The organism is Barnesiella sp. ET7 (assembly GCF_024733785.1).
Classification (GTDB): domain Bacteria; phylum Bacteroidota; class Bacteroidia; order Bacteroidales; family Barnesiellaceae; genus Barnesiella; species Barnesiella merdigallinarum.
In genome coordinates this window covers 57672-173014 of the sequence record NZ_JANRHM010000002.1, presented here as the reverse complement: position 1 = coordinate 173014, position 115343 = coordinate 57672, and the positions used below count along the sequence as shown (strand labels likewise).

Genomic DNA, 115343 nt, shown 5'->3' with positions numbered 1-115343 from the left:
GGTTCACCACCATGCTCGCCAACACGCAGAGCTGCCGCAGCCCCTTTCGCGAGAGCCGCCCCAACAGCCGCCCCAGCGAGTAGTCCGAGAGGGCCACCACGACCAGCAACAGGAAACAGAGTCCGCTCGACTTGTAGTAGAAATAGAGCGAGAAGAGGATGACAAACCCGATGCGCAGGGCCTCGCGATGGGCCAGCAGACGGTATATCCACATGAACCCGATGAAGAGAAAGAGGAAGAGCCCGGTATTGAACATGAGGGGATTCTGCCCGTCGTAGACGAACAGCGAAGCCACCTTCGACCAATCGATACTCTCCGCAAAGGCGGCCACGTCGGCCACCCGATTATTGAGCCACTCCATTATCCACATAATCTTGATAAGCATTCATAAGTGTGCGATACAACATTTCGCCCTGTATGCGATAGCCGGTCTCGGTACAGTGCGTGCGGTCATAAGCCATGAGCCCCGCCTTGCGCCACGCCGTCGATGAGCCCTTGCCACCCGATACCTCGTACCAGTCCCAGCAGGCCAGATGGTGGTCGGCGGCATAAGCCTTCAGGGTCTCCCGCACCAGCGTGACCCGCGAGTTGGGCGAATAGTAGACCCGGCGGCGCTTCTTCACCCAGCGGGTACGCCGGCGGGCACACTCGGCCGGGGTCGTAAGCAGAATCAGGGCCTGCGGGCAACTCGCTTGTAGCGGAGCCACCACGGCATCGATCTGTTTATAGAGTTCGTCGCGGGTCAGCGAGGTCGAAAACGATTCGTTGGTGCCGAGCGAAATGACGATGAGCCGCGGTGCCAGGGCGGCCACCTGCTCGGCAAAGTGAGGTATGGCGGCGTAGCTGCTGTAAAAAGCACCGTTGTTGCCGATGGTATGGTAGAGGATACCGCTCTCGCCCGTCTCGAGACTCGCCCCGTAGATGGCCAGCCGTTCCTCGCCGGGAGCAATCTGTCCCGAGAAGTGGATGCTGCACACCGGGTCGTTCCACGAATAGCAGGTGAGGAAGGGGCTGCGAGCCTCGCCCGTGACCCGATAGGGTTCGGAGATGACTGCCGGGAACGAGTCGGTAGGCTCGTGGAAGAGGCGCACCCGTCGGAACCCCTCGCAATCGTCGGTCTTGCTGAGGGTCGAGACCGTGAGGTCTATGCGGTTGGTACGAGGCACGATGGCTATCCCCCCGATGCCCGGGGTATAGGCGCTGTATTTGCGACCCACACAGCGGGCGAAATTCCAGGCACCGTCGGCCACCACCGAGTAGTCGTGCGGCTCGTTGGTCTTGGCCAGTTTCAGTGGCACCACCAGCCCGCGTCCGGCATCGCCGAAACGCCGTTGCAGCGGCAACCGCACCGCCTCGGTGAGGTAACCCGCCTGGATGTGCGAGTCGCCTATGTGTACGATAGAGACCACGCGGGCCGTCGAGTCGGAGCCGTTTTGCAACGAATCCATCTCGGCAAAGAGCGGCGACCAGTCGGCCCCGTTGAAGTCGATGAGGTTCTTCTCCTTGTTCAGGAACGCCGGTACCGATACGGTGTCGCCCACCCATTGCGCGCGCAGCGGTGCGGCACAGGCCATCAGCAGCAGAAGAGATGCTATGAGGTGACGTATTTTCATAACCCGTTTCGGTTCAAGCTGTATTCCAGCGATTTGACAAACTCGCCCGCCAACCGTCGGCCCCCTTTGTGGTTGATGTGCGTATAATCCTTGTTGGCCTGTTTCTGGGCTACATAGTCGGCCATGCCGTTGAGGCCGCCCATGGCGGCAAAGGTATCCCAGAAGACTACGCCGGCATTTTTGGCCGCCAGCCGTTGCGCCCGCGAGAGAGCCAGTACGGCCGGCATGGTGGTAAACGACCCGTTGAGCTTGCGGCTGCGGTCGCCCACACCCATCAAGATGATGTCGGTATTCGGGTAGCAGGCCTTCAGGTGGTTGATGACCGCCACCATCTTGCGGGCATACGACTCGTAGTGAAGTATCTCGGGGGTCATTACATTCAAGCCATATTGCAGCACGATGGCATCGTAGGGGACGATAGCCTCCATCTGCGTGCAGCGAGCGGCCGGGATAGATACCAGCGACAGACCCGAATAGCCGCGCGTCGAGATGTTGTCGACGGCAATGCCCTGCGTATCGTCGAGCCATACGCCTATGGCTGTAAAGCCGGCAATGGCGCCGGTGCGCACGTCGAAGCGGTTGGTCTTGCCCTCCACCTCGAGCGCCTGGATGTCGGGTGAGCCGGTTACGGCATAGCTCTGCCAACTGCCATCGCCTGTCTTAAGGTCGACCGAACAGTCGTTGCGTGCCACGAAGAGGAACCGCGAGACGGTCCAACTGTCGGCCCGTTCGATGCGTGTGGTTCCCCGGTATTGTGCCCGGGCCCCCTCCAGCGGCACGAAATATTGTTGTTGCAGCGGCATCAGGCTCCAGTCGGCCTCCCGGGGCTTGAGCACGCTATGCACCTCCCAGCCGTTGCCCGACTGGACTACCGAGCGGCGGAAGCCCGGGAAGTCGGAGTGCATCGACACGTAGCCGACCCCGCATCCGCCATACTGCTTTTGCAACTGGCTGCGGACATCCTGCGTGAAGATGTCGGCCTCGATAAACGAGTCGCCCAGAAAGGCAATACGGACCGGGCGCCCCAAGGTAGCGCGTTGCTCCATGGCTGTGAGCAGATGCGACAGGCCGTTCCCGTCGGGCGAGAAGTCCTCGAACAGCACCACCTCGCCATCCTTGCGGGGCGGCGCGTCGACCATCGAGGTGTCGAGCCGCGCCGGTGCCGCCACGGCCGCCCGCGGAGGCGTGAGGCTGTCGCCCGGTGTCACTGATTTCTCCACCACCGAGTCGGCCGGCTGTTCCTGAGCCGCAAAGAGCGAGTCGCTCTCGGCATCGTGCCACACGGCATCGCCCGGCAACTCGAGCATGGACTCGTCTACCCGAATATCAGAAAAGAAATCGATAGGTTTTGTCGTGAAACCGCCCCATTCCATCACAGGCAGTTTTGTCAGGAGGAATAGAAAAACTACAGCTATCAACAACAGGGCCACCACATGCCCGCTTGTATGTTTGGGGGAGTTGCTCCCCGCTTTCTTTTTCTTCACTTTGGCTTTCAATGAGAGCACAAAGATAAACAAAGCATCTCACGATAGGAGCGGTCGAGCCGAAAAAATAACGGTGCCACCGCCCCGGATTTGTTTTTTTCGGAATATTTTTATAATTTAGCTTTTACTTATGTTTACACTCGCCTTGATGCCCTTTACCGACTGGGTCTATCTCGTAGTCTATACGATATATGCCATCACCATACTGGGAACGATTGTGATTGTCATCACCGAAAATCGTAACCCGGTAAAGAGTCTGGCGTGGGTCATCGTGCTCACTTTCCTTCCCGTGGTGGGGTTGGTCTTTTATATCTTTTTCGGACAGAATTTCAAGGCCAAGCGCATGGTGTCGCGACGCATCAAGCGCAAATTGCGCAAGCGCGACTACCACTCGATTGTCAATATCGACGAGCTGCCGTTGAACGAGGAGAGCAAGCAGGAGATCAAGCTTTGTCACAGCCTGTGCAGCATGCCCTACTACTCGGGCAACCGGGTGAAGATCTTCACCACGGGGCAGAGCAAGTTCGACCAGTATCTGCAAGACCTGGAGGCAGCCCGCGAGTACATACACATACAATACTATATCTTCGAAGACGACAAGCTGGGTTCCCGCGTGAAAGAGGTGTTGCTGCGATGTGCCCGCCGGGGGGTACAGATACGGGTGCTCTACGACGACGTGGGGTGCTGGTCGGTCAAGAAGCGTTTTTTCAAGGAGATGCAGAAGGCCGGCATCGTTGTGCGTCCCTTCCTCGAGATAACCTTCCCCCAACTGGCCAGCCGCATCAACTACCGCAACCATCGCAAGATAACCATCATCGACGGCCACATCGGCTACATCGGCGGCATGAACATCGCCGACCGCTATATCGAGGGGCTCAAGTGGGGCATCTGGCGCGACACGCATCTGCGCATCGAGGGGCCGGCCGTGCAGGGACTGCAACTGCTCTTTGCCGTCGACTGGAGTTTCGAGTGCAAAGAGGTGTTGTCGGCGCCGCACTTCTTCCCGCCGATAGAAGATCGGGGAGAGAGCGGTATCCAGATTGCGCCGGGTGGACCCATAGGCGAGTGGTCCAACATTGCCATGCTCTTCCTGAAAGCCATTACCAACGCTAAAAAGGCGGTCTACATACAGACTCCCTACTTCCTGCCCACCGACAGTCTGGCCAAGGCATTGCAGACGGCAGCGCTGGCCAAGGTCGACGTGCGGGTGATGATACCCGAGCGGTCCGACTCGCAGATACTGCGCTTCGCCTCGTTCTCCTACATCGCCGAGATGTTGAAGGCGGGAGTGAAGGTCTACTTCTACCAACCGGGACTGCTCCATGCCAAGACCGTCATTATCGACGACGAACTTTGCACGGTAGGGTCGACCAACTTCGACTTCCGCAGCTTCGAACACAACTTCGAGGCCAACGCCTTCATCTACGACCGCGAGGTCAACAGCGAGATGAAGCGCATCTTCATCGACGACCAGCAGCACTGCCGGCGCATCATCCTGCACTACTGGCGTCACCGCCCGTTGTGGCAAAAGGGACTGGAGTCGATCATGCGGCTGTTGAGCCCGGTATTATAGCGGTTGTTCCAGAAACTGTTCGCTCACATTGACGAGCCACACCTTCTCGGTGGCCCGGGTAAAGGCGGTATAGAGCCAACGGTAGAAGTCGAGCGAGAGAGCCGCCCCCTGCTGAATATACCCCATGTCGATATAGACGTGTTTCCACTGGCCGCCCTGCGCCTTGTGGCAGGTAACTCCGTAGGCATATTTCACCTGCAGAGCGTTGAACCACGGGTCGGTCTTGAGGCGTTTGAACTTCTCGCGCCGGGTGGTGAGGTCGTAGTAGTCGGCCATGACCTGCGTGAACAGAGCCTCCTGCTGTTCGCGGGTGAGCGAGGGGGAGTCGCTTGAGAGGGTATCGAGCAGAATCCTGGCATCCATCTCGACCTCGCGATCGGGGAAATAGAGCAGTACATCGGCAAAATGAAATCCGTACAGCTCGGTGCGTCGGGCCACCCGCACCACCCGGGCCACGTCGCCGTTGGCAATGAAATCGATCTCCTTGTACTCCTTGCCCCAGAAGTAGTTGTTCTTGGCCACCAGCAGCAGGTCGCCGGCGGTGAGCTCCTCCTCGCGATAGAGAATCTGGTTGCGGATACCCTGGTTGAAGATGTTGGCCCGCTTGTTGGAGCGGGTGATGACGATGGTCTCGTCGAGCCCCACCCGGTCGTACGAGTCGGAGATGCGCTCCACCAGATACTCGCCGCTGAGGGCCTCGACGTCGGGGAATCCCTTGACCCGGAGGCGGGGCATGGGCAGTGGTACCTGCTCCATCTCCTCGCGCAGACGGGTGGCGTTGCTGAGGATACCCGACTCGGCCGCCTGCCGCGCCACCTCGCGCAGCTCATATTCCCACACGGTGAGGCCATACCCCTTCAGCACCGCAGCGTCGAGGGCCGGGCTGCGCTCCTGACCTACCGGCGGCAACTGGGCCGTATCGCCCAGCAGAATCAGGCGGCAATGTTCGCCCGAATAGACATACTCCACCAGGTCGTCGAGCAGCCGGCCGGTACCATACACCGCACCCTCGCCCGACGAGTTGGCAATCATCGAGGCCTCATCGACGATAAAGAGGGTGTGTTTGGCCAGATTCTCGCCCACGAGGAACCCCTCCATGTCGGGCGAATAGCTCTTCTGCCGGTAGATGCGGCGGTGTATCGTATAGGCGGGATGGCCGGCGTAGCGGGCAAAGACCTTGGCCGCCCGTCCCGTAGGGGCAAGCAGCACCACCTTGCTCTGCAACTGGGCGAGGGCCTTGACCAGCGCCCCCACCAGCGAAGTCTTGCCCGTGCCGGCATAGCCTCGCAGCAAAAAGAGCGTGTCGTTGTGCTCGTCGAGCACAAAAGTGGCCAGCATCTGCAGCAATTCGCACTGCTGCCGGTTGGGGGCGTAGGGCAGATAACTCTCTATCTGTTGAACAAGCAGGTCGGTAATCATGGACGAATGCGATAAAGTGTATCACAAAAATAGTGTTTCCCGTTTTCTTTTCTTACATTTGTACGATTTAAATGGCGAAAATGTCTGTGCCCCTCTTCGCCGGGAGTGTGCGATACCCCCGTGCCGGAACGTGGCCCAGACCTCAAAAAAACAGAATAGCAAAGATGGAACCGATAGCGGCATTGAACCAGTTGATGAAAGAGAGTCACAAGTACATCCTCACGATGTATGCCGACGGTTCGTACCTGCACATCTTGTTGCAGCACACCGAGAATCGCGACTCGATTGTGACCGAACGGCTGCCCATCGGGTCCACTCAACAGTCGCTCGAGGAGGCAGTTTTTTCCCAACCCGTCCTCACCCGGGCCTTCGAGAAGGTCTTCTTTCTGGTCGACTCGCCCCGCTATACCTTCATCCCCAACGCTTTCGCCTCGGCCGACGACAACCCGCTCTACTTCAATTTCTGTTTCCCCGACAGCGACGGCACCGCCGTAGCGGCCGAGCTGCCTCATACCGGAGCGCAGATGCTCTTTGAGGTAGATACCGAGCGGCTTTCGTTCATCCGGCGCACCTTCGACCGCCCCGTCGTGCTGCACCGGCTGGCTCCCGTGTGCGAATACTTCTACCGCAAGAGCCGGCTGGGCTACAACGCCAAACTCTACGTGCACTGGGGCAACGACTCGATCGACCTGTTTGCCTTCAACCAACAGGGATTCCTGCTGGCCAACAGCTTTGCCATACACCACGTGAACGACGGCATCTACTACATTCTGAATGCCTGGAAACAATTGGGATTCAGCCCCACCGACGACGAGCTCTCGCTCTCGGGCAACCACCAGGAGCTGCGGCAGCACATCATTCCGCTCATTCGCAAGCATCTGGCTTTTATCACCCTCACGAAATTCCCCTCTCACCTGCCGGCCGGCGACGAGAGTCTACCCTTGCCGCTGCGGCTCATCACCGCTTATACTCGATAGAGTGGGGCTTCAATCCCCTCTCTGCCTGCGGTATTGCGAAGGGGTACAACCATATTTTTTCTGGAAAGAGCGGCGGAAGGTCGAGACCGAATTGAACCCGCTCAAGAGGGCTGTCTCTTCGATACTGCCCCCGAAAGCCGCATCGCCGAGAAGCGACTTGGCCCGTTCGAGCCGGAACGAGTTGATGAAGACGTAGAAGGTCACCCCCAACTCGTTGTTCAGGCAGTTGGAGAGGTAGCTGCGGTTGGTCCCCATCTCGGTGGCCAGGTCGTTGAGCGACAGCTTGGCGTTGAGAAACAACTCCTTTTCGCGGATATACTCCTCGAGTTTCTGACTCATTGGCGACGAGCCGTTACGCAACGGTTCCAAGGCCTCGGCTTCGGATGCTGGGGCGTTTTGCGGCACATCGGGTATCCACTCTTGCCGCAGACTGTAGTAGAGCACTACCGACCACAGCAGGGTCGAGGTGGTATAGTAGACGAGGTCGCCCAGATGGCTGATGTGGGTACAGGTATAGAGCCAAAGCAACAGACAGAGGGCCAGAATAATCATGCTGTTGATGAGCCAGCGCACATTCACCCGCTCGGTGTAGGAGTAGTTCTCGCGCATGAACCGGTTGTAGTTTCTCACCTTGGAGACGATGAAGAGTACCACGACCAGACAGAAGAGGGCCATATAGATCACACTCCCTACGTAAAAAGCCGATGCACCCGTTGTGGCAAATCCGGCGGTGAGGAGTACCAACGGCAATTCGAACTGCACCACCCGCTTGAGGCTGAAGAAGCCGGGGTAGAGAATCTCGAGCAGGAAGAGGGCGCAAAACGGTACTGCCCACATGTCGAACGACAGCAACAGGGTAGAGTAGTAGTACGACTCGCTCACCGAGTCGACGTAGAGCAACAGGTCTTTTACATTCTGTACGCCCCACAGGCAAAACAGGTATCCCAGTACCTGCAATGGTCGGTTGGTGCCCCGAAAGAAGGCCAGATTGATTCCAAAGTAGATGAAAAAGGCCGATGACAAACCGTGTGCAAAATTGGACAGACTTTCGATAAACAGCGTGTTTAGAACCATTCCCCCGTGGTGTTTGATTATGATATTTTCATAGACTCAATGGAATTGCAAATATAGTGTGCCACGCTATAAAAATCAAGAGAACTTGATTTTATGCTCTCGCCTTTCGCTATCTTTTCAGAAGAGAGGATGCGGCTCGGCATAGTCAAATTTGAAAAACAAGTTTTCCCGTTTGCCTCTGCCCTCACCTTTCACTATCTTTGTATCATAAACCAAAGAGCAAACAGCATGCGAATCATCAGCGGTAAATACGGGCGTCGGCGGTTCGATGTCCCCACTAATATCAAGGCTCGGCCCACGACCGACTTTGCCCGGGAGAATATCTTCAACGTACTGGAAAACCTGATCGACTTCGAGGGCATCGAGGCGCTCGACCTCTTTGCCGGCACGGGGGCCATCAGCTTCGAGCTGCTCTCGCGCGAGTGTGCCCGGGTGGTATGTGTCGAGATTTACCCCACGCAATACAACTTTATCCGCAAGGTGCGGCAACAGCTCGGCGACCGCAACCTCACCCCCATCAAGGGCGATGTCTTCAAGTTTGTACAAAGCTGCCGCCAGCAGTTCGACCTGGTGTTTGCCGACCCTCCCTACGACTTGCCCAAGCTGGAGACTCTGCCGCACGAGGTGCTGTCGCGCAACCTCTTGAAACCGGGCGGTATCTTTGTACTCGAGCATTCGAAGAACAACGACTTCTCGTCGCACCCGCTCTTCGACCAGCATCGCAGTTACGGCAGCGTGAACTTCTCGATTTTCCGTCAGCCCGAGGCCGAGGCCTCCGGGGCGACCGACTCCCCGGACCTCTAACCGGGAGCGAAGCGGCTCGGCCCGCATCGTTATCTCCAGCCCTTTACACGAAAACAGAAGGGCTTCGCCCGGCCCGACGGCCACAGGCAAAGCCCCTTTGAAAGAAAGAAAATAAGAAACTCGTGTTATTTGGTGCGCGTAACCGTGTGCAGCACATGGCCGGTCTTGTCGAGCATGTAGAGGCTCAACTCCTGGTCCGATACCGATACGACTGAGAATCCCGGTTCGGGGCTGCAATATTGCGTTCCCTCGATGGGGCTCACCTTGCGGCTCAGCGAGGCCGACGAGTTGACCACGTAGTCGACCGGGCTGTCGGGCATCTGTATGTGCTGGAAGTTGTGAATGTGCCCGGCGATATACATGTCGACACCATATTTCCTCAACAGCGGGTCGAGACGCTCCTGCAGGTTCTCGCGCTCGATTTCGTCCTTGGGAGTCTGAGCATAGACGGGGTGATGGCCGATGACCACCTTCCAGGTGTCGTGCGAGGCATTCAGCACCGAGTCGATCCAGTGAAGCTGGGCCTGCATGTCTTGGGCGGCCACGTCGCGATACGACTCTTCCGACTCCTTGTGGTATTTGTCGATAAGCGGTGCCGTGTCGATAAAGACCACCTTGAGCGTAGAGCTGTCGCCCACCTCGAAGGTCTTGTCGTAGTAGCGGGCCGGCATGCACCAGCGGCGGCTTACGCCCGAATAGTCGAGTACGGCCTGGGTGTTGCCCCGGTATTCGTGGTTACCCAGCACGGGATACCAGTCGAGCATCAGCTCGGGGTGCGAATAGATGTATTCGTAGTTGGTATTCCACAGAGGGTCGTCGACGCTGGCCACCCCCTCGAAGTGGTGAATGTCGCCGGCGGCGGCTACAAACTCGATGCCTATCTCGCCGGCCGTCTCGCCCATCTGCTCGGCAATGGGCTTCTGGTCGTAATAGCCGTTACGTCCCATGTCGTTGGCTACGATAAAGTTGAAGTTATCGTCGATCGACTCGGGGAAGGTGCTGTTTTGCGTGTCGTTGGTCTGGCGGCACGACCAGCCGCACAGGATAATCCCCACCAGCAGCAAGGCCGAAAAGGTGCGGACATGTCTCAAAAAGAATCTAACGGATTTTTTCATTTCGCTTCGTTTATTTGTTTTTATCATTTACTTGTTTTTTAGAACTCCCATTTTACACCGATGTCGAAGGTCGACTTGTAATACTCGAGCTGTGCCATGTACTGCTTGGAGCCCTGGTAGTAGCGCAGCGGCTGGTTGGTGAGGTTGTTGGCCTCGGCAAAGATGCGCAGGCCGTCGGCAATGCGATACGAGGCGTTGGCGTCGAGGAAGAGCTGCCCGTCGTAATAGCGGTCTTCAAAAGCCGTGCTGGCCACCTCGTCGAGATACCCGGCGGTGTAGTTCAAAGAAACACGTGCCGAGAAGCGATTGTTCTCCCAAGCCAGCGAGGCGTTGAACATGTGCGGAGCCGTGCCCGGGAAGCTCACGTCGGTACGCTCCTCGCCGTCCTCGTTGTAGATACCTTTGGTAATCGAGTGGGTATAGGTGTAGTTGAGCATCACGCTGAAGTTGCGCATGAAACTCGAGGCAAAGAAGTCGAGCTTGCGCTGGAAGGCCAGCTCCACACCGAAGAGGTGTACCTGGTCGCCGTTCAGGGGGCGCAGGAACTGCCACTGCTCACCGGCCGGGATGGGGTTGGGCAGGTTGGGGAAATCGGCGGCAAACTTCTCGGTCGTATAGTTGGCATCGAGGTAGTTGTAGATGAAGTTGTCGAGATTTTTGTAGAAGAGCCCGGCCGAAACGATACCCACCGACTGGAAGTAGTATTCGCCGATGAGGTCGGCGTTGTAGGAGTAGGTGGCCTTCAGGTCGGAGTTACCGGCCGAGATTTCGCGGTCTTCCGATTTTACATCGGCAAAGGGAATCAGGGCGTAGTAGTTGGGGCGGGCGAGTGCCGTCGAGAAGACACCGCGGAGTACCATATTCTTTCGGGGTGTGTAACAGATGGTCACGTTGGGCAGCACGTTGGTGTAGCTGTTTTTCACGTTGCGCAGGTCGGCGTTGGCATAGTCTTCGTCGAGCACATAGTTGCCCTCGTAGTCGACCCGGGTATGCTCGATGCGGGCCCCCACGATAAAGGTGAGGTCGGGGGTAATATCCTGGTCCCAACGCAGATAACCGGCGTAGATTTGCTCCTTGGCCTTGTAGTTGTTGACCAGATACTCCGACGGGTCGGCCTCTTTCTCGAAGAGTGCGGCGTTGTTGAGGTCGACATTGCCCAGCCATTTTTTGGAGACGAACGAGCCCGGTATGTAGCGGTCGCCCTGCGTCAGAGGCGAGTTGTAGGTGACCGGTTCCATGTCGCCCAGCGAGGGGAGACCGTCGATGGGGGTATATTCATAAAAGTTGTTGTTGCGCTCCTTGCTCTTGATGCGAGCTTTCAAACCGAAGTGGAGACGACCCTTTTGCGATGCGATGGCCGAGAGAGGTACCCGGGCGTTGATTTTGGCCGAGTATTCATCCTCGTCGGTATAGTCGTGCTGTTCGGTGAGCTTGTCGAAGGCAAAGAGACTCAAGTCTTGCCCGGGAGCCGAGATAAAGGGCAGTCGCGGGTTGGTCAGATCTTGTGTGAGCGAAAGTCCCTCTTGCGTATACTCGATGTAGCGTTCGTGCGGACGGTCTTCCTGAGCCTTGGCATAGCTGAGGTTCCAGTCGAGGTCGAACCGGGGCGAGAGCAGGTGCGTACCCGTGAGCGAATAGGATTGCACCCGCTGGTCTTCGAGACGGGCGTTCTTGTTGCGGCAGTTGTCTATACCGCCTTTGGTCTCGCGGGTGATGTTACCCGTGTATCCGGTAATCGCCTGCGTAGCCTCGTCGTATACGGGTTCCACATCCTTGAACTGGGTGCGGAAGCGGTTCTCCCTGTCGTCGCGCCAGTTGTACATCAGGTCGGCAGCCAGCGTGTTGTTGGCATCGATTTTCCAGTCGGTATTGAGCGAGATGCTGCGGCGGATGCGTTGCACGTCGTATTTGCGAATATCCATCTCTTCGAGGAAAATATTCTGGGCGTCGTCCTTGCCCCACACCCCTTCGATATTGTCCGAACCGTAGCTCTTGTTCATGTACGAGGCGCTGAGTACCACGCCCACCTTATCGTCGGCAAAGCGGTTGGAGTAGACAAACGAGCCCGACCCGGTAGCCCCGTTGCGGATGGGGTTGAAACCGCCCAGTGCCGTGAGCGAGATGCGCTGCCGGCCCGATGCGGCGCGAGTCACCAGGTCGACCGAACCGCCTATGGCATCGCCATCCATGTCGGGAGTAAGGGTTTTGTTTACCCGTATGGTCTGTATCATGTCCGAGGGAATCAGGTCCATCTGCACCTTGCGGTTGTCGCCCTCGGCCGAGGGGATGCGGTTCCCGTTCAGAGTCACCGAGTTCAACTCCGAAGCCAGACCCCGTACGATGATGTTGCGGGCCTCGCCCTGGTCGTTCTGCATGGTGATACCCGGTACCCGTTTCAGCGCATCGCCTATGTTCGAGTCGGGGAAACGGCCCACCTGGTCGGCCGAAATCACGTTGGTTACATTGCGGTTGGTCTTCTGCTGGTTGAATGCCTTGGCCTGTCCGCGAGCCTGGTCGCCCATGACTACCACCTCGTTCAAGACTTTCGAATCTTCCTGCAACTGAAACTCGATGACCGAGTTTCCTCCCTCTTTTACCGTGACGTCCTGATACGCCGTCGTATATCCTAAGTAAGTGACTTCGACCCGATACTCCCCGTCGGGAACATTCAGGAACTCGAAGTAACCGTTTTTGTCCGAGACTGTGTAGCGGTTAAATTTGTCCAGTCGCAGTACGGCGCCCGGCAACGTGTGGTGCTCGGTCCCCTCTTTCACCGTACCCGAAATAAGTCCTGCTGCTTGTGCAACAGCAATTTGCACGAGAATAAAAATCAATGTGAATGTCCTTTTCATACTGTTTTTCCGTTGGTTATATGCTGCGCCAAAATTATCGGGCCCGTGCAACATTTGTGTTACAACTGTTTTAAGCCTAAGCAACATTCGTTATACATTGATGCTACAACTCGTTTATTATCAGTGAGGTTGGCTAAACGAGAGAAGGGTATGAGCCGGGGGGACAAAAAAAATCCCCAGGCCCGAAAACAATCGGGTCTGGGGATACTATCGGTCACGACGGGCGGCCTGCCCGCCGGATACATTTTTCGGTTACAACAATTTCTGCAGAAGCTCGGGCACCTGGATGTCGCAACATTGCAACCGGGCGAGGCAATCGGCTCCCTCGGGCGAAAGCGAGAAGTACATCTGCCGCTTGTCGTCATCGCCCAGGCTGCGCTGAATGAGCCCCTTTTTCTCGGCCGAGCGAATCACCTTCGAGGCGTTCGACTGGGAGAGGTTCAACTGTCTGGCAATATCGCCCGACGACAGTTTGGGGCAATCGCTCAAGGCACACAGCAGGGAGCCCTCGTTGAGCCCGAGGCCGTAGCGCTTTTCAAACCGGGCTTCAAACTCGGTGATGGCCCGGTATACATCGCGTATCTTGCAAAACGATTCCATACGCTTACTTGATTTCATACATGGCCTGTTTGAAACACGAACGCACACACTTGCCGCACTCTATACACTTGTCGGCATCGATTTGCGGCAACCCGAACCCCACCTGGCTGATGGCCTGCCGGGGGCAAAGGTCGATGAGCGGGCAGCGATGGTTCTGCGGACAACGGTCTTTGTCTACTACGATTGGCATATCTTTTTTTCCTCCTTTCTTTACACAAAAGTCGAACCTGCTGTGGGCCTCTCTGCCCCGGTCGATACGACTTTTGTATCGGTTTACAAAATTACATTTTCTTTTCCAATGCAGAACAAGGCCGGGAGTCGCTTTTGCCTGCGGGCAAAACGAAGGGGGAATCTCCCCGTGCGGGAGACTCCCCCTCGCCGATAGGTTCTGCGTTATTTGATAAACTTGGTTTGCAGCACTTGTCCGTCGGCCATGGCCCGAACCAGATAAACGCCGCTCGACAAGTGGTCGACATCGAGGGTCGATTGATTTTCACAACCGGCTACCTGACGTCCGCTGGCATCGAAGACCACGATGCGGTCTACCTGCTCGGCCGAGCATACTACCTGACCGGCACTTACCCACAAGCGGCCGTCGGCTGCAACCGACTCTACGGACGAACCGCCTTTGACTATATCGCCATAGAACCCGATGTTGTCGATCGAGAGCATGTAGCCGTCGGTCGTCGTCAGACGGATGGCTACGTAGATGTTCTGTCCCTTATAGGCGCCCAGGTCTACACCGCGGGTGCTGGGATTGGTGGCGAAGTTCTCGTCGGTAACCGTCAGAATCGAGGTGAAGCTCTCGGGCTCGGCATCGGTGGTCGATACCATAATCTCGTAGTCCTCGGCAAAATCTTCACCGGCATCGCCCGACATGGCCGACCATACCATATTGGCATTGTCGGAAGTAACCCCGATTTGGGGGAAGATGCACCAGCGGTCGGCCGGAACAACCGTCGTAAACCACGAAGCAGCGGTAAGCATCCACGAACCGAAGGTGGGGTGCTCGTTGATTTCAATCACGTTCCACGGCTCGTTGTTGGGGAATATGTCGTTCAACGACGAGTTGACCGTGGCACCGTCTTCGGCTCTCAACGTCAGCTCTTCGGGAACGGTTCCCGTTTCGAAGTCGTAGTACATGACCGGGTTCTTCACTACGGTGAACTCGACTTCGAGAGTATTGTTTTCGAGATTCTCGTCGCCCTCGTTCTCGATGGTAATCGTCAGCGTGTGACCGCCGGACGAGAGGCTGGCCAGGGCTTGCTCGCATACGTAGTTTTTAGTCTCCTGAGGTTCGATGCTCTCGATGTCGAAGGTCTCGACAACCGTACCGTCGACGGCAACTTCGACCGAGGCATTGGTAATCGTGTTGACCGAATTGTTGATTACCGAGAAGGAGATGTCTTGCGACTGTTGCGACGATACATATTCGTTGACCGGCGAGATGAGCCAGTCGTCGGCGGCCTGTTGCATGTTGTAGCCATACTTGGCGGCTTGGGTATAGGAGTCGAAGCCCCACGTCGTTTCGTCTTCGTTGGCATCGACCACCATCCATTGGCCAAACTCCGTTTCGGTGTTCAAGGCTGCTTCATACACGACTTCGGCATGAGCTGCGCTGAATGCACCGCACAAAAAAATCACATAAGTAAACAGTTTTTTTATAACCACATTTTTGATAACCTTACAAATGTGATTAAAAAAAGTTTAAATTCCAATAGTTGGCGCATCTATTTTGTATTATAATTGCTTTTTGATAGCGAAGTATATCAATTAGTTATCATAGGGTAAATCCATCCGATACCAGGGCCGCCGATTTTTTTCTTGTATCTGTCCCGTCGCAGCAAACGATATTCATCTCCACGGCAACGGTAGAAGCCGTGGAGATGAAAAAGCGACACCTCTCTCGCAGTCTCCGCTCGGGAGAACGTGGCTTCATGGGGTTATTTCTTCAGCAATACCTTGTCGATAGCCTCCTTGAACGAACTTTTGGGCATGGCTCCCGTAGCCATCTGCGGCTGCTCGCCCATGGGGATAAAGAGTATCGAGGGGATGCTTCGTATCCCGAACAGACCGGCCAGCTCCTGTTCCTCTTCGGTATTCACCTTATAGATATAGATTTGTCCGTCGTACTCTTCGGCCAGTTCCTCGAGTATGGGTGCTACCATTTTGCAGGGGCCGCACCACGAGGCGTAGAAGTCGATGATGGCCGGCTTGTCGCCCAGGTATTTCCACTCATTGGGATTGGTTTCATAATCCATCACTTTTTTCAAGAAATCGGCTTTGGTCAATTCAATCGTTTTCATCTTGTTCTCCTTTTTATTATTTTTATCATTGTTCGTCGCTTGGGTTTCACAGGCGGCCAGCAGAAGCGCAACCAGACTCACCGCCCAAATCATCAGTCGTTTATTCATAACTTTTCTCTTTTTTAAATGAACTCATCAATAATCCGCCTATGGCTGCTCCCCACACCGTGCTGGTCCAGGGCGATGCCGTGATGGGGCAGGTGCCGCTGGCGCAACCTACATACCGCCAGTAAAGGTATCCGCCTACGGCTCCCAATATCAAGCCCAGAGCCAACAATCCGTATCGCTTCATCCAGCTCTTCATCACTTGCTTTTTGTCCTTTATCTCTATATTTGTTTTCATAAGAAAAATATTCCATTAGAAATTACTTTGCAAAGATGTATATTGTTTTCCATATAAACAATATTCCTATGGAAAATATTTATGGATATAATATCTCTTAACACTCTCGGCTATTCCGGGACATCTGCAGGGAGGGTATCTGGGAGACTGTCGAATAAAAAAATCCTCCGCACCGGGTGAGGCGCGAAGGATTCTGTTACAAGGTTTTAGCGGTAATCTTACAATTCGAATTTGTACATGCGGGCCAACCGCAACTGGTATTCATACTCGAGCGAGAGCCGGTTGTCAAACGCCTCGTAGAGCTGGGTCGCATCTACCAGATATTCGACCATCGATATTTGTCCGGCCGTGAGGGCCTTTTGCAGCAGCCCCAGGTTGTTCTGGCGCATCAGCAGGTCGTAGCGGGCGTGGTCGCGTTGCAACGATACGGCTTCGTCGTAGGCGGTCTGCAGCTCGGCCAAAGCCTGTTGCTCGCGATTGTTCACGGCAAAGCTCCCGGCCAGAGCCTGGGCCTTGGCCATCTTCACCTTCTTGCGATTGGCAAAGAGGGGGATGGAGATACCTACCGAAAGACCGTTGAACCGCTCGCCCAACTCATAGGCATGGCGGTAGCCCAACTCAAACTTGGGCAGCCACCCGGCCCGGTTGAGGGCCACCGACTTGTCGGCGATGAGGCTCTCCTGGCGCAGCAGCTGCAGCTCGGGGTCGGCCTGCAGGGCCTGGGCTTTCAGGTCGTCGAACGAGGCGGGCATCGCTGCCTGCGGGTAGTCGGTCAACATCTCGAGGCCCCCCTCGAAAGGTTCGCCGCCGTTCAGCGCCCGCAGTTGGGCCAGACAGGCCGAACGGTCGTTGCGCAGCCGCGTGTTGGCGGTGGTGACGTTGAGCTGTTCGATTTCGATTTTGTTCACGTCGAGTATGGCGGCATCGCCCGTCGCGAGTCGTTCGCGATAGAGGGCGGCCAGCCGGTCGGCAGCCGCCTGCCGCTCCTCGCCCAACTGAATGCAGCGGTTCAGATAGACGATGCGCAGGCACAACTCCTTGGCCTGCAACAGCACCTGCTGCCGCAACAGTGCCTGCTGCCCGTCGTAGAGGCTGCGCTTGAGGTTGCCCATCTGGTTGCGCTGCACGTAGAGCGAGGGGAAATCGAATGCCTGCGACACGGTGATGTCGTATTTGCGGTCGCCGGCATTCTGGGCACCCCACAGGTGCTCCAGTTCGAAAGTTGGGTCGGCGAGCGAGTTTTGCGACGACACCTCGGCCTTCTGGCTCAGCACCATCTGGGCCCCGGCCTTCAGCTGGGGATTGTTGGTCTCGATACTCGACAGAATATCGGCCATCTTATTTTGAGCTCCCGCACCCGCAACGGCGAGTGCGCAGAGCAGGAAAAGCGTTTTTCTCATCGGTTTTCTTTTTTACGGTTCATAATCCAATAAACGACCGGCACCACAAAGGCGTTGAGGAAGGTCGAAGTAATCAATCCGCCCAGAATCACTTTGGCCATCGGGCTCTGTATCTCGTTGCCCGGCAGGTCGCCGCCCAGAGCCAGCGGGATAAGGGCCAGGGCCGAGGTGAGCGCCGTCATCAGGATGGGGTTCAACCGGTCGAGCGAGCCGTGCAATACGGTATCGTGCAGCGTATGCCCCTCGGCCAGCATGGTGTTGTAGTGCGACACGAGCAGCATGCCGTTGCGGGTGGCGATACCGAAGAGCGAGATGAAGCCGATGATGGCGGGGATACTGATTTCGCCCGTGGTGAAGCGCAGGATAAAGACGCCGCCGATGAGGGCCAGCGGCAGGTTGAGCAGGATGACGGCCGACTGCGACGCGCTGCGGAACTGGTTGTACAACAGCAGGAATACCACCAGCAGCGAGAAGAGCGACACAATCGAGAGGGTGCGCGAGGCGGCGGCTTCGCTCTCGAACTGTCCGCCATACTCGATGAAGTAACCCTCGGGCAGGGTGATGGTCTCGTCGATGCGTTCCCGGATGTCGTCGACTACGCTACGCAGGTCGCGGTCGCTCACGTTGGCCGAGATGACGATTTTACGTTTCACATTCTCGCGGTTGATGGTGTTGGGACCGGTAGCCGACTCAATCTCGGCCAGTGTGCTCAACGGCACTTTGCCCATCTGCGTGTCGATCATCAGGTCGCCGATGCGGGAGGCGGTGGCCCGTTCGTCGTCTTTCACCTTGACCGTGAGGTCGAAGGTACGGCTACCCTCGTAGACCTGCGAGACTACCTCGCCGGCCAGGGCCACGTCGATAAACTCCGAGAACTCGGACAGCGTTACCCCGTAGCGGGCCAGCATCTCGCGCCGCGGCGTAATCTTCAGTTGCGGCCGTTCGATTTGCTGCTCGACATTCAGGTCTACCACGCCGTCGATGGTCGAGATGTTTTTCTTGATCTGGTTGCCCAGCATGAACATGCGGTTGAGGTCGTCGCCGAAGAGCTTGATGGCGATGCGGGCCTGTGTACCCGAGAGCATGGCGTCGATGCGGTGCGAGATGGGCTGCCCGATTTCGATGTTGACACCGGGCAGAATCGAGAGTTTCTTGCGCACATCGGCTACCACCTCGGCATGCGAGCGGTCTTTCAGTTCGAAGGGGGCTTCGATTTCCGAGGTGTTCACACCCAGCGCATGTTCATCGAGCTCGGCACGTCCCGTCTTGCGGGCCACGGTCTTGATTTCGGGCACCTCGAGCAGCAGTTGCTCGGCCCGGCGGCCGATGTTGTCCGACTCCTCGAGCGAGATGCCCGGCAGGGTGCTCACGTTGATGGTGAACGACCCTTCATTGAACGACGGCAGGAAACTGCGGCCCAGGGTAAAGAAGGTAATCAGTGCCGCTACAAAGAGCACGATGGTGCCGCCCAGTACCTCGCGGCGGTGGCGCAGCGACCACTCGAGGGCCCGCTGGTAATACTTCTTGAGGGTGCGGGCCACGATGGGTTCGCGGCTCATCTTGTCGTCGTCACCCTTACCCAACAGGTAGCTGCAGAGTACCGGCGTGAGGGTGAGGGCCACGATGGTCGAGGCAAACAGCGCCACGATGAAGGCGATACCCAGCGGTACCAGCATGCGCCCCTCCATACCGGTGAGGAAGAAGAGGGGGATGAAGGTGACGATAATGATGAGCGTCGAGTTGAGGATAGGCATACGCACCTCGCGCGAAGCCTCGAACACCACGTCGATAACCCGCTTGCGCTCGCCGGGCGGCAGCTTGCGGTTTTCGCGCAGGTGTTTGTAGACATTTTCCACGTCGACAATGGCATCGTCGACCAGCGACCCGATGGCGATGGCCATACCGCCCAGACTCATGGTGTTGATGGTGAAGCCCATGAAGTGCAGGGCCAATATCGAGAAGAGCAGCGAGAACGGCAGGGCAACCAGCGAGATGATGGTGGTGCGCACGTTCATCAGGAAGAAGAAGAGCACGATGACCACGAAGAAGGCCCCTTCGTAGAGCGACTTCTTCACGTTGTCGATAGAGCTCTCGATGAAGTGCGACTGGCGGAAGATGTCGGTCGATACGGTCACGTCGGCCGGCATGTTCTTTTTCAGCTCGTCGACCGACTCCAGCAGCTTGTCGGTCAAGTCGAGCGTGCTGGTGTTGGGCTGCTTGGTGACGGTGAGCAGCACGGCCGGATGAGCCTCGACCGAAGCGCACCCCAGCTTGGGCGCCTTGTCGCCAATCTTCACCTCGGCGATGTCGCCCATCAGGATGGGGACACCGTCGACGCGTTTCACCACACCCTTGGCAATGGCGTCGACATCGGTCGTAGCCACGGCACCGCGTATGATGTATTCGTTGCCATATTCATAGAGGATGCCGCCGTTGGCATTGCGGTTCATCTGGCGGGCAGCGGTCAGCACCTCGTCGAGCGAAACCCCGTATTGTTTCATGCGGGGCAGGTCGAGCAGAATCTGGTACTCCTTCATCTCGCCGCCGATGACGGTAACCTGTGCCACCCCACCGATGGAGAGGAGGCGGGGACGGATGGTCCAGTCGGCCAGCGTGCGCAAGTCGCGCATCGAGGTCGAGTCGGCCGTGAGGCCGATAATCATCATCTCGCCCAGAATGGACGACTGCGGGCCCAGCGTAGGGGTGCCTACCCCCTGGGGCAGGCTCTCGCCCACGACGGCCAGTTTTTCGGAGGTTATCTGGCGGGCCCGATAAATATCGGTACCCCAGTCAAACTCGACCCACACGACCGAGAAGCCGGTGGTCGACGACGAGCGCACCCGACGCACGTCGGTGGCACCGTTGAGGGCCGTCTCTACCGGGAAGGTAACCAGGCGCTCCACCTCTTCGGGAGCCATGCCCGGAGCCTCGGTCATCACCACGACGGTGGGGGCGTTCAGGTCGGGGAATACGTCGACATCCATCTTGAGCGACGTATAGATGCCTGCAAACATCAACAGTATCGAAGCAACCAGCACGAGCAGCCGATTGTTCAGCGAATATCGGATAATCTTGTTCAACATGGCTGCGGCGGATTAGTGGTTGTGGGAATGACCTTCGGGAATGACACCGCTGTGTGCGGCCAGTTTCACCTGATAGACACCGCGGGTAACCACCCGGTCGCCCTCGTGCAGACCCGAGAGGATGCGCACGTTGGCCCCGTCGGTATCACCCAGCGTGACCTCTTGCTTCTTATATCCCTCTTCGTCGAGACGCAGGTAGACGAAGTAGAGTCCCTGCTCCTCGGTGAGGGCCGAGACGGGTACCACCAGGGCATTGTCGACCGGCGTAGAGAGCAGATAGACCTCGACACAGGCACCGGGCACTACATCGCCCCGGTTGTCGAGTTCGAAGACCACCGGCACGTAGGCACCGCCGGCCAGGGAGCCGCGGCCGTAGCTCAGCAGCTTGCCGTTCAGTTGGTCGAGGCTGTATACCTGGTCGTCATACGAGGTCTTGAAGTGGGCCGATGCGATGGTAGGCAGTGCCTTGTAGTAGCGTTGCGGCACCTCGGCCCGCAACCGCAACCGGCGGTTTTGCGAGAGGGTCATCAGCGGTTGTCCCATCTCCACGAAGTCGCCGTCGTTCACCAGAATGTTTTTCAGGTAGCCGCTCATGGGAGCCTGCACGGCACTGCCCGTCCCGTTTCCGCCGATAGCCTCGTAGGCCAGCCGGGCGGTCTCGTAATCCTTGGCTATCCGTTCGTACTCCTGGCGCGAGATAATCTGGTCTTTCACCAGTTCGCTGGCCCGGTCGTAGGCCTTGCGAGCCGTCTCGTAGTCGATATGGGCGCGTTGTGCCGGGTCGCCTGCGGCCAGCTTTTGGGCCGAGAGGCGCAGCAGCACGCTCCCTTTCGATACTTGACTGCCGTCGGTGATATGCCGTCCGGCCAGCGAGACCACGCCCGACACGGGGGCTACGACCGTCATCTCGTCGCCCTGGGCGGCCGAGAGAGTACCCGAGCAGGGAATCACGCTGTGAAACTTCTCGGGCTTTATGGTTTTGGTGGTCAGGCCGATGGCTTCGGCCTCGGCTTTTTTCAGGATGATTTCGTCGCCATGGCCTTCGGCTTCGTGGTCGTGACCTTCGTGCTCGCTGTGCTCATGGTCGTGCTCTTCGATGTGGTCGCTGTGTTCGTGGGCTTCGCCATCGGTGTGCGACGAGCCCGAGCAGCTCCACAGAATATACGATAAGATTGTGATTGTCAATAATATGTTTCGTTTCATAGGTATTGCTTTAATATTGAATAAACAGATGTTTCAATCGTTACGGCCATGTCGGTGGCCGCACGTACGCATGGCTCGGCAGTGCATGATGCTCTGCGAGACAACACGATTTCAAAACTATATACCTATGCTACGGGAGGGGCCCTCAGAGCGAGGGTCTGGAGAAAGACGGCCGTATGCAGCCGTTCGACATAGATGCCATACGTGGGCGACTCGTCGGGGATGTCGACGACCCAGTCGGCCAATACGGCCCAGGTACCCAGCAATATCTTGACCGGGGCAAACCGAAGGGTTAGGTGCTGATGCAACGATGCCAGATCGACCGGTATCTTGTAGGCAAACCAGTTGCAGCCGGTGCAATCGTCGGTCTCTTCTTCGGCGCTTTTGGCGTGGGAGTCGTCGCTGCCGAGCAGGTTGAACTCGAGGCATATCATGCCGTTGGCGTGGTGATGATGCGGAAGTGTCGTAGAGAGCACTCCCAGGCAACCGGCCAGCAACAGACATACTATTTTCAGCTTCTTAGCCCACATAAAAGATAGATTTGCAACGGCAAAGGTAAGGCACAATCCCCGGGAACGGGATATTACCCCTGCAGTTTCAATCGAGTTTTAAATTTATTTAATATTATTCCTCGTCCAAGTCGTCGTCGAAATCGAAGTCAAAATCGAATCCGTCGTCGGCATACTGCGACTCGAGGAACTGTGCCATCTGTCGGCCGTCGCGTTTCGTGGGGCGTCCCAGCCCCTTCTGCCGGTTGACAAAGCCGCTGATGCGCACCATGTCGAGCAGTTCGTATTGCTCGGGTGGGGTGACATTCTCGAGGTAGCCCGGCACCAGTTTGGCCCCCATGCGGTTCTCGGCCAGAGCCAGAATCTTGAACGAGTAGGTCACGGGCGGCTTGCGCACCTGTATCGTGTCGCCCACCTTGACCGTGCGCGAGGGCTTCACCCCTACGCCGTCGACCATCACCCGGCCCTTTTTGCAGGCCTCGGTAGCGATGGTGCGGGTTTTGAAGATGCGGGTGGCCCACATGAACTTGTCGATTCGTACCTCTTCTTTTGCCATAGTTGCTACTTGTTGTTATACTGGTTCATGGTCTGCTGTACACCGGCCAGACAGAAACTCTTGATAATTTCGCCGGCCCGTTCCAGCTTCTCGGGCAGTTGTGCCTCTTGTTCCGGGGGGAAGGCCCCCAGCACGAAATCGATCTGCCCGCCACGCGGAAAGTCGTTGCCGATGCCGAACCGCAACCTCGAATAGACCTGCGTGCCCAATGTCTCGCAAATGTGCTTCAGTCCGTTGTGACCGGCATCGCTGCCTTTGGGTTTCAGCCGCAAGGTGCCGAAGGGGAGAGCCAAATCGTCGACCACGACGAGCAGATTTTCTACGGGGATATTCTCCTTCTGCAACCAGTAGCGCACGGCGTTCCCGCTCAGGTTCATATAGGTCGAGGGCTTGAGCAGCACGAGGGTACGTCCCTTGATGCGCAGCTCGCAGGTAGCTCCGTAACGGCCGTCGGTAAAAACGAGATTGGACGCCTTAGCCAAGGCGTCCAATACTCTGAATCCTATGTTATGCCGGGTATTCTCGTATTCGTAACCGATATTCCCCAGCCCTACAATCAGATATTTCATCTACAAAAAGATGGTGTTTGATTAGTCTTGTTTAGCTTGAGCACCACGAGCGGCACGCGTCAGGTTAACGGCGCAAACCACAGCATTCTTGGCGTTCATCAGTTCCAGACCCTCGAAGTGGAGCTCGCCTACTTGCAGCGTCTTGCCCAGACCCAGGTTGTCGATGTTGATAACCAGACGTTCGGGGATGTTGGTGTAGATGGCTTTCACTTTGAGTTTTCTCATCGAGAGGCTCAGTTTACCACCGGCACGTACACCTTCGGAGTGACCTTCGAGTTGAACGGGAACTTCCATAACCACCGGTTTCTTGTCGGTAACTTCGAGGAAGTCCATGTGCAGAATAGCGTCGGTTACGGGGTGGAATTGCAGGTCTTTCAAGATGGCCATTTTCTTCTCACCGTCGATGTTCAGTTCTACGGCAAAGATATCGGGAGTGTAAACCAGTTTGCGAACAGCGTCTTTGGTTACAGTGAAATCGGTAACGATAATACCTTTTTTACCACCCGTGAGTTCTACCAGTTTTTCGCAGGGTTTCAGGGTGCCGGTGTAAGGCAGGTCTACCAGTTCGCCACCGTTGAGAACGGCAGGAATCAGGTTTTGTTTACGCAGGCCTTTTACAGCTTTCTTGCCCAGATCGGTACGGGCCGTACCATTCAGTTGAAATGTTTTCATTGTTTTGTTGTTTTGTGTTACTCAAAATTAAGTGATTTCTCTTGCTCCTTAATTTCCCATCACACGGAATTTTCAAAAAGCGGGGCAAAGATACGATATTATTTTCTAATGTACAATAGCTTAGTCAATAATTCACACACCCGTGTGGCGGCGGTTGTCGTGGGCCATCGTGGCCATTGCGCGGGGGCAGTCGGTGGTGTGGTGACGGTCTCGGGGTGGCGGTTAAGGCAGGTCGTCGAAAGGGAGCCGCAGTTGTACGCCGTCAAGACCTGCCTCGAGCGAGTTGCCTACGCCTGCGCCGATAAGTCTGATTTTGTGTCCCCCGAAGTCGCAGGCCGTGAGCAGCTCCTGCGCCACGCGGTAGAGTGTGGCCAACGAGTCGACCGGGGTCGGTAGCGTCTTCGAGCGGGTGATCTGTTTGAAATTGTCGAATTTGAGTTTCAGCACCACCGTCTTCCCCTTGAAACGGTGGCGTTGAAGCCGTCCCCATACCTCGTCGCACACCTCGCCCAGGTCGGCAGCCAGCCGGGCGCGGTCGTCGGTATCTTCGATAAAGGTGGTCTCGGCGCTGATCGATTTGCGTATGCGGTTGGGCACCACCTCGCGGTCGTCGATGCCGCGGGCATAGCCGTAGTAGAGAAGTCCCGCCTTGCCAAACTGGCGCATGAGCGAGGCGCGGTCCCACTGCCGCAGGTCGGCCCCGGTGAGGATACCCAGCGCGTGCATCTTCTGGGCCGTCACTTCGCCGATACCGAAGAACCGTTTGATGGGCAGGGTGGCGACAAACGCCTCGATTTGAGCAGGAGCGATGGTAAAGAGCCCGTTGGGCTTGCGGTAGTCCGAGGCGATTTTGGCCAGCATCTTGTTGACCGACACCCCGGCCGATGCCGTGAGTTGCGTCTCGGCCAGAATGCGGCGTTTGATTTCGCGGGCTACCAGCGTAGCCGACCGCTCGTGCGACACGTCGAGAAAAGCTTCGTCGAGCGACAGCGGCTCAATCAGGTCGGTATAGTCGGCAAAGATGCTGCGTATCTGCATCGACACCGCCTTGTAGACCTCGTGCCGCGGTTCCACGAAGATAAGCTGAGGGCAGAGCCTCCGGGCCTGAGCCGACGAGAGAGCCGAGTGCACGCCATAAGGACGAGCCTCGTAGCTGGCCGTAGCCACTACGCCCCGCGGGCCGCTATGCCCCACGGCGATAGGCTTGCCCCGATAGACCGGGTTGTCGCGCTGCTCGACCGAGGCATAGAAGGCATCCATGTCGATGTGTATGATTTTCCGCATAATGCAAAGATAGTGAAAGGCGAGAGCAGAGGCAAATGAAAACTTGTTTTCAAATTTGACCATGCCGAGCCGCCTCCTGTCTTCTGAAAAGATGGCAAAAGGCGAGAGCAGAGGCAAGTCGATACGCGGGTCCGAAAATTTTTCGCAAGAAATATCAGAAGAGATGGCTTGTCAAATAAACTTAAAAATTGTGATAATTTTGAGAAAATAAGAAATATTCCCCCTGTTTTTGCCGCTTTTGTCGGGAATTATCTATATTTGTATAGAATTTGGTGAGATAATGGCCGGAAATTCGAAAGACATAATAGAATCGCTTATCGCTAAGTTTCACGCTATTAGCGATTTATGTAAGTCTCTCGAAGAGGAGAACGGGTCACTCAAAGACCGCTTGGCGCAATGCGGGCAAGATATGCAGGCATTGCAGCAACGATACGACGAGCTGGAGAAGAGGTATAACAATCTGAAACTCTCGCGATCGATTACGGCACAAGAGGGGTCGAGTGTCGCCGAAACAAAGGCCAGATTTGCCAGGTTGGTGCGGGAAATCGATAAGTGCATCTCACTCTTGAACGAATAGGATGCTATGAACGATGATAAATTAAAGATAACTCTGAGAATTGCCGACCTGAAAAACCCGTTAGCCTTGCGGGTCGATTACGGTGCGGACGAAAAATATTGGAGAGATGCCGCCGACTTGTTCAACAAGCGATGGGCTTTTTACCGGGACAAGTACAAAGATGGACTGATGGATTCGGAATCGGTAATGGCGATGGTCGCCGTCGAGATAGCTCGACTCTACTGCGAGATGGTACAAGATCGCAAGAACCTGCTGGCCGATTTGAAGAGACTCGAAGTCGAGGCGGAACAGATATTAAACGAGCATACCGTATAGAATAGCGGTATCGAAAAGAGAGATAATTCCTGCACTGCAGCAGCTCCGGAGGTGGGCGGCTGGTAGTGCTTTTTTTATAATTATAATTTAGAAACGATGAATTACATACTACTAATCTCCGCAAGCGTAGGCGGTCTCGTGATAGGCGGTCTCGTTGTATTTCTGGTGAACCGCTACCTGTTGGCGGCTCGCTCCAAGACCATCCTCGAAGAGGCCGAGAAAGAGGCCGAGGTCATCAAGAAAAACAAACTGCTCGAGGTGAAAGAGAAGTTTATCCACATGAAGGCCGAAATGGAGAAGCAGGCCAATGCCCGCAATGCCAAGATACAGTCGGCCGAGTCGAAACTCAAGCAACGCGAAATGCAGCTCTCGCAGCAACAACAGGAGTTGCAACGCAAGAAAAGCGAGACCGAGGCCGTGCGTGCCAACCTCGACAGCCAGCTCGAACTGGTAGAGAAGAGGAAACAGGAGCTCGAGAAACTCCACAAGTCGGAAGTAGAGCGTCTGGAGCACCTCTCGGGTATCTCGGCCGAAGAGGCTAAGGAGCGTCTCGTCGAGTCGCTCAAGGAGGAGGCCAAAACGCAGGCTGCCTCGTATATCAACGACATCATGGACGATGCCAAGATGACCGCCAACAAAGAGGCCAAGCGCATCGTGATACAAAGTATCCAACGGGTAGCCACCGAAACCGCTATCGAAAACTCGGTAACGGTATTCCATATCGAATCGGACGAAATCAAAGGCCGCATCATCGGTCGCGAAGGCCGCAACATCCGTGCCCTCGAGGCTGCTACCGGGGTCGAGATTATCGTCGACGATACCCCCGAGGCCATCGTGCTCTCGGCCTTTGACCCCGTGCGTCGCGAGATTGCCCGTCTGGCCCTGCACCAGCTGGTAACCGACGGCCGCATCCACCCTGCCCGTATCGAAGAGGTGGTAGCCAAGGTGCGCAAACAGATTGAAGAGGAGATAATCGAGACCGGTAAACGTACCGCCATCGACCTGGGTATACACGGTCTGCACCCCGAGCTTATCCGCCTGGTGGGCAAGATGAAATACCGCTCGTCTTACGGTCAGAACCTGCTGCAACACTCGCGCGAGACGGCCAACCTCTGTGCCGTCATGGCTTCGGAGCTGGGTCTCAATCCCAAGAAAGCCCGTCGCGCCGGTCTGCTGCACGATATAGGCAAGGTGCCCGACGAGGAGCCCGAATTGCCGCACGCCCTGCTGGGTATGAAACTGGCCGAGAAGTACAAGGAGAAACCCGATATCTGCAACGCCATCGGCGCTCACCACGACGAGACCGAAATGACCAGCCTGCTGGCTCCCATCGTACAGGTGTGCGATGCCATTTCGGGTGCACGTCCCGGCGCCCGTCGCGAAATCGTCGAGGCCTACATCAAGCGGTTGAACGACCTTGAGCAACTGGCCCTCTCGTATCCCGGCGTATTGAAGACCTACGCCATACAGGCCGGCCGCGAGTTGCGCGTGATTGTGGGTGCCGACAAGATCGACGATGCCGAAACCGAAAATCTGTCGACCGAAATCGCCAAACGTATTCAGGACGAGATGACCTATCCCGGACAGGTGAAGATTACCGTCATCCGCGAGACGCGGGCCGTAAGCTTCGCCAAATAAGCCGGGCGACGCCATACCGCTCCATTCCCCCATTTATCAACCAACGACGAGGCCGTAGGGCGTTACCCGAACCGCTGTTTCGAGTACGGTCTGGGGCCTTGTCGGTGTTAACGATTTACTCAACATGGACCATACAAACGACAATCATACTACAAACCCGTCGGAGAAGCCGCAGCTTACCTCGGCCAACTGCCGCCGCAAGGGGGCGAAGCTCGAGGTCTACGACTGGCTGGCCGACATTCCCGAGTCGCACGACGACACCGACCTGGTCGAGGTGCGGTTCAAGAATACCCGCAAAGGGTACTACCGCAACACGACTCACATCCGGCTCGTGCCGGGCGATCTGGTAGCCGTCGAGGCTTCGCCGGGGCACGACATCGGCGAGGTGACCCTTACCGGCCGGCTGGTGTTGCTGCAGATGAAGAAGAACAACGTCAAGATCGACAATCCCGAGCTCAAGCGGGTCTACCGCAAGGCCAAGCCCAACGACCTCGAGAAGTTCGAAGAGGCCAAGGCCAAGGAGCACGATACCATGATCAGGGCCCGCAAGATTGCCGAGGACCTGCACCTCGACATGAAAATCGGCGACGTCGAGTATCAGGGCGATGGCAACAAGGCCATCTTCTACTACATCGCCGACGAACGGGTCGACTTCCGCCAGCTCATCAAGGTGCTGGCCGAGGTCTTCAGGGTGCGTATCGAGATGAAGCAGATCGGTGCCCGTCAGGAGGCCGGACGCATTGGCGGTCTGGGTCCCTGCGGCCGTCAGTTGTGCTGCTCGGGCTGGATGACCAATTTCGTGTCGGTAGCCACCAGTGCCGCCCGCTATCAGGACATTGCCCTCAATCCGCAGAAACTGGCCGGGCAGTGTGCCAAACTGAAGTGCTGCCTCAATTACGAGGCCGATGCCTACGTAGAGGCGCAGAAGCGGCTCCCCTCGCGCGAGATTCCGCTCGAGACGAAACTCAACACCTACTACCATTTCAAGACCGATATTTTCAAACGCGAGATGTCCTACTCGACCGACAAGTCGATGGCGGCCAATCTGGTGACCGTGAGTGCCGAGCGGGTGTTCGAAATCATCGCCCTCAACAAGCGGGGCATCAAACCCGATACCCTCGAGGCCGAGGCCGGAGCTCGTGCTCCCGAACGCCGCGACTTCGAAGATGTGGTAGGACAGGACAGCCTTACCCGCTTCGACAAGGCCAAGAAGAAGAAAAAAGGCAACGGCGGCGGAAACAACGGCAACAATGGCGGCGGCAACAACAACGGACGTCGTCAGCAGGGTGGCGGTGAGCCGCGCAACAAGTCGGGCAACGGCAATAACAACGGCGGCAACCGCGGGCAGAACAAGCCTCCGCGCAACGGCAAGAAGGGGGGCGGAGGCAAAGAGTCCAACGCTCAGCAGCCCAACGGCCAGCAACCCCGTAAAGAGGGGGGCGAGAATGCCGCACCCAAGCAACAGGGAGCACCCAAACAGCAAGGGGCGCCCAAGCGGCCGGCACCCAAACCGGCCGCTCCCGAAAAGCGCGAAGAGAAAAAAGAGTAAGACCGAGGCAAACGATGAAACGAAACGGGTTGTATATAGGATGTGCCGCGCTGTGGCTGGCGAGCTTGCTTTCGTGTGGACAGAACGATGTCTACAACGAGTTCAATACGCTGCCCAAGAACGGTTGGTTCAAACGCGACGTACAGCGGTTCACCCCCGAGTCGCCCGACTCGACGGGGCGTTACGACCTCTTCCTCACGCTGCGCCATAATGGCGACTATGCCTACCGCAACCTGTGGCTCTTCGTTTCCTATACCGGGGCCGACGGCCGGCAGAAGACCGATACCGTCAACTGCGAACTGGCCGATGAGTTCGGTCGCTGGTCGGGTGGTGGCTGGGGCTCGTACTACCAGCAGGAGCTGTTGCTCGACAATCGTTTCCGTTTCGGTCGCGACCAGGTAGTGACTATCCAGCAGGCCATGCGCGACGACCGCATCCGCGGCATCTCCGACATAGGTATCCGCATTGCCCCGCATAAACCCTGATTGTAAACTCGAACAGCCTCGTCACCACGAGGTTGTACAAATACCACCAGAGAGGTGTGTCGACCGGTTCTCCGGCAGGCACACCTCTCTCGCATGTAGTGGCATACTCTTTTTGAACCGGATTCAAAAAGGGATAGGCCGCCCTTTGCTCTCGCAAGAGGCGGCCCGAGTTCTCAAAAATTAAAAGATGCAAATTGAGACTTGTATATTATTGATTCTCTTCCTGGAATTTTTGGTTCATCTTCAGCAGGTTGATGGTGTAGGCCACCACGTTCTGCGACTCTTGGATGACGGTGAGGTAGACGATGCCCACCTTGATGTAAGACACCTGTTCACGCATGTTGCGAATCTCCTCCCGCTTGAGCACACCCAGCTGGTTGATGAGCTGGTTGCCCCGGTTGTAGAGTGTGGAGAACTGGCTTGAGTTGTTCTCTTCGACAAGCTCCCGACTCTTCTCCAGGAAGCCGACAATCTCGAGAGCAATGGCACCGAAGTTCTCCTTCTGGCTCTTGTCAAGCGGGTTGAAGTTGTTGTCGGTGTGCTCCAGACACGGCTCACACATGCGCTTGATGGCGTGGATAATGTCGTAGGAGAAGTCGTTGCCCTGGAAGTAGTAGAGACCCTTTTCCAGACCAACCTGATCGTTCAGGTGCGATACGCCTATGGTCCCCAACCGTTTCACCTGTTTGAAGTAGCTGCGCTCGGTCTCGATGTCGCCCATGGCCTTACGCAAGGTGCGGTAGCTCTCGTGCAGAAATCCCGTAGTTACCCGGTTGTAGAGGTCGGCGCTCCACTCCAGCACTTTGGTGTACTCTTCGCGGCTGAACTGGCGCAGCAGCACCAGCGCCTCTTCCTTGTCTTTGTTGGCCACCAGCTGTTGGGCTAGCGAGCTCTTTTTCTCTTGTTTCAGTTTCTTGTTATAGGTAATTTGGCTGTGGATAAGCATATAGGCGGCGAGGGCGCTCAGCAGGATGATGGCGATGGTACCACCGTAGTAGACAATCATCGTAACGATGAAGCAGATGAGGAAGGCTGCACCAGCCGTGATGAACCATCCGCCCACTACCGAGATGACACCCGTAATGCGGTATACGGCGCTGTCGCGTCCCCAGGCCCGGTCGGCGAGCGAGGTACCCATGGCCACCATGAAGGTAACGTAGGTGGTCGAGAGGGGCAATTTCAGCGAAGTACCCAGGGCGATGAGCAGACTGGCCAGCACCAGGTTGACCGAGGCCCGCACCAGGTCGAAGGCGGCGCCGTGCTCGAGTATCACTTCGTCCTTGTCGAACCGGCTGTTGAGCCAGGCCCGGGCTTTGGGCGGTATGCTGTTGATGATGTACGACGAGGTGTTGGTGGTCATGCGCACCAGTTTACGGGCGATAGGCGAGGTACCGAAGTTCTCTTCGCCGGTCTCCTGACGCGAGAGGTCGACCGAAGTCTTGATGACGTTCTGTGCCTTTTTCGAGGTGAACAGGGCGATAACCATGATGATACCCGAACCGATGAGGAATACCGGCGGTGTCTTGGCCGAGTCGAGCAGCGAGGTCATCAGGTATTGGTCGGGGGCTGCGCCGCCGCCATTGGCCACATAGTCGGTGTAGGCCGAGAAGCCGGCCAGAGGCACACCGATGAAGTTCACCAGGTCGTTGCCGGCGAAGGCCAGAGCCAGGGCAAAGGTACCCAGCAGCACAACCACTTTCAGCACATTCACGCGGCACCATGTGAGTATCTGCATCAGCACCGTAGTGGCCACGAAGCAGCAGCCCAGCAGCATCGTGGTATTTTCGTGAATCCATTGCCGGGTATCGGCGGTCATCAGGGTCGACTCTTTCAACCCTTTGAAAAGGATGAAATAGATAATCGTCGTGGCTGCAAAACCGCCGAACAGCGCACCGAAATATTTAAGTTGCCGCCGATAGTTGAACTTGAAAATCAGTCGGGCAATATACTGTACGATAACACCGAAGAAGAAGGCGATGGCTACCGACACGAATATGGCGACAATCACTTGCAGCGCCTTGTCGGTGTTGATGAGGTCGCCCATCTGCAGCAGTCCGTTGCTGTTTATCGTTTTGATGATGGCCAGCGCAAAGGTACCGCCCAGCAACTCGAATACCATCGAAACCGTGGTCGAGGTGGGTAGACCCATGGTGTTGAAGACATCGAGCAGCACCACATCGGTGAGCATGACCGCCAGCGATATACACATGATTTCGTTCAGGTAGAAGTACTGTGGCTGGTATATGCCGTGTCGGGCAATATCCATCATGCCGTTCGACATGGAGGCTCCCACAAAAATACCTACGGCAGCTATGGCCATAATCATTTTGAACGAAGCGGCTTTCGACCCGATGGCCGAGTTGAGGAAGTTGACGGCATCGTTGCTCACGCCGACCGACAGGTCAAAGACGGCGATGAAGAAAATAAAGATGACGATAATCAGATAGAATGTTTCCATAATCTCCAATTTGCATGTTTTTTGGCATCGCAAAGGAACGATTTTCATGTTACAGAATCGTTACAAACGTATATCTATCTTATTTCGTTTCGGCGAAATGTAAGGTGCAACGGGGTGAGGTGTAGCCTTTTCCTGTTTTCTTAGAGAGGCAAGAAGCCCTGGTCGGTCGGGTGGGGTGATGAGTTGTGGGGAGCGAGGGGGCGGTGGAGCGTTCTTCCGGGTGAGGTATATGCAAGTCGAGGGCATCCCCGTGTGGGAAGCCCTCGATTGGATGGTGTTCGGTTGTTCTACCGATTATTGCTTTTTCGCTTTTGTGGTTTTGGTCGAGCGGGCAGTCGCTTTTCTTTCCGTCTTCGGTTTTTGGGCAGTTTGGGCGGTTTTCCGAGTCGAGCTTTTTTCGGTCGCTTCGGGGGTGTTGCCTATCTCTTCGGGTCTCTTCCAGCGAAGAATTTGAGCCGAACGGGCCGGCAGGTAGAGCAGCAGCCACTCCTTCTTCTCTTTCTCGAAGAGCGGGTCGCGCCGTGTAAAGTGGGGAACGCTCTTGTCTACGAGTCCATATCCACCGAATTCGGTATCGTCGCTGCTGAGCAGGGTGGTGTATTCGCCGGCGGGGGCCAGAATGCCGTAGCCGTTGAACGACTTGCAGGGGTGGAAGTTGAAGACGAAGAGCAGGTCGTCGCGCATGAAGGCGAGCACCTGGTCGCCATCGTTTTCGCACAGTTTGACGATGGGGGTCTGCTCGAACTTCTTCTTCTGGCTTACCAGATGAATCATGGCCTGGTCGAAGGCTCCGAGGTACTGGTACTTGAGGTCTTCGCGGTCAACGAGGTCCCACTGGCGGCGGGCATATTTGTAGGACCAGCCGTTGCCCTGGCGGGGGAAATCGATCCACTCGGGGTGACCGAACTCGTTGCCCATGAAGTTGAGGTACCCGCCGTTGATGGTCGAGAGGGTAACGAGCCGTATCATCTTGTGCAGGGCCATGCCCCGGTCTACGACAAAGTTGGTGTCGCCCTTGCTCATGTGCCAGTACATCACGTCGTCGATGAGGCGGAATATGATGGTCTTGTCGCCCACGAGAGCCTGGTCGTGGCTCTCGGCATAGTTGATGGTCTTTTCGTCGGCCCGCCGGTTGGTCAGTTCCCAGAATATGGCGGTAGGTTTCCAGTCCTCGTCCTTCTTCTCCTTGATGGTCTTTATCCAGAAGTCGGGGATACCCATGGCCATGCGGTAGTCGAAGCCGATGCCACCGTCCTTGAATTTGGCTGCCAGGCCCGGCATGCCGCTCATCTCTTCGGCAATGGTGATGGCGCGCGGGTTTACCTGGTGGATGAGTTCGTTGGCCAGAGTGAGGTAGACGATGGCGTTGTCGTCCTGCCCGCCGTTGTAGTAGTCGTCGTACGAGCAGAAGGCCTGCCCCAGCCCGTGGTTGTAGTAGAGCATCGAGGTGACGCCGTCGAAGCGGAACCCGTCGAAGTGGAACTCGTCGAGCCAGTATTTGCAGTTGGAGAGCAGGAAGTGAATCACTTCGTTCTTGCCGTAGTCGAAGCAGAGCGAGTCCCACGCCGGGTGCTCCCGCCGGTTGTCGCCGTAGAAATATTGGTCGTAGGAGCCGTCGAAGCGGCCCAGACCCTCGACCTCGTTCTTCACGGCGTGCGAGTGCACGATGTCCATGATGACGGCGATGCCGCGCCGGTGAGCGTCGTCGATGAGGGCCTTCAGGTCGTCGGGGGTACCGAATCGCGACGAGGGGGCAAAGAAGCTCGACACGTGGTAGCCGAACGAGCCGTAATAGGGGTGCTCCTGTATGGCCATAATCTGTATGGCGTTGTAGCCGTCGGCATCGATGCGAGGCAGAATCTTCTCGCGAAATTCGTTATAGGTGCCCACCTTCTCCTCCTGCTGGGCCATACCGATGTGGCATTCGTAGATGAGCAGGGGCGAAGTCTTGGGTTTGAAGTTGGTCTTGGTGAAGGTAAAGGGCTGTCTGGGGTCCCAGATCTGAGCCGAGAAGATATAGGTCTCGGGGTCTTGCACCACGCGGGTAGCCCAGGCGGGTATGCGTTCGCCCTGCCCGCCGTTCCAGTGGACCGACAGCTTGTAGAGGTCGAGGTGATGCAGTGTCTTGAGGGGAAGCTTGATTTCCCACACGCCGTTCCCGATAGCCAGCAGTTTGTATTGAGGTTGTTCTTTCCAGTCCGAGAAGGTACCAATCAGGTAGATGGCGTTGGCGTTGGGAGCCCATTCGCGGAATACCCAATGACCTTTTTCTTTGTGAAGGCCGAAGTAGAGGTATCCGTCGGCAAATTCCGAGAGGTTGCCGCTGCCGTTGGTCAGTTCGGCCATTTTTTCTAAGGCACGGTTATGACGGCCTTCGATTGCCTGTTTATAAGGGGCCAGCCAAGGATCGTTTTTTATCAGTTTCAGAGTTTTCATAGGGCTGTTTTTAAGGAAGAACGACATGACTGCAGGAGCGCATTGATGGCGCCTCCCTGCCGGTTGAAACAGGCCGATTGCCGGGCTTGGTAGAGAGGAATTTCCGTACCTGAATCCCAGTCGACTTTCGTCCTATTCCTACATGCAAAAGTAATAAAAAAACCGATATATGAAACTTTTGGAGCGGAAACATTGTGAAGGGAATGTGAAAAAGTTTTTGCCCGATTTTTCCCTGGGAGATAGGATGCGGTTCGGGATAAAAAATACTGAAACAAGTTTCGATATTTTATTCTTCGCTCACCTTTCACAATCTTTAGATAAGATAGGATGCGGTTCGGGATAAAAAATATCTGAAACAAGTTTCGATATTTTATTCTCCGCTCACCTTTCACTATTTTTGTACCACACATATAATATTATAGTCGCCATAAGAAAGGGATATGGCGAGCCATATTACAGAAACAGTAGTAGAGATGTCTAAAATGAAAAACAATCGAGTGAAACCATTTTTTATAGTGGCTTTGTGTGTGTCGTTGGCTGCATCGCTGTATGCCCGGCCGCGCACCGTGCAGCAGGCACAACAGATAGCCAGCGAATTTGCAGGCAGTGCCGGCAATCTTAAAAAGACGATGGGGACCTCGACGCGGCTCGCCTATACCCGCAGCGGGGATTCGCAGCCGTTGTTCTATGTCTTTAACCGGGGGGAGGGTTTTGTTATCGTGTCGGCCGACGACCGGGCTCCCGAGATTCTGGGGTATTCCGATGCCGGTCCGTTCGACATTGACAGCCTGCCCGACAACTTCCGGTATTTGTTGAACTCCTATGCCACCGAACTCGAGTCGCTTGCTGCTGCACCCGAGGCCGTCGCCTTCTCCGCGAAAAAGGTAGAGCGCTCCACACAGGCCACGGGCAAGTCGGTGGCTCCGTTGTTGGGCAGTATCCTGTGGGACCAGGGCGATCCCTACAATCTGCAATGCCCGGTGATGAGCGATGGCGGCAGGTCTGTGGTGGGCTGTGTGGCTACGGCCATGGCTCAGATTATGGGGTACCACCAGTGGCCCGAGAAGGGAACCGGAACGATACCGGGGTATACCACGCGAAGCCAGGGTTTGGTGATTGACGAAGAGAATATCGAGAATACCTATTACGATTGGGACCATATGACGCCCATCTATACCAGCGAGAGTACCGACGAGGAGCGAAATGCCGTGGCTACCCTGATGTATCATTGCGGAATCTCGGTGGGTATGGACTACGGTTACGAGAGCGGTGCCTTCTCGGACGATGTACCCGAGGCGCTGGCTACCTATTTCGGCTACAACAAGAATATGAAACTACTGAACCGAATTTACTATACCAAGACCGAATGGGATTCCATCATCCGCCACGAGTTGGACGAAAAGCGCCCCGTTTATTACAGCGGTTCCAGTGCGCAGGGTGGCCATGCTTTTGTGTGCGATGGCTACGATACCAACGGTCTGTTCCATATCAACTGGGGTTGGAGCGGTATGTCGAACGGTTATTTCACGCTTTCCAATCTGACTCCGACGGCTCAGGGTACCGGTGGCAGCAACGGCGGATTCAACTGGGGACAGGCAATCATCACCGGCATACAATCGGAAACTCTGCCCGATGACGGCTTGTATCAGCTCTGCATGGATACGACTCTGATGGTCTCCCGCACGGAAATCGGGCGCAACGAATCGTTCGAGGTGTGGGTCAATGGCCTTTGGAATCTGGGTTGCAATACCTTCGAAGGGAATATCGGGCCCGCACTGTGCGACGATTCGGGCCACGTGGTTTGCCCGCTGGAGTTGATGACTACGCGTCTCGAGCGTTCCTATGGTTGGTATTCACTTTCGTTTGGCGAACAAACGATACCCGGCACGGTGCCCGATGGCAGCTATCGGCTTCATCTGGTCTATCAGGCTGAGGGTTCGTCCGACTATCACGTCATGCGCGCTCCTGCAGGCACATCCAACTATCTGCAAGTGACGGTGAGCGGCGGTCGGGTGACGTTTGCCGATGCGGCCGGGTTTGATGTCGACTTGCAGTTGGATGCCTTGGAACTCTCGGGTAATCTCTATCAGAATCGAAATGGCCGGTTCACCTACACGGTAACCAACCGAGGCTGCGAATATGTGTCGAGTTTGGTTTTGGTATTGGAGTCGGCGACCGACGGTAGTGTAGCACAGTGGGGTACTTTCAATCCTGTCTCCATGGCTCCCGGCGAGACGCAGACCTTTGAGGTGTCGGAGTATATAACCACAGCACCCGGGGAGTATAATCTCTATCTCTGTTACGATGAAGGGAACAGTGCCAACGGAGCCTTTTCGTATGTGTCGGTTTTGGGTGAGCCCCGACGGGTTACGGTCTACGAAACTCCTGCCGAGGGAACCCCCGATTTGCAACTGGTTTCGCCGTTGACGCTGGAAGGTGACGGTGGCTCCGTGAATCGGGCCGATATTCGCATGAGTGCCCGCGTCGCCAATCGGGGAGCCTATTTCGCCAACGATATAGTCGCCTTTATTTTCTCCGAGTCGGGAGACACCTATATATCGTATATAGGTTACCAGCAGCTGATTATCGATGCCGACGAGGAGGTCGACGTGAACATCGACGCAGCTCTCACGCTGGACGATGGTTCTTATGTGGCTGTGCTCTATTATTATAATGGCAGTGACTGGATACAGTTTACACCGTATGAAAACAGTTTTGTCTATTTTACCCTGAGTACGCCTACCGGCTTGGATGAGGTCGACGGGACAGCCGGAGACCTGGCGGTCTATCCCAATCCGGTGCAGGAGACGCTCCATGTACGCCAGGCTGGCGAGGTAATCGACCTGGCGGTCTACGACCTCTCGGGTCGCGAACTGTTGCGCCTGATGCCCGTACCGGGCGAAGAGCTGCAGGTGCCCGTGGCCGATTTGCAGGCCGGCACCTATCTGTTGCGGGTACGCACGGCTCAAGAAGTGAAGACAACCCAATTTATCAAGAAATAGAAACCTTATGAAACCGATTATTTTTCTTTGTTCGGCCATGTTGATTCTCAGTGCAGGATGCAAAAGTTCCAAACCGGTTGCCCAGGCTCCCGAAAAGACGACCTCGGGGCAGGTGCTCACGGGGGCGAAGCCTGCCCAGGCTCTCCCGTCGGCTATCGTGTATAAGACGACCCGCGACTTCAGCGACCATGTGCCGGTGACACTCGATGCCCGGCACGAGCATATCGTGGCCTATCCGGCTCCCTCCGATCTCTATTATCAGGGCCGCCTGGCCAAGCCCACCGCACTGGCCGACGGCTATTGGCTCGACAACCGCGGTATCAACGAGCACGTGGCTTTCCTCGACTATACCTATGAGGAGTACAGTGCTCTGGAGCAGACGCCTACCGTGCAGCAGCTCGAGGCTCGTATTCTGGAGCGCTACCCGCTCACCGAACTCTACGTGTGTGGCAAGCGGGGTAGCTATGCCGATGAGGTGACAGAGCTCAATGCCTTGATAAAAGATGGTTTTCCCGGCTGCCGCAAGGTGGAGTTGCCCCGGGATATGAGCCGGGTGTCGGCTCCCAAGTTGTAGCGGGTGAATCGTGAACAGGTACAGGGCGAGGGTATGGCGAAGGCCGTACCCTCGTTTCCGTTTCGGGGGGGTATCGGGTAGTCGAGACGAATACCTCGTGCTTATACGTGTTCGACAGGCAGGTCGGGCAGGAGGTCGGGGGTGTAGCCGCTGCGGATGCGCCACTCCTGCGGATAGAGGTTGTTGGCCCGGTTGCCCAGATTCTTGACCCACCCGAGGGGGAAACCGCGGTAGGCGACGATGAGGTATCCGCGCGGCTGGTCGGGTGGCAGCACGATGCTCTCGCGGCGCAGGTAGGCCAGGGCCGTAGCGAGGTCGGCTTCGAAGCGGGGTGTCTTTTCGGGGTCGAGAGCCGTCGAGAGAGCCAGCGAGGGGTGAGGAATGTAGTCGCGACCCTTGACGGTAGCCAGAGTGACACCGGCCTGCAGCAGGGTGAGGTGCCGGTCGAGCAACTGGTAGTCGGCCCGGTATTCGCGGGGGATGGCCAGGAAACTGTCGCCGCGCGACACAAAGTCGAAATCGTCGGGACGAGCCAGCCGTTGGCACCATTCGTCGGGCACGGGAGTCGCCGGGGTGGTCTTCTTCCCCTTCTTGTTGCGTTTGCCGGCCGGTTCGTCAAGCAGCCGGGAGTGCGAGTCGTCGGGTTCGCCGGGTTTCCGCAACACCGCCATGAAGAGCCCTTCGCCCCGTGTGAGATGCGGCATGAAGCGGTAGGCCGTCACACCCGGTACGAGAGCCGAAGCGATGCCCCAGGCCGGGTCGGTATCGACCGTGAGCGGGGTGGCTCCCAGCTCTTTCATCAGGTAGAGCACCATCTCTTCGTTCTCCTCGAGGTTGTAGGTGCAGGTGCTGTAAATGAGCACTCCGCCCGGCTTGAGGGCCGGCCACACGTCGGTGAGGATTTGCCGCTGGCGTTCGGCGCAGCGGTCCACCCCGGCAGGCGACCACTCGGCAATGGCGTCGGGGTCTTTGCGAAACATCCCCTCGCCCGAGCAGGGCACATCGGTAGCCACCATGTCGAAGTAGCTCTCGAGACGGGCAAAGTCGGCCGCCTCGTTGCGGGTCACCACCGAGAAGGGCGAGCCCCATTTCGTCAGGTTCTCGGCCAGGATATAGGTGCGGTTGGGCACCACCTCGTTGCTCACCACCAGACTGCCGGCCGGGAGCGAGGCTATGGCATCGGTCGATTTTCCGCCGGGTGCGGCGCAAAGGTCGAGGTAGCGCACCGGGGTGTGTATGTACTGGTCGATGACCCGATGCAGGAACATCGAGGCTGCCTCCTGCACATAGTAGGCCCCGGCATGGAAGCAGGGGTCGAAGGTGAAGGCCGGCCGTTCGGGCAGATAGTAGCCCTCTTGCGACCAGGGTACCGCTTCGCCCAACGGTCTGCCCGGCCGGCATTTGGCCGGGTTGAGCCGGATGCTCACCGGCGACTCGGTAGCGAGCGCCTGTTCAAAGCGGGGGTAGTCGTCGCCCAGCAGGCGGCGGGTGCGGTCGATAAACGAAGAGGGCAGTTCTGTCATAATCGGGTCGAGGAAATTTTCACGATTCGACAAAGATAGGTATTTTTGCCGATAGATTTTGTAGCCCTCAAAAAAGTCGTTATGCTCAAAGCCGCTTTATACCTCATACCCGTACCGCTGGGCGATACTCCCATCGACCGGGTACTGCCCGCCTATAACCGCGAAGTGATAGCCGGAATCAGCCATTTCGTCGTGGAGAATGTGCGTTCGGCCCGTCGTTTTCTCAAGAAGTCGAACCCCGATATTTGCATCGATGCCCTCACCTTCTACGAGTTGAACCGTCACACCCCGGCCACCGAGGTGAGCAGCTACCTCAATCCGTTGCGTCAGGGCCAGCCCGTTGGGGTTATCTCCGAAGCGGGATGCCCGGCCGTGGCCGACCCGGGAGCCGATGTGGCGGCGATTGCCCAGCGCGAGCATCTGCCGGTGGTGCCGTTGGTGGGCCCGTCGTCGATACTGATGTCGCTCATGGCCTCGGGCTTCAACGGCCAGAGCTTTGCCTTCCAGGGCTATCTGCCCATCGAGGCCGGCGAGCGGGCCAAGCGCATCAAGCAGCTCGAGCAGCGGGTCTATGCCGAAGACCAGACCCAGATATTCATCGAGACTCCCTACCGCAACCACAAGATGATCGAGGACCTCGTGCGCACCTGTCGCCCGCACACCCGCCTGTGTGTGGCGGCCAACATCACCTGCCCCGACGAGAACATCCGCACCCTCTCGCTGAGCGAGTGGGCCAAGACCTCGTACAACTACCAGAAGACCCCGGCCATCTTCCTGCTCTACAAATAGGGCGGAGTGCCTGCCGGGCTTCGGGAAAAAATTGTCGGAATCGCGGCAATATCTTTGTGGCCGATAATTTTCTATTGTGCGGCTAAAAAACTATCTTTGTACCCCAAGGAGAAAAAAGGATATGAGCTTGCAATTTCTGAGCTTGGCCAGCGGAAGCAGTGGCAACTGTTATTATTTGGGAACGGAAGATTATGGCATACTGATCGATGCCGGCAAAGGTGTACGCACCATCAAGAAGGTTTTGAGGGAGTATGGCATACCGTTTGAAAAAATCGTGGCCTTGTGCATCACCCACGACCACGCCGACCACATCAAGGCGGCCGGAACCTTGGGCGAGAAATTCGGAATCCCCATCTATACCACCGAGACCATCAAGAACGGCATGAACCGCAACTACTGCATGGTCGACAAGGTATACAGCGCGCACCGCGCCATCATCAAGGAGGTACCCTTCAAAATCAGAGACTTTACCATCACCGCCTTCGAGGTGCCCCACGACGGGAGCGACAACGTGGGCTTCCTTGTTACGTACGGCAATCTGCATTTTGCCTTTGCTACCGACCTGGGTACCATCACCCCGACGGCCGACAAGTATCTGCGTCAGGCCAACTACCTGGTCATCGAGTCGAACTACGACGAGGCCATGCTGCAACACGGCACCTATCCGCCTCACCTCAAGCGGCGCATCCTGGCCGACAACGGCCACATGGACAATGCCCGCACGGCCGACTATCTGGCCCGTATCTATACCCCGGCGTTGCGCAACATTTTCCTGTGCCACCTCAGCGGCGACAACAACCATCCCGAGCTGGCTTACAAGACCATCGAGAACCGGCTGTACGAGGAGGGTATCCGCGTAGGCAAGGATGTGGAGCTGGTGGCGCTTACCCGCAACCACCCCTCGGCGCTCTATACCTTCGAGGAGCCCGACGGGCAGGAGTAGATGCTGCTCTTTTTTTACGAATTTTGCACATTGCCGAAAAATTTTTTGAAGAATCCTTTGCAGGTTTCTCGAAAAGCCTTACCTTTGCACCCGTTCCTTATGGAATGACTCCGTAGCTCAGTTGGTAGAGCAAATGACTCTTAATCATTGGGTCGAGGGTTCGAGCCCCTCCGGGGTCACAGACAACGGCGCTTGCATCACGATGCAGGCGCTTTTTTTATGCCTTTTGCGCTCGGGGCTCTCCGCGGAAAAGGGGAGCGGCAGTGGAAAATCTTGGGCGTTTTGTCGACCACGCCTCTAAGCCGGAATTTGTAAAAATAGAAAAAATGTCTATTTTTGTTCAGAGCGAAGAGGCTGAACCTCTTCCCCGACAGCATCCCTGCTTGGGGTGATAGGGCTCTTTTTAATACCGGTTGATAAAAGGGGATATATGGACAGAAGCTATTACCTGGCACAAGATAAGGCCACCGATGTCTATCGCATGGTGCGTGCGTTTGTCATCTATTTGATTTTGATTTGCATTTTGCCGTGGTGCAACTTCGGGTTGTGGAACCTGATCGACTACTCGTCGATGAAGGTCGGGCAGGTGCGGGAGCGGTCGCACGAGGTGACCTTGCGCTGGAGCACCGACTTGCGGGTTGTGGATGCCGACGGCCAGGAGCAGGTGCAGCGTTTGCCGGCCGGTACGCCGGTGCGGGTGTTGGCTATCTGCTACGACCTGCCCGACGAGCGGGTGCTGCTCAGTTACAAGCCGTGGGCCGAGTATCAGATAGAGTTGCGCGACGGAACGCGGGGGCTGGCTGTGGTGCCCGAGACGGCTACCGGGCTGGAGGTGAAGGTCGAGGTCGACGGTCGGCTGGAGCCTCGCCGGGTCGTGCGGGTGGAGCGGTTGGCCGAGAATCCCATGAAGTCGGAGACGAAACGGAGCGACTATCCCTACCTCTATGTGCTCGACAGCGGCGAGGAGCTGGCTTTCGAGCCCCTCTACTGGCCCATTCGCGGGCAGATGCCCGTCTATACCTGGCGCAGTCCCGACAAGGAGTATCTCATTGTCGACCGGCTGGCGGTCTTCGACCGGGACCTGAACCGGCTGAAGGGTGACAGTCTGGCAGCTATCGAGGCGTTGTACGAACCGGCGCAGAGCGTGGTGGTGAAGGGGAGCCGCAAGTATGCCTTCCTGCCCAGTGTCGATGTGTTGCAGAACGACTCGCTGCTGTACCGTACACTGATGCTCGTCTTCGAGAATGATACGTTGGCCGATTACCATATCTCGGGGCAGTCGACCCGGTCGTTGCCCTTCTTCTCGCACCTGATCAATTCGCACATTCGCTACAACCCCAACTATGTGCGGGCCGGTTATTATGCCGCCTATCCACTGGGCGAAGGGGTGGGGAGTCGGCTGCTGCCATTGTGGGCCGCGCGGGGTGTCGTGGGGTTGGCTGATGCCGCGTTGTTGCTGCTGTTGGCCTTCGTGGTGTCGTGGGGGCTGCGTCACACGGTCATCTATCTGCGCCCGCTCTCCAACCGGTGGCTCAAGGTGGTGGGCGTGTTGTGCATTCTGGTGGTCTATCACCTCTACCTCTTCTATTTCTCGATGGTGTCGGTCAACATGTTTTTCGTTTACGTAGCCTTGATTCTCTCGGCGATGTTCTGGAGTGCCGATGTCAATGGCCGTTGTCCCTACTGCCATACGGTCAAGGGGTTGAAGTTCCTGGGGCGGGGCGATTTGAAACGGGTCGTTACGGTCGATGAGTACGACGACAGCCGGCTGCTCTCGCGCAAGGTCGAGCGGCAGGGCGACAAGCTGGTCGTCTCCGATACGGTCGACGAGTTTGTGACGCGCGAGACCTCGGTTGTCGAGCACTACTATTCCTACTACCGTTGCTCGTGCTGCAACCGGTCGGTACGGTTCAAGGGCAAGCGGCTGGTCGGGAAGGAGGTGACCTATCGCGACCGGGAGGGCCGAAAATAAAAAAACACCTGCAAGCCGATTGCTTACAAGTGCGGACTTATATGTTGTTTTTGGTGAGTGGTGGGCGTTGACGGATTCGAACCGCCGACCCTCTGCTTGTAAGGCAGATGCTCTAAACCAGCTGAGCTAAACGCCCCTGTTTTGTTGCGGCTTGTGACCGCCACGCAGGGATTATCTCCGACCGTCAAACGATTTTTTTGTCTCTCGGTTGTCCGGCCTTGGTGGTGGGCGTTGACGGATTCGAACCGCCGACCCTCTGCTTGTAAGGCAGATGCTCTAAACCAGCTGAGCTAAACGCCCCTGTTTGTTGCGGCTTGTGACCGCTGTCAGGGATTTTCTCCGACCGTCAAGCGATTTTTGTCTATCGGTTGTCCGGCCTTAGTGGGCGTTGACGGATTCGAACCGCCGACCCTCTGCTTGTAAGGCAGATGCTCTAAACCAGCTGAGCTAAACGCCCGGATTATTTTCCGAAAAGCGATGCAAAGGTAATACAATTTTTTTATTTGCAAAACAAAAACGAAAATTATTCGATAAAATTACGCAGGAAATCGTATTTTTGTGCTCTGTTTCATTCAAATCACAGGATTATGGAATTATCATCACTCACGGCTATATCGCCTATCGATGGCCGCTACCGCAACAAGGTGGAAAATTTGTCGCTTTATTTTTCGGAGTGGGCTCTTATCCGGTACCGGGTACGGGTCGAAATCGAGTATTTCATCGCGTTGTGCGAGTTGCCTCTGCCTCAGCTCAAGGGGGTAGACCACAACCTCTTCCCGGCTTTGCGGGCCATCTATCAAAACTTTACCGAGGCCGATGCCGCCCGGGTAAAGTCGATTGAGTCGGTCACCAACCACGACGTGAAAGCGGTCGAATATTTCTTGAAGGAGAAGTTCGACGAGTTGCACCTCGAGGCCTACAAGGAGTTCATCCACTTCGGCCTCACCTCGCAAGATATTAACAACACGTCGGTGCCCCTGTTGATAAAAGAGGCGTTGCACGACTGCTACATGCCGGTACTCGACGAGATGCTGTCGCTCATCAACCACTATGCCGAGGAGTGGAAAGATATTCCCATGCTGGCCAAGACGCACGGTCAACCGGCATCGCCTACCCGCCTGGGCAAGGAGATACGGGTTTTCGGATACCGTCTCGAGAAACAGATCGAGCTGCTCAAGGCTGTGCCCGTGAGCGGAAAGTTCGGCGGTGCCACGGGTAACTTCAACGCCCACCACTTTGCCTACCCCGACATCGACTGGCCTGCCTTCGGCAACCGTTTCCTGAAAGAACGCCTCGGTATCGAGCGCGAAGCCTGGACCACCCAGATTTCGAACTATGACAATCTGGCCGCCCTCTTCGACGCCCTGCGCCGCATCAATACGATAGTCATCGATCTCGACCGCGACTTCTGGCAATACATCTCGATGGAGTATTTCAAACAGAAAATCAAAGAGGGCGAGGTAGGTTCGTCGGCCATGCCTCACAAGGTGAACCCCATCGACTACGAGAACTCCGAGGGTAACCTGGGTCTGGCCAATGCCATTTTCGAGCACCTGGCCAAGAAATTGCCCATCTCGCGTCTGCAACGCGACCTCACCGACTCGACCGTGCTGCGCAACGTGGGTGTGCCCTTGGCTCATACGCTCATCGCCTTCCACAGCACCATCAAGGGGTTGAACAAGCTGTTGCTCAACGAGACGGCCATCTACCGCGACCTCGACCAGATGTGGAACGTGGTGGCCGAGGGTATCCAGACGATTCTGCGCCGCGAAGGCTATCCGCACCCCTACGAGACGTTGAAGGCCCTCACCCGCACCAACTCGGTAGTCAATGCCGAGTCGATACGCGAGTTTATCGATACCCTCAACGTGTCGGAGTCGGTCAAGGAGGAGCTGCGCCGCATCACGCCACACACCTACACCGGGTTCTAACAGGTACCGCCGGCCGGCACTCCTTGCAGGCTTTGCCGAGGCGGACTTGAAAATACCCCGAAATATTCCCGATTCTTCGGCTTCCCCGTTTATCGTTACCCGGTGAGCGGAGCCGAAGAATCGTCGTTTTGGACCGTTGGGGCAAGGGCGGGCGAACAAACGCCCCGGGCTTTTGTTTTTTTTAAGAAGAAAACGATAACTTATTTGATTGTGAAAGAGATGAAATGAAAAATCATTTGTATCTTTGCCGGCAAATAAGGTAAAAAACAATCGATAAGAAAATAGAATTTTTTTAGTTAGGCCGAGAGGCTTGTATTTTTTAATTACAAACAATTCCTATGGAAAGCGAAAAAAGAGCTAAGCGCCCTCGTATCGGGGTATCGAACCGTGAAGGCATGACCGAACGATATGAGAAAGTAGAGTACAAAAGAGGTGGAGAAGAGGGTCACACCTCGTATGGTGCCAATACCGAAAGACCTCATTACTCCCGTAACAACTATGGTGAAGGAGGCAATCGCTCCTATACCAACGACCGTCCCAACAATTATGGGAACCGTCAGGGAGGCTATGGCCAGAATCGTCAGGGTGGTTACAATCAGAACCGTCAGGGCGGATATGGCAACAATCGCCGCAATACCTACAACAACGGGCCGCGGTACAACCAGGATTACAATCGCAACAACGAAGGGGGTGAGGGCTATCAACCGCGCTCTTACGGCGACAACGAGCGCCCCTACTATCCCAAACAGAATCGCCAGGGCGGCTACAATCAGAACCGTCAGGGCGGATATGGCAACAACCGTTACAACCAGAACCGGCCGCAACAACGCCGCAACAAGAACTACAACAGCCGTCCGCAACGCATCGAGTATGAGTTGCCCGAGGTAGATCCCAACGAACCGATTCGTCTCAACAAGTACATGGCCAATGCCGGTATCTGCTCGCGTCGTGAAGCCGACGAGTATATCCAGGCCGGCGAGGTGCTGGTAAACGGTGAGCCGGTGACCGAGCTGGGTACGAAGATTACCCGCAACGACACGGTGACCTTCCGTGGCAAGGTGGTTACGCTCGAGCGCAAAATCTATGTGCTGTTGAACAAACCCAAGGACTGCGTCACCACATCGGACGACCCGCAGGGCCGCCTCACCGTGATGGACATCGTGCGCAACGCCTGTACCGAGCGCATCTACCCTGTAGGCCGTCTCGACCGCAACACCACGGGTGTGCTGCTGCTCACCAACGACGGCGACCTGGCCTCGAAGCTCACGCACCCCAAGTTCATCAAGAAGAAAATCTATCACGTATGGCTCGACCGCGACGTGAACGAAGAGGACATGCAACGTATCGCCGACGGTATAGAGTTGGAGGATGGCCCCATACAACCCGATGCTGTGAGCTATGCCAATGATACCGACAAGAACCAGGTGGGCATCGAGATACACTCGGGCCGCAACCGCATCGTGCGTCGTATATTCGAGGCGCTGGGTTACCGGGTAGTCAAACTCGACCGGGTCTATTTTGCCGGTCTCACGAAGAAGAACCTGCAACGCGGCCGCTGGCGTTACCTCACGCAACAAGAGGTGAACATGCTGCAGATGGGTTCGTTTGAATAAGTAATATAACCGAAATAGCCGCACGCCCCGCTCGGGAAAACCGTTCGGGGCGGTGGTGCTTAAACTAATAGATTGAAAGAGTATGGAAACAATGAAAAGGACCAAAGTCGTCGATGCCTTCGACGCATCTCTTTACGGGACGAAGATCAATGTGAAAGGCTGGGTGCGTACGCGCCGGGGCAATAAGCATGTCAACTTTATTGCACTCAACGATGGTTCTACCATTAAGAATATACAGGTTGTAGTCGACCTCTCGAAGTTTACCGAGGCCGAGATGAAACCCATCACGACCGGTGCCTGCATCAGTGTGATAGGCACGTTGGTAGAGTCGCAGGGCAAAGGTCAGCAGGCCGAGATTCAGGCCGAGAGCATCGAGCTCTACGGCGGTGCCGACCCCGATGTATATCCCTTGCAGAAAAAGGGACACACCCTCGAGTTCCTGCGCGAAATCGCCCACCTGCGTCCCCGCACCAACACCTTCGGTGCCGTGTTCCGCATCCGTCACCACTTGGCCTACGCCATTCACAAATATTTCAACGACCGCGGTTTCTTCTATCTGAACACGCCGCTCATCACGGCCAGCGACTGCGAGGGAGCCGGTGCCATGTTTCAGGTAACGACGCTCGACCTCAACAACGTGCCCCGCACCGAAGATGGTGCCGTAGATTACAGCGCCGACTTCTTCGGCAAACCCACCAGCCTCACCGTGTCGGGTCAGCTCGAGGGTGAGCTCGGTGCCATGTCGCTCGGTGCCATCTACACCTTCGGTCCCACCTTCCGCGCCGAAAACTCCAACACGCCGCGTCACCTGGCCGAGTTCTGGATGGTAGAGCCCGAGGTGGCCTTCAACGAAATCGAAGAGAACATGGACCTGGCCGAGGACTTCCTCAAATACCTTATCCGCTACGCTCTCGACAACTGCCAGGACGACCTCGAGTTCCTCAGCCAGATGTACGACTCGGAGCTGATCGAGCGTCTGAAGTTTGTCGTCGAAAACGACTTCGTGCGCCTGCCCTACACCGAGGGTGTGAAGATTCTCGAAGAGTCGGGCCACAAGTTCGAGTATCCCGTCTACTGGGGTGCCGACCTGCAGAGCGAGCACGAGCGCTTCCTCGTCGAGGAGCACTTCAAGAAACCGGTTATCCTCACCGACTATCCCAAGGAGATCAAGGCCTTCTATATGAAACTCAACGACGACGGCAAGACCGTACGCGCCATGGATGTGCTCTTCCCCCGCATCGGCGAAATCATCGGTGGTTCGCAACGTGAGGAGAACTACGAGAAACTGCTCTCGCGTATCGAAGAGCTGCATATCCCCATGAAAGATATGTGGTGGTACCTCGATACCCGTCGTTTCGGTACCGCACCCCACTCGGGCTTCGGCCTCGGGTTCGAGCGTCTGGTACTCTTCGTTACCGGCATGACCAATATCCGCGATGTGATACCCTTCCCCCGTACGCCGAAGAACGCCGAGTTCTAAGTTGGGGCCTGCACAACGCAAGACCATAGAAACAAGAGAGCCGCTTCGGGGAGATTCCCGGAGCGGCTCTGCTGTTTGGTCATGTTGATAATGGTTTTCTCTATATATTGGTCTTTAGATTACTCGATAGAATATCAAGGATTGTATACACGTGACGGTGAGATGCGGTTATTCGATTTTCTCCTCCCGTGCGTGACCTTATTTGAGGTCAAATGCCAGACCTATGTAAAGATTGACAGCTCCCAAGTTGCCGTTTATGTCATCGTCCACATATTTATGGTTGAATATGTCGGTATAGGGCAATGTGTAGTTCAATCCCAAATGAATTTTGTGGAGCACGATACCGGCTTGTACGGCCCAAGAGCTGTTGAAGATATTGAAGTAGTCATCGTTTAGAGTATCTTTCAAATCTTTTTTCTCTCCATTGTATTCGATGGTACCCCAATACCCGGCGAAATCGAAATCGAAATTGATACCAGTCTGCACATACAGACTGATTTTCGGAGTAAATCGATAGGTGTATCCGATAAAAACCGGGATACGATACCCCATGGTATTGTAAGAGGTTGTTACTGTTCTCCCGTTTATTTCTACCTCTTCTTTCCATCCTTTGAAGGGGAGTTCCATGCCTAAACCTGCATAGAAGTTCTTGTTTTTCCCGAAATAGGCTCCTGCTTGACAAAGCGAAATGATGCCGGTCGTTTTTCCTGAGACGTTGCTCTGATTTTCGAAATATGAGCCGCCGAGTGTGTTGAACGAGATGGCTCCTCCTACCCGTATGAATCCTCCGGCGGGTTTGCTACTGTTGTCGTGGGAAGGGCTGTTTCCTGTATCGTTTCCCGCGCTGCTCCATTGGGCCGATGCCGACAGTGAGCCGATGAGGAGTATCATGATAATAAGAATCGATTTTTTCATGAATGAGTGTGTTTTAGTGTTGATGTATGTATTCCAGATTATGTTCAGCCTCTATAAGTCTCTTATTTCCTCCTGACCTTGATATTGAAGTTCAGACCTAAGCTGATGTTGAATGAGCTTATTTTTTAAAGATTGAAGTTCATACGCCATACGTTGAACAGACCTTTGGCCGTGCCGCGTTGCGAGAGGAAATAGATGTTGCGACCGTCGGGCGACCACACGGGACAACCATCGTTACCGGGGTGGAAGGTCAGTTGGGTGAATTGGCTTCCATCGATGCGGATTACAAAAATGTCGAGATTTTGTATGCGCTTGTTGTTGGGGTTGAAGCTGTTGCCCATGCACACAATCCATTGTCCGTCGGGCGAGATGCGAGGCGTGGTGAAACTTTGATCCTGACGGGAGAGGATAAGGGTTTCGATGCCGGTCTGGTAGTTTATCTTCCAGATTTCGCCTATCCCCTTATCGTTGAATCGGGTGCAAAGGAAGGCGTCGGGTTCGTTCTTTATCGGTTCGGGAGTACAGCCGTTGGAGTAATTGGTAAAGAGGTTATTCTCGCGATTGTAGCTCCAGATGCTGGAGTGTCCGTATTCTTGTCGGGAGAAGAATACGATGTTGGGATTATTGGCCGAGGCTTTGGGGGCCGCATCGTAGGTGCTGCCGAAGGTGAGTTGGTTGAGCACGCTTCCGGCTTCGGCATTGATGCTGTATATCGAACTGGTGTTGTTGCGTTGTTCCGAGAAATAGATATACTTGCCGTCGGGCGACCAGGAGAGGTCGGTCACCCAGTTGCGGAAGGTGCGTTGCGTGGCACCGCTTCCGCCTCGTTCGGTGCTGGCTACCATGATATTGGTCTGTTTGTTTTTATAGGAGAGATAGGCTATTTTGAGACCATCGGGTGAGATGGCTACACACGGATTGACCCACCATTCGAATTTGCCGTATTCGTTGCGGGTAGATATACCGTTGACGATGTCTCGATTTTCGTCGGTAAGTTTCTCGAAACGGATACCTCCTTCTTCGGGAACTGATACGTTGGAGTAGATGATTTGAGTGGTTGTACATTGTGAAAATAGCCAGATGCACAAGAGCCCCCAGCCGAAAAGTGTCGTTTTTCTATTCATTATGAACATGGTTTAAGTGTGTTTGTATTGTCAATGTTGTTTTAGAGCTTCCTTAAAAAAGGTCATCGACCGGTCTGCTATTCTCTTGGTGTGAAGAGATGGTTACTCATAGTCTGGGTACATTGCGAGATGGGGCAATGACGAAGAGACTTGCGATGATGATTCCGATATCTTTAGGTATTGGAAATCTTGATTAAGGATTATTAGCACAAAGAAACCAAAATAGAGCGAAAATTTCTTTTGATGAATGTCGAGATAATTGTACGGATATGTCGAAATAGTTGAACATAAACAAGGCTGCTATCGCTTCTTTTTATATTGCGACAGGTGCTGGCACAGGAGTTGTGCATCGACAATGCCCTCGACTTGAAGACTGATTTGGTAGATTGGAACTGGAGGTGTATGAGTTTGTATTTCAGGGGTATAGTATTCTTGGAAGAAGTCATAATGCAGCACTTCCGAAATGGCAACGAGGAGGTCGGTATCAATACTCTTACGTGAGAATATGTCGTAGACGGTACCGCGGGTGCGGTTGATACGGGCGGCAAACTCTGCAATCGAGAGTCCGCTCTCCTTAAAGCGTTCGTGAATGATATGACCAATGTGTATGTTCCTCATGTCGTTCGGCGAAATGTAAGCATTGGCCGGCTCTCGAGAGGATAGGGTAGGAGTTAAATAAACTACGTGGTCCTGCCCAGAGTTTGTCCAATAGAGGCCTTCGCATTGCCCAAGCATACAAACACGAACAAGCCCACGTAGATATATCTACATGGACGCTCGCTACATGTTCTCGATGCTTGTGTGAAAGTTGCGAAGTTTCTATTGGCAGAGAACGAAGCTAACGCTTATGTTATTTTTGTTATTTTATGGCATTCTTTCTTTTTCTGTTTCTGTTTGTCTATTTATCTATTATGTTGGTTATAAATATATTTTTGTTGCTATTCAAACTGTCTCCCGTTCCAGCGTAGGGTAATCGACTCGCGCAGGTAGGGCTTGAGGCGGTTGTAGGTTTCGCGGTCGAGATACTTCTCCCACGACTGGCTGGCGCATATCGAGCCATCGGACTCGAAGGTATACTCTACCAGGCAGATGTCGACTGGTCGCATCAGCTCCTCGCGTTGGGTTTTCGAGAGGCTGTCGGGGAAGAGAAAGAAATCGTCGCGGGTGGGCTGCTCGATATATTTCGAGGCGGGAAGCTCACGCCAGGCGCTGTCGAAGAACCGGATGCGGCTGTCGCCGGCCGGGGCATAGACCGTGTTGACCAGGGCAACGACAGAGTCGTTGCCGGTAGTCGTGTAGAGGTGCAGGGCCATTCGGCTCTGCTCCGAGAGGTCGATGACGAGGCTCTGCTCCTGCAACTGGGTCATCTGAGCCTGGCCGCCGAGTTTGGTGGTGACTTGGGCCGACTGCCCGGCGTGGAAGAGGTCGATGAGGTCTTTGCGTCGATTGACTTCGAGCGAGGGTATCAGCGAGTCGGGCATGGCCGCAAAAAGTTGTGCCGCCGGTTCAACAGCCTGCGACATCAGCGCCGTAGCTACGGCCGAGAGGAAAAACAGTCTTCTTAGTTTCATAACAAGGGTTTGAACAAGGGTAGTGAAAGGAGAGCGCAGAAGGTCAAGTTTACTTGCACTTTTTGCCGAGCCCTATCCTCTCTTCTACAAAGGTAGCTATTTCATTTTGAAGAGCAAGCCCCCCGAGGGCTATTTTGTACCCAGATAGAGGAAGAACATACCCAGCAGCACCAGTATCAGGTCGAACGATTTGCTGCGGATATTCTTCTCCTTGAAGAGGAAGGCACCGGCAATGAAGCTCACCACCACGCTGCTGCGACGCACCATCGAGACGATTGAAATCATCGAGTCGGGGTAGCTGAGGGCGTAGAAGTAGACAAAGTCGGCACAGACGAGAAAGAGCGAGATGAAGAATATCGAGGGACGCCACACAAACGGGGTCGTGTGCTTGCGCTGCGGATACCACAGCACCAGCAGTACGATGGCCATCATGGCCATCTGGTAGTACGAGTACCACACCTGCACGGTCATGCGGTCGAAGCCGTGCGACATGAGGTATTTGTCGTACAGTCCGCTGGCGGCTCCCGTGATGGTGGCCAGCACGATGAAGAGTATCCACAGGTTGTGGCGGAAGTTGATGCCCTCTTTCTTTCCCGAGAAGGAGAGCATGATGAACGAGACGATGGCCAGCAGCACACCTATCCACTGGTAGAAGTTGAGCCGTTCGCCGAAGATGAGCAACGCCCCGATGAGGGTGAGTATCGGCTGTGATGCCTTGATGGGGCCGGCTATGGTGATGGGCAGGTGCTTGGTGGCAAAGTAGGCACAGGTCCACGAGGTGAGCACCAGCGCTGCCTTGCCGATGATGTAGAGATGCTCGCGCAGGGTCGAAGGGGGCACGTAGAACATCGAGTCGCGCATCAGATCGGGAAATCCGTAGGAGAGGATGATGAGCGGGAGGAACAGCAGGCTGCAGAAAAGGGTGTTGAGAAACAACACGGGAATGACGGCGTTGCCGTTGAGCGACGTTTTTTTACATACCTCGTAGCAGCCCAACAGAAAGGCCGAGAGAAAAGCAAGCGATAACCACATCTTTTTTTACCTTTTAAGTCTATTGACGTTGGACCCTTCGATGCCTCTCCGCCTGGGCGGGGATGGTCGGGGACCGCCTTTCTGCCACCACCGGGGGGCGGTTTGCGAGTGCAAAGGTAGCTATTCTTTTCTCTGTATCATCTCTGTAAACCTAGATTTGTGTTATCTTTGCATCGCGTGTGGCAACGATGCCACGATAGAGAATAGAATTATGGAGCTGCTTTACATTCATTGGAATCCCGACCCGGTGCTCTTTTCGGTAGCGGGCATCGCTATACGTTGGTACAGTATCTTCTGGCTCATCGCCATTTGGGCGGGTTGCCAGGTGGTCTACAAACTGTATAAGCTGAAGGGGCTCCCGATGGATACGTTTCAGACCCTGTTCATGTACAGTTTTCTGGGTATTTTCATCGGTGCCCGGCTGGGGCATTGTCTCTTTTACGAACCCGATTATTACCTGAGCCATCCGCTCGAAATCATTCTGCCCATACGCGCTCTGCCCGATGGCGGGTGGCGCTTCACGGGCTATGCGGGGTTGGCCAGTCACGGGGGCACGCTGGGGTTGATTATCGCTCTGGCCCTCTTCTGCCGCAAGACCAAGATACACTACCTCGATATTCTCGACATGATGGGTGTAGCCGCACCGGTGGCTGCCGGCTTTATCCGGCTGGCCAACCTGATGAACTCCGAAATCATAGGCATGCCGGCCGATGTGCCCTGGGCTTTTGTCTTCGAACGGGTGGATATGTTGCCTCGTCATCCGGCACAGCTTTACGAGGCGCTGGCCTATTTCATCTTCTTCGGAGTGATGGTGTGGGTGGCCTGGCTCCGGCGCGACCGTTGCGGTCGGGGCTTCTATTTCGGGCTCTGCATCACGCTCATCTTCCTCTTCCGCTTTTTCATCGAGTTCCTCAAGGAGCGCCAGGTCGATTTCGAAAGCGCCATGCCTATCGACATGGGTCAGGTGTTGAGCATCCCGTTTGTGGTGCTGGGGCTCTACTTCGTGATTACGCGGTGGAATAATCCCGCTGGTGGCCGATTGTCGCAACCGGGACAGAGAAAATCCTCGAAATAGTCGCTAAATCTCTTTCTTCAGATAAATCATGTCGACGAGCTGTCGGCCCCCCTCGAAGATGGGGTGAGGATAGTGGTCGGTAAAGAATCCGGGTACCCGGTGCGAATAACGGAATCCGCATCGCTCGTAAAAGGGTATGGTGAGGGGTGAATCGCCTGTGCCAACTTGCAAGGTCGCTCCGCGGGGATAGAGGCTTTCCACATATTCGATAAGTTTGCGGGCATAACCTCGACGCTGGAACGGGGGACAGGTAGCCAGGTTCTTGATTTCGTAAAGTCCTTGCCCCTCTTGTGTGACGACGCAGATACTCTTCAACCCCTCGTCGTACAAGGCAAACATTTCGCCCCGGTCGAGGTAGCGCTCGATCATCATTTCGCTTTCGTCGGCCAACAGCAGCAGGTCGAGAAAATCTTTCTTCCGGTTTGTTATGTGTCTGATTTCCACGAGTCGGTTCTTTATCGGGGCAGAAACAGGTTGTCGGGGTAGGTGATGTCGTGCAGGAACAGCGCCTTGCCCGGTACCGAGGTGCCGGCGGCGCAGCGGTCTTTCTGTTCGATGATGCGGCAGAACCCCTCGACGGTGAGTTTGCCGCGCCCCACGTCGAGCAGGGTGCCTACGATGGCGCGCACCATGTTACGCAGGAATCGGTCGGCCGTGATGGTGAATACCTGTTGTTCCCCCTCGCGCTCCCAGCGGGCGAAGGTCACCCGGCAGTTGTTGGTCTTTACGTCGGTGTGCAGCTTGCTGAAGCTGGTAAAATCGGTGTATCGGTAGAGTTGCTCGGCCGCCTCGTTCATCCGGTCGAAGTCGAGCGTGCCGCGGTAGCGGCAGGCAAACGCCTCGAGAAAGGGCGACTTGTGGTCGATGAGGTAGTATTTGTAGGTGCGGCTGAGGGCGTCGAAACGGCTGTGAGCCTCGTCGGTAACAGGCCGTATGTCGTACACGGCCATGTCGGGGGGGAGCACCCGGTTCAGGCGGTCGGCTGTCTCGGCGGGATTGTCGAGCGGAGCCGGGGTGTCGAAGTGAGCCACCATGAGCCGGGCGTTGACTCCGGCATCGGTACGGCCCGCCCCGGTGACCGGCGTCTCGCGCCGCAGCAGGGTAGCCAACGCCTTTTCGAGCTCGGCCTGTACGGTGATTCCGTTGGGCTGTATCTGCCAGCCGTGGTAGCGGGCACCGTTGAACGATAGGTAGATGAAGTAGCGTGGCATGAAGGTCTAAAAAAATAGAGATGGATTATCGGGCGGGGTTCGAGAGTGACAGCATGAGGAGTGTCTCCCCTTGCTCTGTGGCCCCTCCCCGGCCGATAATCCATCGGGTTGAGTTTAATCGTTTTCGAGATAGGTATATCCGTAGAGGCCCGAGCGGTAGTTCGAGAGGAACTCACGACCCTCTTCGGGGGTGATGACTCCCGCCTTCATCGACGAGGTAACCCATGTCTCTACGCTGCGCACCAGTTTCTTGGGCGAGAACTGTACGTAGTCGAGCACCTCGGCCACGGTCTCGCCGTCGATTACCTGATCGATTTCGTAGCGGTCCTTGTACACGCTCACATGCACGGCGTTGGTGTCGCCGAAGAGGTTGTGCATGTCGCCCAGAATCTCCTGATAGGCACCTACCAGGAATACACCTATATAATAGGGTTCCTTGTTGTTAAGGGCATGCACGGCCAGATGCGAGTTGGAGCCGTGGGGCGAGATGAAGTTGTTGATCTTGCCGTCGGAGTCGCAGGTAATATCTTGTATGGTAGCCGTGCGGTCGGGACGTTCGTCGAGCCGGCTGATGGGCATGATGGGGAACAGCTGGTCGATCGACCACGAGTCGGGCAACGACTGGAAGAGCGAGAAGTTGCAGAAGTATTTGTCGGGCAACAGCTTCGAAATCTTGCGCAACTCTTCGGGGGCATGCTTCATGTCCGAGGCGATTTCGCTTACCTCGCGGGCTACCGACCAGAAGAGCTGTTCGATTTGGGCCCGGGTGCGCAGGTCGAGCAGTCCCAGGCCGAAGAGGTCGAGTGCCTCCTCGCGAATCTGCAAGGCATCGTGCCACGACTCGAGCAGGCGCGGCTGGTTCATGTTGTCCCAGATTTTATAGAGTTCATCTACCAGTTCGTGCGGGTTTTCGCCCAGTTCCTCCTTCTCGTCCCAGATGGGGAGCGAGGTAGTCTCGAGCACCTCGAATACCAGCACCGAGTGGTGTGCGGTGAGCGAGCGGCCCGACTCGGTGATGATGTTGGGTTGCGGCAGGTCGTTCTTGACACAGGCATCGACCAGCGCCGAAACCGAGTCGTTCACATACTCCTGTATCGAGTAGTTCATGCTGCTCTCGCTCGACGAAGAGCGGGTGCCGTCGTAGTCGACCCCCAGACCGCCGCCTATGTCGACAAACTCGACGTGGAAGCCCATGTTCTGGAGCTGTACGTAGAACTGCGAAGCCTCTTTCAGGGCATTCTTGATGCGACGTATTTTGGTTATCTGGCTACCGATGTGGAAGTGGATCAGCTTGAGGCAGTCGGTCATCTTGGTTCTTTCGAGGAAATCGAGAGCGTCGAGCAGTTCGCTGGAGTTGAGGCCAAACTTGCTGCCGTCGCCGCCGCTCTCTTCCCACTTGCCGCTGCCCGAGCTGGCCAGCTTGATGCGGATGCCGATGTTGGGGCGAATCTTCAGCCGTTTCGAAATGTCGGCGATGAGTTTCAGTTCGTTCATCTTCTCGACCACGAGGAAGATGCGGCGTCCCATCTTCTGGGCCAGCAGGGCCAGCTCGATGTAGTTTTCGTCCTTGTAGCCGTTGCAGATGATGAGCGAGTTTTTGTCGGTATTGATGGCCAGCACGGCGTGGAGCTCGGGTTTCGAACCGGCCTCCAGCCCGATGTTGAATTTCTTGCCGTGGCTCACGATCTCCTCGACCACCGGTCTCATCTGGTTCACCTTGATGGGATAGATGATAAAGTTCTGGGCCGTGTAGCCATACTCGTCGGCCGCCTGTTTGAAGCATTTCGAGATTTTCTCGATACGGTTGTCGAGAATATCGGGGAAACGCAGCAGAACGGGTGCCGTTACGTCGCGCACCTGCAACTCGTCCATCAGCTCCTTCAGGTCGACCGAGGCATAACCCTCGCGGGGCGTTACAGCCACGTGACCCTTTTCGTTGATTGAAAAATATTTCAGGCCCCAACCGTTGATGTTGTACAGTTCGGCAGAGTCCTCAATACGCCATTTTCTCATTTCTTATAAACAGGTTGAATAAAAGGTATTATAAAAAACATACAGTGAGCAAAAATACGGATAATAATTGAATAGAGAAAATGGAAAAGGGCGTACATTGTTCCCGGTGATAAGGTTTTTTTGTATACTTGTCGGGAATTTCGGGTAATATGCCTGTTTTTGCATATATATAATATAAGTGGTGTGTCGGCCCCCCTCCGTCTCCTTCCGGGAGGAGTGGTCGAAAGGTTTGGAAAAAGAGAAAAGTTTCGATAGGTTCAAGACGAGACTAATGTGTTAAAATGTGTTATTTCTAAAATTTGTTGTAGTCTTTTCGGACCCCTTGAGGCTATACAACAACAAAGAAGATTCTTTATCGAGCATACACGTTTTGACCTTAGTCTTTGATTGGTAAGAGAAGGTTCTATGAAAAAGGAAGTGGATAGTGAGACTTTAAAAGGATTGAAGGAGGGTAAGATTTCCTCTTTTGAATCGATATATCAATACTATTCGGGGAGGGTGTATAATTTCATCAACTCCATAGTAAAAGATCGTATTCTCTCTAAAGATTTGACTCAAGACGTGTTTATGCAAATCTGGGATAAACGCAGAGGCATACTCTGCGACGGGAATTTCGATTCCTATATCTTCACTATTGCCCGCAATAGGGTGTATCATTACATCAAGCGGGAGATGTGGATTCAGCAATACTTCGAGGCCGAGGCCAAGGAGCAGTTGCTCGAGGAGAAAGACGATGCCGATCACGAATTGGACAATCTGTTGCTCGAAGAGTATATTTTGAAATTGATCAGTGAGTTGCCCGAGTCGCGCCGCCGCATTTTCATGATGTACTGGAAAGAGGAGCTCAACTATATGGAGATTGCCAGGCAGTTGTCGATTTCGGAGAAAACGGTGGCTACTCAGGTACAACGCTCGTTGCAGTTCTTACGGTCGAAGATGCGTTATGTAGCCTTGGGGTTGTTGCTGATGAGTGTAGTGTGTGATACGTTTTTTGAAGTGTTAGATAGAGTTTTTTAAGTATGAAGAGAATGGAAAATATGGACTCGGAGCGGTTTATCGAAATGATGGAGCGATACCTTCGCCACGAGGCGACAGACGAAGAGAAGGTCGAACTGTCGCAATGGATCGGGACGTCTCGGATGCAGCGTGCTCTGGACGGGAAGTATACCGATTTGTGGCACTCGGTTTCGCCCGAACTCGATAGCGATACCCGCAGCGAGATGTGGCAGAACCTGTCGCAACATATCCGGGAGGAGCGTGCGATAGGCCGTCGGCAGGTGATGAAAACAATTTGTAAGATTGCGTCGGTCGTATTGTTGCCCGTAGCCGTATTTCTTGCCGTGGTCGCCTATTACGAGGGCGGACAGGCCAAGAGCGATACCACACCCTTCTCGTTTGTCGTCGATTCGGGACAAAAGGCCAGCATGACTCTTCCCGACGGGACCAAAGTGTGGCTCAACTCGGCCAGCAAACTGAGCTATTATCCTTCGTACAATCGGGACGATCGGCGGGTATTCCTGACCGGCGAGGCCTACTTCGAGGTGGCCAAGAATCCCGATAAGAAATTTGTAGTCGCATGCCAGGGGGTGGAGGTCGAGGCCCTGGGTACCACTTTCGACGTGAAGGGCTATGACGATGACGCTATGGTGTCGACCTCGCTGATCGAAGGTTCGGTGCGGGTTTCGCACCAAAATCAGTCGGTATTGCTTGCTCCGAGCGAGGAGGCATCGTTTGACAAAACGAAGTTGGTGTTTGCCAAATCGAAAATCGAGGATAGCCGGCAAGTCGATTTCTGGCGCCGGAATATCCTCTACTTCCGCTCGGCTACGCTGGCCGAGATAGCCAAGACCATGGAACGACTCTACGGAGTCTCGGTAGAGTTCGAGTCGGACGAATTGAAAAACATCTCCTTCTCGGGAAGCATTCGCAACAACAGTCTCACGAATGCCTTCTACATCATCAGCCTCACCTATCCGCTCACCTACGAAATCGATCGCGATGTCGTGAAGATAGGACTGAAGCAGTGACCCTGTTCGAGCATTTATGTTACCATATAATTGTTTGACGAATAATCTTTTATACTGTTTTACCATGAATATGTATTGGAATCATTCCCCCGATTGGGGGCGATAACCGTTTGCCAGGCAGTCGGTTAAAACCATCACAAATGCTTTTTGTGGATAGAGTGTATTGTTATCCTATGTCTAATATCGAAATTTTAATTAGTAATGTTGAAACACACCAACTGGGCATTACGAATATGCTTATTGAGTTTCATTACCCTCGTATCGGTAATGAATGTAAAAGCCCAAATCACATTTAATGCCTCGAATAAGTCTATCAAAGAGGTAATCGAGATGATTGAGGAAAAAGCCGATTACAGCTTTTTCTACTCCGATGAGCTGTCGGATTTGAATCGTAAGGTCAACTTGTCGTTTCACGACGAGAATATAGAAAATGTATTGAGAACCCTGTTCAAAGGTACGAATATCGTTTATAAAATCGAAGGCGACAAACAGGTCGTGCTCTCCCTGCAGTCGACTTTGAAAAAAGCAAAATCAAACAAGTCTGTAAGCGGAAAGATTGTCGACACGGAGGGTAACCCCTTGATTGGGGTTTCGATTGCCGTCGACAACGGTACGCGTGGAACCATGTCCGATGTAGACGGAAACTGGAAACTCGAGGCCCCCGAGGGCAGCCTCTTGACCTTTTCGTACATCGGCTATAACACCCACACGTTGAGAGTCGGCAGCAAAGATGTCTATACCGTATCGATGAGCGAAGACAACCAACTGCTCGACGAAGTGGTGGTGATTGGTTACGGTTCGATGAAACGGAAAGATATTACCACGGCCGTATCGGTCGTATCGACTTCCGATATTGACGAGCGCCCCATTGTCGACGCAGCACAGGCTCTCCAGGGTAAAGCGGCCGGTATTCAGGTAGTGCAACCTTCGGGTGCTCCCGGTTCGGGCATGAGCATTCGTGTGCGTGGTGCTACGTCGGTACAGGCTTCGAACGAACCATTGTATATTGTCGACGGTATGCCCAGCGACGATATATCGGGTCTGAACCCGGGCGACATCGAGAGCATGCAGGTACTGAAAGATGCTTCGTCGGCTGCCATTTACGGAGCCCGGGCCGCCAACGGTGTCGTATTGATTACCACCAAGCGGGGCGAGATAGGCAAACCTCAGGTCAAACTCAGTGCCTATGCCGGTATCTCCCGGCTGGGGAAAAAGATCGACGCCCTCAATACCGAGGAGTATAAGGATTTGATGAAGGAGTTGAAGAAATATTCCAACGTAGCCCCTACGATTCCCGAGGATGAGCACCGCTATGTCGACTGGACCGACATGTTTTTCAAAACCGGTATCAATCAGAACTATCAATTATCGGTCTCGAACGGAACCGACAAACTGAAATATTTCATTTCGGGCGGATATACCGACGAGAAAGGTATCGTGAATAAAGCCTATTTCAAACGCTACAATTTCCGTAGCAATATCGACAGCCAACAGACCAATTGGTTGAATATCGCCCTCAACCTGGCCTACTCCAATACCGAGGGGCGCGAGGTTTACGAGAGCCGCAGCTCCATGCGTGCGGGTTCTATTCTTTCGGTCATCAATACCCCGCCGTTCATGCAGGAGTGGGACCCCGAGAATCCCGGTCAATACGACGAGTCGGCCTATGGTTCCCGCATCCTGAACCCGCTGGCTGCCAATGCTGCCGACAACGTGACTTCGACCGATTATCTGAAAGGGTCGCTGGCTCTTACTATCGACCTGTACAAAGGGTTGAAATTCAAAACTATGTTTGGTATCGACCTGACCAATACCCGTTGGGATTTTTATCTGGATCCCCGCTCTACCTCCGACGGACGTTCGACCAAAGGTCGTGTCGAAGAGAGCTACTCGCGTAATTTCGAATGGCTGTTCGAAAACATTCTCACCTATGATTGCTCGATCAACAAACACAACCTCTCGTTGATGGGTGGTGCTACCCAACAACGCGCCCAATACAATGGAGCCTGGCTGGCCGGATTCGACCTTCCCGACTCTTACCCCGACCTTCATTCGATAGCTGCCGCCAACCAGATAGACAAGGATGCCACTGGCTCTTCGGCTTCGGCCTGGACGTTGGCTTCGTTTTTGGGTCGTGTTGCCTACAACTACGACAGCCGCTACCTGTTGACCATGAACTTCCGTGCCGATGGTTCTTCGCGCTTTGCTCCGGGTCATCGTTGGGGTTACTTCCCTTCGGTTTCGGCCGGATGGCGCATGTCGAGCGAATCGTTCATGGAGTCGCTTGCCGACGTGGTCGACGATTTGAAAATACGTGTGGGCTGGGGTATGAACGGTAACCAGAGCGGGATAGGCAACTACGCCTATCTGGCCGGTATGACTGCCAGCAAGGTAGCCCCCACGACCGACAATCTCTATCCGGGATTGGCCATCACGCCCTATTCGGCCGCCAATACCGAGCTTACCTGGGAGAAGACCATGCAGTGGAATGCCGGTATCGACTTCTCGGCCTTTGATTCGCGCCTGACCCTGTCGGTCGATGCCTACTACAAGCGCACGACCGACCTGCTGCTCACCGTGAGCCTGCCCGACAACGTGAACCTCCCCGGCGGTATTACCCGCAACGATGGTGAGATGACCAACAAAGGTATTGAGTTGAACCTCTCTTCTCAAAACTTCAGAGGCGAGTTTCAATGGAATACCGATTTCAATATTTCGTTCAACAAAAATAAGCTGACCAAGCTGGGCCTGAACAAGGTGTACTACTATGCCGAGATGTATGAGACCAAAGAGAATGCCATCATCTTGAAAGAGGGCTTGCCTCTGGGTACCTTCTTCGGCTATGTATCGGAGGGTGTCGACCCCGAAACGGGAAATATCATCTACAAAGACCTGAACAACAACGGTGTGTTCGACCCGGGCGACCGTACGACTATCGGTTGCGCACAACCCGATTTTATTTATGGCATGACCAATACCTTTTCGTACAAAGGGATAGGCCTCTCGATTTTCTTGCAGGGAAGCCAAGGCAACGACATCTTCAATGCCTCGCGTATCGATACCGAGGGTATGTTCGACTTCCGCAACCAGTCGAAGGCCGTGCTCGACCGCTGGAAACGTCCGGGTATGATTACCGATATACCCCGTGCCGGCTCTATCGACAACAGCCACAACTCGACTCGCTTTGTCGAAGACGGTTCGTATCTGCGGTTGAAGACTTTGACTCTGTCGTATGACTTCGACCGGAAGCTGCTGCGCAAGATGCACCTCTCCAAACTGCAGTTCTATGTAACCGGGCAAAATCTGTTGACCTTCACCAATTACAGCGGATACGACCCCGAAGTAAATGCCTATGGTGCCGATGCGGTAGCTCTGGGTGTAGACTACGGAACTTATCCTCAATCGAAAGCTGTGATCTTTGGTCTGAATGTTGAATTTTAAATGATGAACGAAAATGAAAAAGTTAATAATAAGAACGATATGCTTTACATTGCCCTGGTTGGGATTCAGTGCATGTAACGATTTTCTGGACGAAAGACCTCAGTCCGACTTTACCCAGGAGGGTAGCGAGGCCGGGGCGCTGGTATCGGAGTATCTCTCCATTTCAGATGCGCAAGCCGAGTTGCAGGGCGCTTACAACAGTTTCAAGAACGACATTTATCAGCTCGAGAACTATACGATCAACGACATTCAGTCCGACAACTGCTATGCCGGTAGCGACGGTGTGTACGATATAGAAGAAGACCTGCTCAAAATCACGGCTACCAACTACAAGGTTTCGCTGGTATGGTCGCAATATCTGGCCATGGCCGGTTCTGCTACGAATGTAATCGAGAACGTGAAGCTGATGACTCCCGAGTCGGCTACCGAAGCCGAGAAAAACAAGGTGATGGCCGAAGCCAAGTTTATCCGAGCCTGGGCCTACTTCGATATGGTGCGCCTGTGGGGCGGATTGCCTATGGTCCTGCAGTTGATACCCACCATTACGGCCGATAACCTCGACACCTGGTACCCGGTGATGTATCCGGCACGCAGTACCGAAGATGAGGTATATAAACAGATATTGGAAGACCTCGACGAAGAGGGTACCATACAGTATCTCGACAGCAAGAGCGTGGGTGCATTCCAGGCCACCAAAGGTGCTGCCTATGGTTTGTTGTCGAAGGTGTGGGCTACCATGGGTCCCAAAGAGAGCCGCGACTACAACAAGGTAGTGGAGTATGCCGACAAGACTATCGCCGAGGGGTATCAACTGGTAAGCAACTTTGACGACTTGTGGAACCCCGACAACAAGTTTACTACCGAGAGTATCTTCGAGGTTTACTATACCGCCGATTCGCCCAACTGGGCCTACTGGTGTCTGTTGAAGGAGGACGACGGCTCGGTAACCTGGCGTCGCTACTGTACCCCTACGCACGACCTGCTGGCCAAGTTCGACACCGAGAAGGATGTACGCTACACCTCGAGCATTCTGTGGAAAGAGGCTCCGTACGACACCTATTTCCCGGCCGACAACTATCCCTTCTCCTACAAGATTCGCGAGAAGAACTCCGATATTATCCTGATGCGTCTGGCCGATATTCTGTTGATGAAGGCCGAGGCTTTGGTCGAGCTGAACCAGGTTTCCGACGCTATTGTCATCGTCAATCGCATTCGCGAGCGTGCCGGTTTCGGCCCCTCGTCATTGGATGTAAACATGTCGCAGGCCGATGCCCGTCTGGCTGTGGAGAACGAGCGCCAGCTCGAGCTCTATATGGAGGCTCAGCGGTGGTACGACTTGTTGAGAAACGACCGTATGCTCGATGTCATGCGCAAGCATAAGGACGAGAAAGGTCAGTATATCTTCAGCGACCTGCAATCGTTCAGAGAGAAGTGGCCTGTGCCGCAGGAGGAAATCGACAAGAACAACAACCTTACGCAAAATGAAGGGTATTAACCTATTGTTTAATGTTTTGATAATAGTACGATTATGAAATTTAGCAATCATATATTTACATTCTTGTGCTGTGCATCTGTCCTCCTGACAGCATGCGAAGATGGCACGGGCCGTGTGGTCTATCCCTATTCCTGCCCCGAGATGTCGGAGGTCGACCTGTCGTCTACCGAATATGTCATGGCCAACGATACTCTCTATTTCTCGGTCGATATTAAGGATGAGCAGACCCCGCTTTCGACCCTCGAGGTTTCGCTGACTTCGGGCGAAGAGTCGATTTTTACCGAGTCGATACGTACCAAGGGCATGTCGGCATCGATTCAGAATCATGGAATCTTTATCCCCTTTACCGCCGGTCTGGAAGACAACAAGGAGGCCCGGCTTACCCTCACGGCTATCAACGTAGAGGGTAGCGAAGTTTCCCGGAACTTCGATCTCAAGATTCGGCGTCCCGAATTGCCCGAAACCATGTATCTGCACATCGAGGAGCAGGTGATTCCCATGAAACGTCAGGCCGATAATCCCTATTTGTATGCTACGGAGACGGGCAGCTACATCACCCAGTTTACCGGCAAAGTATCGACGAGTGAGTCGCTCGAAGATTCGGAGCTGATATGGGGCTACTCCGAAACGGCCAACTATGCCGAGTTGTCGAGTGCGACGGGGGTAGGCTTCACCTTTGACTATCAAGGCTGGGAAATCGAACAGATTACTTTCGATGTCATGACTTTCAAGGTGGGCGCTATCGGTGAGTATCAGGTGTTTACAATCGACGGCGTAGAGCTCGAAGCCAGTGCGGGCTATTATCGGGCGGCTATCCAGTTTACTCAGGGTGCCGAGGTCGAAGTAACCGGCTTTGAGGATCTCGCCAATGCCTACAACCGCGACTTCTTCGAGTACAATGCCGAGACCGGCAAACTCACCTTCTTGCGCGAGAGCGGCAAGTGGGAGGTATACTACTCGAGCAAGTATAACTACATGTGGGTAATGCGTCTCGACGATGAGGCTCCTGTAGCCTACTGGCTGGTAGGTCATGGCTTTACATCGGCTCCGGTTTGGAACGACGACTACAATACGGGCGGTTGGGATACCGAGGATGTGTCGCGTCTGGGCTATGTGGTCAAGATTGCCGATAATACCTACCAAACGACTCTCTATCTGAGCAATACCCACGAATGGGAGTCGTTCGAAATCGAGATTTACAGCGACCGGTTGTGGAACAAAACGCTGGGTATGGAGCTGAAAGAGGGCTCTATTACGGGCGATGCCACGGGATTTGCCGTCTCGATGTCCAACGGCTTTACCAACACGGCCGACTTTGTGCCGGGCTATTACCGCCTGACCTTCGATACCTCGGGCGGAGTTGGTAACGAAAAGATGAATGTAGAGCGATTGTCCGATTGAGATCGGCTCGAAAATATTACGTGCTGAATAGGTAAATTTTAGATGAGGAGAGACGAGACGAATGTATCCTTTCCCGGTGCATTCGTCTCTATCTCTCTGTTTAGCTCCTGCTCTGCCGGGCGGGTAAAAGGTTCATTAAATGCTTATGATTATGAAAAAATGGATTTTATATTCGGTCGCAACCGTTTCGCTGTGGTGTTCGTGCACTACTTCTCACAAGGGCGAGGCTCCGGTTGCACTGGTCTGGGAAAACGGGGTATACGATGCTTCGACCCAGATGTATCGTCATCGGTTTGTTGTCAGAAATAAGACCGACCGGGAACTGGCGGGCGATTGGGAAATCTTTTATTCCCAGTTGCCGGTACGTGTCGCCAACGATTCGACATCACCGGTTTGTATTACGGCCGTGAATGCCAACTATTATAAAATGGCTCCGACCGACCGGTACCGGAATATCCCGCCGCACGATTCGCTGGTGGTCGTCTATTATGCCGATAGCCGGGCTGTCAACCTGTCGCGGCAACCCGAGGGATGCTACTGGGTAGCAAAGGGGCAGAATACTCCGCTCCCGGTCGAGTTGGCAATCGTTCCGTTCTCCGATCGGGAACGTATGGGCGATCTCTCGGCTGAGGCTATTTATCGTCGCAATGCCAGTTATGCCTGCCCGTTTGATTCGACGGCTCCGGCCGTGTTGCCATCGGTCAAGCAGGCGGTTGCGAAGGGGGGCCGGGTATCGGTCCCTGCCGAGGTATCACTGCTGTATAATCAAGAGTTGGTCGATGAGGCACGTCTGTTGCAAGAGAAGCTGGAGCAGGAGTATGGAATAGCTGTCACCGAGGGTGCTTCGATGCACATCGAGCTTGACCTGGCAGCCGCTGGCCATACATGCAACCCCGAACAGTATAGGCTGGACATAGACAATCGCCAGATTGCTGTCGTGGGGGATACGCCGCACGGCGTATTCAACGGTATACAGACTCTCCTGGCCTTGCTGAGGGGAAATAGCCATACTCTCGACCGGCAAACGATTATCGATTATCCCGATTTGTCCTATCGCGGCTTCATGCTCGATGTGTCGCGCAACTTTATTCCGGCTGCCGATGTGAAACGCTGGATCGATATTCTGTCGTCTTACAAGATCGATGTGCTGCATCTGCATTTGACCGACGATGAAGGTTGGCGTATCGAGATTCCCGGTTTGGAAGAGCTGACTGCGGTCGGTGGCCATCGGGGTCATACGACCGACGAGTCGACCTGCCTATACCCGGGTTACGACGGCTCCTATTCGGTTACGGAGGGTACGGGTAACGGCTATTATACTCGCGACGAGTTTGTCGACTTGTTGCGTTATGCAGCACGCCGGCATGTGACGATAGTCCCCGAAGTCGAGGCTCCGGGCCATGCTCGTGCAGCTATTGTGGCTATGAAAGCCCGTTATCGCAAGTATGCCGGTACCGACGAAGCGAAAGCTCGAGAATACCTGTTGAGCGAGCCGGGCGATACGTCGAAATACGTGTCGGCCCAGTCTTATACCGACAATGTTATCAACGTGGCTTTGCCGTCGACCTATGCCTTTATGGAGAAGGTGGTGACCGAAATCGCGGCCATGTATGCCGAGGCTGGTGTAGCGTTGCATACGATACACCTGGGTGGCGACGAAGTTCCCGAGGGGGCCTGGTTGGGTTCGGTAGCTTGTGCCAAACTCATGCGCGACAATCGGATGGAGGGCCCTCACGACCTGTTTGAATACTTTTACAGCCGCATGGCCGGCCTGGTAGAGGCGCAAGGCGTGAAGCTGGCGGCCTGGCAAGAGGCTGCCCTGCACAACCGGGCGACGACCGACAGTCGGTTGAAACAGGTGGCCAGCAACATCTATTGCTGGAACACGGTGCCCGAATGGGGTGGCGACGAGATTCCCTATCGGATAGCCAATAAGGGGTATCCCGTAGTGCTGTGCAACGTAAACAATTTCTATATGGACCTGGCTTATAGCTCTCACTACGAAGAGCGGGGACACTCCTGGGCCGGGTATGTCGACGAGGTGAAGTCGTTCTCGATGTTGCCTTTCTCGATATACCGTTCGGCTCGATGCGACCTGCACGACAATCCGGTCGATTTGGACCGGGCCGACGAGGGGAAAACCCGGTTGGACAGTCTGTCGAAAATCGTGGGTGTGCAGGCTCAGTTGTTCTCCGAGACGGTGCGTGGACCTCAATGGGCCGAGTACTATATCTTCCCCAAGATTCTCGGTCTGGTAGAGCGCGGGTGGAATGCGCATCCGCGTTGGGAGAGCTTACGGGGCGAGGTCGAGCAGCAAGCCTTCTGCCAAGATGTGTCTCGTTTCTACCGGCAGTTGGATATGCAGGAATATCCCTACCTGATTCATTCCGGGGTAAATGTGCGGTTGCCTCACGTAGGGTTGTGTGTAATCGACGGCCGTCTCTACGCCAACAGTCCGTTGTCGTCGGCCGTGATTCGCTATACTACCGACGGCAGCGAGCCCGGCACTCAATCGACCGTGTGGCGGGGCCCGGTAGTCTATCCTGCGGGCCGTGTGGTCAAGGCTCGGCTGTACTATTTAGGAAAAGAGAGTGTAACAACTGTTTTGTTCCCGACCGATACGAAGTCGGATAAATAAAAAAGAAAAGGTTATGAAAAGATACATAGTGTGTTTGTGTGTGATTAGTGTACTGAGTTGGGGCTCCGTGGCCTCTTCATGTTCCGAGTCGCAAAATGATCTCTCCCGGCCGGTAAACGCTGCTTCGATAGCGTTTATTCCGCAACCGCAATCGGTCATCTACGACGGGGGTGGTATGGTTGTGCCTTCGTCGGTATCGGTAAGCGACGAGTTGACCGGCGGGCCCTATGCCTTGTTGGAGTCGACCGTAACCTCGTTGGGGGGCGAATTGGTTCGGCAGTCTGGCGGCCAGGCCTTTATTCGGCTTGTGGCCAATGCTTCGCTACAAGACGAGGAGTATAAGATAAAGACAACGCTCGACGGCATTACCCTTGAGTATGCGTCGTCACGAGGACTGTTGTGGGGTGTCCAGACCCTGCGTCAAATCTTGCTCCAGAGTTCGGCTTATGAAGGTGGCGGGCGTGTGTTACCGTTGCTCACGTTATCCGATAAACCCGAAAAGAGTTGGCGGGGATTCCATATCGACGTAGCTCGTCATGCTTTTACCATCGACTATCTGAAGAAGGTAATCGATATGCTTTCGTTCTACAAAATCAACAAGTTGCAGATGCACTTGACCGACGACCAGGGTTGGCGCATGGAGATTAAGCGATACCCCGAACTGACGACAATAGGCGCCTGGCGCGAGTTCGACGAGTACGACAAGCGTTGTCAGGAGCTGGCCCAGACCGACGCCTCGTTTGTAATCGACACCCGCTTCATTCGCAACAACAGCGAATATGGGGGCTATTATACCCAGGAGGAGCTGTCGCAGTTGGTCGCATACGCTTCGGAGCGCGGTATCGAGATTATTCCCGAAATCGATATGCCGGGCCATTTCTCGGCGGCTATTCGGGCGTTTCCCAGTCTCTCCTGTACCAACGAGGCCGGCTGGGGGACCGAATTTTCATATCCCATCTGTGTAGGGAAGCCCGAGACCTATGAATTTTTGAAGAATATTCTGGACGAGGTGCTGAGTGTATTCCCGAGCGAATATATCCACATCGGAGCCGACGAGGTGGAGAAAGATAACTGGAAGAGTTGCCCTTATTGCCAGCAGATGATTCGCGACAAGGGGCTGATGAATGAGACCGAGTTGCAGAACTATTTTGTAGAACAGATGTCGGATTATGTCAAGAGCAAGGGGCGCAAGGTGATGGCTTGGGACGACGCCTTTTACAAGAACAGGCCGCTGGACTTGCTCTATACCTACTGGCGCGACTGGGAGTCGCAGCAGCCGGCCGATATTACCCAGAGCGGACATCCGCTGATATTTATGGAGTGGGGCCGTTTCTATTTGAGCGGGAACTCCTCTGACGAGTCGTTGAAGTCGCTCTACGAGTTTACCTTCGAGCCTCAGTTCCCCGGCATTGTACAGTCGCAGGTCCAGGGTTTCCAGGCTTGTGTGTGGACCGAAATGATACCCAACGAGCGCAAGTTCGGACAACACGTCTTCCCGGCATGTCAGGCATTCAGCGAAGTGGCTTGGGGAAGCAAGCGCGATTGGAGCCGGTTCACGAAAAACTTGCCGTGGCACTTGCAATGGCTCACCCGAAACGGATTGCATTACAGAACTCCCGGCTTTATCAAATAGAATGAATGACCCGTTAAAAAAAGAGAGATGATGAAAACCGAACGGTTAATGTCGTTAGATGTGTTACGGGGTATCACGGTGGCCGGTATGATTCTGGTCAATAACCCCGGCGATTGGGGGCATATCTATGCCCCGCTGAAACATGCCGAGTGGAACGGGCTTACGCCCACCGACCTGGTGTTCCCGTTTTTTATGTTTGTAATGGGAGTCTCCATGTGCTTTTCGTTCCGGAAATTCGATTACCGGCCTACTCGGGAGTTTGTGGTCAAGCTGGTTAAGCGTACGGCCATTCTGTTCCTTCTGGGTGTAGCTCTTTCGTGGGTTTCGCTCGTGCTGTCGCGATGGATGTCGCCCGAGGGAACGATGTCGTGGAGCCAGATACTTTTCCCCTTCGAGCAGGTGCGCGTCTGGGGCGTATTGCAACGCCTGGCACTCTCTTACTTTTTTGCTTCCCTGCTGGTGGTTACGGTGCGTAACAGGCGGGTGCTGGGCTGTGTCGTAGCCGGTATTTTGCTGCTCTATGGGCTGGTCTTGGCCTGGGGGCATGGATTTGAATTGTCTACGGCCAATGTGATAGCCGTCGTCGACCGTACATTGGTAGGCGAGAGTCACATGTATCTCGAGTGGCTGCCCGACGGGGGGCGCATCAGGTTCGACCCCGAGGGGCTTGTCAGCACGTTGCCGGGTATTGCGCATGTGTTGATAGGATTCTTTTGCGGACGTCTTTTGTTGAGCTCGAAATCCTTGAACGAGAAGATGGCCGACCTGGCCGTGGCGTGTGCCGCACTGCTCATCGTCGGGTTCTTGCTGGGGTATGGTTGCCCGATCAACAAAAAGGTGTGGAGCCCGTCGTATGTACTGGTTACCTGTGGTTTTGCCATGCTCACCCTCATCTTGCTGATGTGGATTATCGATGTGCGCAAGATGCAACGCTGGACCTATCCGTTCCGGGCATTCGGGTGCAATCCGTTGTTTATCTATGTCTTTGCCAGTTTCCTGGCCATTGTGCTGGAGACGATTCCCTGCGGCGGCTTGTCGGTTAAGGATCAGGTGTACATGTGGATAGCCGGGTGGGCCGTCGTGCCTCAGTTGGCGTCGCTCATCTATGCACTGGTGTATGTGGCTTTCAACGGATTACTGGCCTGTGTGCTGCTGAAAAAAGAGATATTTATCAAGGTGTAACACCTGGAAGTCGAGTATCCTTTGGGTAGTTGTATTAAAATAGCGGCTAAATTTTAATAAAAAAGTGAGCCGTGTATATGTTTTTTAAGTTTGTAGATAGAGGTAGTCGCTAAAAATGTTTATCTTTGCGGTAGAATTTACTAACCAATAATTTATAATAAGATGGTAAGCTACAAAGAATTAGGATTGGTAAACACCAGAGAGATGTTTGCCAAGGCTATCAAAGGCGGATATGCTATCCCTGCTTTCAACTTCAACAACATGGAACAGATGCAGGCAATTATCCAAGCAGCCGTAGAAACGAAATCGCCTGTGATTCTGCAAGTATCGAAAGGCGCTCGTAATTATGCCAACCAGACGTTGCTCCGTTATATGGCACAAGGCGCCGTAGAATACGCCAAAGAGTTGGGTTGCGAACATCCTCAAATCGTGTTGCACCTCGACCACGGCGATTCGTTCGAATTGTGCAAATCGTGTATCGACACAGGTTTCTCTTCGGTGATGATCGACGGTTCTCACCTGCCTTACGAAGAGAATGTAGCCCTCACGAAAAAAGTAGTTGATTATGCACACCAGTTCGATGTAACCGTTGAAGGTGAGCTGGGCGTTCTCGCCGGTGTTGAGGATGAGGTTTCGGCCGAACACCACACCTACACCAACCCCGAAGAGGTTATCGACTTCGCACACCGCACGGGTTGCGACTCGCTGGCTATCTCGATCGGTACTTCGCACGGTGCCTACAAGTTCAAACCCGAGCAATGCCACGTAGACCCTGCTACGGGTCGTCTGGTACCTCCTCCCTTGGCATTCGACGTTCTCGACGCCGTTATGGAGAAACTCCCGGGCTTCCCCATCGTACTGCACGGCTCTTCGTCGGTTCCCCAAGAAGAGGTCGACACCATCAACAAATACGGAGGCAAACTCGAAGCTGCTATCGGTATCCCCGAAGAGGAGCTGCGTAAAGCTGCCAAATCGGCCGTTTGCAAAATCAACATCGACTCCGACAGCCGTCTGGCCATGACCGCTGCTATCCGCGAGGTATTCGCTACGAAACCCGCCGAGTTCGATCCTCGTAAATACCTGGGTCCGGCTCGTGAAAACATGAAGAAACTCTACATTCACAAAATCGAGAATGTATTGGGTAGCGCCGGCAAACTCTAATCGATAGTTCGAATAGGCTTTATAAAGGCCGCCGATTTCCGTCAGGGAGATCGGCGGTTTTTTTTTCACTTAGGGGCAAGAGGCCAGAGTTGCGGTAGGTCTGATGACATCGGCACATGTCTCGTCTGTTGGGCAAGAATGAGAGATTGCTTGGGTCGGGGAGTGTGTGAGGATTTAAAAAAAAGTTCTGCCGGAATCTCGATATCATAAAAAAAGGGGACTGATAGTATAACGATTCACATCGTTGTTTTTTCCGGCAGAACTGTATAGATATTCAGTAAAAAATATTTCGCATCTTTTTTCGCTCTTTCCTTTTATTGAAAGGGAGTATCGCGATTTTGAATCCGAGACAAAGGTAGTATTTTCAAATGATAAAACAAAATTATATTTGGATTCTGTGCATGAATAAAAATTTTTTCTTTCCTCGTCGGGACGGCCTTTTACGGAGGATTCACCCCAACCGGGAGAGGTGTATCTAAATAATTGTCACTCCCTTATCGCGGGCGTTATCGGCCCGATGGAATCGGTATAATCGCTTGTCTGCGTTAATAAGAAAATACAAGTGTTTTGTAATTTTATGTTTTGGGAGCGCTTGTAGGCTGCTTGGCGAGGACTTCGGTGATTCTTTTCCCGGTCTCCTCGTATAGCCACAGGGCCTTGGGCAGATGAACGACCCGGGGAGGAATGGGGGTGTGTTTCCGCTTTTTGAATATTTCGCCGGTGACGCCATAGGCTTCGGGGGCGGTGGCGGCATAGAGGGCTCCTGACGCTCCCTCTTGCGGGGTGCTGATGAAGGGGCGGAAGAACCGGTTGGCCAGCGGGTCGACCCACGAGTGCATGGTGATCATGTCGGTGTCGACTACCCCCGGGTCGGCGGCATTGACCCAGATGCCCCGCGGGCGAAGCTCCTGAGCCAGGCGTGCGGTATAGAGGGTGAGGGCGAGTTTCGACTTGCTGTATGCCTCGAACCGTTTGTACTTGTGCGGCGGTGCCCCGAAGAAGGTATCGTCGATTTTGCCGATGTAGCGGGTGAGCGAGGTGGTGGTGACGATGCGGCTGCCGGGGTGCATGAGGGGGAGCAGCATGCGGGTGAGCAGTACGGTGCCTATGTAGTTGACCCCGATGGTCGACTCGAAGCCGTCGGCCGTTTGGCTGTAATGCTGGTTCATGACGCCGGCATTGTTGAGTAGCGCCTGTATCGAGATGGACTCTTGCGACAGGTGTTCGGCAAAACTGATAATCGAGGCAAACGAGGCGAGGTCGAGCGGCAGCAGGGTGATGTCGGTATTGCCCGTCTTTTCGATGATGCGCTGTTGCACGGGTTGCGATTTGGCCAGATTGCGGCAGGCCATGATTACGGGCTGCCCTTGTGCAGCGATGGCCTCGGTGAGAGCCTGCCCTATGCTGCCGTTGGCTCCGGTGATGATGTAATACTCTTTATTCATCGAGCATGCGGTGTTTGACTATGAGACGTACCCGGGTGGGCATGACGGCCGCCAGCGGGATGAGCAGGCGGTTGAACAGGCCCGGGATGAGTTGTTTTTTCCCTCGGAAGAGGGCGTTGAGAGCTTTTCGCACGAGGCGTTCGGGAGTCATGAGTACCCCGAGCCGTACCCCCAGTTTCAACAGCCGGGGCGGCAGGCCGTACAGCCCGGTGGCTACTCCGCCGGGACATACGACGGTGGCATGCACGCCATAGTCGTGCAGTTCGCAGGCCAGGGCCCGGGTGAATACCCGTATGTAGGCTTTGGTAGCCGTGTAGAGGGCGATGCCGGGATAGGGTGTCCAGCACGAGAGCGACGACATGTTGAGCAGATAGCCGCGGCGACGGGCGCACATGTCGGCGGCAAACAGTCGCGACAGCCGGGTGACGGTGCCGATGTGCAGCTGCAGCATGGTCTCGATTTTGGCCGGGTCGGTGCGGGCAACCTCGCGGAAGGAGAAGATGCCGGCGTTGTTGATGAGAATGTCGATGGTCAGCTCCTTCTCCCAGCAATAGCGATAGAGTTCGTTGGCTGCTTCGGGGCGGGCCAGGTCCATGCAGAGGGTCTCGACCGGCACCCGATAGTCGTTGGCAATGCGGGCCGCTTCGCGCTCGAGGTCGTCGCGGTCGATGCTCACCATCACGAGGGCGGCTCCCCAGGCTGCCAGTTGCCGGGCAAACTCGAGGCCGATGCCCGAGCTGGCGCCGGTCACGAGGGCCGTGCCCGGTGCAAGATCTCTATTTCGCATCATGGCGGTGTATCCTTTCTATCTCTTTGACGATACAGGGGGGCAGCTGCCCTTCGAGGTGTTTGTGACAGGCCATCTCGATGGAGTACATGCGGGCTATGCAGTAGTTGGTGTGGTCGCATCCGCAGCGCACCTCCTCTTCGTTTTTCATGCGGTTGACAAAGTCGGGCTCGTTGATGAGGGCACGCCCCATCTGTACAAACTCGAATCCGTGGTTGAGCACCTTGTCGATGGTGGGTCGCGATACCAGACCGCCCACGTAGATGAGGGGGAGCTTGAGCGCTTCGCGGAACTTGAGGGCATCGTCGAGGAAGTAGGCTTCGCGGAAGGGAACAGTCGGAATCATGAACCGTCCGGCCAGCTTCACGCCGTATTTGAGCCACCACGTCTTCATGTAGTAGGTGAGGGTGGTGATGGGCATCTCGCCCCGCATCACATACATGGGGGCCTTGCTCACGAAACCGCCGCTCAATACCAGGGCATGGGCCCCCAGTTGCTCGAGCTCGCGGGCGATGAGGATGCCTTCGTCGATTTCGATGCCTCCTTTGAATCCGTCGCGCATGTTGGTCTTGACGATGACAGCCATGTCGTTACCGGCCGCCTTCATCACCTGCTCCATGCACATGCGCATGAAGCGCATGCGGTTGTCGAGCGAACCGCCGTACTCGTCGCGACGGTGGTTGGTATAGGGCGAGAGGAACTGGCTGATGAGGTAGCCGTGTCCGGCGTGAATCTCTACGGCATCGAATCCGGCATCGCGGGCGTTGTTGACCGCCTCGCCGAAGGCACGGGCCATCGCCTCGATTTCGTCCTTGTGCATGCCTCGTACGAAGGTGGGCGAGTAGAGGTTGAATCCGGTCGAGGCCGAGATGGGTATCTGCCCGGCCGTGCTGCGGTGCGACATGTTGCCGCAGTGTCCCAGCTGGATGGAGGCTTTGGCTCCCTCGGCATGAATGGCGTCGGTGATGCGGCGCAACGGTTTCACGATTTCGGGGCGCATCCACAACTGGTGTTTGAACGAGAGCCCGTTGCGGGTAACCGAGGCGTAGGCGAGCGTGGTCATGCCTATGCCGCCGGCAGCCACGCTGCGGTGGTAGTCATACAGTTTTTGCGTAGGGGCGTTGTTGTCGCACATCCCTTCGAAGGCGGCCGACCGTATGGTGCGGTTGCGCAGGGTGACGGGCCCTATCGAGGCCGGTGTAAAGAGTATGGACTCTTTGGGAGCAGTATCGTTGTTCATGATTTCAATAGATGAAAGGGATTATCTTTTTACGTTTTTCGCGGGTAAATTCTTCGCCGAACTCCTGGGTATAGCGTTTGTAGAGCGATGCCGAACGGGGAGCCAGGTTGGCAAAGGTCCACCAGGCAAAGACGGCTCCGGCCCACGACCAGGTGAAGATGGCGAAGCCTACCCACTCGAGAAACTCGCCGAAGTAGTTGGCCGACGATACCCAGCGGAACATGCCGCCCCGCGGTATGTAGTGCTTGCGGTCGCCCGGTTTGCGCAGATGGCGTATGATGGAGTCGGACTGGATGTTGATGAACATGCCGGCCGCAAAGGCGATGACACCGATGATAAACTGAGGCGAGGTGAACCAGGCCGGGGTATAGTAGTCGAGCGGCGAGATGTAGAAAATCCAGCCGCCTTGCATGAAGGCGTTGAGCAGGTTGAAGACGATGCCCATGCTCACGATGCTGAGCGGCATGCGGCTGTTGCCCTTGATGAGGAAGGGGAAGATGAACGAGCGTTGGAAATAGTGCAACTCGAACAGCACCAGAAAGACGATGCGCACCGGGTCGTAGCGGTATTCGGCCGGAGCCAGCAGCCACAACACGAGCATGGCGACGAATACCGGTGCCTCCATCACCACCCACCCGATGCGGTTGGAGAGGGAGATTCCCCACTTGCGGTCGAAGAGCATGCCGTAGCCGGCACTTACGAAGTGGAGGGCGATGAACACGATGAGAGCCGTGACGGCCATCACAATCAGAAAGATATTGAATGTGGCGGTTTCCATGGGCGGTTGAAAAATGAATTGATTATTATATGGTTATCAATAGACAAAGATAGTAAAAGGAGAGAGCAGAGACAAACGGGAAAACTTGTTTTTCAAGTTTGGCTATGCCGAACCGCATCCTATCTTCGTGTAACAAAGATAGTAAAAGGTAAGGGCAGAGACAACTGGAAAACCAAGTTTTCAACATTTGACCATGTCGAACCCCCATCTTGTCTTTGAGTAACAAAGATAGTGAAAATCGGGGAGATACGTTTGCATTTAAATACTTTTCTTAAAAGCTCTGTATTTTTACATAAAGAAACATTTCCCCGCTTATTATAAGCGGAGAGAGAGGGTTTTGCATTCGAAACGGGCGGATAAATATTTAAAAATAGATAATTGCCCCGAATAAATCGACGGAGCGTTTAATTTTGCACCATCTGAATTTGTGAAAATGGATATGAAGAAGATGCAAAAAACAACACTGTGGATGGCTCTGTGCAGCCTGTTGTCGGTGAGCAGTGCCTATGCCCAGCGTGTAGAGCCGCTGCCTTTTGCCGATTTTGAACATTGGCTAACCCGCGAAATCAAAGAGTCGGCCCTGTTGGGAGGCAAGACCAAGACAGTCTATGCCATAGCTCCTACCCAACACATCAAGGGAAACAAAGCCTATCGGAACATGGGCGGTTCGCCCTGGGCTTCGTCGAATGTAATGGCCAACGTGATGGGGGTGGTGAAGACCAGTAATACCGTCCGCCCCGAGAAACGCGAGGGGGGAGGCACCTGTGCCCGCATGGAGACCGTGATTGAGGATTGCTGCGTGCTGGGCATGATGAATCTGCACGTGCTGGTGAGCGGCAGTATCTTCCTGGGCGAGGTCGACGAGCCTATCCGCTCGACCAACAGTCCGTACAGCAAGATGGAGATGGGTATCCCCTTTACCAAGCGACCCACCCGATTGATTTTCGATTACAAGTATCAGGCTTCGCCCGACAACTTCCGTACCCAGTCGACCGGTTTCAGCTCGCGCAAGCAGTTGCCCGGTCGCGACAATGGCGAGGTCTATATTCTGTTGCAGCACCGTTGGGAAGATGCCGACGGCAATGTGTACGCTCACCGGGTAGGTACCGGGCGTGAGCGCTACGGCAAGAGTACTGCCGGTTGGGTGAACGGCCATAGCCTTACCATTCACTATGGCGACATCACCGACAAGCCCTTCTACAAATCGTACATGGGGCTTATTCCCGAAGAGAGTTCGTACTATTGCCGCAACAGCAAGGGCAAGATGGTGCCCGTAATCGAGGTGGGTTGGGGCAAGCCCGACGAGCCGGTTACGCACATGCTCGTGATGGCTTCGGCCACCTGCGGTACCGCCTATGTGGGCGGCTTGGGCAGTACCCTCTGGATCGACAATATCGCTCTGGGGTATTAGGCAAGCAAGTATTTATGGAAAGATAGAGGGCTCGAAGGATTGGATTCGGGCCCTTTTTTTGTGCCGGGTCAGTTCTGTTTGAAGATATAGACGATAACCCCTGTCTGGTTCGACGAGCGGTTGCTGCGTTCGAATCGCGAGCGGCGGGCGGCCGCTTCGGCCGAGGCCCGCAGTTTGGGGTTGGAGAAGGCGGTGCCTTCGCTGCCTTTGACGGTGGCGATGGCGCTGATGACCTGTCCCTGGGGGTTGACTGTAATCGAAATGGCTATGGTGCCGGCGTCGTTGCTGTTGTCGTATTGGGGATAGGGCAGGGAGCCAACCAGCCCGCGGCCGCCCAGGTTGTAGCCGCCGTAGCCGCCCACGCCGGTGAGTTCGCCGGTCGATGCGTTGCCGAAGGGGTTGCCCTGTGTGCCGCTGCCCTTGTCGCTGTCGCCGCGGCTGCCGTCGTTCGATACCCCTTTGCCAAAGGCATTCTTCACCTGGTTGGCAATGCGGTCGTCCTTTTTGTTTTCCTGAACGGCTTTTTTCTTTTTATCCTCCTCTTTCTTCTTCTCGATTTGGATGCTCTCCTCGTCGGTCTGGGTTATCAGCTCGTCGTCGTTTTCGCGCGGTTGCTCGGCCTGTGGCCGCTGCGGCTCGGTGGCGTTCGACTCGAACATGCCCGAGGCTTCGTCGACCAGTCCCACTTGTACCAGCACGCCGCTGCCCGACCCCATGGGCTCGGGTCCCAGCAGGGTAAACCACAAGACGAGCAGCACTACCAGATGCACGGCAACGGTAGCGGCAATGGCTTGTATCTTATCTCTTTTCTGTGGTTCCATGGGTGGGGTGTTCGATTCTGTTTTTGAGGTGGTGTTCGGTTTACGGGTTACGCACCGGTTTGGTGGCCAGTACCATCTTCAGGTGGTTGTCGTTGGCGACATTGAGTATCTTGACAATCTCGCGATAGGGTACCGTCTCGTCGGCATAGAGGGCTATGTAGCGCTCGCTATCCTGCTGGGGCGTTTCGGCGAGCCGTTGTACCAGCTGATCGTAGGTAACGGGCTGCGGGGCCTCGTTGCCGAAAGCGATGTAGTAGTCGTTGTGCTCGTCGATTACTACCCGGGTGAGGGGCTTGGCTGCCGCCTGCTGGTTGCTTTGCGGCAGGTTCACCTTGATGGAGTTGGGAAAGACAATCGTCGAGGTAATCATAAAGAAGATGAGCAACAGAAAGATGACATCGGTCATCGATGCCATGCTGAATGTGGCCTCTATCTTGTGTCTTCGTTTCAGTGCCATGGTCGTGTCTCCCTCGGGTTATTCGGCCGGCTCGTTGAGCAGGTCCATAAATTCCATTGTCTTGGACTCGAGCTGGTTCATCACGCCGTCGACGCGCGACACCAGGTAGTTGTAGGCAAAGAGGGCGATGATGCCCACGATAAGGCCGGCTACGGTGGTGACCAGAGCCTCGTAGATACCGCCCGAGAGGGTGGAGATGTCGGCGTTGTTACCGGCCGAAGCCATGTTGTAGAAGGCCCGTACCATACCGGTTACGGTACCGAGGAATCCGATCATGGGAGCACCGGCTGCGGTGGTGGCGAGCCAGGGGAAACCCTTTTCGAGTTTGGCAATCTCGATGTTGCCCACGTTTTCGATGGCTACCAGTACGTCGTTCATGGGGCGACCCAGTCGCGAGATACCTTTGGCAATGAGGCGCGAGTAGGGGGTGTTGGTCTTCTTGCAGAGCTTCAGGGCACTGTCGATGTTCCCTTCGTGGATGTAGTCTTTGATGCGTTCCATGAACGAGTTGTCTTCGCGGGCGGCACGTCGGATGACTTGCAGTCGCTCGACGAAGATATAGATCGAGAGCAGGGAGAGGAGCAACAGGGGTATCATGATGATTCCTCCCTTGCAGGCAAGGTCCCAGAGGTTCAAGTCGTTGGCGGCCTCGACCGGGGTAAGTACGGGAGGCGTCACGATTGTGTCGGTAGTTTGCAGAAGCAACGTAAGCAGATTCATGATATAGCGTTTAATCGGTTATTTCAAGCACTCTTTGTATTGTCTGATAGTCTCTTTCAACCCCAGGTAGAGGGCGTCGCAGATGAGGCAGTGGCCTATGGAGACCTCGCTCAGGAAGGGGATGCGTTCGTGAAGGAAGCGCAAGTTCTCGAGGTTGAGGTCGTGGCCGGCATTCACGCCCAGCCCCAGGCTGCGGGCATGTTCGGCTGCCTTGACAAAGGGAGCCACGGCAGCTTCGCGGTCTTGTGCGTAGTGCGCGGCATAGGGTTCGGTGTAGAGCTCTATTCGGTCGGTGCCGGTCTTGGCGGCATACTCGACCATCTCGAGGTCGGGCTCGACAAAAATCGAGGTGCGAATGTTGGCCGCCTTGCAGCGGTCGATAATCTTGGAGAGGAAGTCGAAGTGTGCCCGCGTGTCCCACCCGGCATTCGAGGTGATGACATTCTCGGCATCGGGCACCAGCGTCACCTGGTCGGGCTTCACCTTGAGTACCAGGTCGAGAAATTTTTCGGAGGGATATCCCTCGATATTGAACTCGGTGCTGACGGCCGGCCTCAGCTCGTACACGTCGGCATAGCGAATGTGCCGCTCGTCGGGGCGCGGGTGCACGGTGATGCCCTCGGCTCCAAAGGATTCGCAATCGAGCGTGACTTTCAATACATTCGGAATATTGCCGCCTCGTGCGTTGCGCAAGGTAGCTATTTTGTTGACATTAACACTTAACTTGGTCATTTTCTCTTTTTACCCTAATCGCTTTTTCCGGTGTGGCACTTTGTCGCTCGGTTTCAATGAAAAGAAACGGACTGCAGTATCAACCGAAAAAAATAGCTATCTTTGTATAACTTTCGTGCAAAAATAATACGAATTACAGAAATATGCGCAATAAATGAAAGCAAAAGATATGATATTGCCCGAAATACCCGTCTTGCTGGCCACGATGTCGGTGAACGAGGCGCGTGCGGCGCTGGAAAGCTCGGCCTGGTCGAGCCTGCCGGTGGTCGACGCGGGCGAGTATGTGGGCATTCTTCAGGCCGGGGAGTTGGCCGATGTGAACGGCGAAGAGACCGTGGGGCGGGAGAACTGGCGACGTCCGGCCGTGCGTGAGGAGACGCACCTGCTCGATGTGGTGAATCAGTTTGCCCAATACACCGACGATGTGCTCCCCGTGGTCAATCAGCATCGCCGCTACGTGGGGGCTATCCCCATCCATGCGGTTATGGTGGCTGTGGCCCGGTTGTGCCAGACGTCGTCGCCGGGAGCCATCATCGAGCTGGAGATTCCGCGGGCCGACTATTCGGCTACCGAACTTACCCGCCTGGTCGAGGACAATGATTGTCGGGTGATGAATTTGATGATACGTCCCGACGAGGAGTCGGGCATGTGGCGGGCTTGCCTGCGTATCGACCGCGAGGATGCCACGCCGGTGCTTCGCTCGCTCGAACGGTTCGACTACCGGGTGCTGAGTTGCTACCAGTTGCACAGTGCTATGGACGACCGCATCGAACAGCGTATCAAGGAGTTGATGTATTATCTGGAAATGTAGGAGGGATGATGAAGATATTGTTGTTTGGCCATAACTACCAGGGAGCCCGCCTGGCACAGGTACACCGGGTGTTGCAGGTCTTGTCGCGCACCGAGGCTTCGTTGGCGGCGCATCGCGATTTTTACGAACTTCTTTCGCGCGAGCTTCCCGACGTGTGCCGGGGTATCGAGCCGATTGACTGTTGCCGCGACTACCCGGCCGACATGGCCTTGAGTATCGGGGGTGACGGCACCTTTTTGCGGGCTGCCGAAAAGATAGGCGACCGGGGTATCCCGGTATTGGGGGTCAATATCGGTCGTCTGGGTTTTCTGGCCGATGTACCGGCCGAAGAGACCGAGCGGGTCATGAACGAGATTGTGGCCGGTCGGTACAAAATCGAGGAGCGCTCGCTGCTGCAGGTCGAGCTGTCGGGATTGCCCGAAGGCTTTTGGCCCTATGCCCTCAACGAGGTGGCGGTGCTCAAGCAGGATACTTCGTCGATGATTTCGATTCATACGACGGTGGGCGAGAGCTATCTCAATACCTATCAGGCCGACGGCCTTATCGTGGCTACCCCCACAGGCTCTACGGCCTACTCGATGAGTGTGGGCGGCCCCATTCTCATGCCGCAGGCGGCCAACTGGGTTATTTCGCCGGTAGCCCCTCACAGCCTCACCGTGCGGCCATTGGTGGTGAACGACGACGCCTGCATTACCCTGCGGGTCGACAGCCGCAACCACAGCTATCTGCTGAGTCTCGACGGCCGCTCCATCATGCTCGATACCGATACGCAGGTGGTGCTGCGCAAGGCTCCTTTCCCCATCCGGGTGGTGAAGCGGCTGGGCCACAGCTTTGCCGAGACGTTGCGGGCCAAGCTGATGTGGGGGGTCGACAAGCGCGAGTGAGTCGTTGCGCTTTATTATCTTCGACCGAATGAAATAGCGAACGCCCCAGCGGCCGGTTTGAATCCGGTTGCCGGGGCGTTCGGGTGTTTAGGAAGCTATTGTTATATGACGAGCAAAGCGTGTTCGGGGAAGGCGACGAAGGTGGCAAAGAAGAGTCCGGCCAGCGAGAGCAGCCACAGCACCAGCAGCGTGATGTTGAGGGCCGACGATTGCGGTTGCCAGTGGAAGATGGAGCCCAGTACCAGCCGCAGGATGGCGTAGAGAGGTATCCCGAAGGTGAGCAGCAGCGAGACGGTGAACAGCACCAGTTCCCAGTGGCCGTTGAGGGCTTCGATGTTTCCGGGGAAAATCGAGATGAATGGTGTGGTGATGGTTGTGGTGCCCAGAACGAAGATACCCAGCAGACTGACGATGTAGGCAACCAGTGTCGCGATAATCGAGAGGGCAATGATGCCACCGATGACGATAAAGAAAATCTTGAATATGCTGCGGAAAATCTCGCCTGCCGTGCTGCTCAGCGAGCTGCCGGTCGACTGTCCGCTCGTGTGCTCCTCTTCGACGGCACGGCGTATGTTGTCGACGGTGGGCGTCTCGCCCCGCATCTCAAGCTTCTGAGCCGTGGTGCGGGCCTCGGGAACGCAAATCCACAACAGCAGATAAATCCATATCGACGAAGCCCACAAAGGCAGCAGCAGAACCAGAATGACGCGCACGAGTACTACGTCGACCCCGATGTAGTAGGCGATACCCGAGGCTACACCGCCCAGTACGCGGTTGTCGGGGTCGCGGTAGAGCCGGCGGCTGCGCCGATTGGGTTCGGGTGTGTTGCCGCCGTTGTTCTCATCGGCGGGTGACGAGGCCGAGGCGGCCTCCCCGGAGGTTTCGCCTTCGTCGGAAGTTTCGTTCTCGAGAGGAGTCTCTATCTCGTCGGGGCGCCCCATGATGGCAATTACCTCGTTCACCTCCTGGCGGGTAATCACCTGCATGCCGAATCCCAGCCGCTCCTTGAAGAGTTCGGCAATGCGGCTTTCGATGTCGTTCAGAATCTCCTGTCCGCCCTCTTCGTGGGCAAAGTGCTCGTTGAGCGATTGCAGATAGGCTTCGAGCAGTTCGTAGGCATCGTCGTCTATGTTGAAGATGGTCTTGTCGAGATTGATGGTTACGGTCTTTTTCATATGACAGTCTGGTTTTTATTGTTCTTTGATGTGGGCGACAACCTGGTTCAGTTCGTTCCAGGCGGTGTCGAGCTCCTGGAGGAAGTGTTCCCCTTCGGGGGTAAGCTCGTAGTATTTGCGGGGAGGGCCCTGGGTCGACTCCTCCCACACGTAGGTGAGCAGCCCCGAGTTCTTGAGCCGGGTAAGCAGCGGGTAGAGGGTACCTTCGACCACGATGAGCTTCGAGGCTTTGAGCGATTGGATAATATCCGACACGTAGGCCCTTCGCTTTTGCAGGATGAGCAGCGTGCAATATTCCAGTATCCCTTTTCGCATCTGCGATTTTACATTGTCTGTATTCATGCTTAGTACCTTTTACGACACAAATATAGGTATAGTATGGTAACTTGTATTACATAGTACTTGTAAAATAATATGTTTTAACACACTGAATAGTACGTATAGGGGTGTTTGCCGGCTTGGTATGGAAGGATTGGGAGCGGAGTGAGGTAGGGTGGGCGGGGAAGGCCGGTGGTGGCAGTGGCCCATGTGCCGCTGGAGGTCGAATGGTCCGGGAGTAAGGGGTATGACCGGGGTGGATTTCTGTGGCGGTTTATGTGCGGTTTGGGATTGTGTGTCGGTAGAAGTAGCAGGAGGGGTGAACCTGTGCGGGGCCTTATGGCATGGTTGGGGGATGGTTTGGGGTGGAGGCGGCATTCGTATTTTTGCAACGCCCTATGTATTGTTTGGGTATAGCCGTTGCACTATCTTTGTCGGGAAAAGGAGATTTGTTCCGATGGAGACATTTGACGACGAAGAGTTCGGTACGGTACAGGTTCGGCCCGACAGCAGGGCCCGACGTCTGATATTCCGCGTGAAGGAGGGGGTGATGCAGATTACCTGTCCGACCGGATACTCGCTGGGGCGGGTGCAGACGATTGTCGACGAGAATCGGGAGCGGCTGCGGCGGCTGATGGTCCGGGGCGAGGTGGTGCAGCAACGGCGGCAGCTCACGGTGGGCGACCGCATTCCCTGCTACGGCGGTCATATCGAGCTGTTGTCCGGTCGGTTGCCCGACTGTATTCTCTTCCGATACGAGGGTACTACCTTGCAGGTGCTCTGCCCGCCGGGTACCGATCTGAACGAGCCTCGGGTGCGGCAGCAGCTCTCGCGCGGGGTTTGCCGCCTCATGTACCGGCGGGCTCAGGAGGTGTTACCCCGTCGGTTGGCCGAGGTGGCCCGTCGGGTAGGCGCCTCGCCGAGAGAGGTGACCATCGGGCGGGGCCGGCGTAAATTGGGGCACTGCACCCGCAGCAAGTCGATACAGTTGTCGTATTGTCTCATGTTCCTGCCCGAGCCGTTGATCGACTATGTCATTTGTCACGAACTGGCTCATTTACAACAGATGAATCACGGGCCACAGTTTCACGCGCTGTGCAACCGATATTGTGGCGGCGAAGAGCTTGCGCTGCGCAAACAGTTGCAGGCATTCACCTTTTTGTTCTAATAAATAAGATTATATAATGCAAAAAATATTTAAATTATAGGCGCGAAATATTCTATTTCGAGGGCTGTCAGGCCGGTAGAGTTGTGTATTATATAATATTGTACTATCTTTGTGGCGATAGGAATGGAAGAGGGGGCAATGATGTCCCCTCGTTTTTTTCACTACAATAACCGTTATGATAGACAAAAAAGAGTTAGCGACATGGGTCGAGGAGGGGTTGGCCGGTACCGACTGTTTTCTGGTCGATGTACAGGTGAGTCCCGACAACGTATTGACCGTAGAGATTGACAACGAAGAGGGGGTAGATATAGACCGCTGTGTGGCCCTGCACCGTTTTTTGGAATCGAAACTCGATCGCGATGTCGAGGATTATGAACTGGAGGTAGGCTCGGCCGGAATCACTTCGCCCTTCAAGGTCTTGGGGCAGTACAAGAAGAATATAGGCAACGAGGTCGAGGTGCTGACCAAAGACGGCCGCAAGCTGACCGGCGTATTGAAGAGCGCCGATGCCGACCGGTTTGTCGTGACGGTAACCCGGAAGGTGAAGAGCGAAACCAGCAAACGCAAAGTCGAGGTGGAGGAAGACATCGTTCTGGGATACGACGAAGTAAAATATACAAAATATCTAATCAGATTTAAATAATATGGCAAAAAAAGAGGAACCCGTAAGCATGGTCGATACCTTTGCTGAGTTCAAAGAGTTGAAGAACATCGAGATAACCACGATGATCAGTGTGCTGGAAGAATCTTTCCGGAATGTGTTGGCAAAGATGTTCGGGACCGACGAAAATTTCGATATAATCGTGAACCCCACCAAGGGCGATTTTGAGATATGGCGCAACCGCGAAATCGTGGAGGATGGTGCCGTGACCGACAGCAACCTGCAGGTATCACTCTCGGAGGCCCGCAAGACCGACCCCGACTTCGAGGTGGGCGAGGAGATGACCGACGAGGTTCACTTCGAGAAGTTCGGCCGTCGTGCCATCCTGAACCTGCGTCAGACGCTGGCTTCGAAGATTCTCGATTTGCAGAAAGATGCCATTTACAACAAATACAAGGATAAAATCGGCGAGCTGGTAAGCGCCGAAGTTTACCAGATCTGGAAAAAAGAGATGTTGCTCATCGACGACGACAACAATGAGTTGCTGCTGCCGAAGACCGAGCAGATTCCGTCGGACTTCTACCGGAAGGGCGAGACCGTGCGGGCTGTGGTGCTCGACGTCGATAACAAGAACAACAATCCCAAGATTATCGTTTCGCGTACGTCGAACGACTTCTTGCGCCGGTTGTTCGAACTCGAGGTGCCCGAGATTCACGACGGGCTCATCATTATCCGCGCCATTGCCCGCATCCCGGGCGAGCGTGCCAAGATAGCCGTCGAGTCGTACGACGACCGCATCGACCCCGTAGGAGCCTGCGTGGGTGTGAAGGGGTCGCGTATCCACGGTATCGTGCGCGAACTGCGCAACGAGAATATCGACGTGATCAACTACACCTCCAACCCCTCGCTGTTTATCCAGCGTGCCCTGAGCCCTGCCAAAATCTCGTCCATCCGCTTGAACGAGGAGGAGAAGAAGGCCGAGGTATTCCTCAAGCCCGAGGAGGTTTCGCTGGCCATCGGTAAGGGCGGTTTGAATATCAAGCTGGCCTGCATGCTTACCGGCTACAACATCGATGTATATCGCGACATCGACGAGGATGAAGAGGAGGATATCTACCTCGACGAGTTCAGAGACGAGATCGACGACTGGGTAATCGAGGCCCTGAAGGGTATCGGTTGCGCCACGGCCAAGAGTGTGCTGGCCTTGCCGCGTGAGACCTTGATCGAAAAAGCCGACCTCGAAGAGAACACCGTAGACGAGGTGCTCTCTATCCTGAAAGCGGAGTTTGAAGAATAATCCGCTTCGGGGCCGCCATGGTGTGCGGCCTCGCGCCCCTGGGGCGAAAGGCTCCTTTTCATTCTTCCATTATTTATAAACTAAAACTGAGTATGTCGATAAGGTTAAATAAAGTAGCAAGAGATTTGAATGTGGGAATTCAGACGGCTGTCGAATTCCTTCAAAAGAAAGGTTTCACGGTAGAGGCCAACCCCAACGCCAAGATAACCGACGAACAGTATGCCCTGCTCGTTAAGGAGTTCAGTAAGGATAAAAGTCTGAAACTCGAGTCGGAAAGTATCAGCCTTGAGCGGCATAAGGAGAGAGCGAAAGCCGCGGCTTCGGCCGAACCCGAAACGGCTCCGGTCAAAGAGGAGCCGAAAGAGGTGAAAACGGTTATCCCCGAGCCGCAGCGTCCCAAAGTGGTGGGCCATGTTGATCTCGATGCCCTCAATCGACCCAAGTCGGCCGACCACAGCAAGCCTCGGGAGACGCCTGTCGAGAAGAAAGAGGAGCCCAAGCCTGCCGAGAAACCGGTCGAAGAGAAGAAGAGCGAGGCAACTCCTGCCCTCGAGGTTCCCAAGCCTCAGGTCGAGAAGCCCGCTCAGCCTGTGCAACCGGCTCAACCGGTGCAGCCTGCTGCTCCCGCCGAGCCCCAAAAGCCCGAGCCCGCACCGGCTGCCGAAGCTCCGGCCGCGCCGGCAAAACCCCAGGAATCTCCCGCTGCTCCTGCTCAGGAATCTCCCGAAACGGTCGAAAAGCGCGACGACGAAGTCTTTACGCTGGGTCGTCCTGCCTTCACCTCGAGCATCAATGTGGTAGGCCGTATCGACCTCGATGCGTTGAACCAGCAGACTCGCCCGAAGAAAAAGAGCAAGGAGGAGAAACGCAAAGAGCGTGAGAACAAGGAGAAACAGCGTCAGGAAGCTCACAAGGCTGCTGCCGGCGGTGGCGACGATGCCAACTCGCAAGGCGGCGAACGTCGTAAACGTCAACGCATCAACAAGGAGAAAGTCGACATCTCGAAGAGCATTTCGTCGATGGGCGGCAACCAGCCGGCCCGGGGCGGAAACGGTAAGAACAACGGTGGCGGCAACAAACCGAATAAGCAGAAACAACGTCCCATCAAAGCCGAAGTGAGCGAAGAGGACGTTCAGAAACAAATCAAGGAGACGCTGGCCCGCCTGACTACCAAGGGGCAGAAGAAGTCGGCCAAATGGCGTAAGGAGAAACGCGAGGCCTTCTCGAATCGCGAGCGCGAACTCGCCGAAATGGAAGAGGCCGAAAGCAAGGTATTGAAATTGACCGAATTTGTGACGGCTAACGACCTGGCTTCGATGATGAATGTGCCGGTGAACGAAGTAATTGCTACTTGCATGAGCATTGGCATGATGGTGTCGATCAACCAGCGCCTCGATGCCGAGACCATCAATATCGTGGCCGAGGAGTTTGGTTTCAAGACCGAGTATGTGAGTGCCGAGGTAGTCGAAGCCATTCACGAAGAGGAGGACAAGGAGGAAGACCTGCAGTCGCGTCCGCCGGTAGTTACTGTGATGGGTCACGTAGACCACGGTAAAACTTCGTTGCTCGACTACATCCGCAACTCCAACGTGATTGCCGGCGAGGCCGGTGGTATCACGCAGCACATTGGTGCCTACAATGTGAAGCTCGACGACGGCCGTCGCATCACCTTCCTCGATACGCCGGGTCACGAAGCCTTCACCGCCATGCGTGCCCGCGGTGCCCAGATGACCGATATTGCCATCATCATCGTGGCAGCCGACGACAACGTGATGCCGCAGACGGTCGAGGCCATCAACCACGCTTCGGCTGCCGGTGTGCCCATTGTCTTTGCCATCAACAAAATCGATAAACCCAATGCCAACCCCGACAAAATCAAGGAGGAGCTGGCCAATATGAACTATCTGGTCGAAGACTGGGGCGGCAAATATCAGTCGCAGGAGATTTCGGCCAAGAAGGGTACCGGAGTGCACGAACTCATGGAGAAGGTGCTGCTCGAGGCCGAACTGCTCGATCTGAAGGCCAACCCCAACCGCAAGGCCACGGGTACGATTATCGAGTCGACCCTCGACAAGGGCCGGGGCTATGTAGCCACCGTGCTGGTACAGAACGGAACCCTGCACAAGGGCGATGTGGTGCTGGCCGGTACCAACCACGGCCGTGTGAAGGCGATGTTCAACGAGCGTAATGCCCGCATCGAGTCGGCCGGTCCGTCGGCCCCGGTACAGATACTGGGCTTGAACGGAGCCCCGCAGGCCGGTGATACCTTCCACGTGATGGATACCGAGCAAGAGGCTCGCGAGATTGCCAACAAGCGTGAGCAACTGCAACGCGAGCTGGGCCTGCGTACCCACAAGCTGCTTACGCTCGACGACATAGGCCGTCGTATTGCCGTAGGCAACTTCCAGGAGTTGAACCTGGTTGTGAAGGGCGACGTAGACGGTTCGGTCGAGGCTCTGAGCGACTCGCTCATCAAACTCTCCACCCCCGAGATTCAGATCAACGTGCTGCACAAGGCCGTGGGTCAAATCTCCGAGTCGGATATTACGCTGGCCGCCGCCTCCAACGCCATCATCATCGGCTTCCAGGTGCGTCCCTCGGTAGCCGCCCGCCGGTTGGCCGAGAAAGAGGGCGTAGACATCCGTCTCTACTCCATCATCTACGATGCCATCGAAGAGGTGAAGGCTGCCATGGAGGGTATGTTGTCGCCCGAAATCAAAGAAGAGATTCTGGGTACGGCCGAGGTTCTCGAGACCTACCACATCACCAAGGTGGGCACGGTAGCCGGCTGTATCGTGAAGGAGGGCAAGATCAAACGCTCGAGCAAGATACGGTTGATTCGCGACGGTATCGTTATTTACAGCGGCGACCTGGGCTCGTTGAAACGCTTCAAGGACGATGTCAAAGAGGTGACTACCGGCTTTGAGTGTGGTTTGAACATTGCCAACTACAACGATGTGAAAGTGGGCGACCTCGTCGAAGCCTACGAAGAGGTAGAAGTGAAGAAAACCCTGTAAGCCGTCAGGCCCAGGGCAAATGAGATAGACAAGGCTGCTCCGGGAGACGGGGCAGCCTTTGTTTTCCCGCTTCATGTGTGTTATCCCTCTTTAACGGATAATAAGACCGAAAACTCTGCTATTCAAAATAAAAAAAGTAATTTTGCACCATTAACCAAACGCGAGCCGAAGCGATGAACTATATCGATTTTATCATAGTGCTGATTGTCCTTATAGGTGCCTTGTACGGACTCATCAAGGGGGTGTTCCGCCAATTGGGTTCGTTGGGGGGCTTCGTAGCGGGTGTGTTGGTCTCGCGGTTGTTCGGCGGTTCGTTTGCCTCGTTGCTGCAACAGATGTTCGACTTGCCTGCCGGTGTAAGCCGCATAGCCGCCTACTCGCTGCTCTTCCTGCTGGTCTATCTCATCTGCCTGCAGTTGATGCGGCTCATCCACCACATCTCCCACCAGGTGGCGCTGGGGTGGCTCGACCGCTTGGCCGGAGCTCTGTTTGGTGCCCTCAAATACCTGGTTATCTTTAGTATACTGTTGAATCTCGTCCATATCATCGATCCCAAAGTGCGGATGCTCCCGGCCCGCGAGGTATCCACCTCGCATCTCTACGGATATGCCTTGCGCATTGCTCCGGCTCTTTTTGCCATAGCTCAGGAGCAGCTCTCGGCCGAAAACAAACCCGCTCTCCGGTTGTTAACACCTTGTACGATATGCGACGACTCCTATCTCTGTTGTGAAAATTGTAAAGCCGATTGAAAATGAAACAGGATAATCCGAATGAAATATTAAGCGACGTTACCGCAAATGAGTATAAATACGGTTTCGTGACCGACATCGAAACCGATATTATCCCCAAAGGTTTGAGCGAGGAGATCATTCGCCACATCTCGCAGAAAAAGGGCGAACCCGAGTGGCTGCTCGACTTCCGTCTCAAGGCGTATGCCTACTGGAAAACCCTCGAGATGCCCCACTGGGCTCACCTGACGATTCCCGAAATCGACTATCAGGCCATCAGCTACTACGCTGCGCCCAAGACCAAGGCGGCTCCCAAGAGCCTCGAAGAGGTGGACCCCGAGTTGCGCAAGACCTTCGACAAGCTGGGCATCTCGCTCGAAGAGCAGATGAAGCTCTCGGGTGTGGCCGTCGATGCCGTGATGGACAGTGTGTCGGTGCGCACCACCTTCCGTGAGAAGCTGGCCGAGCTGGGTGTCATCTTCTGCTCGTTCAGCGAGGCGGTGAAAGACTACCCCGACCTGGTGAAACGTTACCTGGGGTCGGTCGTGTCGTATCGCGACAATTTCTTTGCCGCCCTCAACTCGGCCGTCTTTAGCGACGGTTCGTTTGTCTACATCCCCAAGGGGGTGCGCTGTCCCATGGAGCTTTCGACCTACTTCCGCATCAACGCGGCCAACACCGGCCAGTTCGAGCGCACGCTCATCGTGGCCGACGACGACAGCTATGTGAGCTACCTCGAAGGGTGTACCGCCCCCATGCGCGACGAGAACCAACTGCACGCCGCCATCGTCGAGATTGTGGTGCACGACCGGGCCGAGGTGAAATACTCGACCGTACAGAACTGGTATCCAGGCGACAAGGAGGGCAAAGGCGGTATCTACAATTTCGTGACCAAGCGCGGCATGTGCAAGGGCGACCACTCGAAACTGTCGTGGACCCAGGTCGAGACCGGCTCGGCCATTACCTGGAAGTACCCCAGCTGCGTGCTGGCCGGCGACCACTCGGTGGGCGAGTTCTACTCGGTGGCCGTGACCAACAACTACCAGCAGGCCGACACGGGTACCAAGATGATACACATCGGCAAGAATACCCGCAGTACCATCGTCTCGAAAGGTATCTCGGCCGGTCGCAGCCAGAACAGCTACCGCGGTCTGGTAAAGGTGCTGCCCGGTGCCGAGAACGCCCGCAACTTCACCCAGTGCGACAGCCTGCTGCTCAGCTCCGATTGCGGGGCACACACCTTCCCCTATATGGATATTCAGAACGATACGGCCATCGTCGAGCACGAGGCAACCACCTCGAAAATCAACGAAGACCAGATATTCTATTGCAACCAGCGGGGTATCCCTACTGAAGATGCCGTGGGCCTTATCGTCAACGGGTATGCCAAGGAGGTGATGAACAAGTTGCCCATGGAGTTTGCCGTAGAGGCTCAGAAACTGCTGCAGATTTCGCTCGAGGGTTCGGTAGGATAAACAGCCGTACCCCACATCGGCGACAGGCTGCGGCCGAATAGTAAAACAGAAAAAAAAATAAAACCAGATATCTATGTTGAAGATTACAGACTTGCATGCCAGTATCAATGGCAAAGAGATATTGAAAGGCATCGACCTCGTGGTGAAACCGGGCGAGGTGCATGCCATTATGGGTCCCAACGGTTCGGGCAAGAGCACGCTCTCGGCCGTACTGACCGGAAATCCCGCCTATGAGGTGACTCGCGGTTCGGTCGAGTTCTACGGCAAGGACCTGTTGGCTCTCTCGCCCGAAGACCGTTCGCACGAAGGGCTCTTCCTCAGTTTCCAGTACCCGGTCGAAATCCCGGGTGTGAGCATGGTCAACTTCATGCGTACGGCGGTGAACGAGCAGCGCAAGTATCGCGGACTCGAGCCCCTCTCGGCTACCGACTTCCTGAAACTCATGCGCGAGAAACGGGCGATTGTCGAGCTCGACAACAAGCTGGCCAGCCGCTCGGTCAACGAGGGTTTCTCGGGCGGTGAGAAGAAACGCAACGAGATTTTCCAGATGGCCATGCTGGAGCCCCGCCTCTCGATTCTCGACGAGACCGACAGCGGTCTCGACATCGATGCCCTGCGCATCGTGGCCGGGGGTGTGAACAAACTCAAGAGCGAGAAGAATGCCACCATCGTCATCACCCACTACCAACGGTTGCTCGACTACATCGCTCCCGATTTCGTGCACGTGCTCTACAAGGGCCGCATCGTGAAGTCGGGCGGGCCCGAACTGGCTCTGGAGCTCGAGGAGCGCGGATATGACTGGATTAAAAAAGAGTTGGGCGAAATTTAAGAGACCGTTATGAGTGCAGTACAGCAATATATAGATTTATACCATTCGCAGAAGAACTTGATTGCGGGCCATTCGTTGCCGGTGATGAATGCCTTGCGCGACGAGGCGATGGCTCTGCTCGAGAGCAAGGGGTTGCCCACGCTCAAGGACGAGGAGTATCGCCGCACCGACATCGAGGCCCTCTATGCCCCCGACTACGGGTTGAACCTGGGCCGGGTCAATATCGAAATCAATCCCTACGAGGTGTTCCGTTGCGATGTGCCCAACCTGAGCACATTGCTCTACTTTGTCGTGAACGATACCTTCTACACCCAGGCACAGCCCGCTGCGGCCAAGTTGCCCGAGGGGGTCGTGGCCGGCAGCTTGTGCGAGATGGCCCGGCAATACCCGCAACTGGTAGCCCGCTACTACGGGAAGGCCGCCGACATGAAACGCGACGGCACGGTGGCGCTCAACACCGCCTTTGCCCAGGACGGATTCTTCCTCTATATCCCCGACGGGGTGGTGGTCGAGAAGCCCATCCAGCTGGTGAATATACTGCGGGGTAACGTCGACTTCATGGTCAACCGCCGGTTGCTCATTGTCGTAGGCAAGGGTGCCCAGGCCAAACTGCTGGTGTGCGACCACTCCGACGAGTCGTCGGTGCGTTTCCTCGCCTCGCAGGTGTGCGAGATATTTGTCGACGACGATGCCGTGTTCGACTACTACGACATGGAAGAGTCGTCGGAGAATACGGCCAAGGTGGCCTCGGTGTTTGTGCGCCAGGGGGCCCGGTCGAACGTGCTGGTCAACGGCATCGTGTTGCACAACGGGGTAACCCGCAGCAACTACTACTCGACCTTCGACGGCGAGCACGCCGAGCTGTCGCTCTGCGGCATGGGCATCGTCGACAAGGAGCAGTCGGTCGACACTTATACTTATATCGACCACGCCGTTTCGCATTGCCACAGCAACGAGCTGTTCAAATATGTGCTTAACGACTCGGCCCGCGGGTCGTTCTGCGGCCGTATTCTGGTGCGCCACGGAGCCCAGAAGACCGAGGCCTATCAGGGTAACAAGAACCTGTGTGCCTCGCCGCTGGCCAAGATGTACACCAAGCCGCAACTCGAGATTTATGCCGACGACGTGAAGTGCAGCCACGGAGCCACCATCGGGCAGCTCGACCAGAACGCCCTGTTCTACATGCGGTCGCGCGGTATCACCGAGGCCGAGGCCCGCATGCTGCTGATGTTTGCCTTTACCAACGATGTCATCGAGCAGGTGCGTCTCGACGCCCTCAAGGATCGCTTGCGCCAGTTGGTCGAGAAGCGGTTCCGCGGCGAGCTGGCCAAATGTTCGGGTTGTCAGGCCTGCCGTTAACATGAAGAAAAGAAGAAAGGAGTTCCACTATGTTGGATATTGAGAAGATAAGAGCCGATTTTCCCATTCTGAAACGTGAGGTGTCGGGCCGTCCGCTCATCTATCTGGACAACGCCGCCACCTCGCAGACCCCCCGCTGCGTGGTCGACCATATTGCCGATACCTACTATCGGGTGAATGCCAACGTGCATCGTGGGGTGCATACCCTCAGCCAGGAGGCTACCGATGCTCACGAGGCAGCCCGCCGCCGGGTGCAGCAGTTTATCGGGGCCGCTTCGCCCGCCGAAATTGTCTTTACGCGGGGCACGACCGAAGCCATCAATCTGGTGGCCTCGTCGTTTGGCGACGAGTTTCTGCACGACGGCGACGAGGTGATTCTCACCGTCATGGAGCACCATGCCGATATTGTGCCGTGGCAGCTCTTGCAGCGCCGCCGCAAAATCAAGTTGCAGGTGGTCCCCATCAATGAGCGGGGCGAACTCGAACTCGAGGTCTACAAGCAGCTCTTCAACGAGCACACGCGGTTGGTGTGTGTGGCTCACGTCTCCAATGTGCTGGGCACCATCAACCCGGTGCGCGAGATGATTGCCTACGCCCATGCACAAGGGGTGCCGGTGTTGGTCGACGGGGCTCAGGCCATCCCTCACCTGCGGGTGAACGTGCAGGAGCTCGATGCCGATTTCTACGCCTTCTCGGCTCATAAGGTATATGGTCCCACGGGGATAGGTATCCTCTATGGCAAGGAGAAGTGGCTCGATGCCATACCTCCCTATCAGGGAGGTGGCGAGATGATTGCGCATGTCGACTTCTCGGGGACGACCTTCGGCGAACTGCCCTTCAAGTTCGAGGCCGGTACGCCCGACTATGTGGGTACGGCCGCTTTTGCCTCGGCGCTCGACTATGTCGACAGCATCGGGCTGGAGGCTATCGCCGCTCACGAAAACGAGTTGTTGCGCTACACCACCGCGCAGATGGAGCAGATCGAGGGAATGCGTATCTTCGGCACCTCGCCGCACAAGAGTTCGGTCATCTCGTTTCTGGTCGACGGTATCCACCACTACGACATGGGCATGTTGCTCGACAAGCTGGGTGTGGCCGTCCGCACGGGTCACCACTGTGCCCAGCCGCTGATGACCTCGCTCGGTATCGAGGGCACGGTGCGGGTGTCGTTTGCCGTGTACAATACCCAGGCCGAGGCCGACGCCTTCATCGCCGCCTTGAAACGGGTAGTCCAGATGTTCCGATAACGAAAATATTTACTGATAACAGCAGCATTCTGAGGCGGCCGACGGTTGCCTCAGAATTTTTTTTTGCCCTTCAGGAAGTACTCCATCGTGATGTTTCGCCGGGCTTCGGGGAAGGTGTTCAACAGGTTCTCCTGGGGGTGACGGGTGTATTGCTTGCGCATCTTGCGGAAGTCGTTGTGTGCTTTCAGAATGGCGCGGGCATGAGGTATCTGTCCCAGGGCAACGAACCGGGCGAAAGCCAGCGTGTCGTAGAGCCGGCGGATGAACAGCACCTTTTTCCCCTCCTGTCGGGGCAGGTTCTTGTGGAGCATGAGCAGGTTGTTGCGGAAGTTGAGGTAGGTCTTCTGCGGATTGGCCGCATCGAGCGAGGCCCCGCCCTGGTGGTGCACCCGGCTTTGCGGCACGACAGCTATGCGATAGCCCGCCAGGTGGATGCGCCAGCAGAGGTCTATCTCCTCCATGTGGGCAAAGAAACCGGGGTCGAGACCACCCACCTCGCGGTAGACGGCGGTGCGCACGAAGAGGGCGGCACCGCTGGCCCAGAAGATGTCGAGCGGGTCGTCGTACTGCCCGCAGTCGGTCTCGAGGGTACCGAAGAGGCGCCCGCGGCAGAAGGGGTAGCCGTAGCGGTCGATGAATCCGCCGGCGGCTCCGGCATATTCGAATTTCTCGGGTTCTCGCAGCGACCGTATTTTGGGCTGGCAGGCAGCCACGTCGGGGTGACTCTCGACAAACTCGAGCAGCGGCTCGAGCCAGTGGGCCGTCACCTCCACGTCGGAGTTGAGCAGTACCGCATATTCATAGTCCAGTTCGTCGAGTGCCCGGTTGTACCCCTCGGCAAAACCGTAGTTGCGGGGGAAGGGCAGCAGGAGCACCTGGGGAAATTCGCGGGTGAGGAGTTCGACCGAGTTGTCGGTCGAGCCGTTGTCGGCCACCACGATGTCGGCCAGATGGGCCGGCGTGTGGGCACACACCGAGGGGAGGAAGCGTTGCAGCAGGGCGGCCCCGTTCCAGTTGAGTATGACGACGGCGACTTTCTTTTTCATATCAGGTATTGGGGAAATCTTCGTGTTTGTATTTCCAGCGTTTGTGGGTCCACAGCCAGGCCCAGGGGTTGCGCAGGATGGTCTTCTCCATCAGGGCGGTATAGCGGTCGGTGATTTCGAACTCGGGCAGCTCGTTGGGTTGCAGGGCCACCTCGCGGATGGTCGCTTTGTAGTACCCGCGTTTTACCACTTCGACATCGAAATAGAGCACGGCAAAGTCGGTTTTGCGGGCAATCTTTTCGTAGCCGGTGAGCACGGGTGAGTCTTGCGAAAGGAACCGGGCCCAATGGTGGATGTTGGCCGGCGACGGCGTCTGGTCCGACATGAACCCCGTAATCGAGGGGCGTCCCGAGCGCTTCATCTGCAAGATGGCCCGCAGCGACTCTTTCTTGGCGATGCAGATGGTGCCGAAACGCGAGCGCAGCTTCAGGAAGAAGCGGTCGAACCACTCGTTTTTCAGCGGCCGGTATATCTGGCCCGAGATGGCCTCGGGGTGGTGTATCCACAGCGTGACCGAGGGTACCCACTCCCAGTTGCCGAAGTGGCCCAGCAGGATGATGATGGAGCGGTTCTGGTCGAAGAGGCGGTCGATGATGTCGGTCTGTTCGAAGACCATGCGGCGGCGCATTTCCTCGTCGGAGATGTGCAGGAGCTTGATGGTCTCTACGATGTAGTCGCAGAAGTGGCGGTAGAATTTCTTCTCGAGCCGTATCAGCTCCTGTTCGCTCTTGTCGGGGAAGGCGTTGCGCATGTTCTCCAGCACCAGCCGGCGGCGGTAGTGCACCACATAGTAGAGCGGGTAGTAGAGCAGGTCGGCCAGCAGGTAGAGCACCCGCATGGGCAGCAGGGCGTGCAGCTTGAACCAGAGGTACAGCGGCGAGTAGATGATATTTTGCAAAGTCTCTTTTTTCATGTCGCTCGGTTTAAATCTCGGTGGCGATGAGGGCGTCGCCGGCCTCGTTGAAATCGCCCAGCCGCACGGGTCGGCAGGTGTTGACCCACTCCTTGCGGTAGGGCATCTCTACCCGTATGTAGTTGTCGGTGAAGCCGTGCATGGGGGCACCCTTGCGCGGTTGCTCGAACAGTACGGGGCGCGTGGTGCCCTGGAACCGGGTATAGAAATCGTGCAGTTTCCGCTCCGAAATCTCGAGCATGCGGCGGCAACGCTCGTGCCGCTCGGGTATGGGCACGACCGGCTCTATCTTCAAGGCCTGGGTACCCGGTCGCTCGGAGTAGGTGAAGACGTGCAGCTGCGAAATGTCGAGCCCTTCGACAAACCGGCGGCTCTCCTCGAACAGCTCTTCGGTCTCGCCCCGTACGCCGGTGATGAGGTCGACCCCGATGAAGGCGTCGGGAATGAGACGGCGTATGGTCTCTATCTTGTGGGCGAAGAGAGCCGTGTCGTAGTGACGGTGCATCAGCTTCAGCACCGTGTCGCTGCCCGATTGCAGGGGTATGTGGAAGTGTGGGGCAAACCGCTGCGACTGGGCTACGAAGGCGATAATCTCGTCGGTGAGCAGGTTGGGCTCAATCGAGGAGATGCGGTAGTGCGCGATGCCCTCGACCTGGTCGAGCGAGCGGATGAGGTCGAGGAAGGTCTCGCCCGTCTGTTTGCCGAAGTCGCCGATGTTCACCCCCGTGATGACAATCTCCTTACCCCCGGCGGCAGCCACTTCGCGAGCCTGTGTGGTGAGCTGTTCGATGGTGCCGCTGCGGCTCCGGCCCCGGGCAAAGGGTATGGTGCAGTAGGTGCAGAAGTAGTCGCAGCCGTCCTGTACCTTGAGGAAGTAGCGGGTGCGGTCGCCCCGCGAACACGAGGGCGAGAACTTGCGGATGTCGCGGGTAGGGGTGGTAATCACCTCGCCCACCTCCTGCCGCTTGTGCAGGTCGCCCAGGTATTGCAGGATGTCGAGCTTCTGTTCGGCACCCAGAATCAGGTCCACGTCGGGGATGTGGGCAATCTCGTCGGGTTTGAGCTGTGCATAGCAGCCGGTCACTACGATAAAGGCCTGCGGGTGTTGCCGGGCGATGCGACGGATGGTCTGCCGGCATTTCTTGTCGGCCAGTTCGGTCACCGAGCAGGTGTTGATTACGCAGATGTCGGCCTTTTCGCCGGGTCGTGCCTTGCGAATGCCGTGAGCCTCGAGGGTCTTCCCGATGGTGGAAGTTTCGGCAAAGTTGAGTTTGCAGCCCAGTGTGTAGTAGGCTGCGGTCTTATTCTGGAATGTGTTGACGTCTATCATAATCGGTGGGTCGGAATGCCAATACAGGCGACAAAGTTACTCATTTCATTTAAAAATGTGTAGCCCCTCGATTTTAATAGTTGTATAAGAATGAATGATTTTACAAACAAAGTCGTATATTTGCTACCAAACTATTTAAATTAGGGATATGATTTCTGAAAATTTCATCAAGATATACGAGTCGAGCTTTCGGGAAAACTGGGACTTGCCTGCGTTGACCGACTATAACGAGCAGCACACGTATACTTATCAGGAGATGGCACGCGAGATTGCCAAGTTGCACATCCTCTTCCGCCATTGCCAAATCAGACGGGGCGACAAAATCGCTCTCGTGGGGAAAAATACCCCCAACTGGTGCATCGCCTTCATGGCTACAGTTACCTATGGTGCCATACTGGTACCCATTCTGCAAGAGTTCAATCCGCACGATATACACCACATTATCAACCACTCCGATTCGGTGATGCTCTTTGTGGGCGAAAACATCTGGGAGAATATCGAGATGGAGAAGTTGCCCGAGGTGCGTGCCGCCATTTCGCTGCAAGACTTCTCGTGCCTCGTACAGCGCGACGGCGAAGAGATAGCCCGGTGCCTGCGCGACATGAAGCGCCGGTTCAAAAATACCTATCCCAACGGCTTCAGCCGGTCGGACATCCGCTATGCCGACCTCGACAACGACAAGGTGATACTGATCAACTACACCTCGGGAACCACGGGTTTCAGCAAAGGGGTGATGCTCACGGGCAACAACCTGGCGGGCAATGTGATGTTCGGCGTGCGTTCGCACCTGCACTACAAGGGGAGTAAGTGCATCTCGTTCCTGCCGTTGGCCCATGCCTACGGGTGTGCCTTCGACCTGCTCACGCCGCTGGCCGTGGGTACGCACATCACGCTGCTGGGTAAGATTCCTTCGCCCAAAATCCTGTTGAAGGCGCTCGAGGAGGTGCGGCCCAATCTCATTATTTGCGTGCCGCTGATTCTCGAGAAGATTTACAAGAAACAGATACAACCCTTGCTCAACAAGACGCCCATGCGTTGGGCCTTGAATATTCCCATTCTCGACACCCGTATCTACGGGCAGGTGCGCAAGAAACTGATCGATGCCTTCGGCGGCCGCTTCGAAGAGGTGATTGTGGGTGGTGCTCCCATCAATCGAGAGGTCGAGGAGTTTCTGCACAAAATCAAATTCCCCTTTACCGTGGGCTATGGCATGACCGAGTGTGCTCCGCTGGTGAGCTACACGTCGCACCGTGAGTTCCGTCCCGGTTCGGCCGGCCGCACGCTCTTCGGCTATGTCGAGACCAAAATCGACTCGCTCGACCCCGAGAATATCCCGGGCGAAATCTGTGTGCGGGGCGAACATGTGATGAAGGGTTACTACAAAAACGAAGAGGCCACCAAAGCCGTGCTCGACGAAGAGGGTTGGCTGCACACCGGCGACATGGGAACCATGACCCCCGACGGTACCATCTACATCAAGGGGCGCAGCAAGACGATGATTCTCACCTCGAACGGCCAGAACATCTATCCCGAGGAGATTGAGGCCAAGTTGAACAACATGCCTTTCGTGATGGAGAGCCTGGTGGTCGAACGTGATGGCAAACTGGTGGCTCTCGTCTGTCCCGACTACGAGGCGATGGACAGTTACGGCGTTTCGAATCACGATTTGCCCATGACCATGGAGGAGGTGCGGTGCAACCTGAACAAGATGTTGGCTCCCTATGAGCAAATAACCCGTATCCAACTCTATCCGAATGAGTTTGAAAAGACCCCGAAGCGAAGCATAAAACGCTATTTATATGATAATTGAGTTTTTTGGGTTGATTTTTCCCAGAAAAATCAAAATATTCTGAAAAAAAAATAAGATTAGGAGTACAACATATAAAAAGAATGTATACCTTTGTAGCGTTTTTGAAGCAAAAAAATATTGTTTTATCTTTAATTTGAAGGAAATGAAAAAGTTAGTTTTGTTCTTCGCTGTTGCATTTGCAATGTCTTTCGCTTCTTGCGGCAATAAAGCTGCTGAATCTACTGAAGCTGTTGATAGCACTGCCGTTGTAGAAGAAGTTGCAGTTGAAACTGTTGACTCTGCTGCTGTTGACTCTGCTGCTGCTGACACTGTAGTTGAAGCTGCTGCTGTTGCTGAATAATTTACAGCAAAGACTAAAAGAATTGGGGCTATCCCTCGGTGAGGGTTAGCTCTTTTTTTGTTTTAAATTTAAGGTGAGTTTTGTATTTAATCTATTGATAAACAATTTTTTATTTTATCAATAGATTGAGTTGAAGGGGAGTCTCTGAAGGAGAGGCGGAGAGTTTATCCTTGCGGGTAAAGCAGGCGAATAATTTGTGCGGTTGTCTGCTTGAGGTTTTCGGCAGCGATGTGAGGTTGCAGGGCTCTCTTGAGCGGCATGGCCGATGACTGTATGCAGAAGATGCCCCGGAACCCGGCCTGGAGCAGGGTATCGCGGTCTTCGACCGCTCCTCCCAAGACTACGACCGGGATACCTTTTTCGCGAGCCGGGAGCAGTACACCATAGGGGGCTTTCCCCATGAGGGTCTGCCGGTCTATCTTTCCTTCACCCGTAATCACCAGGTCGGCCCCGTCGATGAGGCGCGAAAATTGCAGCGTCTCCAACACGGTTTCGATGCCCGGTTTCAGGGTGGCCTGGAGGAAGGCCAGGCAGGCAGCGCCTACTCCTCCGGCCGCTCCGGCTCCTTGGGTTTGGCAGATATCCCGATGCAACATGGATTCTACACAGGTGGCAAAACGCCTTAATCCGTTGTCGAGGGTAACGACATCGTGAGGGGTAGCCCCCTTTTGTGGGGCAAATATGTAGGCGGCCCCGCTGGGACCGAAGAGGGGATTGTCGACATCGCAGATGATGGTGAAGCGGCAACCGGCCACGCGAGGGTTCATGCCGCTGGTGTCGATTGTCGTCAGGTCGTTGAGCGATTTGCCGCCCGGTTTCAGCTCTGCACCCGCCGCGTCGAGAAACCGACAGCCCAAAGCCTCGAGCATCCCTTTGCCGGCATCGTTGGTGGCACTGCCGCCAATGCCCATCACCACGTGGCGGCACCCGCGGTTGCAGGCGTCGGCAATGAGCTGGCCCGTGCCGTAGGTGGTGGTGACGAGCGGGTTGCGCTCCTCCTGCGACAGAAGGGTGAGGCCGCTGGCCGAGGCCAGATCGATAATGGCCGTCGGCTCTCCGTGAGTGTGCACGATGCCGTATGCCGCTGGAATTTGCCGCATGAGCGGGTCGTTCACCAGGCAGTTGACATACTCTCCGCCCAGGGCCTCGACCAAAGTCTCCATCGTCCCCTCACCGCCGTCGGCAACAGGTACCTTGATGACCTGAGCCTGGGGTAGTGTGAGACGGATGCCGGCCTCGATGGCGGCTGCCACCTGAGGGGCCGACAAGGAGTCTTTGAACGAGTCGGGAGCTACGACGATTTTTCTCATGGGGAGGTATGGCAAATGAGAGATGTGTCGGTCGGGTTATTTGATTTTCATAATCTTACGTATCGTTTGGGGGATGTCGGTGTTGTCGCCCACGGTAGCAAATCGGGTGGCTTCGCAGCCGATGGCATAGAAGGGCACGAAGCCGCCGGTGTGCGAGGTGCTGCTCCAGGCTACCCCGATTTTTTTATCGAGCAGGGCGATGGCTTGAGCCACCAACGGCTCGGTTTGGGCATACAGCGTGACCTCCTGCTCCTTGCTTTTTTGAATGACGGTGCGGTAGTAGCACTGCATGAGTGCGGCCTCTTCGCCGGCGTTGACCGGAATCTTTGTCCACAAACCGGTATGGTCGGCCAAGACCTTTCGGGCTTTCTCCCAGCTATCTACCTGGCCGTTCTTTTTCAACGACCGGAACAGGTTGGAGAGCGTCTCTTTGGAGCACTTCTGGTAGTTGACATACTCCCAGTAGAAGGGGTGCATATTGGTTTCGCCCATTGTCAGTCCGCCGGTCTCGTGGTCGGCCGTGACGATGATGAGGGTTTCGTCGGGGTGTTTCCGGTAAAACTCACAGGCAATTCGTACACTGCGGTCAAACTCGGCCGTCTCGAAGATGGCGGTCGCCAGGTCGTCGGGGTGCGAGGCATGGTCGATACTGGCCCCTTCGATCATCATGAAAAATCCCTTTTTTCCTTTTTCGCGATAGAGTTTGTCGATGCCGGCCTGTACCATAAATTCCAGACCCATCGCTTCGGGTTTCCGCTCGAGAGCGTAGGGCAGCCACGAGCGCGAGGCGGTATCGGTGTCGAGCAGGAGCATCTTGCCGGTAGCCCGGTTGGCGTTGTATCCGTCGATACCGCGGCATATGGTGTAGCCCTGTTGGCGGTAGTAGTCGTAGAGCGAGGGTTGCGAGGGTGCATACGGTTGCTTCAGGGCGCTGCCGGCCAGGAAATCGAATTGGCTGTCGGCCCCTTCCTTGCCGATGAGGTAGGCCTCTTTACGCATTTGCGAAGCATAGAAGGCTGCCGGAGTAGCGTCGTCGATTTGTCCGCTGGTTACGAGCCCTATGGCATACCCTTTGTCGCGCAACTGTTTGGCGATAGAGGTGAGCGGTTTTTTGTCGGGCGAGATGCCTACGTGGTCGATGTTTGTCTTGTGTCCCGTGGCCAGAGCCGTGGCGGCAGCAGCCGAGCAGGTGATGAGGCTGTTGTTGGCGTGGGTCCTGACGGCCGAGTGTACGGGAAAGTCGAGAAAGGCAATCGACTCGTTGCCCTCCTTGTAGTTACCGTGTTCGTAGTAGAGTTGGGTAGCCAGCACGTGCGAGAAGCTCATGCCGTCGCCTATGCAGAAAAAGATGTATTTGGGTGTTTTGGCCGAGAGTGAGGTCGAGCAAAGAGCGACCACCAGGGCTACAATCCAGAGTTGAACGGTTTTTTTCATGGGGTAACGGTTGTTTATGACAGGTTATTGTATGGAACATTCGAGGGTTTTGGGGCGGGCCATCGACTCGGTATAGACGTTGCCGAATCGGTCGGTCACTCTGATTTCGACGGTCGAGGTGGCACTCGAGGCGGTTGCCTTGAACATGTGGGCCGTGGTGCAGGTCACAAAGTCGGCCGTAGGGGTAGAGCCCACGTTCAGCCGTTTGGCTTCGTAGGATATGATGTGCAGCGGGTCTTTCGTCACGACCCGGGTGACTTCCAGCGGTTTTCCGTCTTCATACATTTCGACACTCCACTGCGGGTCGTAATCCCACACGTTGACGAGTATCTCGTTGTTGCTGTTGGATTGGGCATATACGTCGCTGTAATCCTCCATTTTGGCTTCGGTCGAGTTGGGCGCGAACTTGGCCGCCGTGATATGGCACTGGTTGAGGTCGTAGCTGCGGAACTGTTTCGACTCCTCTTCGCCGATGCCCTTGTATCGCCATTTCACCAGGTTGCCGTCGACGGTGAAAATCTTGTAGCCGCCGGGCGATCCGTCCTTGCAGATGTGGTTGCCGGCATATCCGTTCTTCCCGGTCCACCACCAGGTGGCGCATATGGCGGCTATGTTGTGCTCGATGAGGCGGTCGCTGGGGGTGATGGTGTAGTTGATATGGGTATGGCCGGTAATGACGTGGGCGTTGGTAAACTCCTTGAGATAGTTTACGAGGGTGGTCCCGCCGCTCATCGATATGCTGCTGACTTGCGGCAGCGAGGTGGGATTGGCGTAGAGTTGGGCGTGCATGGCGACGAATACCGGCCGGCTCTTGTCGGTAATCGTGGCCAGGTCGTTTTTGAGCCAGATGAGCTGGTTTTCGGTCAGTTTTTTGTTGTAGTTGCGTTTGCCCACGGTACCCTCGCTGGCTCCGGTGTTGATATACTGGATGTTGTCGAGTACGATGTAATGGACATTTCCCAGATTGAACGAGTAGTAGGTAGGGCCGATGATGTCCTTGAAGGCCTGTTCGGCCAGCCAGTCATCGGCGCAATAGGGGTCGTTGTCGTGATTGCCCGTACTGTTGAAGAGGGGAATATCTACCGACTGGATGGTCGACAGGTAGTTGGAGAGGTCGTAGTGGTTGTCGTACCAATAGAGGTCCCAGGTCATGTCGCCCAACGTGAGGCCATATACCTTCTTTCCCTCGCCCCGGTACTTTTCGATCGAGGCTTTCAGGTCGGGGAGGAATTTCCCGGAGAATTGGGAGAGGTCGTTGTTGCGGTTGGCCAGGTGCATGTCGGCCAGAGCCAGGAGCACATGGTTGGTATTGTCGGTTGCCGTGAGCTTGAAGTCGTGTTGCTCTACAGAGTCGTCGCTTTTCAGCCGGTAGAAGAATTGGGGCCGGTTGTTGGCCTTAATGTCGACTTCGTAGTTGCCCGGTACGGAGATGAATACAAAGCCGCTCTCTTTGTCCGATGCGATGTAGTACCGCCCGTTTTCGTCGGTGAGGGTCACTTGTCGGCCGTCCGATACGGCTACGTCGGGCAACGGTTTGTCGCCGCAATATACTACCCCCTTGAGGGTCATGCCTGCGATGTCGGGGATATTGAAATCGACCTTCTTGTCGACGATCAGTCTGGTCTCGCCCAGCAGGCAGGAGTCTGCCTCGCGTTTGAGCCATAGGCTGTAGGTCGACGATACGATATTCCGGGGCATGATGATTCCCGCCCGGTTGGCGGTAACGTCGACAAGCGGCAGCGTGAACCGCAGGGAGTCTGCCGCCGGGGCAGCCAGGGTAAGGCTGTCCGACTGCAGGAAGCCCTCGCCTTGCATGACTACCGTACTGTCGGGCCAGGTGTGTATCTCGGCCTCGATGGCAAAGTCTTTAATCTCTATGCCACTCTCGATTGTGTCGGTCGCGGGTGCGGCAATCTCGGGCATATCCTCTTTTTCGGTGCAGTTGTGGAACAGCAGCGGCAGACCGGCGAGGAGAACAATCGGGACAATGGGGTTGAAACGGAGTCTCATGGCAGTCGCTTATTGGGGCAGGGCGACGATGGCATTGACTACCTCGCGCTCGCCTTCGTGGTCGAACTTCTTGTTGTCGTAGGGGTGGTTGATGATGCCCGTGTGGTTGTTCCACAGCGTGGCCGAGCCGCCTCCATCGAGGTTAAGGGCGTCGGTCATGCCCAGTTGCTGGGCCAGGTACGAGAGTTCGTCGATAGACATGCCGGCGGCTTTCCCCTTGAACCGGCCGTCGACAACCACCATCATCACCTGATGATCTTTCGTGATGCCGATAAAGGCCCGCGGGTGACGTTTGTAGAAGCCCTGCGGCACGTCGGAGCTGAAGGAGTTGCCACCCTTGGCACCCTGGGTGTTGTTGGTCTCGAAGGTCGGAGCCATTTGCCGTACGCCGTCTTTCAACAGCAACGGCCCGGCGGTGAGTATGTTTTTGTATCTCTTTTTCAGTTTCTTGGCCGAGATGGAGTCGAAGGGGTGAATCTCGATTCGGTTGTGGTCGGTCGTGATGGCACCGGTGGTGCGGAAGGCATCGGCCTGCGTCGTTTCGCCATAGACCTTGCCCTCGAGTTGGACGAAAGTCGAGGGGAGCCCCGTCTTGACATTGAAGTACCCCCCGTTTACGGCCACTTCTGCACCGCTCTTGCGAGCCAGGTCGCTGGTCATGGCGATGTGTGGCGCCTGTACGATCTGGGTTTTGTATTTGCGGGCATCGTATTTGATGATGGCAATCTGTTGAGGCGAGTCGAACAGTTGCAGATGGGCACTCAGACATACGGCTCCGTGAGCCAAAGTGTCGGTTTGCCATTGGGCATGAGCAATAGTCAGTGAGTCTTGTTGCGTTTGAGCCTTTCCGCCCAAGGCGAAAAGCAGCAGTAGCACGGTCGAGAAAATAAGCTTAATGTGTTTCATCGGTGTAAAGTAATAGTATGATTTCAGGGGATAAAAGTATAAAAACTTCTTAACAAAAAAGTTTCATCCGACCGCTAACGCAAGTATACCGGCCGGAATTTATGAAAAATTAAGGGGCGTTTCGGCGCTGTTTCAACGGGCCGCACGGTCGGCTTCGGTGTGGTGGAACGTGAGCCGTTTGCCCCGGCCTGTACCTGTGGGTTTGCCCTCGGCAAATACCTCGTTTCCGTTGACAAAGGTACGTTCGATGGTAGCCGGGAAGGTGTGGCCTTCGAAGGGCGACCATCCGCACTTCGACAAGATGTTGTCGCGTGTGACGGTATAGGGTTTGTGCGGGTCGACCACCACGACGTCGGCATAGTAGCCGGGGCGCAGATAGCCTCTCCGGTCGATGCGGTAGAGCAGGGCCGGAGCATGGCACATCTTCTCTACCACCAGTTCGAGGGGGAACTCGCCCCGTTGTGCCAACTCGAGCATCACTTGCAGCGAATGCTGTACGAGGGGGCCTCCCGAGGCCGCTTTGAGGCACGACCCCTGCTTCTCGCTCCACAGGTGCGGAGCGTGGTCGGTCGCTACCACGTCGAGCTTGCCGCTGCGCAGGGCTTCGAGCAGGGCTTTGCGGTCGCCGCAGGTTTTGACGGCCGGGTTCCATTTGATGCGGTTGCCATATTGGGCGTAGTCGTTGTCGTCGAACCACAAGTGGTGCACACACACTTCGCCGGTGATGCGCTTTTGTGCCAGTGGTGCCGTGTCGAGCAGCGACATTTCGCGGGCGGTCGAGAGGTGCAGCAGGTGCAGCCGGGTGCCGTATTGCGAAGCCAGTTCGGCGGCACGCGACGACGAGGCATAGCAGGCTTCGGCACTGCGTATGAGCGGGTGGAAGAAGATGGGCAGGTCGTTGCCGAACCGCTCGGTATAATATTTTTTATTGGCCTGGATGATGCTCTCCTCTTCGCAGTGTACGGCGATGAGGGCCGGTATCTCGGCAAAGATGCGGCGCAGGGTCTGCTCGTTGTCGACGAGCATGTTGCCGGTCGATGAGCCCATGAAGATCTTGACTCCGCAAACCTGCGTGAAATCGGTCTGCCGGAGCACCTCGAAGTTGTCGTTGGTAGCTCCGATGTAGAACGAGTAGTTGGCCGGCGATACCTGGGCGGCCCGTTCGTATTTCCATTCGAGGGCCTCGAGGGTCGTAGTCTGGGGCAGGGTGTTGGGCATGTCCATAAACGAGGTGACGCCACCGGCCACGGCAGCCACCGACTCGGTAGCGATTTCGGCCTTGTGGGTGAGACCCGGTTCCCTGAAGTGTACCTGGTCGTCGATAGCTCCGGGCAAAACCCATTTCCCCGTGGCATCGACTATGCGTTGGGCGGTACAGGCCTCCGCTTCGGGCAGTTCGCCCCGGATAATCGATTCGATACATTCACCGTCGATGACAATCGAGCCCACGAATTGCTCGCCATCGTTTACTATTGTTCCGTTTTTGATAATTGTTTTGCCCATGGCCGATAGATGTTTAAGGCGGTTCCTTATCCCGGTGGGGTTACCGCTTGGGGTATTTGCGGAACCAACTGTCTATTTTCAGTTTGATGACACCGAACACAGCCTCGCCGAAGATGCTGCTGTTCATTTTGCTTTCGCCCAGTACCCGGTTGATAAATATGATAGGCACCTCTTTGATGGAGAATCCACATTTGTAGGTGGTGAACTTCATCTCGATCTGGAAGGCATAGCCTTTGAACCGAATCGAGTCGAGGCCGATGGTCTCGAGTACCCGGCGACGGTAGCAGACAAAACCGGCGGTGGTGTCGTGTATCTTCATGCCGGTGATGAAGCGCACATATTTCGAGGCGAAGTAAGACATCATGACCCGGCCCATCGGCCAGTTCACGACATTTACCCCCGTCACGTACCGCGAGCCGATGGCCATATCGGCGCCGCCCGTCTTGCAGGCCGCCAACAGTTTCATCAAGTCTTGCGGGTTGTGCGAAAAGTCGGCATCCATCTCGAAGATATATTCGTATTTGCGGGCGATAGCCCATTTGAATCCCGCAATGTAGGCTGTGCCCAATCCCTGTTTGCCGGCACGCTCCATCAGGTGCAGGGCTCCGGGGAATTGCTTTTGCAGCGACCGCACGATTTCGGCGGTCCCGTCGGGCGAATTGTCGTCGATTACGAGGATATGGAACTGGCGGGGCAGTTCGAATACGGCATGGATGATGGCAGCGATGTTCTCCTTCTCGTTGTAGGTAGGAATGAGAACAATATTCTCTGATCTCGAAGACGCAGTGTGGTCCATATAACTCTCTGGTTTGGGTGTTTATCACAACTCATGCAGGCAGCCCGTGAGCCTCGCCCGCATTTTATCCATACAAATATAGTGAAAGGTGAGAGCAGAGGCAAACAAAAACGAAGTTTTTCAGTTTGCCTGTGCCGAGCCGCCTCCTATATTCTGGAAATATAGTGAAAGGTGAGAGTCGGGGCTATGGTATGGCACAGGGTGAAAACCCTTATCGAGGAGCGATGCCGTGGCGTTCGAAAGCCTGTCGATCTTCGTCGTCGAAGGGGAGATACTTCACGGGTACAGGTATGTTGCGCTCGCCCAGATAGTATCGTTTGTCCAGGTGGAACGAGGGACTCACGAGCGAGAGACTGTCGATGCGATAGTCGGTCTCGATGCCGCCGATAGACAGCAAGGTGTGGAATACGACCCGTGAGTCGAAGGGCGTTTTGTGCTGCTCGCGAGCCTGTTGGGTGTCGAGTGGGAACTGGCTGACATATTGGGGCGAGAACCACAAGACAAACGGAATGTGCAACTGATAGTAGGTGGGGATGGGCGAGGCATGCAGAAAGCGGTCGCGGTCGTCGTCGAGCAAATCTTCGCCATGGTCCGATAGGTAGAGCAGGGCCGAGGTCTTCCCCGTGCGGTCGAGCCGTTCGATCAGCTGGTCGAGTAACCAGTCGGTTGCCACAATCGAGTTGTCGTAGGCATTGATCATGGCCTGCCTGTCTTTCCGGTTGATTTCGTTGATGTAGTCGGGCGTAAAGCTGCGGTTCTCGGCCGTATAGCGTTCGCAATAGTTGAAGTGAGAGCCGTAGGTATGCAGCACGATGAGTTGCTTGGTGGGGCCGCTTTGGAGCAGCGAGTCGACCACGGGCAACAGGACATTGTCGTAGAGGTGAGTCTTGTTTTTGGGAGCCAGCAGGTAGAGGGTGCAGTCGGCTTCGTCGGCAAAGAAATCGGTAAACGAGCCGTTTCGCAACTGATTCGAGATGAACGCCGTGCGGAATCCGGCCTGCTTGAAGGCCGTGATGAGACTCTTCTGCCGATAAATCTGGTTGAAGTCGAGAGCGTCGGCCGGACTGAGCATGAGAGGTACGCTCTTGTGGGTAGCGTTGATTTGGGTCAGCACGTCGTCGAAGTGGATGACGTCGTGTCGGGCACTGAGCCGTGGGGTCGTGTTGCGCTCGTAGCCATAGAGCCCCCAGTTGCCGGCACGGGCCGTTTCGCCGATGACGAATATATAGACCTCGGGCATTTGCGGGTCGCGCGACGACGAGGCCCGGTAGTCGAAGTCTCGGGAGGTACGGTGGTAGTTCTTGGCCGCCTTCCAGCTGCTCACGGCAAATCGGGCATTGTTGAAGGCGTTGATGGGGTAGAGATTGTCGAGTCGGGCCCGGTGTGGAGCTTGTCGGTGTGCCGGGGTATAGATGAGCAGTCCTGCTCCCAGCAGGAGCATGGCCAGCATGAAGGCCCGTTTTTGGAAAAGGGGCGTGAGCGAGTCGGACCGGCGTATGGAGTAGACGGCCAGAGCCAGAGCCGGCAGATAGAGGATGAATACCCCCACGACAGCCGGGGCCAGCTTGTCGAGCAGTTCGAAGGCCTCGCCGCTATTGGTGGTAAACATGTTGAGGAACATGTCGGAGGCGATGATGGAGTTGCCGAAAAGATAAAGCAATACCAGTTGGAATGCCCCGATGAAGTGGAGCGGGAACAGCGCCCAGAAGGTAATGCCCGGTTTGCGCGAGAGGTTCAGCAACAGCAGGTAGAGAGCCCCCGGTATAAGTATGTAGACCACCTTGAACAGGAACGGCAGATGCTCGGTGAAACAGAGAAACAGGTTGGGCACCAGCATCACGGCCAGGAATATCCAGAAGATGCGCCGTTGTGTGAATAGTCGATTAAAATGCTTCATTGATGTTGAATAAAAATCCCGATTGTCCTTTCTTGCCAAATCCGTAGTCGAGTCGCAGGTTGACCCGGTTCTTGAACTCCCAGCGGTAGCCTATCCCGTAGTTGGGCAGGGTGTGCCCCCAGTCGAAGCGCGAGAACGAGGGGAACACGTTGCCGGCGCCCACCCACACGGCTATGCCGTTGCGGTGCCAGATGTGCTGCCTCAGTTCCAGCTGGGTCTCGATGAGGCACTTGTCGCGGTAGCGCCCTTCGTAGTATCCCCGCATGCGGGTCGAGCCGCCCAGCGAGGCGAGCATGTTCCAGGGCACATCGCCGTAGTTGAATTCGCCGTGCAGGTCGAAGGCGATGATGGCTCCCTCCCACGCCCGTTGGTAGTAGTCGAAGATGAAGGCGGTGCGGGTGAAGGGATGCTTGTTGCCGAAGATTCGGGGGAAGAAGCGTTGCCGCACGTTGAAGTAGACCCCGCGGGCCGCGTTGGGAATAAAGTCGCGGCTGTCGTAGGTGAGGGCCAATCCCGCACTGGTGCTGATGACTTCGCGGGGTTCGTCGTTGAGCAGAGCCGGTTTGGTAAAGTCGGAACCTTTCACCCAGTTGAATCCGGTGGTGATACCGCCGTACAGGTTGTTACAGAGGCGGGCCAGCCAGTCGATGCGCACGATGGTTTCGAGCCGGTTGTAGCTGCTCTTGTTGTCGTTGTTGTTGCCGTTGTCGTAACCGATTCCCCAGAAGTCGCTGGGGAAGGTATAGAGGTAGAAGTCGTAGTCGATGCGGTATTTGTTTTCGGGGAATATGTTGTTGCCCTTGACCCCGATGAGCAGGAAGCCCGTGGTGGTGGCGTCGCCGTAGATCGATACGTTGGAGAGTTGTGTGAGCGAGTCGTGTCGCATGCGATAGGTGCCCGAAGCTACGATACCCAGTCCCAGCTTGGTCGTCGAGGAGTAGTGCGGGCCGCCGATAATGCCGAAGTCGAATTTTTTGTCGGGGCGCGGTTCGTTGGATTCGTTGAAGTATTTCAAGACCTTCTGAAACAGATTCAGTTTCTGGGGAGCCGGTTGTGCCAGCAGACTGTCGGTCGAAGCTATTACGGCAATACTGTCGCTCTCGGCCATATTCTGGGCCATGATGGGCGATTGGCAGCTCCAAGCAAGGCCGCCGAGGGCAAGTAACACATATCGTACAAATAGTTTCATATTCTGGTTTAGTTCGTTTTCTCTCACGAGTTGGGCTGCAAATGTATATTATCTGCGATAAACAGCCTAATCGCTTTTGGTTCAACCTGTTAAGTTTTGTATAAATTTTCTTTTTGAAAAGATTACCGATTCGGCAATGCAATTAGCCCGCAGGAGAGGCTTTTCTTGAGAATAACAAATTACGGTTCAGAAGGTTCTGTTGTTGACACTATTTATAAAAAAAGTCTTTTCATTCCTGTGAAGCGACAGGCCGGGGGTGCCGATATTTTTTGTATTTTTGTGACAATACTCGTACAATTAAGATGCTTCAACAGAAATACGAATTATTTGTTGCAACTCTCGAATTGTACTACTTTTGCTGGACGAAACAAAATCAAAAAAATATGAGCATATTGAAATCGGGAAAGCCGGTGGGATTGGCCTGCGACCACGCCGGATACGAACTGAAACAAGTAGTCATGCAGGAATTGGATGCAAAGGGTATCGCCTATAAGGATTTCGGGACTTATTCGACCGACAGTTGCGACTATCCCGACTTTGCCCACCCCCTGGCCTTGGCGGTGGAGCAGGGCGAGTGCTATCCCGGCATTGCCATCTGCGGCAGCGGCAACGGCATAAACATGACGTTGAACAAACATCAGGGCATTCGTGCTGCTTTGTGCTGGACCGAGGAGATTGCCTCTCTGGCCCGTCAGCACAACGATGCCAACGTGCTGGTGATGCCGGGTCGTTTTATCTCGGCCGAACTGGGTCGTCGTCTGGTCGACATCTTCCTGAATACCGACTTCGAAGGCGGTCGTCATCAACGCCGTATCGACAAGATACCCGTAAAATAAGAGCAGCGCAAGACCGTAGCGGCTCTACCACTCGACCACGACCGATACGTCGCGGATGTCGCCGGGGATGGGGGGCTTCTCCTTCGTCACAATCAGTTTGCCTCCCGTCACGGTGGGAAACTGGCGTGTGATGGCTGCGATGATACGGCCGGCTACATGTTCGAGCAGTCGTGAGGGACGAGCCATCTCGTCGGCAATCACGCGGCAGATTTCGGCATAGTTGACCGTGTCGGTCAGTTCGTCCGAGGTCAGAGCCCGGGAGAAGTCGGTATAGAGCGTAGCCTCTACGCGGAAGTAGTTGCCCGCCTTTCGTTCTTGCGGCAGTACGCCGTGGAAGGCGTAGAAGCGCATGGAGCCAATGTGTATCGCTGTTTTCATGTGAGAGGATTATCTACCGCAAAGGTAGTGAATATTATTTAAAGAACAGACTGTTGGAGCCGATGGGGCCGAGCCTCGTCGGCTCTTGCCGTATCAGGCTGTTCCGCTTTACCCCATGAGGCGCCCGACGCGGGCCGACGACAGTTTGTAGTAGACGATGCCCACGAGGTCGGCGATGAACCACCCGATGGGTATCGACCACCAGATGCCCGTGACACCCACCGCGGGCAGGGAGGCCAGGATGTAGGAGAGGGCTACCCGGGTGCCCAGCGAAAGCACGGTGAGGATGACCGACATGCCCGGCATCCGTACCGACCGATAGTAGCCGTAGAGCAGGAAGAGGATGCCGATGAGGGCGTAGAAGGCCCCCTCGATGCGCAGGTATTGGGCCCCGATGCGCAGGATTTCCACCTCGTCGGGCTTGACGAAGATGAGCATGAGGGGCTCGGCAAAGAGGAAGATGAGCAACGATACGGCCAGGGAGAAGAGGCAGGTGATGAGCAGGGCCTGCCGGATGCCCCGGCGGATGCGCTGCCGTTTGCGGGCTCCGAAGTTTTGGGCCACGAAGGTCGAGAAGGCGTTGCCGAACTCCTGCACAGGCATGTAGGCAAAGGCATCTATCTTCACGGCGGCGGCAAAGGCGGCCATCACCACGGTGCCGAAACTGTTGACCAGCCCCTGCACCATCAGGATGCCCAGATTCATCACCGACTGCTGCACGCAGGTGAGGGTGGAAAACTCGGTAATCTCTTTCAGGGTGGCCCGGTCGAGGTAGATTTCGTTGCGCCGTATCTTCAGCTCGGGCCGTTTGCGGTAGGTGTAGATGACGATTCCCAGAGCGGCCGCTCCCTGGGCGATGACGGTAGCCGCAGCCGCCCCCTCGATGCCCCAGTCGAGGGAGAGGATAAAGAAGAGGTCGAGCCCGATGTTGAGCACCACCGAGAGCGAGAGGAACCACAGCGGGGTGACCGAGTCGCCCACAGCCCTCAGCAGGGCGGCGTAGAAGTTGTAGATAAAGGTAAAGAGGATTCCCCAGAAGATAATCCACAGGTAGTCGCGCATGAGGGGGTAGACCTCGGCCGGTACCTGCAGAAACCGCAAGATGGGGTCGAGGGCCAGGAAGGCAGCCACATTGAGCACCACCGTGATGGCGAGTATCAGAACAAACGACACCCAGGTGCTGTGCCGCAGGGCCGACAGGCTGCCTCGCCCGTATTGCTGCGAGAATACGGTACTGCTGCCCAGCGACAACCCCAGCAGGATGGAGCAGAGGAAGACCATGAGCGTGTAGGCCGACCCGACGGCCGCCAGAGCCTCGGGGCCGACAAACTGCCCCACGATGAGGGTGTCGGCTATGTTGTAGCACTGCTGCAACAGGGCTCCCGCCATCATGGGGAGGGTAAACCGGAGCAGGGTGCCGGTAATGCCTCCTTGGGTAAGGTTCAGGTGCTGGTGTGACATACGCGGGCAATCAAGTGGTGCAAAGGTATAAAGAATAGCGCAGAGCTGTTTCGCCTGTCGGTGGAAATCCTTCGGTCTCGCTTGGTACCGCGACTTCGGAGGGGATCCTTCGTGTCGGGCCGACGCAAATATTATTACCTCATTTTTAGAATGATTATCAAACCCGGAGGATATATTTCGGGAGATTCTTTCTATTTTTGCACGAGATATAAAGACAGACTCTAACCTCGGCAAGCGTAACTCA

The 115343-nt window shown here is 55.5% G+C and carries 95 protein-coding genes and 4 tRNA genes (1 of these 99 only partly in view); 42 read left to right on the top strand and 57 right to left on the bottom strand.

What is annotated here, in order from left to right:
• The 3 genes in view from NW211_RS02140 to NW211_RS02130 are tightly spaced (each overlapping or abutting the next) and all read right to left on the bottom strand, a layout consistent with a single transcriptional unit that may run on beyond the window.
• A protein-coding gene (locus NW211_RS02140; RefSeq protein ID WP_258326805.1) for an MBOAT family protein crosses the window boundary here: on the bottom strand, positions 1 to 370 show its start. The gene continues 1163 nt to the left of window position 1, outside the view; 370 of the gene's 1533 nt are visible here — the first part of the coding sequence; its start codon is at positions 368 to 370; its stop codon lies off the left edge, out of view.
• The gene (locus NW211_RS02135; RefSeq protein WP_258326764.1) at positions 345 to 1613 is read right to left on the bottom strand and encodes a GDSL-type esterase/lipase family protein; all 1269 of its coding nucleotides are present in this window, start codon (positions 1611 to 1613) and stop codon (positions 345 to 347) included. Before NW211_RS02135 ends, NW211_RS02140 begins: the two co-directional genes overlap by 26 nt.
• Positions 1610 to 3097 (bottom strand): hypothetical protein, encoded by a 1488-nt coding sequence (locus NW211_RS02130; protein ID WP_258326763.1) that lies wholly within the window; start codon positions 3095 to 3097, stop codon positions 1610 to 1612. Before NW211_RS02130 ends, NW211_RS02135 begins: the two co-directional genes overlap by 4 nt.
• A gap of 130 nt (positions 3098 to 3227) precedes the next feature.
• On the opposite strand from NW211_RS02130, the gene cls reads away from it, so the two are divergent.
• Positions 3228 to 4670, top strand: a complete 1443-nt coding sequence (gene cls, locus NW211_RS02125) for a cardiolipin synthase (protein ID WP_258326762.1) — start codon at positions 3228 to 3230, stop codon at positions 4668 to 4670.
• On the opposite strand, the gene NW211_RS02120 is transcribed toward cls, so the two are convergent.
• The gene (locus tag NW211_RS02120; protein ID WP_258326761.1) at positions 4665 to 6089 is read right to left on the bottom strand and encodes an ATP-dependent RecD-like DNA helicase; all 1425 of its coding nucleotides are present in this window, start codon (positions 6087 to 6089) and stop codon (positions 4665 to 4667) included. The two genes, cls and NW211_RS02120, sit on opposite strands and share 6 nt — an antisense overlap.
• A 164-nt stretch (positions 6090 to 6253) precedes the next feature.
• Here NW211_RS02120 and NW211_RS02115 point away from each other — a divergent pair, with 164 nt between their 5' ends.
• Positions 6254 to 7066, top strand: a complete 813-nt coding sequence (locus tag NW211_RS02115) for a DUF3822 family protein (RefSeq protein ID WP_258326760.1) — start codon at positions 6254 to 6256, stop codon at positions 7064 to 7066.
• Between the two features lie 9 nt (positions 7067 to 7075).
• On the opposite strand, the gene NW211_RS02110 is transcribed toward NW211_RS02115, so the two are convergent.
• Complete coding sequence (locus NW211_RS02110) at positions 7076 to 8140, bottom strand: AraC family transcriptional regulator (RefSeq protein ID WP_258326759.1); 1065 nt, start codon at positions 8138 to 8140, stop codon at positions 7076 to 7078.
• Between the two features lie 228 nt (positions 8141 to 8368).
• On the opposite strand from NW211_RS02110, the gene NW211_RS02105 reads away from it, so the two are divergent.
• Positions 8369 to 8944: an RsmD family RNA methyltransferase gene (locus NW211_RS02105; protein ID WP_258326758.1), complete on the top strand. Its 576-nt coding sequence runs from the start codon at positions 8369 to 8371 to the stop codon at positions 8942 to 8944.
• 125 nt (positions 8945 to 9069) lie between these two features.
• Here NW211_RS02105 and NW211_RS02100 read toward each other — a convergent pair whose 3' ends face one another.
• From NW211_RS02100 to dinB, 15 genes are all read right to left on the bottom strand, one after another.
• Positions 9070 to 10059 (bottom strand): metallophosphoesterase, encoded by a 990-nt coding sequence (locus NW211_RS02100; protein ID WP_087409065.1) that lies wholly within the window; start codon positions 10057 to 10059, stop codon positions 9070 to 9072.
• Between the two features lie 38 nt (positions 10060 to 10097).
• Positions 10098 to 12911, bottom strand: coding sequence for a TonB-dependent receptor (locus NW211_RS02095; RefSeq protein ID WP_258326757.1), 2814 nt, complete (start codon positions 12909 to 12911; stop codon positions 10098 to 10100).
• Positions 12912 to 13163: 252 nt separating this feature from the next.
• Positions 13164 to 13511, bottom strand: coding sequence for a MarR family winged helix-turn-helix transcriptional regulator (locus tag NW211_RS02090; protein ID WP_087409063.1), 348 nt, complete (start codon positions 13509 to 13511; stop codon positions 13164 to 13166).
• Positions 13512 to 13515: 4 nt separating this feature from the next.
• On the bottom strand, positions 13516 to 13701 hold the full coding sequence (locus NW211_RS02085) for a 4Fe-4S binding protein (protein WP_087409062.1): 186 nt from the start codon (positions 13699 to 13701) through the stop codon (positions 13516 to 13518).
• A 203-nt stretch (positions 13702 to 13904) separates the two neighbouring features.
• On the bottom strand, positions 13905 to 15155 hold the full coding sequence (locus NW211_RS02080; protein ID WP_258326756.1) for a T9SS-dependent choice-of-anchor J family protein: 1251 nt from the start codon (positions 15153 to 15155) through the stop codon (positions 13905 to 13907).
• A gap of 299 nt (positions 15156 to 15454) precedes the next feature.
• The gene (gene trxA, locus NW211_RS02075; RefSeq protein WP_087409060.1) at positions 15455 to 15925 is read right to left on the bottom strand and encodes a thioredoxin; all 471 of its coding nucleotides are present in this window, start codon (positions 15923 to 15925) and stop codon (positions 15455 to 15457) included.
• Positions 15918 to 16121: a DUF6132 family protein gene (locus NW211_RS02070; RefSeq protein ID WP_087409126.1), complete on the bottom strand. Its 204-nt coding sequence runs from the start codon at positions 16119 to 16121 to the stop codon at positions 15918 to 15920. The genes trxA and NW211_RS02070 overlap by 8 nt, the downstream gene beginning before the upstream one ends.
• 257 nt (positions 16122 to 16378) lie before the next feature.
• Complete coding sequence (locus NW211_RS02065; RefSeq protein WP_258326755.1) at positions 16379 to 17560, bottom strand: TolC family protein; 1182 nt, start codon at positions 17558 to 17560, stop codon at positions 16379 to 16381.
• The gene (locus NW211_RS02060) at positions 17557 to 20643 is read right to left on the bottom strand and encodes an efflux RND transporter permease subunit (RefSeq protein ID WP_258326754.1); all 3087 of its coding nucleotides are present in this window, start codon (positions 20641 to 20643) and stop codon (positions 17557 to 17559) included. The genes NW211_RS02065 and NW211_RS02060 overlap by 4 nt, the downstream gene beginning before the upstream one ends.
• A gap of 12 nt (positions 20644 to 20655) precedes the next feature.
• Positions 20656 to 21846 (bottom strand): efflux RND transporter periplasmic adaptor subunit, encoded by a 1191-nt coding sequence (locus NW211_RS02055; protein WP_258326752.1) that lies wholly within the window; start codon positions 21844 to 21846, stop codon positions 20656 to 20658.
• 125 nt (positions 21847 to 21971) lie between these two features.
• Positions 21972 to 22376, bottom strand: coding sequence for a DUF6769 family protein (locus tag NW211_RS02050; RefSeq protein ID WP_087409056.1), 405 nt, complete (start codon positions 22374 to 22376; stop codon positions 21972 to 21974).
• Positions 22377 to 22470: 94 nt separating this feature from the next.
• Positions 22471 to 22911 (bottom strand): RNA-binding S4 domain-containing protein, encoded by a 441-nt coding sequence (locus tag NW211_RS02045; RefSeq protein ID WP_087409055.1) that lies wholly within the window; start codon positions 22909 to 22911, stop codon positions 22471 to 22473.
• A gap of 5 nt (positions 22912 to 22916) precedes the next feature.
• Entirely contained in the window at positions 22917 to 23480 is a 564-nt protein-coding gene (pth, locus tag NW211_RS02040; protein WP_087409054.1) for an aminoacyl-tRNA hydrolase, read from the bottom strand.
• Positions 23481 to 23501: 21 nt separating this feature from the next.
• The gene (locus tag NW211_RS02035) at positions 23502 to 24152 is read right to left on the bottom strand and encodes a 50S ribosomal protein L25 (RefSeq protein ID WP_087409053.1); all 651 of its coding nucleotides are present in this window, start codon (positions 24150 to 24152) and stop codon (positions 23502 to 23504) included.
• A 222-nt stretch (positions 24153 to 24374) separates the two neighbouring features.
• Positions 24375 to 25436 carry a DNA polymerase IV gene (dinB, locus tag NW211_RS02030; RefSeq protein WP_258326751.1) on the bottom strand — a complete coding sequence of 354 codons (1062 nt, stop codon included), beginning with the start codon at positions 25434 to 25436 and terminating at the stop codon, positions 24375 to 24377.
• A 583-nt stretch (positions 25437 to 26019) separates the two neighbouring features.
• On the opposite strand from dinB, the gene NW211_RS02025 reads away from it, so the two are divergent.
• The 4 genes from NW211_RS02025 to NW211_RS02010 all read left to right on the top strand — a co-directional run bounded on the left by NW211_RS02025 (position 26020) and on the right by NW211_RS02010 (position 30000).
• Entirely contained in the window at positions 26020 to 26328 is a 309-nt protein-coding gene (locus tag NW211_RS02025; protein WP_087409051.1) for a cell division protein ZapA, read from the top strand.
• A gap of 96 nt (positions 26329 to 26424) precedes the next feature.
• Positions 26425 to 27966: a ribonuclease Y gene (rny, locus tag NW211_RS02020; protein ID WP_087409050.1), complete on the top strand. Its 1542-nt coding sequence runs from the start codon at positions 26425 to 26427 to the stop codon at positions 27964 to 27966.
• Positions 27967 to 28090: 124 nt separating this feature from the next.
• Positions 28091 to 29515 carry a regulatory iron-sulfur-containing complex subunit RicT gene (locus NW211_RS02015; protein ID WP_258326750.1) on the top strand — a complete coding sequence of 475 codons (1425 nt, stop codon included), beginning with the start codon at positions 28091 to 28093 and terminating at the stop codon, positions 29513 to 29515.
• Positions 29516 to 29529: 14 nt separating this feature from the next.
• A complete protein-coding gene (locus tag NW211_RS02010) occupies positions 29530 to 30000 on the top strand; it encodes a gliding motility lipoprotein GldH (RefSeq protein ID WP_087409048.1) in 471 nt (156 codons plus the stop codon).
• 208 nt (positions 30001 to 30208) lie between these two features.
• On the opposite strand, the gene NW211_RS02005 is transcribed toward NW211_RS02010, so the two are convergent.
• The gene (locus NW211_RS02005) at positions 30209 to 32458 is read right to left on the bottom strand and encodes an inorganic phosphate transporter (RefSeq protein WP_258326749.1); all 2250 of its coding nucleotides are present in this window, start codon (positions 32456 to 32458) and stop codon (positions 30209 to 30211) included.
• Between the two features lie 294 nt (positions 32459 to 32752).
• A complete protein-coding gene (locus tag NW211_RS02000) occupies positions 32753 to 34894 on the bottom strand; it encodes an alpha amylase C-terminal domain-containing protein (protein ID WP_258326748.1) in 2142 nt (713 codons plus the stop codon).
• A 169-nt stretch (positions 34895 to 35063) separates the two neighbouring features.
• On the opposite strand from NW211_RS02000, the gene NW211_RS01995 reads away from it, so the two are divergent.
• The 3 genes from NW211_RS01995 to NW211_RS01985 all read left to right on the top strand — a co-directional run bounded on the left by NW211_RS01995 (position 35064) and on the right by NW211_RS01985 (position 38470).
• Positions 35064 to 35237, top strand: a complete 174-nt coding sequence (locus tag NW211_RS01995) for a hypothetical protein (RefSeq protein ID WP_258326747.1) — start codon at positions 35064 to 35066, stop codon at positions 35235 to 35237.
• 154 nt (positions 35238 to 35391) lie between these two features.
• A complete protein-coding gene (locus NW211_RS01990) occupies positions 35392 to 37896 on the top strand; it encodes a C10 family peptidase (protein ID WP_258326745.1) in 2505 nt (834 codons plus the stop codon).
• A 7-nt stretch (positions 37897 to 37903) separates the two neighbouring features.
• Positions 37904 to 38470 carry a hypothetical protein gene (locus NW211_RS01985; RefSeq protein ID WP_258326744.1) on the top strand — a complete coding sequence of 189 codons (567 nt, stop codon included), beginning with the start codon at positions 37904 to 37906 and terminating at the stop codon, positions 38468 to 38470.
• Positions 38471 to 38571: 101 nt separating this feature from the next.
• Here the strand turns inward: NW211_RS01985 and NW211_RS01980 are convergent, their stop codons facing one another.
• On the bottom strand, positions 38572 to 39993 hold the full coding sequence (locus NW211_RS01980; RefSeq protein WP_258326743.1) for an rRNA cytosine-C5-methyltransferase: 1422 nt from the start codon (positions 39991 to 39993) through the stop codon (positions 38572 to 38574).
• A gap of 81 nt (positions 39994 to 40074) precedes the next feature.
• On the opposite strand from NW211_RS01980, the gene NW211_RS01975 reads away from it, so the two are divergent.
• From NW211_RS01975 to NW211_RS01960, 4 genes are all read left to right on the top strand, one after another.
• Positions 40075 to 40782 carry an SAM-dependent methyltransferase gene (locus NW211_RS01975; protein ID WP_258326742.1) on the top strand — a complete coding sequence of 236 codons (708 nt, stop codon included), beginning with the start codon at positions 40075 to 40077 and terminating at the stop codon, positions 40780 to 40782.
• Positions 40783 to 40903: 121 nt separating this feature from the next.
• Entirely contained in the window at positions 40904 to 41725 is an 822-nt protein-coding gene (locus NW211_RS01970) for an MBL fold metallo-hydrolase (RefSeq protein ID WP_087409043.1), read from the top strand.
• A gap of 106 nt (positions 41726 to 41831) precedes the next feature.
• Positions 41832 to 41904 (top strand) — tRNA-Lys (locus tag NW211_RS01965).
• Positions 41905 to 42155: 251 nt separating this feature from the next.
• Positions 42156 to 43697, top strand: a complete 1542-nt coding sequence (locus NW211_RS01960) for a hypothetical protein (protein ID WP_258326741.1) — start codon at positions 42156 to 42158, stop codon at positions 43695 to 43697.
• Positions 43698 to 43755: 58 nt separating this feature from the next.
• On the opposite strand, the gene NW211_RS01955 is transcribed toward NW211_RS01960, so the two are convergent.
• From NW211_RS01955 to NW211_RS01945, 3 genes are all read right to left on the bottom strand, one after another.
• Positions 43756 to 43833: transfer RNA gene (locus NW211_RS01955), tRNA-Val, on the bottom strand.
• 86 nt (positions 43834 to 43919) lie between these two features.
• Positions 43920 to 43997, bottom strand: a tRNA-Val gene (locus NW211_RS01950).
• 82 nt (positions 43998 to 44079) lie between these two features.
• A tRNA-Val gene (locus tag NW211_RS01945) sits at positions 44080 to 44154 on the bottom strand.
• A 130-nt stretch (positions 44155 to 44284) separates the two neighbouring features.
• On the opposite strand from NW211_RS01945, the gene purB reads away from it, so the two are divergent.
• From purB to asnS, 3 genes are all read left to right on the top strand, one after another.
• Complete coding sequence (gene purB, locus NW211_RS01940) at positions 44285 to 45628, top strand: adenylosuccinate lyase (RefSeq protein WP_087409228.1); 1344 nt, start codon at positions 44285 to 44287, stop codon at positions 45626 to 45628.
• A 338-nt stretch (positions 45629 to 45966) separates the two neighbouring features.
• Positions 45967 to 47241, top strand: a complete 1275-nt coding sequence (locus NW211_RS01935; protein ID WP_087409229.1) for a pseudouridine synthase — start codon at positions 45967 to 45969, stop codon at positions 47239 to 47241.
• Between the two features lie 82 nt (positions 47242 to 47323).
• On the top strand, positions 47324 to 48721 hold the full coding sequence (gene asnS / locus NW211_RS01930; protein ID WP_087409230.1) for an asparagine--tRNA ligase: 1398 nt from the start codon (positions 47324 to 47326) through the stop codon (positions 48719 to 48721).
• Between the two features lie 198 nt (positions 48722 to 48919).
• Here asnS and NW211_RS01925 read toward each other — a convergent pair whose 3' ends face one another.
• The 5 genes from NW211_RS01925 to NW211_RS01905 form a co-directional block, all read right to left on the bottom strand.
• Positions 48920 to 49636, bottom strand: a complete 717-nt coding sequence (locus NW211_RS01925; RefSeq protein WP_258326740.1) for a hypothetical protein — start codon at positions 49634 to 49636, stop codon at positions 48920 to 48922.
• Positions 49637 to 49761: 125 nt separating this feature from the next.
• The gene (locus NW211_RS01920; protein WP_258326738.1) at positions 49762 to 50760 is read right to left on the bottom strand and encodes a beta-propeller fold lactonase family protein; all 999 of its coding nucleotides are present in this window, start codon (positions 50758 to 50760) and stop codon (positions 49762 to 49764) included.
• Between the two features lie 300 nt (positions 50761 to 51060).
• Positions 51061 to 51378 (bottom strand): helix-turn-helix transcriptional regulator, encoded by a 318-nt coding sequence (locus NW211_RS01915; protein ID WP_258326737.1) that lies wholly within the window; start codon positions 51376 to 51378, stop codon positions 51061 to 51063.
• Between the two features lie 320 nt (positions 51379 to 51698).
• Positions 51699 to 52331, bottom strand: coding sequence for a DUF3256 family protein (locus tag NW211_RS01910; protein ID WP_258326736.1), 633 nt, complete (start codon positions 52329 to 52331; stop codon positions 51699 to 51701).
• Between the two features lie 129 nt (positions 52332 to 52460).
• A complete protein-coding gene (locus tag NW211_RS01905) occupies positions 52461 to 53363 on the bottom strand; it encodes a DMT family transporter (protein ID WP_258326735.1) in 903 nt (300 codons plus the stop codon).
• A gap of 211 nt (positions 53364 to 53574) precedes the next feature.
• Between NW211_RS01905 and lgt the strand changes: the two genes are divergently transcribed.
• Complete coding sequence (gene lgt / locus NW211_RS01900) at positions 53575 to 54438, top strand: prolipoprotein diacylglyceryl transferase (RefSeq protein WP_087409233.1); 864 nt, start codon at positions 53575 to 53577, stop codon at positions 54436 to 54438.
• Positions 54439 to 54441: 3 nt separating this feature from the next.
• On the opposite strand, the gene NW211_RS01895 is transcribed toward lgt, so the two are convergent.
• From NW211_RS01895 to speA, 3 genes are all read right to left on the bottom strand, one after another.
• Positions 54442 to 54882 (bottom strand): N-acetyltransferase, encoded by a 441-nt coding sequence (locus tag NW211_RS01895; RefSeq protein WP_087409234.1) that lies wholly within the window; start codon positions 54880 to 54882, stop codon positions 54442 to 54444.
• 11 nt (positions 54883 to 54893) lie between these two features.
• Positions 54894 to 55649: a tRNA pseudouridine(38-40) synthase TruA gene (gene truA / locus NW211_RS01890; protein WP_087409235.1), complete on the bottom strand. Its 756-nt coding sequence runs from the start codon at positions 55647 to 55649 to the stop codon at positions 54894 to 54896.
• Between the two features lie 114 nt (positions 55650 to 55763).
• Complete coding sequence (gene speA / locus NW211_RS01885; protein ID WP_087409236.1) at positions 55764 to 57662, bottom strand: biosynthetic arginine decarboxylase; 1899 nt, start codon at positions 57660 to 57662, stop codon at positions 55764 to 55766.
• Positions 57663 to 58067: 405 nt separating this feature from the next.
• Between speA and NW211_RS01880 the strand changes: the two genes are divergently transcribed.
• The 9 genes from NW211_RS01880 to NW211_RS01840 all read left to right on the top strand — a co-directional run bounded on the left by NW211_RS01880 (position 58068) and on the right by NW211_RS01840 (position 72640).
• Complete coding sequence (locus NW211_RS01880) at positions 58068 to 58679, top strand: RNA polymerase sigma-70 factor (RefSeq protein ID WP_258326734.1); 612 nt, start codon at positions 58068 to 58070, stop codon at positions 58677 to 58679.
• Positions 58680 to 58681: 2 nt separating this feature from the next.
• Complete coding sequence (locus NW211_RS01875) at positions 58682 to 59689, top strand: FecR family protein (RefSeq protein WP_087409238.1); 1008 nt, start codon at positions 58682 to 58684, stop codon at positions 59687 to 59689.
• A 267-nt stretch (positions 59690 to 59956) separates the two neighbouring features.
• Positions 59957 to 63130 carry a TonB-dependent receptor gene (locus tag NW211_RS01870; RefSeq protein ID WP_375379564.1) on the top strand — a complete coding sequence of 1058 codons (3174 nt, stop codon included), beginning with the start codon at positions 59957 to 59959 and terminating at the stop codon, positions 63128 to 63130.
• 13 nt (positions 63131 to 63143) lie between these two features.
• On the top strand, positions 63144 to 64625 hold the full coding sequence (locus NW211_RS01865) for a RagB/SusD family nutrient uptake outer membrane protein (protein WP_087409240.1): 1482 nt from the start codon (positions 63144 to 63146) through the stop codon (positions 64623 to 64625).
• Between the two features lie 33 nt (positions 64626 to 64658).
• Positions 64659 to 66026: a DUF5016 domain-containing protein gene (locus tag NW211_RS01860; RefSeq protein ID WP_087409241.1), complete on the top strand. Its 1368-nt coding sequence runs from the start codon at positions 64659 to 64661 to the stop codon at positions 66024 to 66026.
• Positions 66027 to 66177: 151 nt separating this feature from the next.
• Positions 66178 to 68664 carry a family 20 glycosylhydrolase gene (locus NW211_RS01855; protein WP_258326732.1) on the top strand — a complete coding sequence of 829 codons (2487 nt, stop codon included), beginning with the start codon at positions 66178 to 66180 and terminating at the stop codon, positions 68662 to 68664.
• 13 nt (positions 68665 to 68677) lie between these two features.
• On the top strand, positions 68678 to 70297 hold the full coding sequence (locus tag NW211_RS01850) for a beta-N-acetylhexosaminidase (RefSeq protein ID WP_087409243.1): 1620 nt from the start codon (positions 68678 to 68680) through the stop codon (positions 70295 to 70297).
• Between the two features lie 30 nt (positions 70298 to 70327).
• Entirely contained in the window at positions 70328 to 71479 is a 1152-nt protein-coding gene (locus NW211_RS01845) for an acyltransferase family protein (protein ID WP_375379563.1), read from the top strand.
• Between the two features lie 162 nt (positions 71480 to 71641).
• Positions 71642 to 72640, top strand: coding sequence for a class II fructose-bisphosphate aldolase (locus NW211_RS01840; RefSeq protein ID WP_087409245.1), 999 nt, complete (start codon positions 71642 to 71644; stop codon positions 72638 to 72640).
• A gap of 575 nt (positions 72641 to 73215) precedes the next feature.
• Here NW211_RS01840 and NW211_RS01835 read toward each other — a convergent pair.
• The 4 genes from NW211_RS01835 to NW211_RS01820 are packed head-to-tail and all read right to left on the bottom strand — an operon-like array spanning position 73216 to position 76890.
• A complete protein-coding gene (locus NW211_RS01835; RefSeq protein ID WP_258326728.1) occupies positions 73216 to 74085 on the bottom strand; it encodes an SDR family NAD(P)-dependent oxidoreductase in 870 nt (289 codons plus the stop codon).
• The gene (locus NW211_RS01830; protein ID WP_258326727.1) at positions 74078 to 74875 is read right to left on the bottom strand and encodes an SDR family oxidoreductase; all 798 of its coding nucleotides are present in this window, start codon (positions 74873 to 74875) and stop codon (positions 74078 to 74080) included. The genes NW211_RS01835 and NW211_RS01830 overlap by 8 nt, the downstream gene beginning before the upstream one ends.
• Positions 74862 to 76112 (bottom strand): NADH:flavin oxidoreductase, encoded by a 1251-nt coding sequence (locus tag NW211_RS01825; RefSeq protein ID WP_258326726.1) that lies wholly within the window; start codon positions 76110 to 76112, stop codon positions 74862 to 74864. Before NW211_RS01825 ends, NW211_RS01830 begins: the two co-directional genes overlap by 14 nt.
• Positions 76113 to 76116: 4 nt before the next feature.
• Complete coding sequence (locus NW211_RS01820; protein WP_087409249.1) at positions 76117 to 76890, bottom strand: DUF1295 domain-containing protein; 774 nt, start codon at positions 76888 to 76890, stop codon at positions 76117 to 76119.
• A gap of 439 nt (positions 76891 to 77329) precedes the next feature.
• On the opposite strand from NW211_RS01820, the gene NW211_RS01815 reads away from it, so the two are divergent.
• Positions 77330 to 78301 (top strand): PCMD domain-containing protein, encoded by a 972-nt coding sequence (locus NW211_RS01815; protein ID WP_309249692.1) that lies wholly within the window; start codon positions 77330 to 77332, stop codon positions 78299 to 78301.
• A gap of 68 nt (positions 78302 to 78369) precedes the next feature.
• Here the strand turns inward: NW211_RS01815 and NW211_RS01810 are convergent, their stop codons facing one another.
• From NW211_RS01810 to NW211_RS01795, 4 genes are read right to left on the bottom strand one after another with little or no spacing between them, the layout of a single operon-like run.
• The gene (locus NW211_RS01810) at positions 78370 to 79122 is read right to left on the bottom strand and encodes a hypothetical protein (RefSeq protein WP_087409250.1); all 753 of its coding nucleotides are present in this window, start codon (positions 79120 to 79122) and stop codon (positions 78370 to 78372) included.
• A gap of 40 nt (positions 79123 to 79162) precedes the next feature.
• Entirely contained in the window at positions 79163 to 79579 is a 417-nt protein-coding gene (locus NW211_RS01805) for a biopolymer transporter ExbD (protein ID WP_087409251.1), read from the bottom strand.
• An 18-nt stretch (positions 79580 to 79597) separates the two neighbouring features.
• A complete protein-coding gene (locus NW211_RS01800) occupies positions 79598 to 80299 on the bottom strand; it encodes a MotA/TolQ/ExbB proton channel family protein (RefSeq protein WP_087409252.1) in 702 nt (233 codons plus the stop codon).
• A gap of 18 nt (positions 80300 to 80317) precedes the next feature.
• A complete protein-coding gene (locus tag NW211_RS01795; RefSeq protein ID WP_087409253.1) occupies positions 80318 to 81031 on the bottom strand; it encodes a pyridoxine 5'-phosphate synthase in 714 nt (237 codons plus the stop codon).
• A gap of 154 nt (positions 81032 to 81185) precedes the next feature.
• On the opposite strand from NW211_RS01795, the gene NW211_RS01790 reads away from it, so the two are divergent.
• Positions 81186 to 81842, top strand: a complete 657-nt coding sequence (locus NW211_RS01790; RefSeq protein ID WP_258326725.1) for a CBS domain-containing protein — start codon at positions 81186 to 81188, stop codon at positions 81840 to 81842.
• A gap of 8 nt (positions 81843 to 81850) precedes the next feature.
• Positions 81851 to 82726, top strand: coding sequence for an NAD kinase (locus NW211_RS01785; RefSeq protein WP_087409312.1), 876 nt, complete (start codon positions 81851 to 81853; stop codon positions 82724 to 82726).
• 101 nt (positions 82727 to 82827) lie between these two features.
• Here NW211_RS01785 and NW211_RS01780 read toward each other — a convergent pair whose 3' ends face one another.
• Together NW211_RS01780 and NW211_RS01775 are read right to left on the bottom strand one after the other, a co-directional pair.
• Positions 82828 to 83901 carry a PspC domain-containing protein gene (locus NW211_RS01780; protein ID WP_258326724.1) on the bottom strand — a complete coding sequence of 358 codons (1074 nt, stop codon included), beginning with the start codon at positions 83899 to 83901 and terminating at the stop codon, positions 82828 to 82830.
• 15 nt (positions 83902 to 83916) lie between these two features.
• A complete protein-coding gene (locus tag NW211_RS01775; RefSeq protein ID WP_087409256.1) occupies positions 83917 to 84243 on the bottom strand; it encodes a PadR family transcriptional regulator in 327 nt (108 codons plus the stop codon).
• Between the two features lie 433 nt (positions 84244 to 84676).
• On the opposite strand from NW211_RS01775, the gene NW211_RS01770 reads away from it, so the two are divergent.
• From NW211_RS01770 to NW211_RS01730, 9 genes are all read left to right on the top strand, one after another.
• On the top strand, positions 84677 to 85387 hold the full coding sequence (locus NW211_RS01770) for a M48 family metallopeptidase (RefSeq protein ID WP_258326723.1): 711 nt from the start codon (positions 84677 to 84679) through the stop codon (positions 85385 to 85387).
• 175 nt (positions 85388 to 85562) lie between these two features.
• Positions 85563 to 86030 carry a ribosome assembly cofactor RimP gene (rimP, locus tag NW211_RS01765; RefSeq protein WP_087409258.1) on the top strand — a complete coding sequence of 156 codons (468 nt, stop codon included), beginning with the start codon at positions 85563 to 85565 and terminating at the stop codon, positions 86028 to 86030.
• 1 nt (position 86031) lies between these two features.
• On the top strand, positions 86032 to 87285 hold the full coding sequence (gene nusA / locus NW211_RS01760) for a transcription termination factor NusA (protein ID WP_087409259.1): 1254 nt from the start codon (positions 86032 to 86034) through the stop codon (positions 87283 to 87285).
• Between the two features lie 92 nt (positions 87286 to 87377).
• On the top strand, positions 87378 to 90302 hold the full coding sequence (infB, locus tag NW211_RS01755) for a translation initiation factor IF-2 (protein ID WP_258326722.1): 2925 nt from the start codon (positions 87378 to 87380) through the stop codon (positions 90300 to 90302).
• A gap of 173 nt (positions 90303 to 90475) precedes the next feature.
• Positions 90476 to 91051: a CvpA family protein gene (locus NW211_RS01750; protein ID WP_087409261.1), complete on the top strand. Its 576-nt coding sequence runs from the start codon at positions 90476 to 90478 to the stop codon at positions 91049 to 91051.
• Positions 91052 to 91053: 2 nt separating this feature from the next.
• Positions 91054 to 92505, top strand: a complete 1452-nt coding sequence (gene sufB / locus NW211_RS01745; RefSeq protein WP_258326721.1) for a Fe-S cluster assembly protein SufB — start codon at positions 91054 to 91056, stop codon at positions 92503 to 92505.
• Positions 92506 to 92578: 73 nt separating this feature from the next.
• Complete coding sequence (gene sufC, locus NW211_RS01740; protein WP_087409263.1) at positions 92579 to 93334, top strand: Fe-S cluster assembly ATPase SufC; 756 nt, start codon at positions 92579 to 92581, stop codon at positions 93332 to 93334.
• A gap of 9 nt (positions 93335 to 93343) precedes the next feature.
• Positions 93344 to 94693 (top strand): Fe-S cluster assembly protein SufD, encoded by a 1350-nt coding sequence (gene sufD / locus NW211_RS01735; RefSeq protein ID WP_258326720.1) that lies wholly within the window; start codon positions 93344 to 93346, stop codon positions 94691 to 94693.
• 29 nt (positions 94694 to 94722) lie between these two features.
• A complete protein-coding gene (locus NW211_RS01730) occupies positions 94723 to 95940 on the top strand; it encodes an aminotransferase class V-fold PLP-dependent enzyme (RefSeq protein ID WP_087409265.1) in 1218 nt (405 codons plus the stop codon).
• A gap of 50 nt (positions 95941 to 95990) precedes the next feature.
• Here the strand turns inward: NW211_RS01730 and NW211_RS01725 are convergent, their stop codons facing one another.
• Genes NW211_RS01725 through mtaB form a run of 3 tightly spaced genes read right to left on the bottom strand, consistent with a single transcriptional unit; the run spans position 95991 to position 99229 of the window.
• Positions 95991 to 96986 (bottom strand): glycosyltransferase family 2 protein, encoded by a 996-nt coding sequence (locus tag NW211_RS01725; RefSeq protein ID WP_258326719.1) that lies wholly within the window; start codon positions 96984 to 96986, stop codon positions 95991 to 95993.
• 1 nt (position 96987) lies between these two features.
• Positions 96988 to 97899: a lysophospholipid acyltransferase family protein gene (locus tag NW211_RS01720; RefSeq protein WP_258326718.1), complete on the bottom strand. Its 912-nt coding sequence runs from the start codon at positions 97897 to 97899 to the stop codon at positions 96988 to 96990.
• A 10-nt stretch (positions 97900 to 97909) separates the two neighbouring features.
• The gene (gene mtaB, locus NW211_RS01715; RefSeq protein WP_258326717.1) at positions 97910 to 99229 is read right to left on the bottom strand and encodes a tRNA (N(6)-L-threonylcarbamoyladenosine(37)-C(2))-methylthiotransferase MtaB; all 1320 of its coding nucleotides are present in this window, start codon (positions 99227 to 99229) and stop codon (positions 97910 to 97912) included.
• A 148-nt stretch (positions 99230 to 99377) separates the two neighbouring features.
• Between mtaB and NW211_RS01710 the strand changes: the two genes are divergently transcribed.
• Positions 99378 to 101039 (top strand): AMP-binding protein, encoded by a 1662-nt coding sequence (locus tag NW211_RS01710; RefSeq protein WP_258326716.1) that lies wholly within the window; start codon positions 99378 to 99380, stop codon positions 101037 to 101039.
• A gap of 142 nt (positions 101040 to 101181) precedes the next feature.
• Positions 101182 to 101379 (top strand): hypothetical protein, encoded by a 198-nt coding sequence (locus NW211_RS01705; protein ID WP_087409313.1) that lies wholly within the window; start codon positions 101182 to 101184, stop codon positions 101377 to 101379.
• A gap of 164 nt (positions 101380 to 101543) precedes the next feature.
• On the opposite strand, the gene NW211_RS01700 is transcribed toward NW211_RS01705, so the two are convergent.
• The 8 genes from NW211_RS01700 to NW211_RS01665 form a co-directional block, all read right to left on the bottom strand.
• Positions 101544 to 102689, bottom strand: a complete 1146-nt coding sequence (locus NW211_RS01700) for a glycerate kinase (protein ID WP_258326715.1) — start codon at positions 102687 to 102689, stop codon at positions 101544 to 101546.
• Between the two features lie 36 nt (positions 102690 to 102725).
• Positions 102726 to 104123, bottom strand: coding sequence for an alkaline phosphatase (locus tag NW211_RS01695; RefSeq protein ID WP_258326714.1), 1398 nt, complete (start codon positions 104121 to 104123; stop codon positions 102726 to 102728).
• A gap of 24 nt (positions 104124 to 104147) precedes the next feature.
• Positions 104148 to 106133 (bottom strand): calcineurin-like phosphoesterase family protein, encoded by a 1986-nt coding sequence (locus NW211_RS01690; RefSeq protein ID WP_258326713.1) that lies wholly within the window; start codon positions 106131 to 106133, stop codon positions 104148 to 104150.
• A gap of 9 nt (positions 106134 to 106142) precedes the next feature.
• Entirely contained in the window at positions 106143 to 107039 is an 897-nt protein-coding gene (locus tag NW211_RS01685; protein ID WP_258326711.1) for a phosphodiester glycosidase family protein, read from the bottom strand.
• A gap of 132 nt (positions 107040 to 107171) precedes the next feature.
• A complete protein-coding gene (locus tag NW211_RS01680; RefSeq protein WP_258326710.1) occupies positions 107172 to 108542 on the bottom strand; it encodes a dihydroorotase in 1371 nt (456 codons plus the stop codon).
• 40 nt (positions 108543 to 108582) lie between these two features.
• On the bottom strand, positions 108583 to 109338 hold the full coding sequence (locus NW211_RS01675; protein WP_258326709.1) for a polyprenol monophosphomannose synthase: 756 nt from the start codon (positions 109336 to 109338) through the stop codon (positions 108583 to 108585).
• Positions 109339 to 109549: 211 nt separating this feature from the next.
• Positions 109550 to 111235 carry a phosphoethanolamine transferase gene (locus tag NW211_RS01670; protein WP_258326708.1) on the bottom strand — a complete coding sequence of 562 codons (1686 nt, stop codon included), beginning with the start codon at positions 111233 to 111235 and terminating at the stop codon, positions 109550 to 109552.
• Complete coding sequence (locus NW211_RS01665) at positions 111222 to 112424, bottom strand: outer membrane protein assembly factor (RefSeq protein ID WP_258326706.1); 1203 nt, start codon at positions 112422 to 112424, stop codon at positions 111222 to 111224. The genes NW211_RS01670 and NW211_RS01665 overlap by 14 nt, the downstream gene beginning before the upstream one ends.
• Before the next feature lie 383 nt (positions 112425 to 112807).
• Here NW211_RS01665 and rpiB point away from each other — a divergent pair, with 383 nt between their 5' ends.
• On the top strand, positions 112808 to 113260 hold the full coding sequence (gene rpiB / locus NW211_RS01660) for a ribose 5-phosphate isomerase B (protein ID WP_087409276.1): 453 nt from the start codon (positions 112808 to 112810) through the stop codon (positions 113258 to 113260).
• 24 nt (positions 113261 to 113284) lie between these two features.
• Here rpiB and folB read toward each other — a convergent pair whose 3' ends face one another.
• The gene (gene folB / locus NW211_RS01655) at positions 113285 to 113638 is read right to left on the bottom strand and encodes a dihydroneopterin aldolase (protein WP_258326705.1); all 354 of its coding nucleotides are present in this window, start codon (positions 113636 to 113638) and stop codon (positions 113285 to 113287) included.
• A gap of 108 nt (positions 113639 to 113746) precedes the next feature.
• Entirely contained in the window at positions 113747 to 115099 is a 1353-nt protein-coding gene (locus tag NW211_RS01650) for an MATE family efflux transporter (protein ID WP_258326704.1), read from the bottom strand.
• Positions 115100 to 115343 lie beyond the last annotated feature (244 nt).

Excerpts from the sequence above, each read along its gene's own strand:
- NW211_RS01800 (WP_087409252.1), bottom strand. The coding sequence starts at position 80,299 with ATGAATCTGCTTACGTTGCTTCTGCAAACTACCGACACAATCGTGACG.
- NW211_RS02050 (WP_087409056.1), bottom strand. The coding sequence starts at position 22,376 with ATGTGGGCTAAGAAGCTGAAAATAGTATGTCTGTTGCTGGCCGGTTGC.
- mtaB (WP_258326717.1), bottom strand. The coding sequence starts at position 99,229 with ATGATAGACGTCAACACATTCCAGAATAAGACCGCAGCCTACTACACA.
- NW211_RS02115 (WP_258326760.1), top strand. The coding sequence starts at position 6,254 with ATGGAACCGATAGCGGCATTGAACCAGTTGATGAAAGAGAGTCACAAG.
- rimP (WP_087409258.1), top strand. The coding sequence starts at position 85,563 with ATGATAGACAAAAAAGAGTTAGCGACATGGGTCGAGGAGGGGTTGGCC.
- NW211_RS02000 (WP_258326748.1), bottom strand. The coding sequence starts at position 34,894 with ATGAAAACTCTGAAACTGATAAAAAACGATCCTTGGCTGGCCCCTTAT.
- NW211_RS01860 (WP_087409241.1), top strand. The coding sequence starts at position 64,659 with ATGAAATTTAGCAATCATATATTTACATTCTTGTGCTGTGCATCTGTC.
- NW211_RS02045 (WP_087409055.1), bottom strand. The coding sequence starts at position 22,911 with ATGGCAAAAGAAGAGGTACGAATCGACAAGTTCATGTGGGCCACCCGC.
- trxA (WP_087409060.1), bottom strand. The coding sequence starts at position 15,925 with ATGAATAAACGACTGATGATTTGGGCGGTGAGTCTGGTTGCGCTTCTG.
- NW211_RS01835 (WP_258326728.1), bottom strand. The coding sequence starts at position 74,085 with ATGAATAAAGAGTATTACATCATCACCGGAGCCAACGGCAGCATAGGG.
- NW211_RS02070 (WP_087409126.1), bottom strand. The coding sequence starts at position 16,121 with ATGAAGAGCTGGATGAAGCGATACGGATTGTTGGCTCTGGGCTTGATA.
- nusA (WP_087409259.1), top strand. The coding sequence starts at position 86,032 with ATGGCAAAAAAAGAGGAACCCGTAAGCATGGTCGATACCTTTGCTGAG.
- NW211_RS01805 (WP_087409251.1), bottom strand. The coding sequence starts at position 79,579 with ATGGCACTGAAACGAAGACACAAGATAGAGGCCACATTCAGCATGGCA.
- NW211_RS02095 (WP_258326757.1), bottom strand. The coding sequence starts at position 12,911 with ATGAAAAGGACATTCACATTGATTTTTATTCTCGTGCAAATTGCTGTT.
- NW211_RS02005 (WP_258326749.1), bottom strand. The coding sequence starts at position 32,458 with ATGGAAACATTCTATCTGATTATCGTCATCTTTATTTTCTTCATCGCC.
- pth (WP_087409054.1), bottom strand. The coding sequence starts at position 23,480 with ATGAAATATCTGATTGTAGGGCTGGGGAATATCGGTTACGAATACGAG.
- NW211_RS02085 (WP_087409062.1), bottom strand. The coding sequence starts at position 13,701 with ATGCCAATCGTAGTAGACAAAGACCGTTGTCCGCAGAACCATCGCTGC.
- NW211_RS01840 (WP_087409245.1), top strand. The coding sequence starts at position 71,642 with ATGGTAAGCTACAAAGAATTAGGATTGGTAAACACCAGAGAGATGTTT.
- NW211_RS01680 (WP_258326710.1), bottom strand. The coding sequence starts at position 108,542 with ATGGGCAAAACAATTATCAAAAACGGAACAATAGTAAACGATGGCGAG.
- NW211_RS01960 (WP_258326741.1), top strand. The coding sequence starts at position 42,156 with ATGGACAGAAGCTATTACCTGGCACAAGATAAGGCCACCGATGTCTAT.
- NW211_RS01920 (WP_258326738.1), bottom strand. The coding sequence starts at position 50,760 with ATGAATAGAAAAACGACACTTTTCGGCTGGGGGCTCTTGTGCATCTGG.
- NW211_RS01720 (WP_258326718.1), bottom strand. The coding sequence starts at position 97,899 with ATGAAAAAAGAGACTTTGCAAAATATCATCTACTCGCCGCTGTACCTC.
- NW211_RS01775 (WP_087409256.1), bottom strand. The coding sequence starts at position 84,243 with ATGAATACAGACAATGTAAAATCGCAGATGCGAAAAGGGATACTGGAA.
- NW211_RS01710 (WP_258326716.1), top strand. The coding sequence starts at position 99,378 with ATGATTTCTGAAAATTTCATCAAGATATACGAGTCGAGCTTTCGGGAA.
- NW211_RS02060 (WP_258326754.1), bottom strand. The coding sequence starts at position 20,643 with ATGTTGAACAAGATTATCCGATATTCGCTGAACAATCGGCTGCTCGTG.
- NW211_RS01685 (WP_258326711.1), bottom strand. The coding sequence starts at position 107,039 with ATGAAACACATTAAGCTTATTTTCTCGACCGTGCTACTGCTGCTTTTC.
- rny (WP_087409050.1), top strand. The coding sequence starts at position 26,425 with ATGAATTACATACTACTAATCTCCGCAAGCGTAGGCGGTCTCGTGATA.
- NW211_RS02135 (WP_258326764.1), bottom strand. The coding sequence starts at position 1,613 with ATGAAAATACGTCACCTCATAGCATCTCTTCTGCTGCTGATGGCCTGT.
- NW211_RS01790 (WP_258326725.1), top strand. The coding sequence starts at position 81,186 with ATGAAAGCAAAAGATATGATATTGCCCGAAATACCCGTCTTGCTGGCC.
- NW211_RS01865 (WP_087409240.1), top strand. The coding sequence starts at position 63,144 with ATGAAAAAGTTAATAATAAGAACGATATGCTTTACATTGCCCTGGTTG.
- NW211_RS01700 (WP_258326715.1), bottom strand. The coding sequence starts at position 102,689 with ATGAGAAAAATCGTCGTAGCTCCCGACTCGTTCAAAGACTCCTTGTCG.
- NW211_RS02100 (WP_087409065.1), bottom strand. The coding sequence starts at position 10,059 with ATGAAAAAATCCGTTAGATTCTTTTTGAGACATGTCCGCACCTTTTCG.
- NW211_RS01985 (WP_258326744.1), top strand. The coding sequence starts at position 37,904 with ATGAAACCGATTATTTTTCTTTGTTCGGCCATGTTGATTCTCAGTGCA.
- NW211_RS01820 (WP_087409249.1), bottom strand. The coding sequence starts at position 76,890 with ATGGAAACCGCCACATTCAATATCTTTCTGATTGTGATGGCCGTCACG.
- cls (WP_258326762.1), top strand. The coding sequence starts at position 3,228 with ATGTTTACACTCGCCTTGATGCCCTTTACCGACTGGGTCTATCTCGTA.
- NW211_RS02065 (WP_258326755.1), bottom strand. The coding sequence starts at position 17,560 with ATGAGAAAAACGCTTTTCCTGCTCTGCGCACTCGCCGTTGCGGGTGCG.
- NW211_RS02055 (WP_258326752.1), bottom strand. The coding sequence starts at position 21,846 with ATGAAACGAAACATATTATTGACAATCACAATCTTATCGTATATTCTG.
- purB (WP_087409228.1), top strand. The coding sequence starts at position 44,285 with ATGGAATTATCATCACTCACGGCTATATCGCCTATCGATGGCCGCTAC.
- NW211_RS01925 (WP_258326740.1), bottom strand. The coding sequence starts at position 49,636 with ATGAAAAAATCGATTCTTATTATCATGATACTCCTCATCGGCTCACTG.
- NW211_RS01970 (WP_087409043.1), top strand. The coding sequence starts at position 40,904 with ATGAGCTTGCAATTTCTGAGCTTGGCCAGCGGAAGCAGTGGCAACTGT.
- NW211_RS02120 (WP_258326761.1), bottom strand. The coding sequence starts at position 6,089 with ATGATTACCGACCTGCTTGTTCAACAGATAGAGAGTTATCTGCCCTAC.
- lgt (WP_087409233.1), top strand. The coding sequence starts at position 53,575 with ATGGAGCTGCTTTACATTCATTGGAATCCCGACCCGGTGCTCTTTTCG.
- NW211_RS01675 (WP_258326709.1), bottom strand. The coding sequence starts at position 109,338 with ATGGACCACACTGCGTCTTCGAGATCAGAGAATATTGTTCTCATTCCT.
- sufC (WP_087409263.1), top strand. The coding sequence starts at position 92,579 with ATGTTGAAGATTACAGACTTGCATGCCAGTATCAATGGCAAAGAGATA.
- NW211_RS02110 (WP_258326759.1), bottom strand. The coding sequence starts at position 8,140 with ATGGTTCTAAACACGCTGTTTATCGAAAGTCTGTCCAATTTTGCACAC.
- NW211_RS01795 (WP_087409253.1), bottom strand. The coding sequence starts at position 81,031 with ATGACCAAGTTAAGTGTTAATGTCAACAAAATAGCTACCTTGCGCAAC.
- NW211_RS01995 (WP_258326747.1), top strand. The coding sequence starts at position 35,064 with ATGAAACTTTTGGAGCGGAAACATTGTGAAGGGAATGTGAAAAAGTTT.
- NW211_RS01980 (WP_258326743.1), bottom strand. The coding sequence starts at position 39,993 with ATGACAGAACTGCCCTCTTCGTTTATCGACCGCACCCGCCGCCTGCTG.
- NW211_RS01690 (WP_258326713.1), bottom strand. The coding sequence starts at position 106,133 with ATGAGACTCCGTTTCAACCCCATTGTCCCGATTGTTCTCCTCGCCGGT.
- NW211_RS02025 (WP_087409051.1), top strand. The coding sequence starts at position 26,020 with ATGAACGATGATAAATTAAAGATAACTCTGAGAATTGCCGACCTGAAA.
- NW211_RS02090 (WP_087409063.1), bottom strand. The coding sequence starts at position 13,511 with ATGGAATCGTTTTGCAAGATACGCGATGTATACCGGGCCATCACCGAG.
- NW211_RS01935 (WP_087409229.1), top strand. The coding sequence starts at position 45,967 with ATGGAAAGCGAAAAAAGAGCTAAGCGCCCTCGTATCGGGGTATCGAAC.
- NW211_RS01915 (WP_258326737.1), bottom strand. The coding sequence starts at position 51,378 with ATGAGGAACATACACATTGGTCATATCATTCACGAACGCTTTAAGGAG.
- NW211_RS02035 (WP_087409053.1), bottom strand. The coding sequence starts at position 24,152 with ATGAAAACATTTCAACTGAATGGTACGGCCCGTACCGATCTGGGCAAG.
- NW211_RS01810 (WP_087409250.1), bottom strand. The coding sequence starts at position 79,122 with ATGGAACCACAGAAAAGAGATAAGATACAAGCCATTGCCGCTACCGTT.
- NW211_RS01750 (WP_087409261.1), top strand. The coding sequence starts at position 90,476 with ATGAACTATATCGATTTTATCATAGTGCTGATTGTCCTTATAGGTGCC.
- NW211_RS01815 (WP_309249692.1), top strand. The coding sequence starts at position 77,330 with ATGAAGAAGATGCAAAAAACAACACTGTGGATGGCTCTGTGCAGCCTG.
- sufD (WP_258326720.1), top strand. The coding sequence starts at position 93,344 with ATGAGTGCAGTACAGCAATATATAGATTTATACCATTCGCAGAAGAAC.
- NW211_RS01870 (WP_375379564.1), top strand. The coding sequence starts at position 59,957 with ATGAATGTAAAAGCCCAAATCACATTTAATGCCTCGAATAAGTCTATC.
- NW211_RS01725 (WP_258326719.1), bottom strand. The coding sequence starts at position 96,986 with ATGAAAAAGAAAGTCGCCGTCGTCATACTCAACTGGAACGGGGCCGCC.
- NW211_RS01670 (WP_258326708.1), bottom strand. The coding sequence starts at position 111,235 with ATGAAGCATTTTAATCGACTATTCACACAACGGCGCATCTTCTGGATA.
- infB (WP_258326722.1), top strand. The coding sequence starts at position 87,378 with ATGTCGATAAGGTTAAATAAAGTAGCAAGAGATTTGAATGTGGGAATT.
- truA (WP_087409235.1), bottom strand. The coding sequence starts at position 55,649 with ATGCCACGCTACTTCATCTACCTATCGTTCAACGGTGCCCGCTACCAC.
- NW211_RS01770 (WP_258326723.1), top strand. The coding sequence starts at position 84,677 with ATGGAGACATTTGACGACGAAGAGTTCGGTACGGTACAGGTTCGGCCC.
- NW211_RS01825 (WP_258326726.1), bottom strand. The coding sequence starts at position 76,112 with ATGAACAACGATACTGCTCCCAAAGAGTCCATACTCTTTACACCGGCC.
- NW211_RS01665 (WP_258326706.1), bottom strand. The coding sequence starts at position 112,424 with ATGAAACTATTTGTACGATATGTGTTACTTGCCCTCGGCGGCCTTGCT.
- NW211_RS02105 (WP_258326758.1), top strand. The coding sequence starts at position 8,369 with ATGCGAATCATCAGCGGTAAATACGGGCGTCGGCGGTTCGATGTCCCC.
- NW211_RS01975 (WP_258326742.1), top strand. The coding sequence starts at position 40,075 with ATGCTCAAAGCCGCTTTATACCTCATACCCGTACCGCTGGGCGATACT.
- NW211_RS01845 (WP_375379563.1), top strand. The coding sequence starts at position 70,328 with ATGAAAACCGAACGGTTAATGTCGTTAGATGTGTTACGGGGTATCACG.
- NW211_RS01910 (WP_258326736.1), bottom strand. The coding sequence starts at position 52,331 with ATGAAACTAAGAAGACTGTTTTTCCTCTCGGCCGTAGCTACGGCGCTG.
- speA (WP_087409236.1), bottom strand. The coding sequence starts at position 57,662 with ATGAGAAAATGGCGTATTGAGGACTCTGCCGAACTGTACAACATCAAC.
- NW211_RS01880 (WP_258326734.1), top strand. The coding sequence starts at position 58,068 with ATGAAAAAGGAAGTGGATAGTGAGACTTTAAAAGGATTGAAGGAGGGT.
- NW211_RS01855 (WP_258326732.1), top strand. The coding sequence starts at position 66,178 with ATGAAAAAATGGATTTTATATTCGGTCGCAACCGTTTCGCTGTGGTGT.
- NW211_RS01780 (WP_258326724.1), bottom strand. The coding sequence starts at position 83,901 with ATGAAAAAGACCGTAACCATCAATCTCGACAAGACCATCTTCAACATA.
- NW211_RS01730 (WP_087409265.1), top strand. The coding sequence starts at position 94,723 with ATGTTGGATATTGAGAAGATAAGAGCCGATTTTCCCATTCTGAAACGT.
- NW211_RS01905 (WP_258326735.1), bottom strand. The coding sequence starts at position 53,363 with ATGTGGTTATCGCTTGCTTTTCTCTCGGCCTTTCTGTTGGGCTGCTAC.
- NW211_RS02015 (WP_258326750.1), top strand. The coding sequence starts at position 28,091 with ATGGACCATACAAACGACAATCATACTACAAACCCGTCGGAGAAGCCG.
- NW211_RS02010 (WP_087409048.1), top strand. The coding sequence starts at position 29,530 with ATGAAACGAAACGGGTTGTATATAGGATGTGCCGCGCTGTGGCTGGCG.
- NW211_RS01650 (WP_258326704.1), bottom strand. The coding sequence starts at position 115,099 with ATGTCACACCAGCACCTGAACCTTACCCAAGGAGGCATTACCGGCACC.
- NW211_RS01830 (WP_258326727.1), bottom strand. The coding sequence starts at position 74,875 with ATGATGCGAAATAGAGATCTTGCACCGGGCACGGCCCTCGTGACCGGC.
- rpiB (WP_087409276.1), top strand. The coding sequence starts at position 112,808 with ATGAGCATATTGAAATCGGGAAAGCCGGTGGGATTGGCCTGCGACCAC.
- folB (WP_258326705.1), bottom strand. The coding sequence starts at position 113,638 with ATGAAAACAGCGATACACATTGGCTCCATGCGCTTCTACGCCTTCCAC.
- NW211_RS01695 (WP_258326714.1), bottom strand. The coding sequence starts at position 104,123 with ATGAAAAAAACCGTTCAACTCTGGATTGTAGCCCTGGTGGTCGCTCTT.
- NW211_RS01875 (WP_087409238.1), top strand. The coding sequence starts at position 58,682 with ATGAAGAGAATGGAAAATATGGACTCGGAGCGGTTTATCGAAATGATG.
- asnS (WP_087409230.1), top strand. The coding sequence starts at position 47,324 with ATGGAAACAATGAAAAGGACCAAAGTCGTCGATGCCTTCGACGCATCT.
- dinB (WP_258326751.1), bottom strand. The coding sequence starts at position 25,436 with ATGCGGAAAATCATACACATCGACATGGATGCCTTCTATGCCTCGGTC.
- sufB (WP_258326721.1), top strand. The coding sequence starts at position 91,054 with ATGAAACAGGATAATCCGAATGAAATATTAAGCGACGTTACCGCAAAT.
- NW211_RS01705 (WP_087409313.1), top strand. The coding sequence starts at position 101,182 with ATGAAAAAGTTAGTTTTGTTCTTCGCTGTTGCATTTGCAATGTCTTTC.
- NW211_RS01850 (WP_087409243.1), top strand. The coding sequence starts at position 68,678 with ATGAAAAGATACATAGTGTGTTTGTGTGTGATTAGTGTACTGAGTTGG.
- NW211_RS01785 (WP_087409312.1), top strand. The coding sequence starts at position 81,851 with ATGAAGATATTGTTGTTTGGCCATAACTACCAGGGAGCCCGCCTGGCA.